General features: G+C 70.9%; 97 protein-coding genes and 1 pseudogene (1 of these 98 only partly in view). 57 read left to right on the forward strand and 41 right to left on the reverse strand.

Going from position 1 to position 113537, the window contains the following annotated elements; all coding sequences use genetic code 11:
- Positions 1-38: 38 nt before the first annotated feature.
- From ACZ5SK_RS02290 to ACZ5SK_RS02315, 6 genes are all read left to right on the forward strand, one after another.
- The gene (locus ACZ5SK_RS02290) at positions 39-224 is read left to right on the forward strand and encodes a hypothetical protein (RefSeq protein ID WP_266396118.1); all 186 of its coding nucleotides are present in this window, start codon (positions 39-41) and stop codon (positions 222-224) included.
- Entirely contained in the window at positions 221-532 is a 312-nt protein-coding gene (locus tag ACZ5SK_RS02295) for a type II toxin-antitoxin system PemK/MazF family toxin (protein ID WP_334580793.1), read from the forward strand. The genes ACZ5SK_RS02290 and ACZ5SK_RS02295 overlap by 4 nt, the downstream gene beginning before the upstream one ends.
- Positions 533-710: 178 nt before the next feature.
- Positions 711-1334, forward strand: a complete 624-nt coding sequence (locus ACZ5SK_RS02300; RefSeq protein WP_334580792.1) for a GntR family transcriptional regulator — start codon at positions 711-713, stop codon at positions 1332-1334.
- A gap of 297 nt (positions 1335-1631) precedes the next feature.
- Complete coding sequence (gene aceE / locus ACZ5SK_RS02305) at positions 1632-4337, forward strand: pyruvate dehydrogenase (acetyl-transferring), homodimeric type (RefSeq protein ID WP_468575125.1); 2706 nt, start codon at positions 1632-1634, stop codon at positions 4335-4337.
- Positions 4338-4508: 171 nt separating this feature from the next.
- Positions 4509-5510, forward strand: a complete 1002-nt coding sequence (locus ACZ5SK_RS02310; protein WP_334580788.1) for a helix-turn-helix transcriptional regulator — start codon at positions 4509-4511, stop codon at positions 5508-5510.
- 56 nt (positions 5511-5566) lie between these two features.
- Positions 5567-6088, forward strand: a complete 522-nt coding sequence (locus tag ACZ5SK_RS02315) for a DUF4240 domain-containing protein (protein WP_334581395.1) — start codon at positions 5567-5569, stop codon at positions 6086-6088.
- A gap of 25 nt (positions 6089-6113) precedes the next feature.
- Here the strand turns inward: ACZ5SK_RS02315 and ACZ5SK_RS02320 are convergent, their stop codons facing one another.
- On the reverse strand, positions 6114-6365 hold the full coding sequence (locus ACZ5SK_RS02320; RefSeq protein ID WP_334580787.1) for a hypothetical protein: 252 nt from the start codon (positions 6363-6365) through the stop codon (positions 6114-6116).
- 132 nt (positions 6366-6497) lie between these two features.
- Complete coding sequence (locus ACZ5SK_RS02325; protein ID WP_457493686.1) at positions 6498-7289, reverse strand: peptidoglycan recognition protein family protein; 792 nt, start codon at positions 7287-7289, stop codon at positions 6498-6500.
- 280 nt (positions 7290-7569) lie between these two features.
- On the opposite strand from ACZ5SK_RS02325, the gene ACZ5SK_RS02330 reads away from it, so the two are divergent.
- On the forward strand, positions 7570-8754 hold the full coding sequence (locus ACZ5SK_RS02330; RefSeq protein WP_457493641.1) for a MarP family serine protease: 1185 nt from the start codon (positions 7570-7572) through the stop codon (positions 8752-8754).
- A gap of 36 nt (positions 8755-8790) precedes the next feature.
- On the opposite strand, the gene ACZ5SK_RS02335 is transcribed toward ACZ5SK_RS02330, so the two are convergent.
- Entirely contained in the window at positions 8791-9288 is a 498-nt protein-coding gene (locus ACZ5SK_RS02335; RefSeq protein ID WP_334580784.1) for a GNAT family N-acetyltransferase, read from the reverse strand.
- Between the two features lie 71 nt (positions 9289-9359).
- On the opposite strand from ACZ5SK_RS02335, the gene ACZ5SK_RS02340 reads away from it, so the two are divergent.
- Together ACZ5SK_RS02340 and ACZ5SK_RS02345 are read left to right on the forward strand one after the other, a co-directional pair.
- Positions 9360-10253: a TIGR01777 family oxidoreductase gene (locus ACZ5SK_RS02340; protein WP_468575128.1), complete on the forward strand. Its 894-nt coding sequence runs from the start codon at positions 9360-9362 to the stop codon at positions 10251-10253.
- Between the two features lie 161 nt (positions 10254-10414).
- Positions 10415-11803, forward strand: a complete 1389-nt coding sequence (locus ACZ5SK_RS02345; RefSeq protein WP_361699967.1) for an NAD(P)/FAD-dependent oxidoreductase — start codon at positions 10415-10417, stop codon at positions 11801-11803.
- A 75-nt stretch (positions 11804-11878) separates the two neighbouring features.
- Here the strand turns inward: ACZ5SK_RS02345 and ACZ5SK_RS02350 are convergent, their stop codons facing one another.
- Positions 11879-13399 carry a regulator gene (locus tag ACZ5SK_RS02350; protein WP_334580779.1) on the reverse strand — a complete coding sequence of 507 codons (1521 nt, stop codon included), beginning with the start codon at positions 13397-13399 and terminating at the stop codon, positions 11879-11881.
- 261 nt (positions 13400-13660) lie between these two features.
- Here ACZ5SK_RS02350 and lipB point away from each other — a divergent pair, with 261 nt between their 5' ends.
- The 4 genes from lipB (at position 13661) to ACZ5SK_RS02370 (ending at position 16780) form a co-directional block, all read left to right on the forward strand.
- Positions 13661-14461 (forward strand): lipoyl(octanoyl) transferase LipB, encoded by an 801-nt coding sequence (lipB, locus tag ACZ5SK_RS02355; RefSeq protein WP_334580778.1) that lies wholly within the window; start codon positions 13661-13663, stop codon positions 14459-14461.
- Between the two features lie 73 nt (positions 14462-14534).
- Positions 14535-15500, forward strand: coding sequence for a lipoyl synthase (gene lipA / locus ACZ5SK_RS02360; RefSeq protein WP_361699964.1), 966 nt, complete (start codon positions 14535-14537; stop codon positions 15498-15500).
- Positions 15501-15779: 279 nt separating this feature from the next.
- On the forward strand, positions 15780-15992 hold the full coding sequence (locus ACZ5SK_RS02365; RefSeq protein ID WP_334580775.1) for an SCO2195 family GlnR-regulated protein: 213 nt from the start codon (positions 15780-15782) through the stop codon (positions 15990-15992).
- An 83-nt stretch (positions 15993-16075) separates the two neighbouring features.
- Positions 16076-16780 (forward strand): DUF4191 domain-containing protein, encoded by a 705-nt coding sequence (locus ACZ5SK_RS02370; protein ID WP_334580774.1) that lies wholly within the window; start codon positions 16076-16078, stop codon positions 16778-16780.
- A 79-nt stretch (positions 16781-16859) separates the two neighbouring features.
- Here ACZ5SK_RS02370 and ACZ5SK_RS02375 read toward each other — a convergent pair whose 3' ends face one another.
- Positions 16860-17327 carry an RDD family protein gene (locus tag ACZ5SK_RS02375; RefSeq protein WP_334580772.1) on the reverse strand — a complete coding sequence of 156 codons (468 nt, stop codon included), beginning with the start codon at positions 17325-17327 and terminating at the stop codon, positions 16860-16862.
- Positions 17328-17524: 197 nt separating this feature from the next.
- On the opposite strand from ACZ5SK_RS02375, the gene glnA reads away from it, so the two are divergent.
- The 6 genes and pseudogenes from glnA to pspAB all read left to right on the forward strand — a co-directional run bounded on the left by glnA (position 17525) and on the right by pspAB (position 24562).
- Positions 17525-18934, forward strand: coding sequence for a type I glutamate--ammonia ligase (gene glnA / locus ACZ5SK_RS02380; protein ID WP_079662804.1), 1410 nt, complete (start codon positions 17525-17527; stop codon positions 18932-18934).
- 123 nt (positions 18935-19057) lie between these two features.
- Entirely contained in the window at positions 19058-19315 is a 258-nt protein-coding gene (locus tag ACZ5SK_RS02385; protein ID WP_079662803.1) for an SCO2583/SCO2584 N-terminal domain-containing protein, read from the forward strand.
- 162 nt (positions 19316-19477) lie between these two features.
- Positions 19478-20098 (forward strand): annotated as a pseudogene (locus ACZ5SK_RS02390) (5'-methylthioadenosine/S-adenosylhomocysteine nucleosidase family protein); the annotation flags it as partial.
- A gap of 849 nt (positions 20099-20947) precedes the next feature.
- Complete coding sequence (locus tag ACZ5SK_RS02395; protein WP_361700460.1) at positions 20948-22885, forward strand: substrate-binding domain-containing protein; 1938 nt, start codon at positions 20948-20950, stop codon at positions 22883-22885.
- A gap of 118 nt (positions 22886-23003) precedes the next feature.
- Entirely contained in the window at positions 23004-23924 is a 921-nt protein-coding gene (gene htpX, locus ACZ5SK_RS02400; protein WP_334580766.1) for a zinc metalloprotease HtpX, read from the forward strand.
- A 5-nt stretch (positions 23925-23929) separates the two neighbouring features.
- On the forward strand, positions 23930-24562 hold the full coding sequence (gene pspAB, locus ACZ5SK_RS02405) for a PspA-associated protein PspAB (RefSeq protein WP_457493643.1): 633 nt from the start codon (positions 23930-23932) through the stop codon (positions 24560-24562).
- 64 nt (positions 24563-24626) lie between these two features.
- Here pspAB and upp read toward each other — a convergent pair whose 3' ends face one another.
- The 5 genes from upp to ACZ5SK_RS02430 form a co-directional block, all read right to left on the reverse strand.
- Positions 24627-25337 carry a uracil phosphoribosyltransferase gene (upp, locus tag ACZ5SK_RS02410; RefSeq protein WP_334580763.1) on the reverse strand — a complete coding sequence of 237 codons (711 nt, stop codon included), beginning with the start codon at positions 25335-25337 and terminating at the stop codon, positions 24627-24629.
- 29 nt (positions 25338-25366) lie between these two features.
- Positions 25367-27220 (reverse strand): HAD-IA family hydrolase, encoded by a 1854-nt coding sequence (locus ACZ5SK_RS02415; RefSeq protein WP_361699955.1) that lies wholly within the window; start codon positions 27218-27220, stop codon positions 25367-25369.
- 26 nt (positions 27221-27246) lie between these two features.
- Entirely contained in the window at positions 27247-28242 is a 996-nt protein-coding gene (locus ACZ5SK_RS02420; protein ID WP_361699952.1) for a pseudouridine-5'-phosphate glycosidase, read from the reverse strand.
- Positions 28243-28282: 40 nt separating this feature from the next.
- A complete protein-coding gene (locus tag ACZ5SK_RS02425; RefSeq protein ID WP_468575133.1) occupies positions 28283-32377 on the reverse strand; it encodes an amino acid adenylation domain-containing protein in 4095 nt (1364 codons plus the stop codon).
- Positions 32378-32789: 412 nt separating this feature from the next.
- Positions 32790-34103 (reverse strand): CynX/NimT family MFS transporter, encoded by a 1314-nt coding sequence (locus tag ACZ5SK_RS02430; RefSeq protein WP_468575134.1) that lies wholly within the window; start codon positions 34101-34103, stop codon positions 32790-32792.
- A 111-nt stretch (positions 34104-34214) separates the two neighbouring features.
- On the opposite strand from ACZ5SK_RS02430, the gene ACZ5SK_RS02435 reads away from it, so the two are divergent.
- Together ACZ5SK_RS02435 and ACZ5SK_RS02440 are read left to right on the forward strand one after the other, a co-directional pair.
- Positions 34215-34892 carry a FadR/GntR family transcriptional regulator gene (locus ACZ5SK_RS02435; RefSeq protein WP_334580757.1) on the forward strand — a complete coding sequence of 226 codons (678 nt, stop codon included), beginning with the start codon at positions 34215-34217 and terminating at the stop codon, positions 34890-34892.
- 20 nt (positions 34893-34912) lie between these two features.
- Positions 34913-35677, forward strand: coding sequence for an alpha/beta hydrolase (locus tag ACZ5SK_RS02440; protein WP_334580756.1), 765 nt, complete (start codon positions 34913-34915; stop codon positions 35675-35677).
- A gap of 11 nt (positions 35678-35688) precedes the next feature.
- Here the strand turns inward: ACZ5SK_RS02440 and ACZ5SK_RS02445 are convergent, their stop codons facing one another.
- Positions 35689-37029 (reverse strand): DUF2252 domain-containing protein, encoded by a 1341-nt coding sequence (locus ACZ5SK_RS02445; protein WP_468575137.1) that lies wholly within the window; start codon positions 37027-37029, stop codon positions 35689-35691.
- A 206-nt stretch (positions 37030-37235) separates the two neighbouring features.
- Here ACZ5SK_RS02445 and ACZ5SK_RS02450 point away from each other — a divergent pair, with 206 nt between their 5' ends.
- Positions 37236-38432 carry a winged helix DNA-binding domain-containing protein gene (locus tag ACZ5SK_RS02450; RefSeq protein ID WP_468575139.1) on the forward strand — a complete coding sequence of 399 codons (1197 nt, stop codon included), beginning with the start codon at positions 37236-37238 and terminating at the stop codon, positions 38430-38432.
- Positions 38433-38500: 68 nt separating this feature from the next.
- On the opposite strand, the gene ACZ5SK_RS02455 is transcribed toward ACZ5SK_RS02450, so the two are convergent.
- Positions 38501-38815 (reverse strand): hypothetical protein, encoded by a 315-nt coding sequence (locus ACZ5SK_RS02455; protein ID WP_334580752.1) that lies wholly within the window; start codon positions 38813-38815, stop codon positions 38501-38503.
- Between the two features lie 140 nt (positions 38816-38955).
- On the opposite strand from ACZ5SK_RS02455, the gene ACZ5SK_RS02460 reads away from it, so the two are divergent.
- The 10 genes from ACZ5SK_RS02460 (at position 38956) to ACZ5SK_RS02505 (ending at position 50076) form a co-directional block, all read left to right on the forward strand.
- Positions 38956-39315, forward strand: coding sequence for an arsenate reductase family protein (locus ACZ5SK_RS02460; protein ID WP_334580750.1), 360 nt, complete (start codon positions 38956-38958; stop codon positions 39313-39315).
- 123 nt (positions 39316-39438) lie between these two features.
- Positions 39439-40296: a hypothetical protein gene (locus ACZ5SK_RS02465; RefSeq protein ID WP_468415277.1), complete on the forward strand. Its 858-nt coding sequence runs from the start codon at positions 39439-39441 to the stop codon at positions 40294-40296.
- A 110-nt stretch (positions 40297-40406) separates the two neighbouring features.
- Complete coding sequence (locus ACZ5SK_RS02470; protein WP_334580747.1) at positions 40407-41105, forward strand: RlpA-like double-psi beta-barrel domain-containing protein; 699 nt, start codon at positions 40407-40409, stop codon at positions 41103-41105.
- 308 nt (positions 41106-41413) lie between these two features.
- On the forward strand, positions 41414-42445 hold the full coding sequence (gene glnII, locus ACZ5SK_RS02475) for a glutamine synthetase (protein ID WP_334580746.1): 1032 nt from the start codon (positions 41414-41416) through the stop codon (positions 42443-42445).
- A 70-nt stretch (positions 42446-42515) separates the two neighbouring features.
- A complete protein-coding gene (locus tag ACZ5SK_RS02480; protein WP_361699939.1) occupies positions 42516-44327 on the forward strand; it encodes a hypothetical protein in 1812 nt (603 codons plus the stop codon).
- A gap of 284 nt (positions 44328-44611) precedes the next feature.
- The gene (locus ACZ5SK_RS02485) at positions 44612-45220 is read left to right on the forward strand and encodes a winged helix-turn-helix domain-containing protein (RefSeq protein ID WP_334580743.1); all 609 of its coding nucleotides are present in this window, start codon (positions 44612-44614) and stop codon (positions 45218-45220) included.
- A gap of 61 nt (positions 45221-45281) precedes the next feature.
- Positions 45282-46334 carry an NAD-dependent epimerase/dehydratase family protein gene (locus tag ACZ5SK_RS02490; protein WP_361699936.1) on the forward strand — a complete coding sequence of 351 codons (1053 nt, stop codon included), beginning with the start codon at positions 45282-45284 and terminating at the stop codon, positions 46332-46334.
- A 52-nt stretch (positions 46335-46386) separates the two neighbouring features.
- Entirely contained in the window at positions 46387-47661 is a 1275-nt protein-coding gene (locus ACZ5SK_RS02495) for a sensor histidine kinase (RefSeq protein ID WP_334580740.1), read from the forward strand.
- Entirely contained in the window at positions 47646-48302 is a 657-nt protein-coding gene (locus tag ACZ5SK_RS02500; protein WP_334580739.1) for a response regulator transcription factor, read from the forward strand. Before ACZ5SK_RS02495 ends, ACZ5SK_RS02500 begins: the two co-directional genes overlap by 16 nt.
- A 172-nt stretch (positions 48303-48474) precedes the next feature.
- Positions 48475-50076, forward strand: a complete 1602-nt coding sequence (locus tag ACZ5SK_RS02505) for a DUF1996 domain-containing protein (protein WP_468575143.1) — start codon at positions 48475-48477, stop codon at positions 50074-50076.
- Positions 50077-50146: 70 nt separating this feature from the next.
- On the opposite strand, the gene ACZ5SK_RS02510 is transcribed toward ACZ5SK_RS02505, so the two are convergent.
- On the reverse strand, positions 50147-50590 hold the full coding sequence (locus ACZ5SK_RS02510; protein WP_334580736.1) for a hypothetical protein: 444 nt from the start codon (positions 50588-50590) through the stop codon (positions 50147-50149).
- Positions 50591-50673: 83 nt separating this feature from the next.
- On the opposite strand from ACZ5SK_RS02510, the gene ACZ5SK_RS02515 reads away from it, so the two are divergent.
- The 3 genes from ACZ5SK_RS02515 (at position 50674) to ACZ5SK_RS02525 (ending at position 53943) form a co-directional block, all read left to right on the forward strand.
- Entirely contained in the window at positions 50674-51195 is a 522-nt protein-coding gene (locus ACZ5SK_RS02515; protein ID WP_468575218.1) for a tetratricopeptide repeat protein, read from the forward strand.
- 45 nt (positions 51196-51240) lie between these two features.
- A complete protein-coding gene (locus ACZ5SK_RS02520) occupies positions 51241-53166 on the forward strand; it encodes a hypothetical protein (protein WP_334580735.1) in 1926 nt (641 codons plus the stop codon).
- A gap of 87 nt (positions 53167-53253) precedes the next feature.
- Positions 53254-53943 (forward strand): TetR/AcrR family transcriptional regulator, encoded by a 690-nt coding sequence (locus ACZ5SK_RS02525; protein WP_334580734.1) that lies wholly within the window; start codon positions 53254-53256, stop codon positions 53941-53943.
- Positions 53944-53953: 10 nt separating this feature from the next.
- Here ACZ5SK_RS02525 and ACZ5SK_RS02530 read toward each other — a convergent pair whose 3' ends face one another.
- The 9 genes from ACZ5SK_RS02530 to ACZ5SK_RS02570 all read right to left on the reverse strand — a co-directional run bounded on the left by ACZ5SK_RS02530 (position 53954) and on the right by ACZ5SK_RS02570 (position 69423).
- Entirely contained in the window at positions 53954-54316 is a 363-nt protein-coding gene (locus ACZ5SK_RS02530; protein ID WP_319672906.1) for a 5-carboxymethyl-2-hydroxymuconate Delta-isomerase, read from the reverse strand.
- 36 nt (positions 54317-54352) lie between these two features.
- On the reverse strand, positions 54353-55975 hold the full coding sequence (locus ACZ5SK_RS02535) for a fused response regulator/phosphatase (protein WP_334580733.1): 1623 nt from the start codon (positions 55973-55975) through the stop codon (positions 54353-54355).
- Between the two features lie 110 nt (positions 55976-56085).
- On the reverse strand, positions 56086-61515 hold the full coding sequence (gene pulA, locus ACZ5SK_RS02540) for a pullulanase-type alpha-1,6-glucosidase (protein WP_468575147.1): 5430 nt from the start codon (positions 61513-61515) through the stop codon (positions 56086-56088).
- Positions 61516-61719: 204 nt separating this feature from the next.
- Positions 61720-63105: an alpha-amylase gene (locus ACZ5SK_RS02545; RefSeq protein WP_468575149.1), complete on the reverse strand. Its 1386-nt coding sequence runs from the start codon at positions 63103-63105 to the stop codon at positions 61720-61722.
- 146 nt (positions 63106-63251) lie between these two features.
- Positions 63252-64028 (reverse strand): Fpg/Nei family DNA glycosylase, encoded by a 777-nt coding sequence (locus ACZ5SK_RS02550; protein WP_334580730.1) that lies wholly within the window; start codon positions 64026-64028, stop codon positions 63252-63254.
- A gap of 163 nt (positions 64029-64191) precedes the next feature.
- Entirely contained in the window at positions 64192-65934 is a 1743-nt protein-coding gene (locus ACZ5SK_RS02555; protein WP_334580729.1) for a glycoside hydrolase family 13 protein, read from the reverse strand.
- Between the two features lie 164 nt (positions 65935-66098).
- On the reverse strand, positions 66099-67007 hold the full coding sequence (locus ACZ5SK_RS02560) for a sugar ABC transporter permease (RefSeq protein ID WP_334580728.1): 909 nt from the start codon (positions 67005-67007) through the stop codon (positions 66099-66101).
- Positions 67008-67020: 13 nt separating this feature from the next.
- Positions 67021-68025 carry a carbohydrate ABC transporter permease gene (locus ACZ5SK_RS02565; RefSeq protein WP_334580727.1) on the reverse strand — a complete coding sequence of 335 codons (1005 nt, stop codon included), beginning with the start codon at positions 68023-68025 and terminating at the stop codon, positions 67021-67023.
- 120 nt (positions 68026-68145) lie between these two features.
- A complete protein-coding gene (locus ACZ5SK_RS02570; RefSeq protein WP_334580726.1) occupies positions 68146-69423 on the reverse strand; it encodes an extracellular solute-binding protein in 1278 nt (425 codons plus the stop codon).
- A gap of 401 nt (positions 69424-69824) precedes the next feature.
- Between ACZ5SK_RS02570 and ACZ5SK_RS02575 the strand changes: the two genes are divergently transcribed.
- Together ACZ5SK_RS02575 and ACZ5SK_RS02580 are read left to right on the forward strand one after the other, a co-directional pair.
- The gene (locus tag ACZ5SK_RS02575; protein WP_334580725.1) at positions 69825-70859 is read left to right on the forward strand and encodes a LacI family DNA-binding transcriptional regulator; all 1035 of its coding nucleotides are present in this window, start codon (positions 69825-69827) and stop codon (positions 70857-70859) included.
- Between the two features lie 131 nt (positions 70860-70990).
- Entirely contained in the window at positions 70991-71890 is a 900-nt protein-coding gene (locus ACZ5SK_RS02580; protein ID WP_334580724.1) for a phosphatase PAP2 family protein, read from the forward strand.
- Positions 71891-72180: 290 nt separating this feature from the next.
- Here ACZ5SK_RS02580 and ACZ5SK_RS02585 read toward each other — a convergent pair whose 3' ends face one another.
- Positions 72181-75174, reverse strand: coding sequence for a bifunctional [glutamine synthetase] adenylyltransferase/[glutamine synthetase]-adenylyl-L-tyrosine phosphorylase (locus ACZ5SK_RS02585; RefSeq protein WP_334581392.1), 2994 nt, complete (start codon positions 75172-75174; stop codon positions 72181-72183).
- A 175-nt stretch (positions 75175-75349) separates the two neighbouring features.
- On the opposite strand from ACZ5SK_RS02585, the gene ACZ5SK_RS02590 reads away from it, so the two are divergent.
- A complete protein-coding gene (locus ACZ5SK_RS02590) occupies positions 75350-76231 on the forward strand; it encodes an alkaline phosphatase family protein (RefSeq protein WP_334581391.1) in 882 nt (293 codons plus the stop codon).
- Between the two features lie 92 nt (positions 76232-76323).
- Here the strand turns inward: ACZ5SK_RS02590 and ACZ5SK_RS02595 are convergent, their stop codons facing one another.
- The gene (locus ACZ5SK_RS02595) at positions 76324-77685 is read right to left on the reverse strand and encodes a glutamine synthetase family protein (RefSeq protein ID WP_079662771.1); all 1362 of its coding nucleotides are present in this window, start codon (positions 77683-77685) and stop codon (positions 76324-76326) included.
- Between the two features lie 403 nt (positions 77686-78088).
- On the opposite strand from ACZ5SK_RS02595, the gene ACZ5SK_RS02600 reads away from it, so the two are divergent.
- Positions 78089-79297, forward strand: a complete 1209-nt coding sequence (locus ACZ5SK_RS02600) for a globin domain-containing protein (protein ID WP_361699912.1) — start codon at positions 78089-78091, stop codon at positions 79295-79297.
- A gap of 36 nt (positions 79298-79333) precedes the next feature.
- Here the strand turns inward: ACZ5SK_RS02600 and ACZ5SK_RS02605 are convergent, their stop codons facing one another.
- Positions 79334-79918 carry a hypothetical protein gene (locus ACZ5SK_RS02605; protein ID WP_334580722.1) on the reverse strand — a complete coding sequence of 195 codons (585 nt, stop codon included), beginning with the start codon at positions 79916-79918 and terminating at the stop codon, positions 79334-79336.
- A 170-nt stretch (positions 79919-80088) separates the two neighbouring features.
- Here ACZ5SK_RS02605 and ACZ5SK_RS02610 point away from each other — a divergent pair, with 170 nt between their 5' ends.
- Positions 80089-80310, forward strand: a complete 222-nt coding sequence (locus ACZ5SK_RS02610; RefSeq protein ID WP_327314594.1) for a CarD family transcriptional regulator — start codon at positions 80089-80091, stop codon at positions 80308-80310.
- A gap of 402 nt (positions 80311-80712) precedes the next feature.
- On the opposite strand, the gene ACZ5SK_RS02615 is transcribed toward ACZ5SK_RS02610, so the two are convergent.
- Both ACZ5SK_RS02615 and ACZ5SK_RS02620 read right to left on the reverse strand, forming a co-directional pair.
- Positions 80713-80979: a DUF6959 family protein gene (locus ACZ5SK_RS02615; protein WP_334580721.1), complete on the reverse strand. Its 267-nt coding sequence runs from the start codon at positions 80977-80979 to the stop codon at positions 80713-80715.
- 58 nt (positions 80980-81037) lie between these two features.
- Positions 81038-81484 carry an RrF2 family transcriptional regulator gene (locus ACZ5SK_RS02620; RefSeq protein ID WP_334580720.1) on the reverse strand — a complete coding sequence of 149 codons (447 nt, stop codon included), beginning with the start codon at positions 81482-81484 and terminating at the stop codon, positions 81038-81040.
- A gap of 163 nt (positions 81485-81647) precedes the next feature.
- Here ACZ5SK_RS02620 and ACZ5SK_RS02625 point away from each other — a divergent pair, with 163 nt between their 5' ends.
- From ACZ5SK_RS02625 to ACZ5SK_RS02645, 5 genes are all read left to right on the forward strand, one after another.
- The gene (locus ACZ5SK_RS02625; protein WP_334580719.1) at positions 81648-82313 is read left to right on the forward strand and encodes a DUF3105 domain-containing protein; all 666 of its coding nucleotides are present in this window, start codon (positions 81648-81650) and stop codon (positions 82311-82313) included.
- A gap of 11 nt (positions 82314-82324) precedes the next feature.
- A complete protein-coding gene (locus tag ACZ5SK_RS02630) occupies positions 82325-82927 on the forward strand; it encodes a DUF305 domain-containing protein (RefSeq protein ID WP_334580718.1) in 603 nt (200 codons plus the stop codon).
- Positions 82928-83047: 120 nt separating this feature from the next.
- A complete protein-coding gene (locus ACZ5SK_RS02635) occupies positions 83048-84016 on the forward strand; it encodes a hypothetical protein (protein ID WP_361699906.1) in 969 nt (322 codons plus the stop codon).
- 228 nt (positions 84017-84244) lie between these two features.
- Entirely contained in the window at positions 84245-86191 is a 1947-nt protein-coding gene (locus ACZ5SK_RS02640; RefSeq protein ID WP_361699903.1) for a S53 family peptidase, read from the forward strand.
- Between the two features lie 124 nt (positions 86192-86315).
- Complete coding sequence (locus ACZ5SK_RS02645) at positions 86316-88070, forward strand: NAD+ synthase (protein WP_334580715.1); 1755 nt, start codon at positions 86316-86318, stop codon at positions 88068-88070.
- 28 nt (positions 88071-88098) lie between these two features.
- Here the strand turns inward: ACZ5SK_RS02645 and ACZ5SK_RS02650 are convergent, their stop codons facing one another.
- Together ACZ5SK_RS02650 and ACZ5SK_RS02655 are read right to left on the reverse strand one after the other, a co-directional pair.
- Complete coding sequence (locus ACZ5SK_RS02650) at positions 88099-88707, reverse strand: DJ-1/PfpI family protein (RefSeq protein ID WP_334580714.1); 609 nt, start codon at positions 88705-88707, stop codon at positions 88099-88101.
- A gap of 240 nt (positions 88708-88947) precedes the next feature.
- A complete protein-coding gene (locus ACZ5SK_RS02655; protein WP_334580713.1) occupies positions 88948-89313 on the reverse strand; it encodes a hypothetical protein in 366 nt (121 codons plus the stop codon).
- 407 nt (positions 89314-89720) lie between these two features.
- On the opposite strand from ACZ5SK_RS02655, the gene tgmC reads away from it, so the two are divergent.
- Positions 89721-90848 carry an ATP-grasp peptide maturase system methyltransferase gene (tgmC, locus tag ACZ5SK_RS02660; RefSeq protein WP_468575155.1) on the forward strand — a complete coding sequence of 376 codons (1128 nt, stop codon included), beginning with the start codon at positions 89721-89723 and terminating at the stop codon, positions 90846-90848.
- A gap of 43 nt (positions 90849-90891) precedes the next feature.
- Here the strand turns inward: tgmC and ACZ5SK_RS02665 are convergent, their stop codons facing one another.
- From ACZ5SK_RS02665 to ACZ5SK_RS02680, 4 genes are all read right to left on the reverse strand, one after another.
- Positions 90892-92124 carry an MFS transporter gene (locus ACZ5SK_RS02665; protein WP_361699895.1) on the reverse strand — a complete coding sequence of 411 codons (1233 nt, stop codon included), beginning with the start codon at positions 92122-92124 and terminating at the stop codon, positions 90892-90894.
- Positions 92125-92251: 127 nt separating this feature from the next.
- A complete protein-coding gene (locus tag ACZ5SK_RS02670; RefSeq protein WP_468575156.1) occupies positions 92252-93313 on the reverse strand; it encodes an endonuclease/exonuclease/phosphatase family protein in 1062 nt (353 codons plus the stop codon).
- Positions 93314-93563: 250 nt separating this feature from the next.
- Complete coding sequence (locus ACZ5SK_RS02675; protein WP_334580710.1) at positions 93564-94205, reverse strand: TetR/AcrR family transcriptional regulator; 642 nt, start codon at positions 94203-94205, stop codon at positions 93564-93566.
- Between the two features lie 55 nt (positions 94206-94260).
- Positions 94261-95853 (reverse strand): MFS transporter, encoded by a 1593-nt coding sequence (locus ACZ5SK_RS02680; RefSeq protein WP_334580709.1) that lies wholly within the window; start codon positions 95851-95853, stop codon positions 94261-94263.
- A 180-nt stretch (positions 95854-96033) separates the two neighbouring features.
- Here ACZ5SK_RS02680 and panB point away from each other — a divergent pair, with 180 nt between their 5' ends.
- From panB to ACZ5SK_RS02695, 3 genes are all read left to right on the forward strand, one after another.
- On the forward strand, positions 96034-96909 hold the full coding sequence (gene panB, locus ACZ5SK_RS02685) for a 3-methyl-2-oxobutanoate hydroxymethyltransferase (protein ID WP_334580708.1): 876 nt from the start codon (positions 96034-96036) through the stop codon (positions 96907-96909).
- 172 nt (positions 96910-97081) lie between these two features.
- Positions 97082-98107 (forward strand): ATP-binding cassette domain-containing protein, encoded by a 1026-nt coding sequence (locus ACZ5SK_RS02690; protein ID WP_334580707.1) that lies wholly within the window; start codon positions 97082-97084, stop codon positions 98105-98107.
- Complete coding sequence (locus tag ACZ5SK_RS02695) at positions 98104-98922, forward strand: ABC transporter permease (RefSeq protein ID WP_361699890.1); 819 nt, start codon at positions 98104-98106, stop codon at positions 98920-98922. The genes ACZ5SK_RS02690 and ACZ5SK_RS02695 overlap by 4 nt, the downstream gene beginning before the upstream one ends.
- A gap of 44 nt (positions 98923-98966) precedes the next feature.
- Here the strand turns inward: ACZ5SK_RS02695 and ACZ5SK_RS02700 are convergent, their stop codons facing one another.
- Positions 98967-102284: an AfsR/SARP family transcriptional regulator gene (locus tag ACZ5SK_RS02700; RefSeq protein ID WP_334580706.1), complete on the reverse strand. Its 3318-nt coding sequence runs from the start codon at positions 102282-102284 to the stop codon at positions 98967-98969.
- A 173-nt stretch (positions 102285-102457) separates the two neighbouring features.
- On the opposite strand from ACZ5SK_RS02700, the gene ACZ5SK_RS02705 reads away from it, so the two are divergent.
- Positions 102458-103258 carry a site-2 protease family protein gene (locus ACZ5SK_RS02705; RefSeq protein ID WP_334580705.1) on the forward strand — a complete coding sequence of 267 codons (801 nt, stop codon included), beginning with the start codon at positions 102458-102460 and terminating at the stop codon, positions 103256-103258.
- Here ACZ5SK_RS02705 and ACZ5SK_RS02710 read toward each other — a convergent pair.
- Entirely contained in the window at positions 103248-103439 is a 192-nt protein-coding gene (locus tag ACZ5SK_RS02710; protein WP_399461067.1) for a hypothetical protein, read from the reverse strand. The genes ACZ5SK_RS02705 and ACZ5SK_RS02710 overlap by 11 nt on opposite strands.
- A 59-nt stretch (positions 103440-103498) precedes the next feature.
- Positions 103499-104227 (reverse strand): NADPH-dependent F420 reductase, encoded by a 729-nt coding sequence (gene npdG, locus ACZ5SK_RS02715; RefSeq protein WP_334580704.1) that lies wholly within the window; start codon positions 104225-104227, stop codon positions 103499-103501.
- A 103-nt stretch (positions 104228-104330) separates the two neighbouring features.
- Here npdG and ACZ5SK_RS02720 point away from each other — a divergent pair, with 103 nt between their 5' ends.
- On the forward strand, positions 104331-104927 hold the full coding sequence (locus tag ACZ5SK_RS02720; RefSeq protein WP_334580703.1) for a hypothetical protein: 597 nt from the start codon (positions 104331-104333) through the stop codon (positions 104925-104927).
- On the opposite strand, the gene ACZ5SK_RS02725 is transcribed toward ACZ5SK_RS02720, so the two are convergent.
- Entirely contained in the window at positions 104928-105164 is a 237-nt protein-coding gene (locus ACZ5SK_RS02725) for a hypothetical protein (protein ID WP_334580702.1), read from the reverse strand.
- Positions 105165-105221: 57 nt separating this feature from the next.
- Between ACZ5SK_RS02725 and map the strand changes: the two genes are divergently transcribed.
- On the forward strand, positions 105222-106079 hold the full coding sequence (map, locus tag ACZ5SK_RS02730; RefSeq protein WP_334580701.1) for a type I methionyl aminopeptidase: 858 nt from the start codon (positions 105222-105224) through the stop codon (positions 106077-106079).
- 124 nt (positions 106080-106203) lie between these two features.
- The gene (locus tag ACZ5SK_RS02735) at positions 106204-106851 is read left to right on the forward strand and encodes a biliverdin-producing heme oxygenase (protein ID WP_334580700.1); all 648 of its coding nucleotides are present in this window, start codon (positions 106204-106206) and stop codon (positions 106849-106851) included.
- 76 nt (positions 106852-106927) lie between these two features.
- Here ACZ5SK_RS02735 and ACZ5SK_RS02740 read toward each other — a convergent pair whose 3' ends face one another.
- Both ACZ5SK_RS02740 and ACZ5SK_RS02745 read right to left on the reverse strand, forming a co-directional pair.
- On the reverse strand, positions 106928-107185 hold the full coding sequence (locus tag ACZ5SK_RS02740) for a hypothetical protein (protein ID WP_361699878.1): 258 nt from the start codon (positions 107183-107185) through the stop codon (positions 106928-106930).
- A gap of 133 nt (positions 107186-107318) precedes the next feature.
- Positions 107319-107963, reverse strand: a complete 645-nt coding sequence (locus tag ACZ5SK_RS02745; protein WP_468575159.1) for a PhzF family phenazine biosynthesis protein — start codon at positions 107961-107963, stop codon at positions 107319-107321.
- Positions 107964-108192: 229 nt separating this feature from the next.
- On the opposite strand from ACZ5SK_RS02745, the gene efeO reads away from it, so the two are divergent.
- From efeO to ACZ5SK_RS02765, 4 genes are read left to right on the forward strand one after another with little or no spacing between them, the layout of a single operon-like run.
- Positions 108193-109332 (forward strand): iron uptake system protein EfeO, encoded by a 1140-nt coding sequence (gene efeO, locus ACZ5SK_RS02750; protein WP_457493656.1) that lies wholly within the window; start codon positions 108193-108195, stop codon positions 109330-109332.
- Positions 109333-109349: 17 nt separating this feature from the next.
- The gene (gene efeB / locus ACZ5SK_RS02755; RefSeq protein ID WP_334580696.1) at positions 109350-110597 is read left to right on the forward strand and encodes an iron uptake transporter deferrochelatase/peroxidase subunit; all 1248 of its coding nucleotides are present in this window, start codon (positions 109350-109352) and stop codon (positions 110595-110597) included.
- Positions 110598-110600: 3 nt separating this feature from the next.
- The gene (gene efeU, locus ACZ5SK_RS02760; protein ID WP_334580695.1) at positions 110601-111494 is read left to right on the forward strand and encodes an iron uptake transporter permease EfeU; all 894 of its coding nucleotides are present in this window, start codon (positions 110601-110603) and stop codon (positions 111492-111494) included.
- Positions 111433-112443, forward strand: a complete 1011-nt coding sequence (locus tag ACZ5SK_RS02765; RefSeq protein ID WP_334580694.1) for an SCO2278 family lipoprotein — start codon at positions 111433-111435, stop codon at positions 112441-112443. The genes efeU and ACZ5SK_RS02765 overlap by 62 nt, the downstream gene beginning before the upstream one ends.
- A gap of 7 nt (positions 112444-112450) precedes the next feature.
- Here the strand turns inward: ACZ5SK_RS02765 and ACZ5SK_RS02770 are convergent, their stop codons facing one another.
- Complete coding sequence (locus ACZ5SK_RS02770) at positions 112451-113185, reverse strand: bifunctional DNA primase/polymerase (protein ID WP_334581390.1); 735 nt, start codon at positions 113183-113185, stop codon at positions 112451-112453.
- Between the two features lie 103 nt (positions 113186-113288).
- Positions 113289-113537 carry the final stretch of a TetR/AcrR family transcriptional regulator gene (locus ACZ5SK_RS02775; protein ID WP_334580693.1) on the reverse strand. The gene runs 384 nt beyond the window's last position, so the window shows 249 of its 633 coding nt (coding positions 385-633); its start codon lies beyond the right edge, outside the window — the gene reads right to left on this strand; the stop codon is at positions 113289-113291.

The raw sequence follows: 113537 nt of genomic DNA on the forward strand, positions 1-113537 counted from the left end.
GGCCCACTGACGGCACTTCTGCCACTACATTTGACGTCATGAGTGCCATCACCTTGCGCATCCCGGACTCCATGGACAAGGCGCTGCGGGACGCCGCCGCCGACGCCCCGTCTCTCAACGACTACATCCTGAAGGCCGTACGTCGACAGATGACGCTGGATGCCGCACGCAAACTGGCCGCGCTCGGCCCGCTCGACCTGGAAGGGGAGGGCGACGCGCTGTGAGCATCCAACGGGGGGACGTGTGGGACGTCGACACCGGCAAGGGCGTCCGCACGGTACTGGTTGTCAGCCTTGACGGGCTTGCCGACGCGTACGGGGTGGTCGTGACCCTGGTCCTGCACGCCCCGGCCGCGCACCCCGACACGGCCATGAGCGTCCGCCTCACGTCGCCCATCGACGCCTCGGTCGTCGCGGTCAACCTGCTCCAGCTCACCGCGGCCCGGTTCGACGCCGCGACGGTGCACGGCAACATCGGCCCGGAGCAGTTGGCGCTCGTCGACAACGCACTGCGCGCGGTTCTCGACCTCTAGGGCCCGCGCTCTCCCCAGGGGGCCGGTGCATGCGGTCGGCCCCCGTCCGTGCGTGTAAGTCTCGTCTCACCTGCGTAAAGCACCCCCGCGCGCCCTTCTGGAAAGCGCTCACGGCCGTATTGTCTAAGCGTCAAACGCCCCCGGGGCCGAGGGGCGGCCCCTGCTCGAAGGAGCCCTCATGACCGCGCCCGTCGTCCACTCGCTGCGCGAACAGATCCGCGAGCACATCGTGGAGGGGATCGTCAGCGGGCGCTGGAAGCCGGGCGAGCGGATCGTGGAGCGGCGGATCGCGACCGAGCTGGAGGTCAGTCAGACGCCGGTGCGGGAGGCGCTGCGGGAGCTGGAGTCGCTGCGGCTGATCGAGTCCGCGCCGAACAAGGGGGTGCGGGTGCGCAACCTCACGGCCGCCGACCTGGAGGAGAGCTACCCCGTCCGGGCCGGTCTGGAGGCGATCGCGGCGGAGCTGGCCGCCCAGCGGCTCGCCGAGGACTGCTCGGCCCTGGAACCGCATGTGGTCGCCCTGTACGAGGCCGACCGCAACGCCGACGGGACGGGCCAGGTGCGGCACACCGTCGGCTTCCACCGGGAGCTGGTGCGGGCGGCCGGGAACTCGGTGCTGCTGCACACCTGGGAGGGTCTCGGCATCGAGGTGTTCACGGCGCTGTCCATCCGCTGGCTGGGCACCGTGCAGCAGTCGTACGCGGAGGAGCACGAGGAGCTCGTGGCCGCGTTCAAGCGGCGCGACCCCCGCATCGCGGAGTTGGTGAAGGCGCATGTCCTGGGCTGCGCGCCGCGGGCATGACCCGGCCGGCACCAGTCGAGCAGTCAGCCGCTCACCTGCGCCCACCTGCGGAAACGACGGAAAACGGGCGGCACCCGGTGCCTGCCCGAAAGGCACCCCGTGCCGACTTTCTCGTAATCGAGAGGTTTTGCCCTTCAACCCTTTGATCGATCATCGATCAGGGAGTTACAGTCGCCGACGGGCCGACGGCGCAGTCGCACACCGACGCGCGCCCGAGCCCACGCCCTGTCCTGCCAAAGACCAAGGGCACCCCCCCATACCCCATAGGGAACCCCTTCGACTGAGGAAGGCGGCGACATGACCGACCCCAAGGCCATCCAGCCGAGCGCGCTCGACCAGCTCCCCGACCGGGACCCGGAGGAGACCGCCGAATGGCAGGCCTCGCTGGACGCCGTCACCAAGGCGGCCGGGCCGCACCGTGCCGCGTATCTGATGCGGCGCACGCTGGAGCGTGCCGAGGGCAACGGCATCGCGCTGCCCAAGCTGCTCGAGACGGACTACGTCAACACCATCCCCACCGCCGCCGAGCCCTCCGCTCCCGGTGACCAGGAGATGGAGCGGAAGATCACCGCGTGGAACCGCTGGAACGCGGCCGCGATGGTGACCCAGGGCAGCAAACACGGCGTCGGCGGCCACATCGCCACCTTCGCCTCCGCCGCCTGGCTCTACGAGACCGGCTTCAACCACTTCTTCAAGGGCAAGGAGGCCGACGGCTCGGGCGACCAGCTCTACATCCAGGGCCACGCCTCCCCCGGCATCTACGCCCGCGCCTTCCTCGACGGCCGGCTGAACGAGTCCCACCTGGACAACTTCCGCCAGGAGGCCGGCGGCAACGGCCTCCCGTCGTACCCGCACCCGCGCCGTCTGCCCTGGCTGTGGGAGTTCCCGACCGTCTCCATGGGTCTCGGTCCGCTCTCCGCCATCTACCAGGCGCGCTTCAACCGCTATCTCACCAACCGCGGCATCAAGGACGTCTCCGCGTCCCACGTGTGGGCGTTCCTCGGTGACGGCGAGATGGACGAGCCCGAGTCCACGGCGGCACTCGCACTCGCCTCCCGCGAGGGCCTGGACAACCTGACCTTCGTCATCAACTGCAACCTGCAGCGGCTCGACGGCCCGGTCCGCGCCAACTTCAAGATCGTGCAGGAGCTGGAGGCGCAGTTCCGCGGCGCCGGCTGGAACGTCGTCAAGACGCTGTGGGGTTCCGCCTGGGACGAGCTGTTCGCGCTCGACACCACCGGCGCCCTCGTGCGCCGCCTGCGCGAGGTACCCGACGCGCAGGTGCAGACGTACCAGACGCGCGACGCCGCCTACATCCGCCAGGACTTCTTCGGCAAGGACCCGGCGCTCGTCGAGATGGCCAAGCTGCTGTCCGACGACAAGATCCTCGAGTGTTTCCACCTCTCCCGCGGTGGCCACGAGGCGCGCAAGGTGTACGCCGCGTACAAGGCGGCCGTCGAGTTCAAGGGCGCGCCGACCGTCATCCTGGCCCAGACCGTCAAGGGCCACACCCTCGGCGAGGGCTTCGCGTCGAAGAACGCCAACCACCAGATGAAGAAGCTGACGGTGGACGAGTTCAAGGCGATGCGCGACCTGCTGGAGCTGCCGATCTCCGACGCGCAGTTCACCGACGGGGTCGTGCCCTACGGCCACCCCGGCGCCGACTCCCCCGAGGTGCGCTACCTCCAGGAGCGGCGCGCCGCGCTCGGCGGCCCGGCCCCGGCCCGCCGCACGCATGCGCTCGCCCCGCTGCCGGCCCCCGCCGAGAAGACCTTCGCCTCCTTCGACAAGGGTTCCGGCTCCCAGAACGTGGCCACCACCATGGCCTTCGTCCGGCTGGTCAAGGACCTGGTCCGCGACAAGGAGACCGGAAAGCGCTGGGTGCCGATCGTCCCCGACGAGGCGCGCACCTTCGGCATGGAGAGCCTCTTCCCCTCTCTGGGCATCTACTCGCCCAAGGGCCAGACGTACGAGCCGGTCGACCGTGACCAGCTGATGTACTACAAGGAGGCCAAGAACGGCCAGATCCTCAACGAGGGGATCACCGAGGCCGGTTCGATGGCCGACTTCATCGCCGCGTCCACCGCGTACTCCACGCACGGTGAGGCGATGATCCCGTTCTACATCTTCTACTCGATGTTCGGCTGGCAGCGCACGGCCGACCAGATGTGGCAGCTCGGCGACCAGCTCGGCCGCGGCTTCCTCGTCGGCGCCACCGCGGGCCGGACCACGCTGACCGGCGAGGGCCTCCAGCACGCCGACGGCCACTCCCCGGTCATCGCCGCGACGAACCCGGCCGCTCTCTCCTATGACCCGGCGTTCGCCTACGAGATCGCGACGATCGTCAAGGACGGTCTGCGCCGGATGTACGGCGAGGCGGCCCCGGGCGAGGACCCGAACGTCTTCTACTACCTGACCGTCTACAACGAGCCGATTCCGCAGCCGGCCAAGCCGTCCGGCGCCGGCGTCGACGAGGGCATCGTCAAGGGCCTGTACCGCTTCAACACGGCGGAGTCGGCGGGCGTGGACGTGGCGGGGGCCAACGCCCCGCGCATTCAGCTGCTGGGCTCGGGCACGGCGATCCACTGGGTCCTGACGGCGCAGAAGCTGCTCGCCGAGGAGTGGGGTGTGGCCGCCGACGTGTGGTCCGCGACCTCCTGGACCGAGCTGCGGCGGGACGCGCTGGAGGCCGACGCGGCGCTGCTGCGCGGCGAGGAGCGCGTGCCGTACGTCCGCCGGGCTCTGCAGGGCGCCGAGGGCCCGGTCCTGGCGGTCTCCGACTACATGCGTCAGGTCCCGGACCAGATCGCGCAGTGGGTCGAGCAGGACTACTCCTCGCTGGGCGCGGACGGCTTCGGGCTGTCCGACACCCGTGAGGCGGCCCGCCGCCACTTCGGCGTCGACGCGCAGTCGATCGTCGTGGCGGCCCTGGCCCAGCTCGCCCGGCGCGGCGAGGTCAAGGCGACGGCCGTGAAGGAGGCGCGCGAGCGCTACGGGCTGTAGGCCCGGGGTTTTCGGTTGGTGAAGGGGCCCGGCGGCTGAAGCTCGCCGGGCCCCTTCACCGTTTTCCGGTCGTGCGGCGGCCGCGGGCGGGCGGGGGCCGGCCGCGCGGTTCCCCGCGCCCCTCAACCGGCCACGTCCGGTCCGCTGCCGACGACCCGGCATCATGGCCCCATGCGCGCTGCCCGCCTCATCAAGATGGTGCTCCTCCTGCAGTCCCGGCCCACGATGACCGCCGCCGAACTGGCCCGGGAGCTGGAGGTGTCGGAGCGTACGGTCACGCGGGACGCACAGGCGCTGTCGGAGGCCGGCGTGCCGGTGTACGCGGAGCGGGGGCGGGCCGGGGGCTACCGGCTGATCGGCGGGTACCGTACGCGGCTGACCGGGCTGGGGCGCGGCGAGGCCGAGGCGCTGTTCCTGAGCGGGGTGCCGGGGGCGCTGCGGGAGATGGGCCTGGAGGACGTCGCCTCGGCGGCGCGGCTGAAGGTGTCGGCGGCTCTGCTGCCCTCCTTGCGGGACGCACCGCGGGCGGCGGCGCAGCGGTTTCATCTGGACGCGCCGGCGTGGTTCCGGGAGCCGGAGACTCCGGGGCTGCTGACGGTGATCGCGGACGCGGTGTGGGACGACCGGTGTGTGCGGGCGCGGTACCGGCGCGACGCCGGGGAGCGTCGGCGGGAAGTGGTACGGGAGTTGGAGCCGTACGGGCTCGTGCTGAAGGCGGGCGTCTGGTACCTGTGCGCCAGGGTGCGGGAGGAGGGCCGGGGCGGCGGGGCGTTCCGTACGTACCGCATCGACCGGTTCGTCGGCGTCGAGAACCTGACGGATCGTTTCAGCCGGGACGAGGAGTTCGACCTTCCCGGGTTCTGGGCCGAGCAGGCGCAGCGGTTCGCGCGTTCGATCCTGCGGGACGAGGTCGTGCTGCGGCTGTCGGAGGCGGGCCTGCGCGGGCTGGCGCACACGGTGGACCCGGTGGCCGCCCGGGACGCGCTGGCGACGGCCGGGGAGGCGGACGGGCGGGGGTGGGTGACGCTCACGCTGCGAGTGGAGTCGCAGGACGTGGCGCACGCGCAACTCACGGCGCTGGGGGCGGAGGTCGAAGTGGTCTCCCCCGAGCCCCTGCGCAAACGCTTCGCCGAGGACGCGGCCCGACTGGCGGAGCTGTACCGGACGGGGTGAGAATCCCGGCCACTCCGGGTGCGTCCGGCACCCTGAGGCACGATGCTGGACGCGTGATGGACGAGACGGAGTTCTGGGAGCTGGTGGACGCCTCCCGCGAGGCCGCCGAGGGCGATCCCGAGGAGCAGGCCGACCTGCTCGTGGAACGGCTGCTCAGACTGGACCCGGAGGCCGTGCTCGACTTCGCCCGGCACTTCGAGTCCCGCTACAACCGCGCCTACCGCTGGGATCTGTGGGGCGCGGCCTGGCTGTTGCTGGACGGGGCGAGTGACGACGCCTTCGACTTCTTCCGCTGCTGGCTGATCGGGCAGGGCCGCGAGGTCTTCGAGGGCGCCCTGCACAACGACCCGGACTCGCTCGCCGACCTGCTGGAGGACTTCGACGAGGAGATCGACGGCGACGGCGAGGAACTCGGCTACGCGGCCGACGAGGCCTACGAGCAGCTCACCGGGACCGTCGCCCCGGACCTGGGCATTCCGCCCGCGCCCTCCGAACCCGAGGGCACACCGGTGAACTTCGAGAACGAGGGGGCGCTGGCCGAGCGGTATCCCCGGCTGTGGCAGCGCTTCAAGGAGTGAGCCTCGCGGCGGGTCGCGGCGGGGGTCACACCGCGAGCTTGCGGCGGGTGCTGTCCGTGGGGATGTAGGCCTGCGTCCGGTCGGCCCGCACCGCGTGGTGCATCGGCGCGCTGTTGGCCTGCTCCAGGGCGGACGCGGTGGCCGCTGCCGGGCCCAGGACGACCGCGGCGACGGCGCAGAGCACGGTCCAGGGACCGCGGGCGGCCCTGGTCCAGCCGGCGCCCTGCCGCGCGGCCTTCCGGCTCCCGCCGGCCCGTGTGGCTCCCGTTGACTCCATGGCCCCCGTTGACTCCATGGCCCCCGTGGCCCTCGTGGACCGAGTACGGCCGCTGTTCATGATCCCCACCTCCGGTCGGCTTGTGTTGTGCATGACCGTAGGACGCCGGCATGGGAGAACCCTGAACGCCGCCTAAGGCGTTCCTGTGAGCGTGCGCGCGGCCGTCGCGCCCGGGAGGCGGCCCTGGAGACGGGCGGCCGTCTCGCGGATCTCCGGCAGACGGGCGGTGAGGGCCCGGCCGGGGCAACTGGTCATGTAGCCGTCGTTGTGGCCCGCCAGGGCGGGGAGGGCGGCGGTGGTGCCGGCGCGGTAGCGGCTGAGGCTGTTGCTGGAGGTGAGCCGGACTTTCGCCCGCGGGTCGATGCCGGACAGGCCGAGTTTCCAGGCGGTCACGGCGGCGATCGCGTCGACCATCGGCTGCGGCACCGGCACTCCGGAGGTGAAGGTGCCCAGTGCGGCGATACCGGCCGTGCGGTGGTTGAAGCCCTGGGTGTGGGCGCCGGTGACGGGCCGGTCGACGCCGCCCGCGCGGCCCTCGTAGATCGTGCCGCAGCGGTCGACGAGGAAGTTGTAGCCGATGTCGTCCCAGCCCCGGGCGGCGGTCTGGCCCGTGTACAGGGAGCGGATGATGCGGGGCGCGTCGGCGCAGTCGTAGCCGTTGGGCGAGTCGGTGTGGTGGACGAAGACGGCGACGACCTTGTCGTCGTAGCGCGGGGGCGGCTGGGCGTGCCGGGCGAGGTCGTCCAGCCAGGCGGCGCGCGGCACGATCGGCGGCCTCCCCGCCCGGTGCGCGCCGGCGGGGAGGGCCGCGGACCGACGGCCGTCGGGGGCGGCCGGGCCGGCTGTGGCGGCGTGGTCGACACCGCCCGCGCACAGTCCCAGGGCGGCGACGGCGCAGAGCCCCGGCAGGCAGCCCAGGAGCACGAGGAGCGGGCCCGGTCTCCGCGCCGGGGGCCGCCCTCGGGTTCGCCGCCGGGCGCGGGCGGCCGCTCGAAGGGCGCACATGGACCCACTGTCGGCCGGTTCCGGTCCGCCCGCGATGTGTGCTGTGCCACCTGGTGGAACCATCCTCCCGGTGCACGCCGTTTTACGAGGTACACGCACACGTGGCCGGTTCCGGATGTACGCGTGGGCGTGATCGATGGGTAGCTGATCACTGGGCCCTTCCCGCACGTACTAGGGGATCCGACAGAAAGGGGGCCGTGTGGACCTGCTCGACATCCTGCTGACGCTGGTGGTGCTGGCCTACGCCGGCTCCGGTTACCGGCGTGGGCTGGTGGCCGGCTGTGTCTCGCTGGCCGGGTTCGTGGGCGGCGCGGTGATCGGCGTGTGGGTCCTGCCGTGGCTGATGGACCTGGTGACTCCGGGGACGACGGCGGCGACGGTGACCGCCGTGTTCACGGTCCTCGTCCCCGCGGTGGTGGGGCACGAGCTGGCGGGTCGGCTGGCGCTGCGGCTGCGCCGGGAGCTGGACCGGGGGCCGCTCAGGGTGGCCGACGGGGTCGGCGGGGCGGCGGCGAACGCGGTGGCGGTGCTGATCGTGGCGTGGGTGGCGGCGAGCGTGCTGGGCGCGTCCTCGTCGCCGGTGGTCACGTCGTCGATACGGGACTCACGACTGCTGGGGGCGGTGCAGGACGCCATGCCGGACACCACGCCCACCTGGTTCTCGCGGGCCACGTCGGCGCTGACCCAGGCGGGCTTCCCGCAGGTCTTCAACCCGTTCGAGAACGAGTCGACGGCCGAGGTCGCCAAGCCCACCGGCGACAGCGTCACACCGAGCGCGACCAACGCGGCGAAGACGAGCACGGTGAAGATCGAGGGCGCCTCGGGCGACCAGGGCCGCGAGGGCAGCGGCTTCGTGTACGCCAGCGAGCATGTGATGACCAACGCGCACGTGGTGGCGGGCATCGACGACCCGACCGTACGGATCGGCGGTGTGGGGCGGTCGTTCGAGTCGCGCGTGGTGCTCTTCGACCCGGAAAGGGACGTGGCCGTGCTGTACGTGCCGGGCCTGAACGCGCCGGTGCTGCGCTTCGACGACGACGCCTCCCGCGGGGACTCGGCGGTCGTCGCCGGCTATCCGCAGGACGGCGACCTGAACCTCCAGGCGGCGACGGTCGCCAACCGGGTGAAGGCGACCGGGCGGAACATCTACAACGACGAGATCGTCACCCGCGAGATCTACTCGATCCGCTCCACCGTCCGCCCCGGCAACTCCGGCGGCCCGCTGCTGACGACCGACGGCCGGGTCTTCGGCGTCGTCTTCGCCCGCTCCACCTCCGACGACGAGACGGGGTACGTGCTGACGGCGGCCGAGGTCGCCGACGACGCGGCGCGGGCCGCGACGGCGACCCGGCGGGTGGACACGGGCAACCTGGTCACCTCGTGAGCCCTGACCGGTACCGGCCTCGTGGGTTCTGTGGGGCTACAGGGAACGGCCCATGAACACGTCGTCCACGTACTTCCCGTCCAGCAGGAACTCCTCCGGCAGCACGCCCTCCACCACGAACCCCTCGGACTCGTAGAGCGCGCGGGCCGGGGCGTTGTGGCCGAGGACGCGCAGGGTGATGCGGCGGGCGCCCAGCCCGCGGGCCTCCTCGACGGCGGCGCGGATCAGCGCCCGCCCGACGCCCCGGCCGCGCACCTCGTCGAGGACGGCGAGGCCCCGGATCTGCCGGACGTGCCGGTTGCAGTCGAGCTTGGTGGGACGGCCGAGGCGCAGGTAGCCGACCACGCGGTCGTCGAGTTCGGCGACCAGGATCTCCTCGGGCGGGTGACTCTCGTCGAAGAAGGGGTCGTAGGGCGGTTGCGGCTCGGGCATCACGGCGTGCAGCGGAGACCAGGTGAGACGGTCGACGAGACCCAGCGCCCCGTCGTCGGCGAGCACGGCGGTGCGTATGCGAAGTGCGGAAGGTTCGGGCATGGCCGACACCCTAGAACGCGGTGGCACCGACCGAACCGGGGTTTTATCCGCTCACCGGGCAGGATGGCCGCATGGAACGTACGCGAATCGCGGTGGCCGGTGCGTCCGGCCTGATCGGCAGCGCCCTGGTGCGGTCCCTGACCGCAGACGGGCACGAGGTGGTACGGCTGGTGCGCCATGCGCCCCGGGGCGCGGACGAGGTGCGCTGGGATCCTGAGCGGGGGCAGGTGGACACGGCCGGGCTCGCCGGCTGCGACGCCGTGGTCAACCTGGCGGGGGCGGGGGTCGGGGACCGGCGCTGGAGCGAGGCGTACAAGAAGCGGATCCACGACAGCCGGGTGCACGGCACGTCCGCGCTGGCACAGGCGCTCGCCTCGCTCGACGAACGGCCGCGGGTGTTCGTCAACGGCAGCGCGATGGGGCTGTACGGCGAGACGGGCGAGCGGATCGTGGACGAGAGCGCGCCCGCCGGGAGCGGCTTCCTGCCGCAGCTGTGCGTGGAGTGGGAGGCGGCGGCCGCTCCGGCCCAGGAGGCGGGCGTCCGTACGGTCTTCACCCGGACCGGGCTGGTCGTGGCGCGCGGGGGCGGGGCCTGGGGCAGGCTGTTCCCCCTCTTCAAGGCCGGGCTCGGGGGGCGGATGGGCGACGGGCGGCAGTACTGGTCGTACATCGCGCTGCACGACGAGGTGGCGGCGATCCGGCATCTGATCGACCGTGACGACCTGTCGGGGCCGTTCAACCTGACCGCGCCCGAGCCGCTGACCAACCGTGAGATCACGGCGGCGATGGGGCGGGTGCTGCACCGGCCGACGCTCTTCACGGTGCCGACGCCGGTGCTGCGGACGGTGCTGGGCGAGATGGCCGGGGACGTGCTGGGCAGTGCGCGGGTGGTGCCGAAGCGGCTGCTGGAGTCCGGGTTCACGTTCGCGTTTCCCGGGATCGAGGACGCGATCCGGGCAGCCTGACCCCCTGCGTGACCGTATGCGACCGCCGTGCGACCGTGCCCTGTCCATGCGCGACTGTTCCTGACCGATCACGGCCCTAACCTCGATCCGAACTCGGGCATCCCGGACGGCCGTTGGGGGCATGACGTCTCCACCGGCCGCGCAACCTCGAGGAGGGGCACGTGCTTGAGCCCGCGTACCAGGCAGACGTCGTCGTGGTGGGAGCCGGAGTCGCCGGACTCTCCGCGGCGCATCGGCTGACCAGCGCAGGAGTAACGACCGCGGTCCTGGAGTCCGCCCCCTGGGTGGGCGGCCGCATGTCGACGGAGAAGGTCGACGGGTTCCGGCTCGACCGCATCGGGCAGCTGCTGTCCACGGCGTATCCCGAACTGGCCCTGACACCGGGGCTGGACGCGCTCGTACTGCGCCCGTTCGCACCGGGCGTCCTGCTGCACAGCGACGGGCGACATCACCGCGCGGGTGCGCCATCGGGTGCGGGGAGCGCAAGGGGCGCACTGCACGCCGTACGCGCCCTGGCGAGCGCTCCCCGGCCGGGTGCGCTGCCCAGGCCCCGCACCGGCGGCTCCGCGCCCGTACGGGCCGGCGCGCCGCTGGGCAGCGCCGTGGACCAGGCCCGGCTGGGCGCGGCGCTCAGCCGGCTCGCGGCCACGCCCGCCGAACGGCTGCTCCGCCGCCCGGAGTTGCCGGCCGCCCGGGCCCTCGCCGCCCGTGGGCTGCCGGCCCGCACGATCGACGGCTTTCTGCGTCCGCTGCTCGCCGCGCTGCTGTGCGACCCGGAGCTCACCACGTCCAGCCGGTGCGCGGACCTCGCGCTGCGCGCCTTCGCGGCCGGGCGGCTGTCGCTGCCGGAGGGCGGGGCCGAGGTGCTGCCGGAGCTGCTCGCGCGGACGCTGCCGCAGGGCAGTGTGCACACGGGCGTGCGGGTCACCTCGGTCTCGACGACCTCGGTGACCACCGCCGAGCACGGTGAGTTCCGCTGCCGTGCAGTCCTGGTGGCCACCGACGCGCGCACCGCGGCGGAACTGCTGCCCGGGCTGCGGGTGCCCGACTTCCACCCGGTGACGGTCGTCCACCACACCACGGACGAGCCGCCGCAGACGGGTGCGTCGCTGCTCCTGGACGCCGACCGGGGCGGCCCGGTCGCGCACACGACGGTGGTCAGCCGGGTGGACCCGAGCCGGGCGCCCGGGGGACGGGCGCTGATCTCGTCCACGGTCCTCGGCACGCCGCCGCCGGGCGTCGACGCCGCCGTACGCATGCATCTGTCCCGGCTGTACGGCACCTCGACCGCGCGGTGGGAGACGCTGGCCGTGCATCACACCGCCGAGGCGGTGCCGGCGATGCGGGCGCCGCACGACCTGCGGCGGACGGTGCGGCTCCTGGCGGGGCTGTACGTGTGCGGGGACCATCGGGACACCAGCACCGTCCAGGGCGCACTGCACTCCGCGCACCGGGCGGCGGCGGCGATCGTCTCCGACCTGACCGCCGCCGGTTCCCTGCACGCGGCCGACCCGTTGCCGACCCCCCGCCAGGAACAGGCAGCGGCCTGAACGGGCGGGCCGGGGTCGCACCTCACCACCCGACGCGGTGGGCGCAGTGGGTCGGAAGGGACCGAGAAAAGAGCCTCAGCCCAGGGCTGCCACCTTGTCCCGGTAGGTGCGGACCGGGGTCGCGTCCCGGTAGGGCTCCAAGCGGCGTTCGAAGTCCCTGACGTACTCCAGGGCGCGTACGGAGCGCATCTCGGCCGCCTGGCCCGCCGCCTCGGCGGCGAGCTGGCAGGCCTGGTCGAGCTCGCCGAGGCCGAGGCGCGCCGAGGCGAGGACGACCCGGCAGAACAGCCGGCTGCGGGCGTACGCGGCGGGACGCAGCTGGAGCGAGCGTTCGGCATGCTGCACGGCCGCCCGGAACTGCTGCAGGTCACGGTGGCAGTGCCCGAACTCGTCGGCGAGCTGCGCCTCGTCGAAGAAGCGCGCCCAGTACGGCACCTCGTCCCCGGCCTTGGCCGCCTCCAGCGCCCGCTCGGCCCGTACGAGCGCGGCGGTCGAGGCCCGCACCTCGCCCAGCACGCCGTGCCCGCGCGCCTCCGCCGAGTGCAGCAGCGCCTGCACGACCGGCGGGGCGCCCGTGCCGACCCCCTGCTGGGCCACCCGCGCGAGCTGCACCGCCTCGCGCCCGTGTCCGAGATAGACGGCCTGACGGCTCATGGTGACCAGGACGAAGGAGCCGTACGCCCGGTCCGCGGCCGCCTGGGACAGGCGCAGGGCCTGGACGAAGTAGCGCTGGGCCAGGCCGTGCGCGGCGATGTCGAAGGAGGTCCAGCCCGCGAGCCGGGTCAGGTCGGCGGCGGCGGCGAACAGCCGGCGGCCGGTCTGCTCGCCGTAGGAGCCGCGCAGCATCGGCTCGCACTCGTGCTCCAGGTAGCGCACGAGGGCCTGCCGGGCGTGGCCGCCGCCGTACCTGTCGTCGAGGGTGCGGAAGAGCTCGCCGACCGAGCGCAGTGCGGAGATGTCGCCGCCGGTGACCCGCTGGCCGGGCCCGCGCTCGGTGGCGTGGCCCCGCTGCCGGGGGACGGCCGCCGGTGCGGGCGAGGCCTGGGCGGGCGCGGGCGTGGCCGGCGGGGACGAGGGTTGCTGGGGTGTGGCGGGCCGGGCGGACGGACGGCCCTGGACGGGCACCCGGGCGGGCGGCTCGCTGCGGGCGACCTTCTCGTCGGCCCGCCCGATCAGCCAGTCGCGGCTCGGCACGACGAGCCCCGCCGGGGTGAAGGCGATCTTGCGGAGCTCGGCGTGGCTGCCGGAGTCCTTGCGCCAGAGCCCGCCGACGATGTCGATGGCCTCCTCGGGGGATCCGGCGAACTCCAGGCCCGCGTAGACGGGGGCGCAGGCGTCCAGACCGAGGTCCTGGGCGGTGAGCCGACGGCCCAGCCGCCGGGTGAAGACCTCGGCGATGAGGGCGGGTGTGGTGCCCCGGGGCTGCTGCCCGCGCAGCCACCGGGTGACGGACGTCTTGTCGTATCGGAGGTCCAGCCCGTGTTCGAGGCCGAGCTGATCGACGCGACGGGCCAGTCCCGCGTTGGAGAAGCCCGCTTCTGCGATGAGCGCGGCGAGCTGGCGGTTGGGAGTGCGCTGCGCGGGTCGTTCCGTCATCTGCGGTGCGGTCTCCTGCCTCCCGGGCCTGTGACGTGCCCGGATGAAGTGCGCTGATGCTGTGATCAGCCCTTTTGGCCTCTGAACGGCGCGAATGTAGCGGAGAGTAAGCAGCCGCTCGCACATCTCGGGGCTCATTCATCCGATCGTGTGAGGATTGACCGTGCGGCTGACGCGGAGGGCCCGAAGGACGCGGAGGGCGCGGACGTACAGTGGCTTGGGCGCGTGACGCGCCTGACGACTTTCAGGGAGGCGCTTGCCGTGAGCGAGTTGCGGTTCGTCCGGATGGGGTTCGGCGGGGACGCCGTCGAGTACCGGGAGGCGTGGGACGAGCAACGCCGGGTGCACGCGGCCCGTTTCGCCGACGAGGTCCCGGACACCGTGCTGCTTCTGGAGCACCCCCCGGTCTACACGGCCGGCCGGCGCACCGCCGACGACGAGCGGCCCCTGGACGGCACTCCGGTGGTCGACGTGGACCGCGGCGGCAAGATCACCTGGCACGGGCCGGGCCAGCTGGTGGGCTACCCGATCCTGAAGCTGCCGCGCCCGGTGGACGTCGTCGCCCATGTGCGGCGTCTGGAGGACGCCCTGATCCGCACCTGCGCGGAGTTCGGCGTGGAGACCTCCCGGGTCGAGGGCAGGAGCGGGGTGTGGGTGCTCGGCGACCCGGTGGAGCAGCGCCCCTCGCTCGGCGGTCTGTCGCTGGACTTCGACCCCCGGCTCACCGACGAGGAGTTCGACCCCCGGCTGAACGGGCCGGAGTACGCGCCGTCCAACGCCGGTCAGCGGCGGGAGGACCGGAAGGTGGGCGCGATCGGCATCCGGGTCGCCAAGGGCGTCACCATGCACGGCTTCTCGTTCAACGTGAACCCGGACAACAAGTGGTTCGACCGGATCATCCCGTGCGGCATCCGGGACGCGGGCGTCGCCTCCCTCGCCGGCGAGCTGGGCCGCGACGTCACGATCGAGGAGGTCCTGCCGGTGGTGGAACGGCACCTGAGGGACGTCCTGGAGAACGCGGAGCCCAAGCCGCGGGAGATCGAGAGAACACCGGCAGCCTGACGCCGCAGCGGGCTTTCAAATCCACGGGCGTACCCTGGGGGACGCCGAAGAATCAATCGTTAGGGAGCCGGTCGTGTCCGCAGTCGCACCCGACGGACGCAAGATGCTGCGCCTGGAGGTCCGCAACAGCCAGACCCCCATCGAGCGCAAGCCCGAGTGGATCAAGACCCGGGCGAAAATGGGCCCCGAGTACACGAAGATGCAGAACCTCGTGAAGAGCGAGGGCCTGCACACCGTCTGCCAGGAAGCCGGCTGCCCGAACATCTACGAATGCTGGGAGGACCGCGAGGCCACCTTCCTCATCGGCGGCGACCAGTGCACCCGGCGCTGCGACTTCTGCCAGATCGACACCGGCAAGCCCGAGGCGCTGGACCGCGACGAGCCGCGGCGCGTCGGTGAGTCCGTCGTCACGATGGACCTGAACTACGCCACCATCACCGGCGTCGCACGCGACGACCTGGCGGACGGCGGAGCGTGGCTCTACGCGGAGACGGTCCGCCAGATCCACGCGCAGACCGCCGAGCGCGAGGCCGGCCGCACCAAGGTCGAGCTCCTCGCTCCCGACTTCAACGCGGTCCCGGAGCAGCTCGCCGAGGTCTTCTCCTCGCGGCCCGAGGTCTTCGCGCACAACGTGGAGACCGTCCCGCGGATCTTCAAGCGGATCCGCCCCGGCTTCCGCTACGAGCGTTCGCTGAACGTCATCACGGCCGCCCGCGACTACGGCCTCGTCACCAAGTCGAACCTGATCCTCGGCATGGGCGAGACCCGCGAGGAGGTCAGCGACGCGCTCCGGCAGCTGCACGAGGCCGGCTGCGAGCTGGTCACCATCACGCAGTACCTGCGGCCCTCCGTGCGCCACCACCCCGTCGAGCGCTGGGTCAAGCCGCACGAGTTCGTCGAGCTGAAGGAGGAGGCCGAGCAGATCGGCTTCTCCGGCGTGATGTCGGGTCCGCTGGTACGGTCCTCCTACCGTGCCGGGCGCCTCTACCAGATGGCCGTCGAGAAGCGCGGTTCCTTCATCGCCGCGCAGGCTGTCTGACGCGACGTCACCTCGCTTGCGCCGTACGGCCGCAGGCCGAGTGTGTGAATTCGCGCACAAGAACCTACTAGCCGGTAGTGACCGATATGACGCGGTCCCGACCGTCCTCGCAGATGAGGGCGTCGTCGGGGCCGCGTCAGCGTTTCGGCCCTGCGCATCAAGGCTTCATTCGTGTTTGACCGGTCGGTCACGCCCTGGTAACACCAATCAGTGACGCTCGTATCACATCACGTGCACCACGCCGCCCTTACCCGAAGCCGTCCGAGGGGGACACCCACCATGCAGGCCGCGCCCGTTCGCGCCACCGCGATCCCGACCTTCAGCACCGCACTGCGCGCCGTCGAGTCGCTGCTCATGAGCAGCGGCCAGCGCACCGCCCGTCGCAACGCCTGGACCTCCGTGCTGGAGGACCGCCGTCGCGCCAAGGACCGGGTCGAGGCGCAGCGCGTCCTCGAGGCGGTCACCGCGCCCCTGACCTCCACCCACCCCTGACCTCCAGCCAACCCCTGATCCCCCGCCGCGCAGCTCCCCTCCTGCCGTCGTAGGCGCTTGAGAGGGCACGTAGACTTCGTGGCATGGCGAGAAGTGACAGCGCGGCGGACGCCGCTAACCCCGGGCGACTGAAGCAGATCGCCCTGACGTACAAGATGACCCGCAAGGCCGACAAGACGATCGGCCTGGTACTCGCGGGCGTCTTCCTCCTCATCTTCGGTGTCTTTCTCGCGATCGGTTTCCTGATCGGCCACCCGGTCTATCTCGGCATCCTGGGCTTCCTGCTCGCCTTCCTCGGGACGGCGATCGTGTTCGGGCGCCGGGCCGAGCGGGCCGCGTTCGGTCAGATGGAGGGACAGCCCGGCGCGGCCGCGGCCGTCCTCGACAACATCGGCCGGGGGTGGACGACGACCCCCGCGGTGGCGATGAACCGCAGCCAGGACGTGGTGCACCGGGCCGTCGGCAAGGCCGGCATCGTGCTGATCGCCGAGGGCAACCCCAACCGGGTGAAGAGCCTGCTGGCCGCCGAGAAGAAGAAGATGAACCGCATCGTCGCGGACGTCCCGGTGCACGACGTGATCGTCGGCACGGGCGAGGGTCAGGTCGAGCTGAAGAAGCTGCGCACCACCCTGCTGAAGTTCCCGCGCGTCCTGGCCGGCCCGCAGGTCACGGCCACCAACGACCGGCTGCGCGCGATGGGCGACCTGATGAGCAACATGCCGCTGCCGAAGGGGCCGATGCCCAAGGGCATGCGGCTGCCGAAGGGCGGCGGCGGCAAGGCCCGCTGAGTCGCCTGTCCCAGGTCACGACATCACGAAGGGGCGCCCCGATCACTCGGGGCGCCCCTTCGTTCGATACCTCTTCGTCTCAGATCCGTACTTCCACCGTGCGGGCCAGTCGGTCGTGCAGGCCTCGGCCGTCGCGGTCCCAGACCAGGGCGGGGACGGCCAGGCAGAGCAGGACCGTGCGCGCCACGGAGCGCAGGGGGCTGACGGCGCCGGTGTCGGCGGAGACCACGCGCAGGCCGAAGAGGCGCTTGCCCGGGGTGAAGCCGACAGTGGCGACCGTCAGGACGCTCATCACGAGGAAGAGGAGCAGGGCCCAGTTGCTGGTGGCGGGCCGATAGCCGTCCGTGATCAAGCTGTATGCGATCAAGACACTGAGGCCCCAGTCCACGGCCAGGGCGCCGAGCCGCCGCCCGGGGCGGGCGATCGAGCCCGGCCCCTCCTCCGGCAGACCGAGCTGCTCGCCCCGGTATCCGAAGTCGGCACCGGCGTCTTCCATGGCCGCGCGGGGTCCGGAGAGCCACGAGCCGATTGCGTCCCTGTTGTCCACGCGTCCACGGTACTGCGCCCGTTTCGCGATACGGACAGGTGGGGTACACCGGGCACGGTCCGGTTAACTTGTGCGAAACAAATGGGTCACGCCCGAGAAATCACGCGTCCCTAGGGTCGACGACAGCGTGTGCCACCGCACTGGCCGCACGAACGAACTACCACCCCGGCTCGACGGCCGGGAGTAGGAGGAGCTGGATGTTCCAGAACGCCGACGAGGCCAAGAAGTTCATCGCGGACGAGGACGTCAAGTTCGTCGACGTCCGCTTCTGCGACCTGCCGGGCGTCATGCAGCACTTCACGCTGCCCGTCGAGGCGTTCGACCCGGACGAGGAGCTCGCGTTCGACGGCTCGTCGATCCGCGGTTTCCAGGCCATCCACGAGTCCGACATGGCGCTGCGCGCCGACCTGTCGACCGCGCGCGTCGACTCGTTCCGCCGCGACAAGACGCTGAACATCAACTTCTTCATCCACGACCCGATCACGGGCGAGCAGTACTCCCGTGACCCGCGCAACGTGGCGAAGAAGGCGGAGGCGTACCTGGCGTCGACCGGCATCGCCGACACCGCGTACTTCGGTCCCGAGGCCGAGTTCTACGTCTTCGACTCCGTGCGCTTCGCGACCGGCGCGAACGAGTCCTTCTACCACATCGACTCCGAGGCCGGCGCCTGGAACACCGGTGCGCTGGAGAACAACCGCGGCTACAAGGTCCGCTACAAGGGCGGCTACTTCCCGACCCCGCCGGTCGACCACTTCGCCGACCTGCGCGCGGAGATCTCCCTGGAGCTGGCCGCGTCCGGCCTCCAGGTCGAGCGCCAGCACCACGAGGTGGGCACCGCCGGCCAGGCCGAGATCAACTACAAGTTCAACACGCTGCTCGCCGCGGCCGACGACCTCCAGCTCTTCAAGTACATCGTGAAGAACGTCGCCTGGCGCAACGGCAAGACCGCGACCTTCATGCCGAAGCCGATCTTCGGCGACAACGGCTCGGGCATGCACGTCCACCAGTCGCTGTGGAGCAACGGCACCCCGCTGTTCTACGACGAGGCCGGTTACGCGGGCCTGTCGGACACCGCCCGCTACTACATCGGCGGCATCCTCAAGCACGCCCCGTCGCTGCTGGCCTTCACCAACCCGACGGTGAACTCCTACCACCGTCTGGTCCCGGGCTTCGAGGCGCCGATCAACCTGGTCTACTCGCAGCGCAACCGCTCGGCGGCCATGCGTATCCCGATCACGGGCTCCAACCCGAAGGCCAAGCGCGTCGAGTTCCGCGCGCCCGACTCCTCCGGCAACCCCTACCTCGCCTTCTCGGCCCTGCTGCTCGCGGGTCTCGACGGCATCAAGAACAAGATCGAGCCGGCCGAGCCGATCGACAAGGACCTCTACGAGCTGGCTCCCGAGGAGCACGCGAACGTCGCGCAGGTCCCGACCTCGCTCCCGGCCGTCCTCGACTCCCTCGAGCGCGACCACGAGTTCCTGCTCGCCGGTGACGTCTTCACGTCCGACCTGATCGAGACGTGGATCGACTTCAAGCGCGCGAACGAGATCGCCCCGCTGCAGCTGCGTCCGCACCCGCACGAGTTCGAGCTGTACTTCGACGTGTGATCGGACCGCGCGTGCACCACGCGTGAGCCGTCCCGGCGCCCCCGCTCTGTTTCACAGGGCGGGGGCGCCGTCGTATGGTTTCTGGCACTGCTGTTCGATAACGGGGTACGGGGAGATACGGGGATGCCCGAACACGACGACGCGGAGCGGGAGTTCGACCTCCGGTGGGCGGACGACGCGACGCACAAGGAACCCTCGGCGCGGGCCCGCATGCTGGCCGCCCGCTGGAAGGAGAACCCGCCCGAGCCGGTCCCGTTCCGCGGCGACCCCGGGCCGGTCACACCGCGCCGCTCGTCCTGGGCGTCGACGGCGCTCGTGCTGGGCTGTGTGATCGCGGCGATCCTGCTGCTCGGGTACCTGCGGTTCCGGGCGCCGTATTAGAACAGGGGCGTGTAGGGAGCAAGGGCAATTGCTCTTACTGCCAGGGCTGTTGGGCCGCTCGGTGCTAGTTTTGTGTCTCTTGGCTCACCGTCGGTATTCAGGTCGGCATCAAGAACGGTTGGTCCGGTGACAACAGCCCGCCCTTCGCGTACCGCCGTCGTCGTGACAGCGCTTCCCGTTGAGTTCTCCCCGTTGCTGGCCTGTCTGCGGTCCGAGCACGCCCGGCCCAAGGGGCAGCGGAGAGTCAACGCCACGGTCGTGCAGACCTTCGAGCTCGACGGCGTCTACGCCTCATGGACCGTGCACCTGGCCCAGGTGGGCGTGACGAACGTCGTCGCCGCGCTGGGCACGCACGGTCTGCTGGAGGTGCTGCGCCCGGACGTCGCGCTCCTGGTCGGGATCGCGGGCGGCCTCAAGGACGACATCCCGCCGGGCGACGTCGTGGTCGCGACCAAGGTGTACGAGATCCACGGGGCCAAGGTGTCGGCCCAGGGGCGCGGCGCCCGTCCCGACGCCGTGGACACCTCGCTCGCCCTGTGGCAGACGGCGCTGTACGCGGACGTCCGCATCAAGTGCCACTTCAAGCCGATCGCCTCCGGCGACGTCGTGCTCGACGCCAAGTCCGGCGACATCCGGCGCCGCCTCAGCAGCACCTACCAGGATGCGGCCGCCCTGGAGATGGAGGGCTTCGGCTTCTGCAAGGCGGCGCAGCGCCACCGTACGGAAGCCCTTGTCGTGCGCGGGATCAGCGACCGCGCGGACGGCGGGAAGGGCGCGGCCGAGGCCGAAGGCGGCCAGCAGCGGGCGGCCGCCAACGCGGCGGAGGTCGCCGTCGCCGTGCTCCTGCAACACCAGCCCGAAAGCACCGGCCCCGCCACGCCGCCACCGGGAACGTCCGGGACATCGGAGGCTCGGGAAACGCCGGAGGCTCGGGAAACGCCGGGGACTCGGGAGACGTCGGGGTCCGCGGGGACGTGGGGGTCGGCAGGCGCTTCGGGGTCCGCAGGGGTTTCGGAGACCTCGGGGTCGACGGGGACGTGGGGGTCGGCGGGAACGTCGAGGTCGGCGGGGGCTTCAGGAGCTCCGGGGCCCGCGGGCTCCTCAGGGGCTTCAGAGACGTGGGTGTCCGCAGGAACTTCGAGGACAGCGGGGGCGTCGCAGTCGCCGGAGACGCCGGGGATCGCGGGGGCTCTGGGGCCAGCGGGAACCGCAGGAGCTTCAGGGGCGGCAGGGACGGCAGGGGCTTCGCGGGCAGCGGGAACCGCAGGAGCTTCAGGGGCGGCAGAGGCCGCAGGGGCTTCGCGGGCAGCGGGGCCCGCAGGGCCTTCAGAGACGTCGGTGTCCTCAGGGGCTTCAGAGACGTCGGTGTCCGCAGGGGCGTCGCAGCCATCGGAGACATCGGGGATCCCAGGGGCTCTGGGGGCGGCGGGGACCGCAGGAGCTTCAGGGGCGGCGGGGACCGCAGGAGCTTCCGGGGCGGCGGGGACCGCAGGGGCTTCAGGGGCGGCGGGGACCGCAGGGGGTTCGGGGGCAGCTGAGACGTCGCAGGCCTCGGGGGTGACCTCCGTGGGTCTTGCGGGGGGATCGGGGCCGTCAGGGGGGCCGGGCGGCCGCGCCCCGCGTCGGTCGTTCGTGGCGCAGCTGCGTACGGGCCGTGGGAAGGGCACCGGGAAGAAGGGCGTCAAGCGTGGCTGGAAGGGCCGGGTGGTGGTCTGGGTGCCGCTCACCGCGACGGCGGTCGCCCTCGGGCTCGTTGTGCAGTCGTGCGGGAGCGGGGAGACCCACGGCAAGGACGCCAAGCCGCTCTCCGGCCCCGTCTCCCCCAGCCTGGCGGCCTGTGAGCAGGCGAACGCCGCGCCCCTGACCATCGCCGCCTCCGTGGACAAGTCGGAGCCCCTGCGCCTGGCGGCCGACGCCTACGGCACCCGGACCGCGGGCGGGAAGTGCCTGGCGATCAAGGTCGAGGACAAGAACTCGGGCGACGGGATGCGCGCCCTGGTCGCAGGCTGGGGCGAGTCCGACGGGGCGAAGCCGGACGTGTGGGCCCCCGCCGGCAGCACCTGGCTCTCGCTGGCCAGGGCCGAGGCCAAGGGGGCGAACGCGCAGCAGTTCCCCGAGCAGGCAGAATCGATCGTGCAGAGCCCGCTGACCATCGCCATGCCGAAACCGATGGCCGAGGCGCTGAACTGGCCCGAGCGACGGTTCACCTGGAAACAGCTGGCCGAGTGGGCGAAGAACGCGAACGGCTTCTGGGCGGATCACAAGAAGCCCGAGTGGGGCGCCTTCAAACTCGGCAAGACCAACCCGCGCTACTCCACCTCCGGGCTGAACGCGACCGTCGCCGCCTTCTACGCCAAGACGGGCACCAGCGGTGAGCTGGGCATCCCGCACATCGACAATCCCGACAACCGCGCGTTCGTCAAGAGCATCGAGCAGGCCGCGGTCCACTACGGCGACACCACCCTCACCTTCCTCTCGAACCTCCGCGAGGCGGACCGGAGCAGCCCCCAGAAGGCCATGTCGTACATCTCCGCCGTCACGCTGGAGGAGAGCAGCGTGGTGGCCTACAACGCGGGCTACCCGTGCGGCGCGCTCAGCGCGGACCCCGACTGCAAGAGGACCGCCCTGCCGGACACCCCGCTGGTGTCGTTCTATCCGAAGGACGGCGTCCCGTTCTCCGACCACCCGTACATCGAGCTGAACGGGATGAGCTCCGCCAAGAAGGCGGTGGCCGACGACTTCCTGCGATACCTGCAGAGCCCCGAGGTCTACGGCAAGCAGTTCGCCCCCTACGGCTTCCGCACCCACGAGGGCAAGATCCCCAACGGGTCCACACAGCTCGTGCAGGCCGCCGGAGTCCTGCCCGAGGCGCAGTTCACCCGCATGCCGATGCCCAGGGGCGACGTCCTCGGCCATCTGCTGGAGATCTGGCCCGCGCTGCGCCGACGTGCCAACGTGCGCATCGTCATCGACACGTCGGAGTCGATGAACGACGTGATCCCAGGCGTCGGCGACACCAAGATGGAGCGGCTGAAGCAGGCCGAGTCCAAGCTGTTCGGCGAGTTCGTCGGCACCGACCGGGTCGGTCTGTGGAAGTTCTCCGACGCCTCCACCCTCCAGGGCGAACACGACTACAAGGAACTCGTGCCGCTCGGCCCGTACGACCAGAAGCTGGCCGGGGGCACCCGGGCCGGCCTGCTGGCCGACAACGTCAAGAACCTGGTGGCGGAGGGCGCGACCGGGCTGAACGACACCCTGGACGCCGCGACCGAGGCCATGCGGCACGACTACGACCCCCAGGCGATCAACGCGATCGTGCTGCTCACCGACGGCCGCAACGAGGACAGCGGGAGCCTGACGCAGGCGGAGCTGCTGAAACGGATCGGCGACCCGGCTCAGCACCAGATCCGGGTCTTCACCATCGCCTACGGGAGCGAGGCCGACGAGGACGACGCCAACGGCAGGAGCGCGCTCGAGGACATCGCGCACGCCAGCGGCGGCAAGGACTACGACGCCAAGAAGGCCGAGACGATCGAGCAGGTCATCACCAGCGTGATCTCCAACTTCTGACCCCCTCGTTCCCTTGCTGTGTTCCTTTACTCTCCGCAGGGCCGATCTCGATCTGTCCATGGGAGGGGCGGGAGCACAATGGACAGTGGGACGAGTGCCTGACTGCGGGGTGATGCAGATGCAGAGCCGTTTCCGGAGCGACCGGCGGCTGACCGTGCGGATGACGGTCACGATGTTCCTGCTCGGGTTGCTGTACGTGGCGTTCGTCGCCGCGTTGATCGTGTTGTTGAAGTCATGGCTGCTGGTCGTCGTGCTGATGGCGGCGATGTTCGTCGCACAGTTCTGGTTCTCCGACCGGATCGCGATGTTCGCCATGCGCGGGCGGGTCGTGGAGCGCGAGGAGTATCCCGAGCTGCATGCCGTGATCGACCGGCTGTGTGCGATCGCCGACATGCCGAAGCCGGTGGTCGCCGTCTCCGAGATGGGCATGCCGAACGCGTTCGCGACCGGGCGCAATCCCGACCACGCGGTGGTGTGCGTGACGACGGGCCTGCTGGGGCGGCTGGAGCCGGCCGAGCTGGAGGGTGTGCTCGCGCACGAGCTGTCGCACGTGGCGCACAAGGACGTGGCCGTGATCACGATCGCGTCGTTCCTCGGTGTGATCGCGGGGCTGATCGTGCGCTTCGCGTTCTACTCACAGGTGTTCGGCGGCGGGCGCAGGGACCAGAACACCGCCGCCGTCTTCGCCGTCGTGATGGGTGTCTCCGCAGCCGTGTACGCGCTCAGCTTCCTGCTCATCCGGGCGCTGTCCCGGTACCGGGAACTCGCGGCGGACCGGGCGGCGGCGCAGCTGACCGGCCGTCCCTCGGCACTGGCCTCCGCGCTGACGAAGGTCTCCGGCGACATCGCCCGGATCCCGACGAAGGACCTGCGGACGGCCCAGGCCTTCAACGCCTTCTACTTCACCCCGGCGACGGGCCGGGAGCCCGGCATCGAGCGGTACTTCTCCACCCACCCGAGCCTGGAGCAGCGGCTCGAACAGCTGGGGCGGATCTCCGCCGAGCTGGGCGAGGCGGCCACTCCGGGGAAGGCGGGCTGAGGCGCATGGGGCTGCTGGACATCCTGCTCGGCAGGACGAAGCCGGTCGTGCCCGACCTCGATCAGCTGTTCGCGCTGCCGTCCGCGGCGGTGACGCTGGAGGCGGCGGCCGGTTTCACCTCGACCGGGCAGGGTGCCGTGTGCTTCGCGACCGTCGAGGGCTCGGCCTTCGAGCAGACGCACCGCGAGGTACAGGCGCTCCTCGACGCGGACACCGAGCGCACCGGCCCCCCGGTGCGGCTGGTGCGCGACGACTACGGCTACTCCTGGCTGGTCTCGCAGCGCTCCCCCGACGAGCTGTCGCTCCTGGTCAACGACCTGCACGCGGTGAACAGCGCGATGGAGGTCAACGGCTTCGGCCCACAACTGCTGTGCTCCCTCGCCGGGTTCGAGGAACGGACGGGCGGGACGGGCGGGATGGACGGGACGGGCGGGGCGGCGGCCGGGGGCGGGCGTCGGCTGGCGCTCGTGTATCTGTACAAACGGGGTTCGTTCTATCCGTTCGCGCCGCTGCCCGGTGGTGGGCGGCGGCGCGACAACCCGCTGGAGCTTCAGGTGAAGGCCGCCCTCACGAACGACCTGCGGATCGAGCAGGACCTGAGCCGCTGGTTCCCGGTGTGGGGAGCCCCCGGCCTCTGACCCGCCCGCCCGCGCTGCTTCTCTGCCGGTTCTTCTCTGCCGGTTCTTCTCTGCCGGTTCTTCTCTACCGGTCCGTGCCGAAGTAGCGGTCGCCGAAGTCGCCGATGCCGGGGACCATGTACGCGTTCTCGTTGAGGCGCTCCTCGATCGCGGAGGTCACGATCCGCACCCCGGGGTAGCGCTCGCACACCGCGGTGATGCCCTCCGGCACGGTGATGAAGTTGACGAAGACGATGTGCTCCTCCGGCACGCCGAGTTCCCGCAGGACCTCGATGGCGGCGAGCGCGGTGCCGCCCGTCGCGAGCATCGGGTCGAGCAGGAGGACGTGGCGGTCGGCGATGTCGTCGGGAAGCGCCGTGTAGTACAGGTGGGGCTGCTTGGTCGTCTTGTCCCGCTGGATGAGGATCTTGCCGATCCTGATGCCGGGGACGACCGCGCGCAGTTCGGCCTCCATGCTCTCGCCGGCGCGGATGATCGGCACCCCGCACAGTTTCCGCGTGAAGCGCAGGCCCCGGTAGGTGCTGCCGACGGGGGTGGTGACGTCGTACGGCTCGAAGGGCAGGAGGTCCAGGGCCGCCTCGGTCAGCAGGCGGATGATGCGGCCGGCGTGGAAGACGAAGTCCTCGCGGCGGGCGTTCCGGTCGCGGACGACGGTGTGCAGGGCGCGGAGCTGGTCGGTCTGCGGGAGCAGGTGGACGTTGCGGTCGAGGTACGTCGCGAGCGTCGGCACGGTCGTCGGTGCGCCGGCAGTGGCGGTGGTCGTCGCGGTGGTCATGCGGGGCTCCTCGTGTCAGGTGGGGGTGGTCAGTCGACGGGGGGCTGTTCGAACGTGGAGGGGAGTTCCGGAGTCGCGGTGAACTGGCCGGCGGCGACGCGGTAGATCGACCTGCCTCCTGTGCGGCGCCACATCTCGCGCATGACGTAGACGAGCTTCGGGTTGTGCTCTTCCTCCTCCTCCACGGCCCGGGCGACGAGCCACTCCCACTCCCGGGCCCAGCGCGGATCGGCGACGTCGTCCAGGGCGGTGTCGAAGAGGCGGTGGAGCGCGGTCAGCTTTGCGGGCCGGGAGAAGTGGCCGCGGGAGAACAGCACGCCGAGGATCCCTGTCCAGTAGCACCGGACCGCTTCGGGTCGCTGTTCGGCGGGGAGGGCGTCCGCGATGTGCCGCATCGCGTGCAGCGCGGTCATCAGGTGCAGCAGCAGGAAGTCGCCCGGTTCCGCCAGGTACAGCAGGGTGACCAGGTAGGTGAGCTGGTCCCAACTGGCGTCCGGGTCCTGCTCGGTGACCCAGGCGGGGGTGTCGTGGATCAGCGGGTGGCCCTCGCCGAGCATCCGGGCGATCCGGTACTGCAGTCCGGACCTGAGGAGCTCGGGGTGGATGTCGGCCGTCGTGTCGTCGACCAGGTTCTCCACCCAGGCGCCGAGTTGGCGCCGGTTGTCCTCCCAGAAGCCGGCGATGCGCAGCAGCGAGTCCATCGGCAGCTCGGCGTCGTGCGCGCCGGAGGGGACACCGCGCTCGGGGTGGCAGTCGACGTAGGCGAAGGCCAGGTAGGAGATGCCCTCGATCGCCATCCGGCGGTTGCCGGCGTCCAGGGCCCAGCCCAGGTGGATGGTGGCGTGCTGGAGGGCTCCGGCCCAGCCCGGAAGGAGGTGCGGGAGGTAGCGCCGCAGGAGTTCCGGCATCCCGAGTTCCCGTTCGCGGCTGTCGAAGAACGCGCAGTAGGCGGCGAAGTCCTCGCGTCTGCCGAGGAGTTCGAGCCAGTTGTCGTCGTCGATGACGCACTGGGGCGCCCTGGCCGGTTCCACGGCGCAGCCGTACGGGGTGAGTGTGACGTAGTTGTCGTGGTAGGCCTTGATGCGCTGCGGGTCCACGCCGAGGCCGGCGAGGGCGACGACGGCGTGCTTGACGTGGTTGGTCAGATGGCCGTTGAACTCGATGTGGTAGGTGCTGTCGTCCAGCAGCCGCTCGACGGTGTCGTCGGCCGGGGCGCCGTCGTCGAGGAGGGCGAGGAGGTGGGTGACGACCTCGGGGAAGGTCTCGGCGACGTGCGTCGGGCGGGCCGCCTCCAGTTCCGGTCGTCGGTGCACTCCGTAGGTGACGGCGACCGAGGCGATGCCGGCCGCCTCGGCCATCCTCAGATCGTGGGTGGTGTCGCCGACCATCACGGCGTGCCCGGGGCGGGCCTCCAGCCGTTCGAGGATGAGCAGCCCCGACTCGGGGTGCGGCTTGGGGTGGGTGACGTCGTCGGCGCCGATCAGGACGGTGATGTGGTCGCGCAGGCCCGCCGCTGTCAGCAGGGCGTCGGCGCTGGCGTGGAACTTGCTGGTGGCCACGGTCAGCACGATGCCCCGGCGGCGCAGTGCGGCGAGGCCTTCGGCGACGCCCGGGAAGACCAGCGAGCGGGCGCGGGGCAGGATGACGGTACGGAACGCCTTCTGGTACTGCGCGACGCCCTCGGCGACCCGGGGGTCGTCCTGCGGCGCGCCCAGCAGCTTGCCGAACGCCTGCTCCAGCGGCAGACCGATGGTGGCCCGGACGTCCGCCGGGTCGCAGGGGTCGGCGCCCATCGCGTCGAAGGCGACGGCGAAGGCCTCCACGATCGCCCTCGGGGAGTCGACGAGGGTGCCGTCCAGGTCGAACATCGCCACACGGGTCACAGCTGTCTCCTGGGCCGGGTCCGGGTTCACTGGTTCTCCTCGCGTCGCAGGCGGGCGTGGGCGGCGGCGAGCCGGCCGCCGATCTCCGCGGTGTGGATGAGGACGGCCATGTTGGCCGTGGCGGACCGTCCCTCGGTGGCGCGGTCCACGGCGCGCATGACGTACTTCGTGACGGCGCCGCCCCGGACGCCGTCCCGCTCGGCGCCGTCAAGCGCTTCGCCGATGGCCGCCTCGATGTCCTGGCCGTCGATCGCGTCCTCCTCCCGGGTGGGGCTGGTGACGAGGACGCCGCCCGGGTTGCCCAGGGCCCAGTGGGCGTCGACGGCCCGGGCGATCTGCGTCGCGTCGTCCAGCCGGTGCGGGGCGCGCAGTCCGCTGGAGCGGCAGTAGAAGGCGGGGAAGTCGTCGTAGCCGTAGGAGATGACGGGGACGCAGTGGGTCTCCAGGAACTCCATGGTCAGGCCGAGGTCGAGGATCTTCTTGGCGCCGGCGCAGACGACGGCGACCTTCGACCGGGTGAACTGGATCAGGTCGGAGGAGATGTCCATGGTGGTCTCGGCGCCGCGGTGGACGCCGCCGATGCCGGCGGAGGAGAAGAAGGCGATGCCGGCGAGTTCCGCCGCGACCAGTGAGGAGGCGACGGTGGTGGCGCCGAGGCCGCCCGAGGCGAGGACGACGGGCAGGTCCCTGCTGCTCACCTTGGGGATGCCGGGGGTGGCGGCGAAGCGCTCGATGTCCGCGTCGGTCATCCCGACCAGGATGCGGCCGCCGTCGATGCCGATGGTGGCCGGCACCGCGCCGCCGGCCCGCACCGCCTCCTCGACCTTGCGGGCGGTGGCGGCGTTGTCGGGGTAGGGCAGTCCGTGGGTGATGACGTTCGACTCCAGGGCCACCACGGGGTCGCCGTCGGCGAGCGCCGCGGACACCTCGTCGGTGAGGACCAGGGGCACGGAGCGGTGTCCGCGGGCGGGCGCGGGTACGGGGACCGGGCGCGTCACGGGGTGGGTAACGGGGCGGGTCATGAGGGGTCTCCTTCCGGAACCTTCAGGTGCGGCGGGGGCTTCAGTAGTTGGGCGTCTTGCGGAGCAGGTCCTGGCGGCGGATGATCTCCGGCACGTAGACCCGCTCGTTCCACGCCTCCTGCTCGACCGGTTCGATGGCGATGGAGACGACGTCCTCCTTGCAGCCGAAGGCGTTCTGTACCGCGGCGGTGACCGCGGCGACGAGTTCCAGCTCCTGCGCCTCGGTGATGGGCACGGGGAAGTGCTTGATGTTGATGTGGGGCACTCCGACCTCCTGGGAGACGGCGCGGGGCGCATGGCCCGGGCGCGGGGACTGGGTGCGGCTGTGGAGCCGGTCGTTGACGAGGGCGGCGAGTTCGGCGACGTGCGGCTCGCGCAGCAGTTCGTAGTGGCCGGCTTGTGACTGGTGGACGGCGGGCGGCCGGGCGGACCAGCCGCCCTGGCGCTCGATGAAGGAGTAGTTGTCGTCGCTCGCCTTGACGAGCGTCACCGGCGCGTCCAGGCGCCGTCCGGTCAGCTCGTGGAACTCGTAGGTGAAGGAGTAGGTGCGCTGGACGATGCCAGTGACGGCCCGCACCAGTTCCTCGCCCAGGCCGGGGAAGCGGCCGGTGACGAAGGCGACGAAGGTGTCCTCGTCGCCGACGGTGCGCAGGCACTCGTCGAGCAGGGGGCCGCTGAGCGTGCCGGCGAAGACGGAGAAGAGGAGGGCGAGGAAGGCCCGGTCGCCGAAGTCCGCCTGCCCGCTGCTGCCGGCCTTGTCCTCGGCGCGCAGGCCCGGCGCGCCCGGGGCGAGGAGGAACAGGTGCTCCACGCGTTCGCCGGCCTGCTCCAGCTGGTACGCCGTCTCGAAGGCGACCCGGGCGCCGAACGAGTAGCCGCACAGGATGTAGGGGCCGTGCGGCTGGACGCCGCGGATCGCCTCGACGTCGGCCGTCGCCATCTCCCGGACCGTGGCGTAGGGGGTCTCGCCGCGGTTGATGCCGTGCGCCTGCACGCCGTGGACGGGCCGGTCGGCGCCCAGGGCGGCGGCCAGCGGGCGCAGGTTCATCGGGTAGCCGCCGAGCCCGGGCCAGCAGTGGATCGGGGTGCCCGTGCCGAGGGGCTGGAGGGGGACGAGCCGGGTGAGGGGCGCGGACGTGTCGGCGTCCAGCCGGGCGGCGAGCTTCTCGACGGTCGGGGCCTCGAACAGCACCTGGAGGGGGATCGTGCCGCCGAAGGCGCGGTTCATCCGGCTGACGAGGGCCACGGCGAGCAGGGAGTTGCCGCCGAGTTCGAAGAAGTCGTCGGTGACGGAGAGCTGTTCGTGCCGCAGCACCGCCTGCCAGACGTCGCGGACCCGGCGTTCGGTGCGGGTGCGGGGTGCGACGAACGTCCGCTCGGACAGGGACAGTTCGGCCTGCTGGGTGGCCTCCAGGGCCTTGCTGTCGATCTTTCCGTTGGCGGTCAGCGGCAGCCGGTCCAGGACGACGATCCGGTTGGGCAGCATGTAGCGGGGCAGCAGTCCGGCCAGGTCCTCCTTGATCAGCTCGGCCGGGCCCTGCATGTGGACCACGTCCTCCTTCATGTCCTCGCCGCGCAGCTGCTCGTCGCTGACCCGCCCGCCGACGAAGAAGTACGAGGGTCCCGTGGGCAGTTGGCAGTCGGTGAGGATCCGGTTGAGCCGCTTGGCCGAGGGCAGGTCGTTGCCGGTCCGGGAGCTGTAGCCGGAGGACATGAAGCCGAGGTTCAGGTCGTTCATCTGCAGGCGTTGCAGGGTGCGGCCCAGGTCGAGGTAGCGCCGCCAGGCGTCGGGGCTGGTCGCGACGAGGCTGACGGCGAAGCCGGAGCGCTCGTAGACCCGCTGGTTGATGGCGATGACGTGCTTCTTGAGGACGACGTCGTCGCTGATGCGGACGAGAGAGCCGTCGGCGTACCGGTACTGGCCGGCCGGGAGCCCGTCGACGCGGCCGGAGTGGGCCTGCACGTAGGTGTCGCAGGCGTCCGGGTCGCCGGCGGCGTCCCGGGACCTGAGCTCGAACGTGCCCAGGTAGTGGTCCTCCTCGGCGCAGTCGAGGCGGTCCTTGACGGCCGTACGGTACTCCGCGGCCCTGAGGCCGAGGCCGTGGGCCGGCAGTACCTGCTCGAACAGGCCGACCATGTGCCCGGCCTCGATCTCGAGGACCTCGCGGATGTTGTTGCGGTAGACCGGTTCGATCGCCCGGTGCTTGCCGAGGAAGTGGATCCGCGCCCCGGGCTCCGACGAGGCCGGCCCGACGAGCACCAGGTGGTGGTGGAGGGGGTGGTAGTAGTACAGGCCGGCGGGCGCCTCGCCCACGACGCCGTCGAGTTCGAGGTACAGCTGGGTGGCGTAGAGGGAGCCGGGTGAGGCGTAGGCGTACTTGGGCAGCAGCCGCTCGTCGCTGAGGTGCCGGCCGAAGTTGCGCAGGACGGCGCCGAGTTCGGCCCGGGTCAGGTCGGCGGGGATGCGCGCCGGGGGCTGCGGCCGGGTGCGCGGGGCCAGCAGCCGCAGGATGTCGTCCCGGCCGACGGGGCCGCCCTCGTAGAAGCGGTACGTCTTGCGGGCGAAGGCCAGGGCGCGCTGCTCGGGGGTGGCTTCGGCGCCGGGGAGTTCGACCACGGGCCGGCCGTCGAGCTCGGCGGCGTCGCGGCAGCCGGGGTGCGACAGCTGGGCCCTGACCTGGAGCCTGCTGCGCTTGGACTGGTGGTGGGAGCCGTGGTTGCCCTGGTCCATCAGGGCGGCTTCCTTGGGGTTGAGTTCCACGAAGGCGACGAGGTTCTGGAAGCCCGTGGTGGTGTCGTCCCGGAGCAGGACGGCGGAGCTGCGGACCCAGTCGTGCGTCTCGATCGTCTGGCGGATCTCGTCCAGCTCGACCCGGTAGCCGCGCAGTTTGACCTGGTTGTCCGCGCGTCCGACGAACTGCACGGTGCCGTCGGCGTTGAAGTGGGCCAGGTCGCCGGTCCGGTACAGGCGGGAGCCGGCGTCGGCCGAGAAGGGGTCGTCCACGAACCGGTCGGCCGTGAGGTCGGGGCGTCCGAGGTAGCCCCGGGCCACCTGGGTTCCGCCGATGTGCAGTTCGCCGACCTCGCCGATCGCCGAGGGCCGCCCCAGCGGGTCCAGCACGTGGAAGGAGGTCCCGTGGACGGGGGTGCCGATCGGCATGGTGCGGGGCCCGTCCGCGACGGCCGCACGGTCCACGGTGAAGGCCGAGGCGTTGATGGTGCACTCGGTCGGGCCGTAGAGGTTGACGAGCGTGCAGGACGGCATGGTGTCCAGGCACTGCTGGGCGAGGCTGCGGGAGAGCGCCTCACCGCCGCTGAAGATCTGGCGCAGGGAGCGGCCGGCGGGCAGGTTCTCGGTGTCGAGGAGCGCCTGCAGGAGGGTGGGCACGCACTGCAGGGTCGTCACGTCGTGTCGTACGACGGTGGCGATGATGGCCTCGGGGTCGCGGTAGATCCCGGGGGCGCCCATCACCACCTTGCTGCCGCAGGCGGGAGCGAGGATCTCCCATTGTGCGGCGTCGAAACTCATCGGGGTCTTCTGGAGAATCGTTTTGCTGTCGTCGATCCCGCAGGCCTCGCGCAGCCAGCGCATCTGGTTCACGATGCTGCGATGCTCGATCATCACCCCCTTCGGCTTTCCCGTGCTGCCGGAGGTGTATATGACGTAGGCGAGGTCTCCGGGCCGTATATCGGGGTCGGAATCCGGTTCCGCGGCGGGATCACCGGCCTTCGTCGAATGCAAGGCCTCTTCGAGGGTGACGGCGCGGACGCCGGCCGGTGACAGTTCATGGAGCCGGGGCCGGAGTAACTCCTGAGTGAGGACGATGTCCACTCCGGCGTCCGCCATCATGTAGGCGATGCGTTCTTCGGGGTATTCCGGGGAGAGCGGCACATAGGATCCGCCGGCCCAGAGGATTCCCCAGATGTTCGTCACCAGGTCGAGCGAGGGCTCCATGAACACGCCGACCCTGCTGTCCCGGGTCACCCCGGCGCCCCTCAGAAAGCGGCCCAGTGCCTGGCTGTGGTGCAGCAGTTGGGCGAAGGTCAGGCTCTGGTCCTCGTGGACGACGGCGGTCCGGTGGGGCGCGATCCGCGCCTGTTCGACGAGCAGGTCGGTCATCACGTGAGTGCTCATGGACCTCTCTTTTCCGCATGACAGGAGAACAGTGGTATTTCCTGGTCCGGCGTTCGGAATTCCTCGCCGGCCGGCGGCGGTGGCGGCTGCGGCAGCAGTGCCGGGTTCCTGCCGTTCGTCGATATTCGCGTGACGAACTCATGTGCTGGTGGCGCCTTCTGCTACGTGCTGATCAAAAGCCTAGGACGATCTTCACCGTGCGGTCAATGGGGCCCATGAACATTTCCGAGGAAAGCGAATTCCGGGCATGACGGAATTCAATAGGGCCGGATGGCGTGAATTTCGCCGCACAAGGGAAGCGAAATGTGAAGTCGACGCGAAGGCGCGAAGGCGCGAGGGAGGCCGGCGAGGGTGGGAGAACGGGAGAGCCGGAGAGCCGGAGAGCCGGAGAGCCGGAGAGAAGGGTGCCGCGTCAGCCGATCTGGCGGTTGCGGCCCGCGAGCAGGCCGGCGCCGATCTGGACCAGGGTCAGCAGCACGATGAAGACCAGCGGCACCCGCCAGCCGTCGCTGCGGTCGTAGAGGACGCCCACGACGACGGGTCCCGGCATCGACAGCAGATAGCCGAAGCTCTGCACGAACCCGGAGAGCCGGACCACGGTGGCGCTGTCCCGGCCGCGCATGCTGATCATCGTCAGGGCCAGGGGGAAGGAACAGTTGGCGACGCCCAGCAGGAACGCCCACAGCCAGGGCGCGTCGGCGGGCGCGGCCCACAGTCCCGCGTAGCCGGCCAGCCCGCACAGACCGATGGCCGCCGCGATCCCGCTCTGGTTGCGCAGTTTCCCGGCCGCGGCGGACAGCGCGAAGGACAGGGGCACCCCGAGCAGCGAGGTCCCGGAGAACAGCAGGCCCGCGGTCCCGGCGGACAGTCCGGCATCCCGGAACATCTGGGGCAGCCAGCCGATGATGATGTAGGCGGAGCTCGCCTGGAGCCCGAAGTAGGCCGTGAGCGCCCAGGCGGTGGGGTCACGTGAGATCCGGCTTCCGGGGCGCGTCGGCGACTCGCCACCGCCGTCGGCCGCGCCCACGGCCGCCGCCGCACTCCCCGCCGCGCCGCTGACCCCGGCCGCCTCCGCGGACCGCCGCGCCTTGTCCCCTGCCGGTCCGTGGTGGCGGGCGAGGGCGAGCCAGGGAGGGACGGCCATGGCGGCCAGGACCGCCCAGGCCCCGAGGCCGTACCGCCAGTCGCCGCCGAACGCCTCGGTCAGCGGAACGGTGACGGCGGCGGCACTGGAGGCGCCGACGTTCAACGCCATGGAGTACAGCCCGGTCATCGCGCCCACCCGGTCGGGGAAGCGCTGCTTGACGACGGCCGGGAGCAGCACGTTGGCGATGGCGATGCCCGCCAGCGACAGGGCGGTCAGGGCGACGAACAGGACGGTGCCGGCGGCGAACGGCCGCAGCGCGAGACCGACCGTCAGCACCGCCGCGCCGGCCGCGATGGCGCCGCTCGCCCCGTACCGCCGGGCGAGCGCGGGGGCCGTCGAGCCGATCAGCGCGAAACAGACGGCCGGGATGGAGGTCAGCAGTCCGGCGACCGTGCCGCTCATGGCGAGGGTGTCGCGGACCTCTTCGAGGACGGGCCCGAGGCTGGTGACCCCCGGGCGGAGGTTCAGCGCCGCGAGTACGAGTGCCACCACCGTCAGTCGGCGCGCTCCCCGGGAAGTGCTGAGGGAAGCTGCCTGGCCGGTGCGCGGGACGCGGTTCTTGAGCTCATCCTTCGGCATGGACATCATCGTAGACTCATCCCATGACTCGATGTCTAGTGTTTTCGTCATCCAGTTGTAGGACGACTTTTACGCGGAGTCGTAGGATGAGTACTGACATAGACTGACGGGATGAATCTGGATCCCGTTCGTCGAGAAGCGCTGTCGGACAAGGTGATCGCCCAGTTGCGGCGGCAGATCACCTCCGGAGCCTGGCCCGTGGGCTCACGCATCCCCACCGAGACGGAGCTGGTCGAGCAGCTCGGAGTGGCACGCAACACGGTGCGTGAGGCGATCAGGGCCCTGGCGCACACGGGTCTGCTGGACATCCGCCATGGCTCCGGCTCCTATGTGCGGGCGACCAGCGAACTCGCCGGCATGATGCGGACCCGGTTCGCGAAGGCCGACACCGATGACGTCGCCGAGGTGCGCGGCGCCCTGGAGATCCGTGCGGCGCGGCTGGCCTCCGCGCGCCGGACGCCGGAGGACCTGGAGCGGCTCGACGCACTGCTGGTCCAGCGGGAACAGGCCTGGTCGGCCGGTGACCGGGTCGGCTTCGTCAACGCGGACGTGGCGTTTCACCTGGCCGTCGTCTCGGCCTCCCACAACACGGTCCTGGCCGAGTTGCACGCGGACCTCGGCGAGGTGATCCGGGACTCGCTCCTGGACCACTTCGGCGACGCGCTGCGCCCCGAGCAGTTCCAGGACCACGCCCGTCTCGTCGACGCCATCCGCGCCCGCGACAGCGACAAGGCGGCGTACGAGTCCGGTTCCTACATGGACTGCGCTCCCACCCAGGCCGGCGAATAGACGCGGCATACCCTCGGCACATGAGCGAACTGACCCCTTTCACGCACGAGTTCGACGGTGAACGGCTCAGCGGCCTCCACGGCGGAGGTCGCCGTGACGAAAAGGCCGACGGCGGAAAGACCGACGGCGGTGGTCCGCACGGCGCCACCGCCGTCGTGCTGCACGGCGCGGGCAACGGCAGCAAGGAGCGACTGCTGCCGCTGCTCCGGGAGTTCACGGCCCAGGGCTGCCGCGTCCTCGCCTTCGACTTCTCCGGGCACGGCGAAAGCACCGGCGCACTCGGGGAGTTGAGCCTGCGCCGACGCTTCGAGCAGGCGTCCTCCGTGATCGACGCCCACGTTCCGGCACCCGCACCGCTGGCGCTCGTCGGGTTCAGCATGAGCGGACAGACGGTGGCCGACCTCGCCGCCGAGTACGGCCCCCGGGTGACGGCCCTGGGACTGTGCGCGCCCGCGGTGTACGCGGCGCAGGCGTGGGAGGTGCCGTTCGGGGAGGGCGACGGGGAGTTCAGCGCGATCATCCGGCGGCCCGGGAGCTGGCGGGAGGCGCCCGCCCTCGACGTGCTGCGGGCGTACGAGGGCCGGGCGGTGCTCGCCGTGCCGGGCGCCGACGCGGTGATCCCGCCGGAGGTGACCGCGGCCGTCCAGGACGCGCTCGCGGCCCGCGCCCGCTACACGAGGTTCGAACTCCCCGATGCGGGACACCGTCTGGGGCTCTGGTTCCACGACCACGCCGACGACCGACGGGAGTTTGTGACGTCCTTGCTGAACTCCCCGCGCGCGTAGCGCAGTTGACCTCATACTCCTGGCGTGGCCGTCACCACCCGCGCGTCGATCGCCGCGGCCAGCGTCGCATGGTCGGCGGCGGTCTGGGTGGCGTAGGCGAGGGCGAAGTCGGCGACGGCGCGTTCGAAGGTGTCGGAGCCGCCCAGGTAGCCGGCGATGGCGAGACGGTCACCGGAGCGGGCGTGCGCGCGGGCCAGGGCGGTGCCGCACAGCCGGGCGTAGAGCAGGAGGTCGGCCGGGGACATCCCGGCGACGGCGGCGGAGCCCTTCATGTCGCGCAGTTGGCGCCAGTAGAAGGCGCGGCCCTGCGGCCCGGTCATCCAGCCGAGGAAGATGTCGCCCGCGGCCTGCAACAGCCGCTGCCCGGCGACGACCCGGTGGCCGGGATGGGCGTAGGGGCCGGTCGGCAGGTATTCCTCCAGGACGGACGCGCGGGCCTCCTTGATCTGCAGGAACAGCAGATCGCCGCTGTCACGGCCGGTGAGCAGCACGATGAAGCAGCGCATGCCGACGCTGCCGACCCCGACGACCTTGCGGGCGGCGTCGACGAAGTGGTAGCGGTCCAGCAGCGCGCGGCGCTCCTCGGCGAGGGTGGACCGGTAGTCGCTGAAGATCTTCCGCAGCGAGGCGCCGTCGGAGGCGCCGGCGGGTTCGAGCAGCGGCGGGTCCTGGATGATGCGGCGGCGTCCGTCGACGACCTCGGTGAGCTTGTCGAGGGCCTGCAGGCTGGTGCGGCGGCGGGCCCGGCTGAGGCTCGCCCCGACCCGTTTGCGCCGGCGGGCGGAGCGCAGCAGGGGCACCAGCTGGTCGGCCTCGATGCGTTCGTACCAGACGGCGAGCTCGCCGAGCCGGGACAGCCGCCGTATGCCGGTGCGGTAGGCGGCCACGGACTCCAGGGCGGCGCGGTGCACCTTGGTCTCGGGGTGGCCGTTCTCGCGGGCGGCCACGGCGACGGAGGCGGCGAGCCTTTTGACGTCCCACTCGAAGGGGCCGGGGAACGTCTCGTCGAAGTCGTTGAGGTCGAAGAGCAGGGTCCGTTCCGGGGAGGCGTACACCCCGAAGTTGAGCAGGTGCGCGTCCCCGCACAGCTGGACGGTCAGGCCGGTGTGCGGCTGCGCCGCCAGATCGGCGGCCATGACGGCGGCCGAGCCGCGCAGGAAGGCGAAGGGCGAGTCGGCCATCCGCCCGTAGCGGACCGGCAGCAGCTCGGGCAGCCGGTCCCGGCCCTGCCGCTCCAGCACGGCGACGGGGTCGGGCCGGTCGACGGGCGGGAGCCAGGCGGCGTGGGCGGAGCGGGAGACGCGTCGGCGGGCGTCCCTGCCGCGCCGGGCACGCTCGTCGGGGGCGGTCATCCGTGTCTCCTGCACATCACGCCTGCCTCCCGGTCGGCACAGTGCCTGCGGCTTCCTGTTCGCAGTGAAGGCCGGGGGCGGGGCGCCCGCATGCCGGGTACGGCGAACGGGTGACGACGGCGAAGGGCCCGACTGTCAGTGGCGTCGGGCAGGATGCGGACAGGGACGAGTGCCGGAAGCGGACAGCGACGAGGGGTGGAGGCCGGATGGGTGACGGGCTGCGGTATGTCGGGGTGGCGGAGCGGCGGGCCAGGCTGGCTCTGCGGCACCGGCTGGCCCCCGGGGCGCGGGTCGCGACGCCCGAGGCGGTGGCCGACGCGCTCGTCGCCCTGCACGGCTCGGACCCGGCGACGGTGTATCTGGCGGTCGGCGCCCGCCTCACCGACGCGGCGGCGACCGTGCCGGACACCGACCGGGCGCTGTACGTGGACCGGAGCCTGGTGCGCATGCACGGGATGCGGCACACGGTCTTCGTGTTCCCGACGGAGTTGACGGCCGTCGTGCACGCCTCGACGGGTCTCGCGGTCGCGGCCCGGGAGCGGGCCACCCTGGTGAAGGACATGGCGAAGGCCGGCGCGCCGGACGCGGCCTGGCTGAAGGAGGTCGAGGAGTCGGCGCTGGCCGCCCTGGCCCGGCTCGGCCAGGCGACGGCGGCCGAGCTGTCCCGTGAGGAGCCGCGCCTGCGCGAGCAGTTCGTGTACGCGGCGGGGAAGAGCTACGAGGGCGTCCACACCGTGGTGACGCGGCTGCTGAGGGTGTTGGGCGTCGAGGGCAAGGTGGTCAGGGGACGCCCCCTGGGCTCGTGGACGTCGAGCCAGTTCCGCTGGGCCGTGGCCCCCGAGCACCCCGAACTCCCGGTGGCGGACGCCCAGTCGGAGCTGCTGAGACACTGGCTGACGGCGTGCGGCCCGGCCACCGAGGCGGACCTCAAGTGGTGGACGGGCTGGCGGGTCACGGACGTCCGCCGGGCGCTGACCGCGATCGGGGCACGGGCGGTGACGCTGGACGAGGGCACGGGGTACGTCGTCGACGGGGACGAGGAGCCGGTGACCGGCGCCGGGGAACCGTGGGCGGCCCTGCTGCCCGCCCTCGACCCGACCGCGATGGGCTGGCAGGGCCGGGACTGGTACCTCGCCCCGGAGCTGCGCCCCGCCCTGTTCGACTACAGCGGGAACGTCGGGCCGACGGTGTGGTGGAACGGCCGGGTGGTGGGGGCTTGGGCCCAGCGCCCCGACGGGCAGATCGTGTGGCGGATCCTGGACGAGGAGGGCGTGGGCGGCGACGCGAAGGCGGCGATCGAGGCGGAGGCCGCGCGGTTGGGGGCGTGGCTGGGGGCGACCCGGGTGACGCCGAGGTTCCGGACGCCGGTGGAGAAGGAGTTGGCGGGGCAGGTGGCGGGCTAGGGCGGGTTGGCTCACTGAGCCGTGCCGGGACCGGGCGCCGTCGTGAGCGGCGGCGCCCGGCGCCCGTCTCACCGCGAGTAACGCAACAGCGCTCGCACCATGTGGCACGTCGTGTCCGACGGCGGGTGAACGCCGATCAGCTGCGCCGTGCTGCGGATCTTCTCGTTGCGGGCCTGGTTGGGCATGTAGACCCCGAGGTCGAGCAGGGCGATGGCGAGGCGCATCGCCTTGAGGCGGCGGTTGTGCATGACGTACCAGTCGCGCGGACGCCCCGGCGGCAACGGCCGCTTCTCGACGGGCACATAGGGCAGATCGAGCTGGACGGGACGCTTCGCGGTGGACTGGGTCGGCAACGGCTTCGGCTTCAGTGCGGCAGCGGGCACAGGCATCCTCCTGTCGCGGTCAGGGTCCGGCCGGCACCTCCGGCGAACCCTCGAACACTGCTTCTATTCTACTGCCCACCACTGACAAACGCCCCTGATCACAAGGGCTTTCGGCGGCCTGGACCGCTACCGTGTGGCGCATGGAAATCTGGATCAACCCCGCCTGTTCCAAGTGCCGCAGCGCCCTCACACTCCTCGACGCCGAGGGCGCCGACTACACCGTCCGCCGCTACCTGGAGGACGTGCCGAGCGAGGACGAGATCAGGGACGTACTCGACCGTCTCGGCCTGGAACCCTGGGACATCACCCGCACCCAGGAGGCCGCCGCCGCGGAACTCGGCCTGAAGGACTGGCCGCGGGACGCGAGCGCACGCGGACGCTGGATCAGCGCGCTCGCCGCACACCCCAAGCTCATCCAGCGCCCGATCATCACGGCCGACGACGGCACCGCGCTGGTGGCCCGCACGGACGAGGCCGTTCGGGACGCCCTGTCCCGTTAGCCGGTCAGACAACGGTTTGCCGGTTGGTCAACGGTTTGCCAGTTGGTCAGCGGTTTGCCGGTTGGTCAACGGTTTGTCGGGCGGCGGGAGTCGAGGCCGTCCACGCTGTTACCCTCCGCCGCCATGACCTTCGGTGATCAAGGATTCCCGTACGGGCCACCGGACCCGTACGCCCAGTTCATGGCCGAGCAGGAGCGGATACGCAGGCGTAGGCGGACCCGGCGCACGGCGGTCGCGGGGACCGGCGTCGTCCTCGTCGCCGCCATCGCCGCCGGCGCCGCACTGATCGCGGACGAAGACGGCGGCGAGGGCAGGGGCGGGGACCGGGGCGACGTGAGCCGGGCCGTCTCCGCTCCCCCTGCGGCCGGCGCCCCTTCCGTGGACGTCACCCTTCCCTCCGACGCCCCGAGCTCGCTCCCCTCCCTGCTCGCCCGCCCGATCATCCGGCCGGAGCAGGCGTTCCCCTCCACGGGCGTACGGCTGAGGGACGGCTCCCGGTTCACCCGCGTCGATCTGGCCACCACCACCGACTGCGCCCGGGGCATGTCGCCCGAGCTGGCCCAGCTGATCGAACAGGGCAAGCCCTGCTCCCGGTTGACGGCGGCCCTTTTCACGGACGCCGACCGGCGCTCACAGGTGACGGTCACCGTGCTCAGCTTCGCGCGGGTCGAGGACGCCTCGCGGGTGTTCGCGATGGCCTCGATGGACCCGGTGACGTACCAGGTCGTCTCGCTCGATCCACCCCCGAAGGCCGGTCTGCCGACGGTGCCGCCGGGCTCGGCCGGGGTCTTCCGACGGGTCATGACCGTCCGCTCGGTGGTCTTCGCGAACGGGCAGTGGGGCGACGGCGCGGAGAGCGGGGAGGCCGAACTCACCGCCCAGACCGAGGGGTTGCTCCGGCACGTCAACGACACGGTCGTGGCATACGAGGACGGCAAGGGCGGCATGGGCGGCCAGGGTGACCAGGGTGACCAGGGGTGATCATCGCGCGTGACGCAGGTCACTTTCGTTGACTCCTGTAACCGCTGAGTAACCGCGTTCGGTATCTCGTACATAGCGGCGTACGCTCCCCAACCTCTCAGGAGGCGCGCATGTCGCGTAGGAGAAGTCTCGGCACGAAGAAGAAGATCGCGCTGCTGGTGAGCGCGGCGGCGGTGGCGGGAGGCGGGGCCTTCGTCATGGCGAGCACCTCGAACGCCGCGCAGACTCCGCAGAACGCCAAGCCCCTGGCCGCCGCGGACTCCAACGTCTGCCAGGGGCTCGCCACCGCCCTGGGCAACAACCAGAAGTTCATCGACGGACAGCGGGCCGCTCCCGACGCCCAGTCGACGGCCCGGATCGCCAACCGCGAGGCGGTCATCGCACAGATCAAGGTCCAGCAGCAGGCGTCCGGTTGCACCGTTGGGGAGTCGGCTCAGGACTCCCAGGCGACGCAGCCTTCGCAGGCGGCCTCCGCCCCGGCGGGAAACACCGGAAACCCCGGCACTGCCGGTAACGCGGGAAACGGCGGTAGCCCGGGAAACGGCGGTGCCGCCGCCTCGGGCCGGCAGGTCTGCAACGGGTCCACGGTCACCCTCTCCGGAGAGGGCGGTGCCCCGGCCGCGTCGAGTGACCGGTTCCCGGCGGGGACCAGGCTGAAGGTCACCAACCTGGACAACAACAAGTCCACGACCGTCGAGGTGACTTCGGTATCGGGCAGCTGCGCACTGCTCAACAACGCGGCCTTCGAACAGGTCCGTGAGCCCGGCAAGTTCCTCATCCGCCGGGCCGTGATCGAGAAGGTGGGGTGAGCCTCAGGAGCGAAGAATCCCGCTGAGGCGCCGACCCGTACCGGAGGGCCCATACCGGAGGGCCCGGGCCGTCGCCTCGTATGTGTCACAGGTCCTGCTGTTCGCGGCCACGAACAGCAGGACCTGCACGTCCGGGGCCCGAGAGGTGAGCCGCACCACAGAACCATCCAGGTAACACGGGGTTCACATTCGAGCAATGATCGGGAAATCGCCTGTTGACAAGCTGCCGGGCAAACAGGCGGCGCCCCAGTGCCGCAGCGCCGCAGCACCCGCACGTGCGTCAGACACACCCCCGAAGGAAGTGGCCCGTGACCTTCAAGGCTGAGTACATCTGGATCGACGGCACCCAGCCGACCGCCAAGCTCCGCTCCAAGACCAAGATCATCGCGGGTGAGCCCGCCGGTCTGGACGCGCTGCCGATCTGGGGCTTCGACGGGTCCTCCACGAACCAGGCCGAGGGCCACTCCTCGGACCGTGTCCTCAAGCCGGTCTTCACCTGCCCCGACCCGATCCGCGGCGGCGACGACGTCCTCGTCCTGTGCGAGGTCCTCAACATCGACATGACGCCGCACGAGACCAACACCCGTGCCGCGCTGGTCGAGGTCGCCGAGAAGTTCGGCTCCCAGGAGCCGATCTTCGGCATCGAGCAGGAGTACACGTTCTTCCAGGACGGCTACCCGCTCGGCTTCCCCAAGGGCGGCTTCCCGGCCCCGCAGGGCGGCTACTACTGCGGCGTCGGCGCCGACGAGATCTTCGGCCGTGAGGTCGTCGAGGCGCACCTGGACAACTGCCTCGCCGCCGGTCTCGCGATCTCCGGCATCAACGCCGAGGTCATGCCCGGCCAGTGGGAGTTCCAGGTCGGTCCGGTCTCCCCGCTGGAGGTCTCCGACCACCTGTGGGTGGCCCGCTGGCTGCTCTACCGCACCGCCGAGGACTTCGGCGTCGCCGCGACGCTGGACCCGAAGCCGGTGAAGGGCGACTGGAACGGCGCCGGCGCGCACACCAACTTCTCCACGAAGGCGATGCGCGAGGGCTACGACGCGATCATCACCGCGTGCGAGTCGCTCGGCGAGGGCTCCAAGCCGCTCGACCACGTCAAGAACTACGGCGCCGGCATCGACGACCGTCTGACGGGTCTGCACGAGACCGCCCCGTGGAACGAGTACTCCTACGGTGTCTCCAACCGTGGCGCCTCGGTCCGTATCCCGTGGCAGGTCGAGAAGGACGGCAAGGGCTACATCGAGGACCGCCGTCCGAACGCCAACGTCGACCCGTACCTGGTGACGCGTCTGATCGTCGACACCTGCTGCTCGGCGCTGGAGAAGGCCGGCCAGGTCTGATCCCCGGCTTTTCCCTGACAGGGGCGCCCACCCTCACGGTGGGCGCCCCTTCTGCGTATCGTGCGCTGTCATGGGGAGCGACGGGGCGGACCGGCGGAGATCGGCGCGCGCGTGCGGACGGGCGAGGGACGTGCCCGGCCTGATGCGGGCGTTGGAGTACGGGAACGCCTCCGAACGCGACGCGGCGCTGGACTGGCTGAGCTCCGCGACCTGGCGCGATGAGGAGGAGTTCTACGCGGCCACCACCCGCACCGTGCCCCAGGTGGCCCGGCTCGCCGTGGAGCTGCCGGACCACCGCACCGACCTGCTGGAACTCCTGAGCGACCTCGCGAGAACCGCCGAGCGGCACGACGGACAGAGACCGGTCCGGCAGGCCGTGGCGGACGCCCTGCCGCCCCTGCTCCACTACGCGCACGACGCCGACGTGGCCCTGCGCAGCGCCATGGTGCTGCTGATCGCCGGGTGCGGCCCGGAGCACGCCCGGCCCCTGCTGCCGCTGCTGCGGACCCGGCTGGCCGAGGAGCCCGACCCGCTGGTGCGGGGGCAGGTCGTGACGGCGCTCGCGCTGCTGGAGGACGACGACGGCCGACGGCAGGAGCTGCTGGCCGATCCCGAGCCCCAGGTGGCACTCGCCGCGGCCGAGGACCTGCTGCGCACCGCTGGGCTCCCCCTGCCCGACGCACTGGTGGACCACTGCGTGCGGGCGTACACGGCGGACCCGCACGAGCGGGAGAGCACCCGGTGGCCGGCGCCCTACAAACCGTTCACCGACCGGCTCCTGGAGGACCCCGAAGCCGCGCTGCGGGCTCTCGCCGGGGGCGTCCCGCTCGCCTTCGCCATCGCCGAGGCGTGGCGGGACCGCGAGGCCGAGGTGCTGCCCTGGGCGTTGCGCGAGATGGAGGGCGAGGCGTGGGAGCTGTCCCGGCTGGCGCAGCTGACGTGCGCGCTGCCGCCGGAGCTGCACGCGCGCGTGCGCGAGCACGTCCTGCCGTACCTGGCCGCGGACGGTCCGGCGCTGCGCGCGGCGGCCCTCACCGTGTTCGCTCGGACGCGGGCGCCGGAGTCCGTCGAGGAGGCCGTACGGCTCGTCGAGGAGTCGCCGCGCCCGTACCAGACCTACGGCGTCGCCACCGCGGTGGCCGAGGAGTTCGGGGCGCGGGCGCTGCCCGTCGCACGGGCGGTGGCCCGAGGACTGCACGCCGCTCCGCCTTATCTGCTGGGGATGCTCGAGCGGTTCCCCGAGGCGGCGACGGACGTGGTCGACGGGCTCGTCGCGTCGCTCGCCCGCACGGGCACCGGATACCCTCCGGCCGCGGTGGCCGTGCTGGGCCGGCTCGGTCCCGCCGCCGGTGACACGGCCGAGCGGGCGCTGCGGGCCTGCGTGACGGAGCGCGAGCACTCCTCGGTCTCGGCCGCCGCCGCGGTGGCGCACCACCGGGTCAGCGGCGACCCCTCACTCGCCCTGTCCTTCTTCCGCCAGGAGATGAGCACCGGGTCGCCGGGCGCGGTACTGGACTGGGCGAGTGAACTCGGCCCCGCCGCCGCCCCGTTGCTGCCGTTCATCGAGCCGGAGCTCGCCGAGGGGTCGCCCCTCGCCGCCCTGGCCGTCTGGCGCATCACGGGCCGCACCGAGGACACCGTGGAGCCCCTGGCCCGGCAGGCCGTCACATGGCAGATGTTCTCCCCCGGCCCACCCCACCCGTTGGTGACGCTGACGGAGATGGGCCTCGTCCCACGCTTCGCCGTGGACCCGCTGCGGCAGGGAGCCGAGGCGCCGCAACGGATGATCCGTGACCTCATGTACGGCAACGGCCTGCACCCGGACTACGTCGTCCGCGACGCCGTCCGCAAACTCCTCGCGAGCGCCCGGGTCGTCGACTGACGCCGACGCACGGCAAGGAAGCGTCCAAGCTGTGAGAGGAGGCTCCTGTAACGGGCGGGTGTCTGCTTCAATGGGGCCATGGCCAGCTTCCAGAAGTACACCGCGACGGGTCGCCATGACCTCGAGCCGTTCTGGCCTTCCCGTCAGCACCACGACTTCGACCGGGTGTGTTGCCGCGCGACGAACGCGTCGGCCCTCTAAAGCCGTACACCCCGGCCTTCGGCCGACGCGAGACGACGTACGTCCCTTCCGACGAACTTCTCGCGCGAAAGAGCTGACCTCTCATGGCGACCACTCGTTCTCTCTCCTCCGCCGCTCTCCCCTCCCCCGTCTCCCCCGGCTCTCCCGTCTCCCCCATCCAGAACGCCTCCCGGCACCGACTGCGGGCCGTCGATCCGGACGAGGTGGTGCAGGTCGCGGATCTCCTGCCGCCCGGCGCCACCTGGCTGCCGGCGCCGCAGCACACCCTGCCCAGCCTCCCGGGCCGGCCGGAGATGGTCGGCTACCTGGTGCTGATCCCGGCCGACCAGCAGCAGCCGTTCCAGCCGGTCCCGGTCCCGTCACCGCAAACGGGACCGCAGCCGCAGCAGGGCGCCGGTGCCCCGCTCGTGCGGGTCGACACCGTGCAGCGCACCGCCGAGGTGGACGGGCGGCAACTCGACCTGACCTACCTGGAGTTCGAGCTGCTCGCGCATCTGGTGGCGCACCCGAACCGGGTGCACACGCGCGACCAGCTCGTGACCACGGTGTGGGGCTACGGCCATGTCGGCGACGGCCGCACGGTCGACGTCCACGTCGCCCGGCTGCGCCGCAAGCTGGGCGCGCAGCACCGCCAGTCGATCCAGACGGTGCGCCGGGTCGGCTACAAGTACACGCCGCCGACCGGCCGCTGACCCCTCTGCCCTCGGCTAAGGAAGGTTCCGTCCCGCGTCGCGGCCGGGCAGAGTCACCGGCATGAGACTTCTGGTGCTGGGTGGTACGGAGTTCGTGGGACGCGCCGTCGTCGAGGCGGCCCTCGGGCGCGGCTGGGAGGTGACGGTCCTCAACCGGGGACGGCACGCTCCCGTCCCCGGCGCGCGGTCGCTGACCGGTGACCGCACCGCGCCCGGGGGGCCGGCCGCCTTGGCCGAGGTCGAGGGAGCCGAAGGGGACTGGGACGCCGTCGTCGACACCTGGTCGGCGGCGCCCCGCCCGGTGCACGAGGCGGCGCGGCTGCTGCGGGGCCGCGCCCGCCGGTACGTGTACGTGTCCAGTCGCTCGGTGTACACCTGGGCCCCGCCCGCCGGGTACGCCGAGGACGCGCCCGTGGTCGAGGGCACCGGGCCGGACGCGGGGCAGACCGACTACGCCCGCGACAAGCGGGGCGGCGAGCTGGCCGCCCTGGACGCCTTCGGCGCACAGGACTCCGTTCTCGTACGGGCCGGGCTGGTCCTCGGCCCGTACGAGAACGTCGGCCGGCTGCCCTGGTGGCTGGGCCGGATCGCGCGCGGCGGCCCGGTCCTCGCACCCGGGCCCCGGGACCTGCCCCTGCAGTACGTCGACGTCCGCGACCTCGCGGAGTGGACCCTCGGGGCGGTCGAGCGGGAGCTGAGCGGGCCGTACAACCTGGCGAGCCGTCAAGGGCACGCCACGATGGGCGCGTTGCTGGAGGCCTGCGTCAGGGCCACCGGCTCATCGGCCGAACTGCGCTGGACCGCCCCCGAGATCATCCTCGCGGCGGGCATCGAGCCGTGGACCGAGCTGCCCGTGTGGGTGCCGCCGGGCAGCGACATGCACGACGCCCTGCACGCGGGCGACGTCTCACGGGCCCTCGCGACGGGCCTCGTCTGCCGTCCCGTCGAGGAGACCGTCGCCGACACCTGGGCGTGGCTGGAGGCCATCGGCGGCACGGCACCCCAGCGCCCGGACCGCACGGTCAAGGGCCTGGACCCGGAGGTGGAGGCGAAGGTGCTCGCGACGGCCACCGGTGCGGCGGGCCAGGGAGGTGTACCTGGCACCACCTCCTGACCGGGGGCCTCGGCCCAGTGCCCCCCGCCCACGGCTCGGCCAGACTGACGGCATGAACACCAACACGAAGAGCGATGGCGGAAGTTCGAGGGCACGGGGGATGTTCCTCGCCGCCGCACGGGGGCTCGTGCTGGCCGTGGTGGCGCTGCCGTCGGCCGTCCTGTGCTTCACCCTCTCCCTTGTCTCACTGGCGCTGATACCGATCGGGGTCGGGCTCGTCACCACGCCGTGGGTGGTGAAGGGGGTGCGGGCCTACGCCGACCGGCGGCGCTCGCTCGCCGGACAGTGGGGCGGGGTGCGCATCGCGTCGGCGTATCGGCCGCTGCCCGACACCGCCAACCCGTGGACGCGCACCATCGCGCTGTTGCGGGACCCGGCGACCTGGCGGGACCTGCGGTGGCTGCCGGTGGACATGACGGCCGGGTTCCTGACCGCGCTCGCGCCCACCGTTCTGGTCCTCTATCCGCTGGAGGGGTTCGCGCTGGCGGCCGGGCTGTGGCGGGTGCAGGGCGCCTCCGACGGCCCTTACTGGTACACCTTCGTGCCGGTCAGCGGGCAGGTCTCCGCGTTCGCCGCCGCCGCTGTGGGCGCGGTCATCCTCGTCTTCGCGCACCGGTACGCCGTGAGCGCGTTCCAGGGACACTTCCGCCTCACCCGGGCCATGCTCACCCCCAGTCAGGCCGAACTGGCCGAGCGGGTGAGGGTGTTGACCGAGACGCGCCGGGACGCCGTGGACACCTCCGCCGCCGAGCTGCGGCGCATCGAACGGGACCTGCACGACGGCGCCCAGGCCCGGCTGGTCGCGATGGGCATGGACCTCGGCACCGTCGAGATGCTCCTCGACAAGAACCCGGGGAAAGCCAAGGAGCTGCTCGCGCAGGCCCGTCAGTCGTCCGCCGAGGCTCTCGCCGAACTGCGCGACCTGGTGCGCGGCATCCACCCGCCGGTGCTGGCGGAACGTGGACTGGGCGACGCCGTACGGGCGTTGGCGCTGCGGCTGCCCGTCGCGACGGAGGTGACCGTGGAACTCCCGGGCCGGGCCGAGGCGCCCGTGGAGTCGGCGGCCTACTTCGCCGTGAGCGAGGTGCTCACCAACGCCGTCAAGCACTCCGGCGCCGACCGGATCTGGATCGACCTGCACCACACGGACGGCCATCTGCGGATCTCCGTCACCGACAACGGCAAGGGCGGCGCGGTCATCGGGTCCGGTTCGGGCCTGCCCGGCATCGAGCGGCGACTGGGTACATTCGACGGCGTCCTGGCCGTCAGCTCCCCTGCCGGCGGTCCCACCATGGTGACCATGGAGATCCCTTGCGTGTTGTCCTAGCCGAGGACCTCTTCCTGCTGCGGGACGGTCTCGTCCGGCTGCTGGAGGCCTACGACTTCGAGATCGCCGCCGCCGTCGAGAGCGGGCCGGAACTGGAGCGGGCCCTCGCCGAACTGGAGCCGGACGTCGCCGTCGTCGACGTCCGGCTCCCGCCCACGCACACCGACGAGGGCCTGCAGTGCGCCCTTCAGGCCCGCCGCGAGAAGCCGGGGCTGCCGGTGCTGGTCCTCTCCCAGCACGTCGAACAGCTGTACGCGCGTGAGCTGCTCGCCGACGGCAGCGGCGGGGTCGGCTATCTGCTGAAGGACCGGGTGTTCGACGCGGAGCAGTTCGTGGACGCCGTACGCCGGGTCGCGGCGGGCGGTACCGCGATGGACCCCCAGGTGATCCAGCAGCTGCTGGCCCGGCGCTCGGGCGACGGCCAGGGGCCGGTGGACCGGCTCACTCCACGCGAACGGGAGGTCATGGAACTGATGGCGCAGGGCCGGTCGAACGCGGCGATCGCCGCCAACCTGGTCGTCACCGAGCGGGCCGTCGCCAAGCACACCGCCAATATTTTTCTGAAGCTGGGTTTGGAGGTCTCGGACGACGACAACCGCAGGGTACTGGCGGTGCTGGCCTATCTGGACCGGGACCGGTGAGCACCGCAACTGGTGTGCGCTGTGGGGGCGTTGGGGCCGGTTTGTCGTACGGACCTCTCATCAATTTCTGAGAAGGCTGAACACCTCTGGGGCGACGTTCGTAAGTGAGGGGGCAGCTTCACTCCTGTCGGGCGCCTCGGTGCTGCCCCGCAAGGAAGTCAGAGGAGTTCAGATGGGACGCAACACACGTAAACGCCGTTCGTCGATGGCCACGAAGGCCATGGCAGCATCGGCGGCCCTAGCGCTCGGCGGGGGCGGGCTGATCTGGGCGAACTTCTACGCCTCGGCAGATGATTCGAACAACTCGGGTCAGAACTCGACCTATGCCGCCACCGCGGCTGCGCAGGTCGCCACGATCTCCTGCCCCGATGTGGGGCAGAAGCTGACGAACGTTCCTGACCGGGCCAAGCAGGGCGTCGCGACCGAGCTCGCGAACCTCGACAAGCAGATCACCGAGGCGTACGCCCGGCTCGCCTCCACGCGCCAGGCTCAGGCGGGCGACGCCGGGTTCGTGCAGAACGCGATCGTCGGCCCCCTCAAGGAGAAGCGGGCCGCCACGATCGACCGGATCCGGATCGACATCCAGCGCGTCGGCGGCCAGTTCAACAACCAGCTGAGCCAGCTCGCGGCCTGCACCACGCAGGGGGCGAACACCAACGCCGGCCAGGCGGGCAACGGCGGCCAGCAGAACGGCGGCGGGCAGCAGCAGAACGGCGGCCAGCAGCAGAACGGCGGTCAGCAGAACGGCGGCCAGAACAACGGCGGCCAGCAGAACAATGGTGGCCAGCAGCAGAACGGCGGCCAGAACAACGGCGGCCAGCAGCAGAACGGCCAGGGCGGCAACGGCCCGGTCGCCGCGGACTTCGTGGACATCACGAAGGTCCAGGGCAACGCGCAGCTGGGCGTGGGTCAGAACGGTCTGCCCGCGAACGGCAACAGCGGTTCCAGGGGCACCTTCACCTCGAACTGCGGCACCAACCAGAACAAGAACCACAACACCGACAACGTGATCGTCGCCCCCGGTGTCGCCAACGGCGCCCACCACCTGCACGACTACGTCGGCAACCAGAACAACGACGCCTTCGCGAGCGACCAGGAACTGGCCGGGGCGGGCACCAGCTGCCAGAACCAGGGCGACAAGTCCTCGTACTTCTGGCCGGTCATCCGTGTGCAGGACGGCACGCAGGACTTCGACCAGAACAAGGACGGCGGTGGCAAGGAAGGCAACGTCGGCAAGATCCTGCTGCCGGCCCAGGCCCAGCTGAAGTTCGTCGGCAACAAGAAGGGCAACGTCGTCGCGATGCCGACGGCCCTGCGCATCATCACCGGTGACGCCAAGGCCTTCGTCAACGGCAACGCCAACGCGAACGTGAACTGGTCCTGCACCGGCTTCGAGAACAAGGTGCAGCTGCACGACAAGTACCCGATCTGCCCGCAGGGCAGCCAGGTGGTCCGCACCACCAACTTCCAGAGCTGCTGGGACGGCAAGAACATCGACAGCGCCAACCACCGCACGCACGTGGCGTTCGCCCAGGCCGACGGCTCTTGCGCCAACGGTTTCAAGGCGATCCCGCAGCTCCAGGTCCGGCTGGTCTACAACGTTCCGGCCCCGAAGCTCCAGAACGGCACCGTGGTGCAGCCGTACGCGGTGGACAGCTTCCCGGAGAACCTGCACAAGCCGGTCACCGACCACAACGACTTCATCAACTTCTTCTCCACGAACCTGATGAACAAGATGGTCAACTGCATCAACACCGGTCAGAAGTGCAAGTAACACACTGAAAGGCCGGCGGTGAGGATTTCCTCACCGCCGGCCTTTGTGCTGCCCGCGTTTCCGCGTGCGTTCAGTGACCGGAGTGCGTGGCGCCGTCCGAGGCCTCGTGCGAGGCGTGCGCGGAGTGGTCCGTGCCCTCCTCGATGTCCCCGCCGAGCGTCTTGCGCAGCGTCGTCACCGTGCTGGTCTGCTCGCCGACGGCGACCCACTTGCGGCCGACCAGGTAGTGACCGCCGTAGTCCTTCGCCCCGTTGATCCACTCGCGCTGGCCGCGGTCGGTGGCGAACGTCAGCAGGATGAACTTTCCGGCGTCGTTCTTGCAGAGCGCCTGGCGCAGCTCGTCGGCGTCGGTCTGCATGTCGGGGGTGCACTTCACCTCGGAGGCGATGTGCTCCAGGCTGCCGGTCGCCGTCTCCGGAACGGCGGCCTCCTCCTTGCCGCCGGAAGCGCATCCCGCCAGCAGCAGCGCCGCCGCGGCGGCCGCCGCCGCGAACATCGGTCGGGTCACCTTCATCTGTTCCTCCCTGCAAGAGCCTCGCTCTGGATACGGCTCCCGCGCGCGGTCCGCTCAAAATACCGGCGCCCCACCGGGCACGCCTGTGCCAAGGCGGACCGGTGAACCAAGACTGGGAAGATCGCGTGACCGCCGCCTGGGCCACCTTCGACGACTATCCCGAGGAGCGGGCGGCCGACTTCCGGGCCGTCGTCGACCCCCTCGTCGCCGAACTCCCCGAGGACAGCCCGCTGGGCCTTTTCGAGCGGGCCTGCGCCTGGGACTCGACCGGCCACAGCGACAGGGCGGCGCCCCTCTACCGGGAGGCGATCGCCCGCGGGCTGAGCGACGTGAGCGGTTACAAAGGCCGCCGGGCGAAGATCCAGCTCTCCAGTTCCCTGCGCAACATCGGACAGGCCGAGGAGGGCGTCAAACTCCTCACCCCCGAACTGGACGGCCCCTCCGACGAGTTGGACGACGCCGTGCGCGCCACCCTGGCGCTGTGCCTGTCGAGCCTGGGCCGCGACCGCGAGGGCCTGTCCCTGGTCCTCGGCGCACTGGCCCCCCATCTGCCGCGCTGCCAGCGCTCCATGGCGAACTACGCGAAGGCGCTCGTGGAGGGCTGAGCCGCCCGGCGGTGACCATCCACGGCGTCGCTCGTTCTGCTGGACGTGCAGTCACAGGATGTCGCCCCGCGCCCCGCACCCGGTTCCGCCACCGACCTGACCGTCGACGTCGAGCAGGCCGAGGCCGCGCTCGTCGAGCACTACCCGCGTCTGGTCCGGCTCGCCTATCTGGTGCTGCCGCCCGGCCTCGGCCGCGGTCGCCGCGTTCTGACCGCCCACGCCCTCGCCCAGCGCGCCCTGCCCCGGCGCCGCGCCTGCGCCCCCGTCATCCCGGCCCAGTCCACCGGCCGCGACGGCGACCCCGGATACGCCTACGTCCGCCTCCAGGTGGTGCGTACGGCGCTGGAGGCGGGGCTGCCGCTGACGCTGCGGGCGTGGCCCAAGCGCGCGCAACTCCCGCCACTGCTCCCCCAGGTGTGGGGTCTGCGGCTCTTCCCGCGCTCCGGCGGCGCCGACGAACTCGCCCTGGACCAGCGTCTGTCCGCCCTGTCGGGGCCGGCCCGGGCCGCCAATGTCCTGCGCGGCCTGGAGAAGCTCCCCGACGGCGATGTGCGCGAGGTACTGGCCGAGGCCGGCGTCGAGGACGTGGAGGGGGCCCTGCGCGAGGCCGGCCAGGTCCCCGCCGCGCAGTACGCGCTGCTCGCCTCCCCCGAGTTCGACGCCTGCTCGCTGCAGGCCCGCCCCACCGATCTGATGCGCCGCCGCCAGCACAGCAGGGCGGCGCTCGCCGCCGCGGCGGCCCTCGCGGTGTGCGGCGCCCTGGTCGCCCTGCCCGGCGGCGGCTGGGGACCCGACGGAGCGGCCGCCCCGGTGTACGCGCAGAACCCGGCCGCCGAGGCCGCACTCGACCCCGGGCGGCTGGTGAAGATCTCCCCCGCCGCCTGGAAGACCTCCGCGCGCACCGACTTCTCGGCCTGGCCCGCGCGCGGCCCGCTCACCGGCGACACCGCGCTGCTGCGCCGCGCCCTCGCCGTCTGGGCCCGCCCCGGCGAGAAGGTCCATGTCTCCGCCACCCCGGAAACCCCCTTCGGCGGCCCCGCCGGACCGCCGCAGCTCCTCTACGCGGGCGACGTCGACAACGCGCGCGTGGTGATCCTCTACGACGGTCTGCGCATCGCCCGCTACGCCGAGCCGAAGGACGGCACGGCCGGGGCGGCCCTGGACTTCGCGCGGGTCGACGGCGCGACCGGCGCCGAGGCGAGCGCGCTGGTGCTGGACCGGGCCGACGGCAACGTCCGCTATCTGACGGCTCCCTGGGTGACGAAGGCCGGCGAGCGGGACCTGTCGAAACCGGGCGCCGGGGTGATGGAGCTGACGCTGACGGACGGGATCACCTCGCCGCTGGCCAGTCCGGTCACCCAGACCGGCGCGTGCACGACGTGGAACGTGCTCCAGCTGACGGACGCCTCCGGCGCCCACCTCCTCAGCGACCTCGGCGAACTCGTCCCCGCCCGCCTCACCGCCGGCCGCCCGGCCGCACCGAAGGAAGCGACCGACACGGAGGCGCTGCGGACCTGGGCGCCGTTCGCCTGCTCGCTGGCCGACGCGCGCGGACAGGGCGTACGCACGGTCAACGCTTGGACGTACACCCGTCAGCAGCTGCCCGACGCGAGCGGGTCTGCGGCCTGGGTGTGCACCCGCGCCGAGACCTGGCGGGGCGACGGCAGCCGGGTGCTGGCCCAGTTCCACACGCCGGGCGGGCTGTTCGGGGCGGCCGTGGCGAAGGCCGGGGATGTACCGGCGTGCGGGCCGCGCGACCCGCATGTGCTGGCCGGGGTGCTGTGGAAGTCGAAGCGCGGCGACTGGTACCTGCTCGCGGCCGGCGACAAGGACACGGCGTCCATCCGGTCCACGGGCGGGGTGCGGGGGTCCGGGCAGGGCAACCACCTGACGGTCCCGGCGAAGCAGGGCGCCCAGGCCGGCCTGAAGGGCAGGCTGACGGACGGACGGTCGATCAGCGGCCTGCGCTGACGCGGAGCACGAAAAGTGACGGATCAGGGTGAACACCCGGGCCGGTCCCGTCCGTTCGGGGCCGGATTCGATCGGTAAGGTGTTCGCATGACTACCGGGGTTCGTCGCAGAATGGGAGTCGAGGAGCGTCGGCAGCAGCTGATCGGCGTCGCCCTCGAACTGTTCGCCCAGCGTTCGCCCGACGAGGTCTCCATCGACGAGATAGCCGCGGCCGCGGGCATCTCGCGCCCCCTCGTCTACCACTACTTCCCCGGCAAACTCAGCCTGTACGAGGCCGCGTTGAAGCGGGCGTCGGAGGATCTGGCGGGCCGGTTCGCCGAGCCGCACGAAGGACCGCTCGGCGCCCGGCTGCTGCGGGTGATGCGCCGGTTCTTCGACTTCGTCGACGCGCACGGTCCCGGCTTCTCGGCCCTGATGCGGGGCGGCCCGGCGGTCGGCTCCTCGACGACGAACGCACTCATCGACTCCGTACGCCAGATCGCCTACGAGCAGATCCTGTCGCATCTGGCCATCACCGATCCGCCACCGCGTCTCGAACTGATCGTCCGCTCGTGGATCTCGCTCGCCGAGTCGACCGCACTGATCTGGCTGGACGGGCGGCGCATCCCGCGCGAGGAGCTGGAGATCCAGCTCGTGCACGACTTCGCCGCGCTGACCGCCGTCAGCGCCGCCTACGACGACGAGGTGCGCACGCTGCTGCGCCCCGTGCTGGGCGGCGAGCCGGCCGACGGCCCCTTCGGCGACCTGGTCACCCGGCTCATCGCCCTCGCCTCATGAACCGGCCGACTCAGCTTTCGTACTTGCGGTACGACGGGTCGAGATCGCGGACCTCGGCGGAGGCGTGCAGCACGAAACCGTCGCCCGTCACATGCTCACGCAGCAGTTCCAGCACGGTCTCGGTCAGCTTCGTCTTCGTCTCGTCGGTGCGGCCGGCCAGCAGCCCGAGCGTGACGTGGACGACCGCGTGCCCCAGCTCCTCGGGCTCGTCGTAGCCGAACGCGGTGAAGGGGGCGGGACGGAACAGGGTCTTGCAGGCCTCCGGTTTGGCGGCCGCGATCTCGACCACCGAGGTGTGCAGGGCCCGCGCGAATCCGGCCAGGTCGAAGGCGGACGCCATCGTGGCCGAGTAGTCGACGGTGATCTGCGGCATGAACACTCCCCTGCTAGGACGAGAACTGGGCTCAGCCTAAGCCGTCAGCCGCAGGGCCAGCATGGCGATGTCGTCGTCCCGGTCGTGTCCGAAGTGGGTGAGGAGGGTGTCGCAGAGTGCGTCCAGGCCCGGCATGGCGCCGGTGGCGGCCGCGCGGAGGTGCTCCATGGACACCGCGAGATCGGTGCCCCGGGTCTCGATCAGACCGTCGGTGACCATGAGGAGCCGGTCGGTGGGCTCCAGGAACAGTTCGGTGGGCGGGGGGTGGGGCACGCCCAGGCCGAGCAGCGGGCCGGCCGCCTTGGCGTAGTCGGCGCTGCGGTTGTCCCGGACGATCAGCGGCGGGATGTGGCCCGCGTTGGCGATGCGGGCCCGCCCGGTGCCGGGGTCGAGCAGCACCAGGCAGAGGGTCGCCGTGACCTCGGGGTGGTAGCGCTGGAGCATCCGGTCGAGGCGCTCGGCGAGCACCGCCGGGTCGCTCTCGTCGACGCAGTAGGCGCGCAGCGCGTGCCGGATCTCGACCATCACGGTGGCCGCCTCCAGCGAGTGCCCGACGACGTCGCCGACCGCGGTCAGCACCCCGTCCTCGGTGCGCAGGGCGGCGTAGAAGTCGCCGCCGATCTCGGTCTCCCGGGACGCGGGCACATAGCGGACGACGACGTCGACGCCCGGCAGCTCGGGCAGCCGGTGCGGCTGGGGCAGGAAGCTGTGTTGCAGGGTGAGGGCGACATGCCGCTCGACCTGGTACATGAGCAGCGGCTCTGCGGCGAGGACGGCGGCCTGCGCGAGCCGCGCCAGCAGGGACTCCTGCTCGGGGTCCACCCGGCGGACCTCGCGGGTGGGCGTGGCCAGGCACACCACGGCCCGGCCGTCCTGGGTGGGGATCAGCACCAGCCGGGCGTCGTGCTGCACCCCCGGCCGGAAGAACCCGGTGGGCCACAGCGGCGCGGCCACCGTGGTGATCCGCACCCCCGCCTGCCCGTGGGCGAGGCGGCGCAGCAGGGCGATCACGGCCCGGTGGGCGCCCACGTCCGGCAGCGCGAGCGAGGTGCGGTTCCGGGAGGCCCCGCGGTACAGGTCGTCGTCCGGGCCGAGGACGAACGCGGCGGCGGGCGTGCCGGTGAGCCGCGCGGCGCCCTCGGCGGCGGCGTCGGCGAGTTCCTGCGGGGACCGCGCCGCCTGGATGGTGACGATCGTCTCCGACAGCGACGCCAGCCGCCGCGCCGCCGCCTGGTCGTCGGCCCGCAGCCGGGCGGCCCGCACCGCGGCCCGGACCACCGCGTCGATCTCCTCGGGCGCGGCGGGCATCGCCAGATGGGCCTCGCCGCCCGCCTCCAGTCCCTCGGCGCGGTCGCCCGGGGCCGCCTCACCGGCCGAGAAGTGCACGACGGGCAGACCGGCCATGTGCGGCCGGGCCTTGAGCCGACGGCACAGCTCGAAGCCGCTCATGTCCGCCAGGCCGACGTCGACTAGGGCCACGTCCGGCAGAGTGCCCTTGCGCAGCCGTACGTCCAGCTCGACGAGCGCCTCGGCTCCGGTGCCGACCGCGACGACCTGGTGGCCTGCCCGGCGCAGCACGGCGCCCAGGGCGAACCGCCCCGCCGCCGTCGGGTCCACGACGAGCACGGTCGCGTCGGTCCGTCTGCCGCTGACGTCCATGTGCCAACCCCGGACTCGCCGATGGAGCAGGCCTGGTTCGAGACCTGCTCCACCAAGGTAATGCCCTTGTCCAGGGCGTACCCCCAGGGCGTACCCCCAGGGGCGTCCTTCTAAGGCGTGTCCTTCTGGGGCTTCGTGCGCGAGAACACCGCCACGGTCCGGGCCGGCACGGCGAAGGTGCCCGATTTCGCCTCGTACGACGAGGACTTGACGGTGGTGTCCGTGCCGGACGCCTGCACGGGGTGCAGCCGGTAGCCCGTGCCGGCGAGCGCGCCGACCGTCTGCTTCTGTGCGGCCGGCGTCGCGTTGAACACGACGACCAGGTCCCCGATTTCCATGGTGATGACGCCGGGCGTCTCCTCCTTTCCGGACAGCGGGAAGGACAGCGCCGACTGCACCTGCGCGGCCGTCCGGAGGGAGAACGCCGGCTCTGTGGTGCGGATCCGCAGCAGGTCCTGGTAGGCGGCGGAGGTCGCGGTGATCTGCGGGCAGCCCACGCCGACGGTGGTCAACAGGGACTTGGCGTAGGGCCACTTGGACGCGTTGTCGGCGGCCGGCGGCAGCCCGCGCCCGAAGCCGTTGCCGGCGGCGCAGTTCCAGTGGATCGCGTTGAACCAGTCACCGCTGTCGAAGGAGTTGCGGTCCAGGGACTTGGAGCGCAGCAGGTCGGTGCCCGCCTGGGACAGCGCGGGCCCCTGGGAGAGGGCGGCGGTGGCCAGGGCGAGGACCTGCATACGGGATCGGTCGGACGCGGAGGTGCCGACCGGCAGCTTGTAGGCGAGGGCGTCGAACAGGGACTCGTTGTCGTGGGCGTCGACATAGGCGAGGGCGTCACCGGGCGCGTCCGCGTAGCCGGCCGGGGAGCCGTTGTAGTCGACCTCGGCGCCGGTGACGTCATGGCCGTCGGTGTCGGTGAAACGGTAGGCGGCGAGGTTTCCGGAAAGGCCGACCTTGATGAGGTCCTGGTAGTGCAGCAGTCGCGCCTTCTGCTGCGCCGAAGTGCCGTTCGCGGTGGAGGAGTTGGGGTCGGTGTAGAGACCGGACGCGAAGCCCTGGACGCCCGGGTCCTCGTCGAAGGGGCCGCCGCCGCGCACGGCGTCACGGGCGCGGTCGGAGAAGGTTGCGATACCGGTTCCGGCCATGTTCTTCTGCGTCGCCTGCACGAACCGGGCGTCGTCGGCGACCTCGCCGAAGTTCCAGCCCTCGCCGTACAGGATGATCTTCTTGCCGTCGACGCCGTCCTTGGCGAGGGTCAGCGCGTCGAGGGCCTTGCGCACGGCCAGGATGTTGGCCTTCGGGTGGTGTCCCATGAGGTCGAAGCGGAACCCGTCGACCTTGTACTCCCTGGCCCAGGTGACGACCGAGTCGACGACCAGCTTGCCCATCATGGCGTTCTCGGTGGCCGTGTTCGCACAGCAGGTGCTGTTGGCGACGGACCCGTCGGCGAGGAGTCGCTGGTAGTAGCCGGGCACGACCTTGTCCAGGACGCTGGTCGCCGCCTGGCCGCTCGCCGCGGTGTGGTTGTAGACGACGTCCATGACGACCCTGAGGCCGTCGTCGTTGAGGGACTTGACCATCTTCCGGAACTCGACCGTACGGCCGGTGCCGTCCGGGTCGGTCGCGTACGAGCCCTCGGGGACGGTGTAGTGGTACGGGTCGTAGCCCCAGTTGTAGGCGTCCTTCGCGGCGGTCTTCGTCACGCACTCCTGCTGCTTGTCGGAGTCGGCCGGGTAGGAGGCGAGGTCGCAGTCGGGTGTCGCCCGGTCGGCCTTCTTCTCGGGGACGGTGGCCATGTCGAAGGCGGGCAGCAGGTGGACGTACGACGTGCCCGCCCTCGCGAGCTCCCGCAGGTGCTTCGAGCCGTCGCTGTTCTTGTCGGCGAAGGCGAGATAGGTGCCCTGGTCCCTGGCCGGGACGCTGGTGTCCGCGGCGGAGTAGTCCCGGATGTGCAGCTCCTGGATCCGGGCGTCCCTCAGCGGTACGGCCTTGGGCTTGGCCAGGCTCGACCAGCCGCTGGGCGCGAGGGATCTGTCGTCGAGGTCGACGACGAGGCTGCGCGCGGAGTCGGTGGTGAGGGCCACCGAGTAGGGGTCGGTGACCTTGTTGGTGACGACCTTCCGGACGCTGGGCGCCCAGACCTTCACCACATACCGATAGGGCTTGCCCTTCCAGGACCCCGGACCCGTGACGGACCAGACACCGGTGGTGGAGTCGCGCTTCATGGCGACCGTGGAGCCGCCGAGTTCGAGCTTCACCGACTGCGCGGTCGGTGCCCAGACCGCGAGCGTCGGGCGGCCCTTGCTGAACGTCGGCCCGAGGTCGGCCTTCGTCGCCTTCGGGTACAGGTCGTCGAGCAGGCCGGCGATCTGGACACCCGTCGCCGCCAACACGGCTCCGTTGGCGGCCCGTTGGGAGGCCACCAGCTGCCCGCTGAGGGCTTCCTTCACACGATCGCGGTCACGCGGGTCGACGGACCAGGCGGTGTAGTCCTTCAGGTGCGGGAACTTCGCCTTCTGCGCGCCCGTGAGGGCGGTCTTGGTGAGCCGCAGCCACCGCTCGTCGTCGCTGGTCAGGGCCCCGCCGTCGACGGTGATCGAGCCGTCGTGGGAGTACAGCAACTGGGTGGAGGCGGCGGCCTCCGAGCCGTTCCAGGCGACCGTGTTCCGGTCGATCCAGACCGCCTTGGAGGTGGTCAGGTCGAGCGCGGCGGCCGACCCGGCGGGCTGCGGAAGCAGGTATTTCTCCTGGCCGTTCAGCAGCCACACCTCGTGGCCGTCAGCCGTGAGGTCCAGGGACCGGTCGGTGGGCAGGTCCTTCTCGTCGCCCTTGTGGATGATGTAACTGAGGCTCGTGGCACCGTCGTTGAGCGGCACCTCGTAGACCGCGCCGTAGGCGTCGGTCCGCACCGGCTTCATCGGGTTCGACCACTCGGTGGGGTTCGCGGCGCCCGTCCAGACGTGCAGACCCCAGCCGTCGTAGTTCCCGTCGGCGCGGTGGTAGTGCAGGACGGCCTTCGTGGCGTCCTGCGCCGGAAGGTCGTCCGGCTTCTGTGTCCGTACGGCGTCCTTGCCCTGCTCGATCCAGACCTCGCCGGTCTTGGTGACGTCGATCGTGCGGTCGGCGGAGACGTCCTTGTCGCCCTGCTTGTCGATGACGAGGAAGCCGACGTTCGACGCACCCGGCTTCAGCTTGACGTAGGCGAAGGCGCCGTACGCGTCACGGCCGACGAAGGGATGGCTGTCGGGCCAGGTCGTGGATTCGCCGTCGGCGAGGTCGCCCCAGGCGTACAGGCCCCAGTCGGTGTAGTCGCCGTCGGTGCGCTTGTAGTGGACGACCGCGTAGTCCCGGGAGGAGGCGGTGGGGGTCTCCTCGGCGGGCGGGGTGCCGGTTGCCGAGGAGGCGGTGGCACTGGCCGTGCGCCCGGCCGAATCGATCACAACCGCCTTGTAACGCAAAGCGGTTGCGGCCGGTACGGCCTTGTCGATCACCTGCGTGACCTTGTAGGGCGCGTGGTCGGCGGAGCCCAGCGTCCGCCACGTGCCGTTGCCGACCTGTGCCGCGAAGACGACCCGGTTGAGCTGTCCGCCGTCCACGCCGGCGGTGAGCTCGACGGTGCCGGTGGTGCCGGCGGCCGGGGCCTCAAGGGTGATCGTGGGCTTGGCAGCGGGCTCGGCGAGCTTGCCGGACGCCTTGAGGACGATCGCGGAACCGGCGGGGACGGTGACGGTGATCTTCTTGGCGGTGTCGGAGGTGACACTCGACGCACCGCCGTAGACGCCCTTGAAGGCCATGTTCGCCGAACCGGTCGCGAAGGTCGCCGACTTGGCCTCGCCCGCGTTGTTGAAGGCGACGACGTACTCCTGGCCGGTCCTCGCGTCGGTGCGGGAGAAGGCGTAGACCCCGGCCCCGTCGGCCGCGTACCGCTCCTCCTGGACGCCGTCCGTCAGCGCCGGGTTGGCCTTGCGGAGCTTCGCCAGTTCCGCGATCTGCCGGTACAGCGGCGCGCTCGTCTCGTAGGCGTCGCTCGCGTGGGTGCGGTCGGTGCCGATCTCGTCGTCGTCGAGGTAGTCGGCCGTCTTGGACGCGAACATCGTCTGGCGGGCGTCCTTGTCGCCGCCCGCGCCGGTGAAGCCCTGTTCGTCGCCGTAGTAGACGACGGGGTTGCCGCGGCTGAGGAACATCAGCTCGTTGGCTAGCTTGTCCTTGGCGAGCAGTTCGGCGTCGGTGGCCTTCGGGTTGTCCTGGTTCAGGAAGTATCCGATGCGGCCCATGTCGTGGTTGCCGAGGAAGGTGACCTGCTCGTAGGCGTTGGCCTTGTCGGTCGTGTACTTGTAGTCGTCCCCGAAGACGGAGCCGAGCTTGCGTGCGCTGCCGCCCTGGGAGGCGTACTGCCGTGCCGCCTCCTGGAAGGGGAAGTCCAGCGTGGCGTCGAGGCGGCCCTGGGTGACGTACGGCGAGGTGATCGACGTGTCGGCGGAGTAGACCTCGCCGAACATGAAGAAGTTCTTCCGGCCCTGCTTGGCGGCGTAGGCGTCGAGAGCCGTGGCCCACTGGGTCCAGAACTCCATGTTCACGTGCTTCACGGTGTCGATCCGGAAGCCGTCGATCCGGAAGTCCCTGACCCAGCGCTGGTAGATCCTCTCCATGATGGAGACGACCTCGGGGCGCTCGGTCCACAGGTCGTCGAGGCCGGAGAAGTCGCCGTAGGTCGTGGACTCGCCGGCGTAGGTCGAGTCGCCGCGGTTGTGGTACATCGTCGGGTCGTTGAGCCAGCCGGGGACCTTGGCGTTCGCGCTGGTCACCGTGGGTGTGCGCGGGAAGGAGTCGGCGTCGACCGCCGGGAACCCCCGGTCGCCGGACGCGTAGTCCGCGTCGTCGAAGGGCTCACCGTCCTTCGTCAGATAGGGGAAGGCGCCCTTGGAGAGGTAGTCGTAGGACTTCTGCTCGTAGTCGACGACGTCGGCGGTGTGGTTGGTGATGACGTCGAAGAAGACCTTCATGCCCTTGGCGTGCGCCTTGGAGATGAGGGTTGCCAGGTCCTTGTTGGTGCCGAAGTGCGGGTCGACCTGGGTGAAGTCGGTGATCCAGTAACCGTGGTAGCCGGCGGAGGCGTTGTTTCCCGTCCCCTGCACGGGCTGGTTCTTGAAGATCGGGGCCATCCAGATGGCGGTGGTGCCGAGGCCCTTGATGTAGTCGAGGCGCTGGGTCAGGCCCTTGAGGTCGCCGCCCTGGTAGAAGCCCTTGTCGGTGGGGTCGTAACCGGTGGTGAGACGGGATCCGGTCAGTCCGCCGGTGTCGTTGGAGGAGTCCCCGTTGGCGAAGCGGTCCGGCATCACGAAGTAGAACTGCTCGCGTGTGTCGTCGTGCCGGGCGGGGGCCGAGGCCAGCTTCGCGTCGGAGGGCGGTGGGGGCGGGCTGTCCGCGTGGGCCGCGAGGGGCTGCATGAGGGCTGCGGCGAGCGCGGCGACGGTGACGGCCGCGACCCGTCTGGCAGATGGTGCGGTGCGGCGCGTCGGGGGCGCCGGCCAACTCGGTATCACAGGCGGGAACTCCTTGCGATGACGGCTCTCTTGGGTCCGACCCCGACGCCGCGGGACGGCTTCGTCGCCGGGCGCCCGCGTGACCGTATCGCTGACGAAAGGTTTACAGCAAGAGTCATGCAATCCACGGCAAGAACTTTCACCAGGACAGGGCGTACCGCGCGTCGCCGGTGACCACGACGCGCGGTACGGGGAGACGGATTCTCAGCAGGTGGCCTTGCCCGCATAGATCGCGAGGGCCGTGTTGGCGCCGAGGGTGGCGCTGAACTGCCCGCCGGAGTTCACCGTGACGGTCGTGTTGCTCTGTACGTTGCAGTACGTTCCCGCGGGCAGGGAGGTCTGGTACGTGCGCGTCAGGGCGCTCGACTCGTGGTTGATGGCGACGTAACCCTTGGCGCCCCGGCCGAACGCGATCGCGTCGCCTCCGTTGTCCCACCAGTCGCTCATCGCCGCGCCCCGGGTGGCGTTGCGGAAGGCGACCATGCGCAGGATCTCCGGCCAGGCGTGCTGGCACTTCCACCCGCCCTGCCAACAGGCGCCGACCGCACCGCCGTTGGGCGGTCCGGCGTCCGCGTCCGACCACTCGTATCCGGAGTTGATGTCCGGGGCGCCGTAGGGGTACGCGAGCATGAAGACGTTGGCGAGCGTGTAGTTCGCCCCGTCCTTGTAGTTGAGGGTCGATCCGTTGCGCTCGGTGTCGTGGTTGTCCACGAACACACCGGCGACGGAGTTGCTCAGATAGCCCCATCCCTCGCCGTAGTTCTTCAGGTAGGCGAGGTTCTCGTTGTTGAAGACGCGCTTGAGGTCGTAGGCGTAACGGAACTCCTGGACGTCCCCGTTCCCGGTGTACTCGGTGGGCTGGACGGCCTCTCCGCTGCCGTAGATGACTTCCTGTTTCCAGTACGCGTTCGGGTTCGTCAGCCGCGACTTGATGTTGGCGAGGTCGGCGGCGTCGATGTGCTTGGCCGCGTCGATGCGGAACCCGTCCACGCCGAGGGAGAGCAGGTCGTTCAGGTACCCGGCGATGGTCTTGCGGACGTACTCCTCGCCGGTGTCCAGGTCGGCGAGGCCGACCAGTTCGCAGTGCTGGACGTTCCAGCGGTCGGCGTAGTTGCTGACCCGGCTCGTGCAGTCGTCGAAGTCGTAGGAGGAGTACAGCCCGGGGTAGTCGTACTTCGTGTACGAAGACCCCCCGGTCCCGGTGCCGCTGCCTGCCGACATGTGGTTGATCACCGTGTCGACGACGACCTTCACACCGGCCGCGTGGCAGGTGTTCACCATGTTCTGGAACGCCGTACGGTCGCCCAGCCGACCCGCGATCTTGTAGCTCACCGGCTGGTACGAGGTCCACCACTGCGAGCCCTGTATGTGCTCGGCGGGCGGGGAGACCTGGACGTATCCGTAGCCGGCCGGGCCGAGCGTGTTGGTGCACTCCTTGGCGACCGAGGCGAAGTTCCACTCGAAGAGGACGGCGGTGACGTCCTTGGTGCCGGGCGGGGAGGCGTATGCGGTGGAGGCGCCGGGGGCGAGTACGGCGGCCGCGGCCGCGGCGAGGGCGAGGGCGCCCGAAAGCGTTCTGCTGCTTGCCATGTGGGGTTCCTTCTCCATTGAAGGCTCTTGCTGCAATCTTTCAGAAACCTTGCAGTGGCGTGATGTTAAGGGTCCGGCGGCCAAAAGGGCAGCGGGTGTGCGTGAAAGATCTGCAAGAAATCAGGGAGTGACGTCCCCGGCGCGCGCTACTGGCAGCGCGGGCACCACACCGTTCCGCGCCCCGCCGTGCGGGTCCGGCGCAGGGGGCCGCCGCAGCGCGGGCAGACGGGGTGCGGGTCGTCGCGGTGGCCGGTGAGCCAGGAGTCCCGGGGCGGGACACGGCCGGCGGTGACCGCGGAGCGCAGGGTGCGGCGCATGTGGGTGTACAGGTGGCCGAGGTCGGCCTCGTCGAGTTCGCTCGCCCGGCTGGTGGGGCGCAGCCTCGCGCGCCACAGGATCTCGTCGGCGAGCAGATTGCCGAGGCCGGCCAGAACGCTCTGGTCCGTGAGGACGGTCTTGACGCTGCCGCGGTGTGCGGTGAGCGCGGCATCGAAGTCGTCGCGGTCCACCGTCAGCGCGTCCGGGCCCAGGCCGCCCAGCAGCCGCGCGACCTCGAACTCGTCGTCGGCCAGCCACAGGCCCCGGAGTTTGCGCTGGTCGCGGTAGCGCAGCTGCCGGTCGCGGGCCACGGTGAACAGGACGCGGTCGTGTGCCTCGGCCGGGTCCTGGGGGTCGGCGCAGAGCAGTTGCCCAGTCATGCCGAAGTGCAGCATGAGGGTGGGGCCGCCGGTGCGGGCGAGCAGCCACTTCCCGTGCCGCTCCGGTTCGGTGAAGCGCCGGCCCTCCAGCGCGTCGCGCAGCCGCCGCACGCTCACCTCGTGCAGCACGCCCGTGTCCAGCACCTCGACGTGCTGGATCGTCCTGCCCTTCGCACAGGCCCGGAGCACCCTGCGGAACCCCTCGACGTCCGGCAGCTCGGGCATGGCGCACGTCCTCCCTCGCACAGGGATCCACCGGCCCGGAGAAACGGGCCGCGGCCCCCTCACTCCATGGTGGCTCCTGGCCGCCCGCGATGCAGTACGAAGGCCCGCCGTTCCCAGGGAGGGGAACGGCGGGCCCGGGCCGGGTCCGGCCGTGACAAGACCGTCAGGCCGTGGTCCACCACACCGTCGTGTCCCCCGGCACCTTCGCCTCGTCGTCCGTCCGGGCCACCTCGCCGCTGGCGAGCAGGACACGGCCGTACGCCGGGACGCGCACCGACTCCCCCGTCGTGTTCGCGACGCACACGAACTCCCCGCGGCGGAAGGCGAGGACGCCCTCCGGGGCCTTCAGCCACTCCACCGCCTCGCCCGCGCCCAGGTCGGGCTCGGAGCGGCGCAGGCGCAGGGCCGAGCGGTACAGCTCCAGGGTCGAACCGGCCACGCCGTCCTGGGCCTGGACGCTCAGCTCGCCCCACCCGGCCGGCTGGGGCAGCCAGCTGCCGCCGTCGCCGAAGCCGTACGACGTCCCCTCGCGGGTCCACGGGATCGGGACGCGGCAGCCGTCGCGGAAGCCGTCCTGGCCGGCGCCGCGGAAGTAGGCGGGGTCCTGGCGGACCTCGTCGGGCAGGTCGACGACGTCCGGGAGGCCGAGTTCCTCGCCCTGGTAGACGTACGCCGAGCCGGGGAGCGCCAGCATCAGCAGCGTGGCCGCCCGGGCGCGGCGCAGGCCGAGCTCGCGGTCGCCCGCCGTGCGGATCTGGGTGCCGAGGCCGGGCGGGTTGGCGAAGCGGGTGGAGTGGCGGGTGACGTCGTGGTTGGACAGGACCCAGGTGGCCGGGGCGCCGACCGGACGCATCGCCTCCAGGGTGCGGTCGATGACCGTCCGCAGTTCCTCGGCGTCCCAATCGGTGCTCAGGTACTGGAAGTTGAAGGCCTGATGGAGTTCGTCGGGGCGGACGTAGTTCGCCGTGCGCTCGACCGTCGGCGTCCACGCCTCCGCGACGAAGATCCGCTCGCCCGTCTCCCACCCCCGCCCTTGTGAGGAAGGCCCTTCGGGCCCCTTCTTGTTTCCGGAGTACTCGTCGAGGATCAGCCGCCACTGGCGGTAGATCTCGTGGACGCCGTCCTGGTCGAAGAACGGCATGACATCGTTGCCCAGCAGCTTGAGCTGTTCGTGGGTGCCGAGGTCCGGGAGGCCCTCCGCCTTGACCAGGCCGTGGGCGACGTCGATGCGGAAGCCGTCGACGCCCATGTCGAGCCAGAAGCGCAGGATGGAGCGGAACTCGTCGCCGACGGCCGGGTGTTCCCAGTTGAAGTCGGGCTGCTCGGGGGCGAAGAGGTGGAGGTACCACTCGCCGGGTGTGCCGTCCGGCTCGGTGATCCGGGTCCAGGCCGGGCCGCCGAAGATGGACTCCCAGTCGTTGGGCGGGAGTTCGCCGTTCTTCCCCTTCCCCGGGCGGAAGTGGTAGCGGTCGCGCAGCGGCGAGCCGGGGCCCTCCGCGACCGCCCGCCTGAACCACTCGTGCTGGTCGGAGGAGTGGTTGGGGACCAGGTCGACGATGATCCTGAGGCCCAGGTCGTGGGCGTCGCGGATGAGGGCGTCGGCGTCCAGGAGGTTGCCGAACATGGGGTCGACCTCCCGGTAGTCGGCGACGTCGTAGCCGGCGTCGGCCTGCGGGGAGGCGTAGAAGGGGCTGAGCCACACGGCGTCCACGCCGAGGCCCTGGAGGTACGCGAGGCGGGAGCGTACGCCTTCCAGGTCGCCCATGCCGTCGCCGTCGCTGTCGGCGAAGCTGCGCGGGTACACCTGGTAGATCACCGCGTCCCGCCACCAGTCACGGCGCTTGGCGACGGTGGCGACGGCCGCGGTGGAGGTGGGGGCCGGGGCTGCGGAGGGCTGCTGGCTCATGGCGTCCTTGGTACGTAACGGGGTTGTGGTCATGGGTGGTTGTGGGATCGGCGGCAGGGGCGGGTGGATGAGGCGGCCGCGGTGTCAGCGGGGTCGGAAGGACACCGCGGCCGCCACCCGCGCGGTCAGACGCGCGGGAGTCTCGGACAGGTCACCGGGCCTGCTCAGCCCTTGGTGCCGCCCGCCGTGAGGCCGGTCACCAGGTTCTTCTGCACGAGGTAGAAGAACACGGCGGCGGGTATCGCGATCAGCACAGCGGTGGCGGCCATGAGGTTGCGCTGGGCGTCGTGCTCGCTGACGAAGGACTGCAACCCGACGGCGAGCGTGTACTTGTCGTCGCTGAGCATGAACGTCGAGGCGAAGGCGACCTCGCTGAACGCGGTGAGGAAGTTGTAGAACGCGGCCACCGCGAGGCCGGGCTTGGCCAGCGGGAGGATCAGCCGGAAGAAGGTGCCGAAGGGGGTGAGCCCGTCGACGCGTCCGGCCTCGTCGATCTCGAAGGGGATGGTGTCGAAGTACCCCTTGAGCAGCCAGGCGCTGTACGGGATGACCGTCGTGCAGTAGACGAGGATCAGACCGAGGTAGTTGTCGACGAGCTTCAGGTCGGACAGGATCTGGTACATCGGGACCATCAGCACGGCGACCGGGAACATCTGGGTGACCAGCAGGACCCACATGAACTTCTTGTAGCCGGGGAAACGCATGCGGGAAACGGCGTAGCCGGTGGTGGCGGCGATGAGCACGCCGATGGCCGTGGTGCCGAGCGTGACGATGAGGGAGCTCTTCAACCAGTCGAAGAACTTGGTGTGTTCGAGGACGAACGTGTAGTTGTCGAACGTCATCTTGTCCCAGATGCCGCCCGGGTGCAGGTAGTCGTCCTTGTCCGGGCCGAGGGACAGGTAGACGAGCCAGCCGATCGGGAAGAGCGCGATCAGGCTCGCGACGATCAGTACGGCGTGCGAGGCGAGGGAGCCGGCGAGGCTGTTCTCACCGCGGCGCCGGGCCGGGCGGGGGGTCTTCGCGGAGCGCTGCTCGCTCAGGGGGGCGGAGGTCTCGGCTGTGGTGGTACTCATGGGAACTCCTGCCTCAGATCGCGAGCTGCTGCTCGTTGCGGTTCAGCCAGCGGCGGTAGAACGAGGTGAAGACGATCAGGATGGCCAGCAGCAGGATGCCGTAGGCGGCGGACTGTGCGAAGTCACGCGGCTGCTGTCCGAAGCCGAGGTAGTACGCCCAGGTGACGAGGATCTGCGCGTCCGGTGCGGTGGTGCCGAACAGCAGGAAGATCACGGCGAACTGGTTGAACGTCCAGATGACGCCGAGCAGGACGACGGTGGAGCTGACGGACCTCAGGCCCGGCAGGGTGACGTACCGGAAGCGCTGCCAGGCGCTCGCGCCGTCCATCTCGGCGGCCTCGTAGAGGGAGGCGTCGATGGCCTGTAGGCCGCCGAGCAGCGAGATCATCATGAAGGGCACACCGCACCAGGTGTTGACCATGATCGCGGCGAAGCGCTGCCAGAAGGTGTCCTCGAGCCACTGCGGCGACGGCAGATGCAGGGCGTCGAGCACGGTGTTGATGACACCGCCGTCGGCGAGCATGAAACGCCAGCCGAACACCGTGACGAACGTGGGCACGGCCCACGGCAGCACCAGGATCAGCCGGTACAGGGTGCGTCCGCGCAGTTTCTGGTTGAGCAGGAGCGCCAGGCCGAGTCCGATGGTGTAGTGCAGGGTGACACAGGCCACCGTCCACACGATCGTCCAGATGAAGTGCGACCAGAAGCGGTCGTAGGCCGTCGGGCCCCACAGGATGTCGGCGTAGTTGTCGAGGCCGATGAACTTGTAGGTGGCGTCGATGTGGTTGACGCCGATGGTGCGCGCGGTGTTGAGGCTGTTGGCGTCGGTGAGCGTCAGATAGAGGCCGTACACCAGGGGGTACAGGACGAGGACGCCGAGGACGATCGCCACCGGCGCGATCATCGCGTACGCGTACCAGTGCTTGTGGTAGCCGTGCTTCAGGCGCGTGCCCAGCCCGGGCCTCGGCTCACGGTCACCGCGGCGCTTGCCGGTCGCGCGGTCGATGGCGACTGTCATGGTTCGACACCTTCTGGATCTTCACGCTGGATCTTCGAGGGGGGTGTACGGCTCACAGGCCGGTGGCCGCCGGATCCCTCCCCCCACCGTCAAGCGGGGGATCCGACGGCCACGCGGGGCTCACTTGCTGAAGTCCGGCACCAGCTTGGCGATGGCGAGTTCAGCGTTGCTCAGGCCCTTGTCGAGGCTTTCCTTGCCGCCCGCGATCTTGGGCAGTTCGGTGTCGAGCGGACCCCACAGGGAGCTGTACTCCGGCAGCGCGGGGCGCGGCTGGGCGGAGGCGAGGACGGCGCCGTAGCCGGCGATGCCCGGGTCGGCCTTGACGGCGGCGGTGTAGGCGTCGTCGCGCGTGGGCAGCGTGGAGTTCTTCTGGGCGATGGTCGCCTGGGACGACGCGGAGGTCATGAAGTTGATGAACTTCAGCGCGGCGGCCTGGTGGGCCTTGTCCGAGCCGGCGTAGACCGAGAGGTTGTGGCCGCCGGTCGGGGCGCCCGCCTTGCCGGCTCCGCCGGCCGGGACGGTGGCGATGCCGAGGTTGGCCTTGTCCTTGAACGCGCTGCCCTTGTAGAAGTTCGTGATCTCCCAGGGGCCCTGGATGATCGCGGCGACCTTGCCGTTGACGAACGCGTCCTGGATGTGGGCGTAGGCGTCGGCGGTGGTGTCGGCCTTGTGCAGGCCCTTGCCGTCGAACAGGCCGAGCCAGGTGCCGTACGCCTTCTTCGCCGCCGCCGAGTTGACGGTGATCTTCTTGGCGTCGGCGTCGACGGTGTTGGTGCCCTCGCCGTAGAGGAAGGGCTGGGCGTAGTAGCCGGCGGTGGCGGAGCCCCAGTAGCCGTCGACGCCCGTCTTCGCCTTGATCGTGGCGGCGGCGGTCTTCAGCTCGTCCCAGGTCTTCGGGGCGGCGGTCAGGCCGGCCTTCGCGAAGAGGTCCTTGTTGTAGACCAGCGCGAGCGTGTCGGTGACGATCGGCACGCCGTACGTCTTGCCCTCGTACTTGGCCTGCTCGATCAGGTTCGGCTTGAACTTGGCCTGGTCCTTGAGGGCGTCGGTGCCGTCCAGCGGCAGGAAGTAGCCCTTCTTGGCGAAGGCGGGGGTCCAGCCGACCTCGGAGCGCAGCACGTCGGGCGCGCCGGAGGCGCCGGCGGCGGTGTCGAACTTGTTCTGGGCCTGGTCGAAGGGCACGTTGACGTACTTGACCTTGACGTCCTTGTTGGCGGCCTCGAACTGCTTGACCAGGGCCTGGTACGTGGGCGCCTCATTGGTGGCGTTGGAGGTGTCCCACCAGGTGATGGTGACCGGCCCGGACGAGTTGTCGCCGCCGCTGTCGTCCCCGCCGCAGGCCGTCGCCGCGAGGGCGAAGGACGCCACCAGCGCGGTGGCCGCTATGCCACGCCGCATGAGTTTCTCCTTGAGGGTGAAAGCCCGTATAGCTCCAGGAAGCGGTCCCGTCCGCCGTCCTGCCGACTCCGACCGCGCCGTTGCCGCCGCCGGGCGACGTGAACGTAACAGCGATGTAAGCGGCACGAAAGACCTTGCAGCAAAAAAGTGCAAGAGATCTCCGAAGTTATCCGCGCGTGACCCGTGCGTGACCTCCCCTCGACCGCCATGAGACCGTAGTTGTCGCGGTTGAGCGGCCTCACAGCGGGGCGCGCGGCCACTGTGCAAGACTCTGCAAGCTCTTGCCATCACTTTCATGAGGGAGCGCGATGACCCAGCAGCCCGGCGCGGGCCGTTCACCAGGTCGCCCACGGCGCCCGATCGGTGTGCAAGGAAGCACCCGACCGGTACAGTCCACCCCTGTGACCACACGGCTTGCCGACATCGCTGCGCAGGCGGGGGTGAGCGAAGCGACCGTCAGCCGCGTCCTCAACGGCAAGCCTGGCGTCGCCGCCACCACCCGCCAGTCCGTGCTCGCCGCTCTGGACGTCCTGGGCTACGAGCGCCCGGTCCGGCTGCGCCAGCGCAGCGCGGGCCTGGTCGGCCTCATCACGCCGGAGCTGGAGAACCCGATATTCCCGGCCCTGGCCCAGGTCATCGGCCAGGCGCTGACCCGCCAGGGCTACACCCCGGTCCTCGCCACCCAGACCCCGGGCGGTTCCACGGAGGACGAGCTGACCGAGATGCTCGTCGACCGCGGCGTCGCCGGCATCATCTACGTCTCCGGCCTGCACGCGGACACCACGGCCGACATGCAGCGCTACGAGCAGTTGCGCGCACAGGGCGTCCCCTTCGTACTGGTGGACGGTTTCTCCCCCAAGGTGCAGGCCCCTTTCATCTCGCCCGACGACCGGGCGGCGATGACCCTGGCGGTCACCCACCTCGTCTCGCTCGGCCACACCCGGGTGGGCCTGGCCCTGGGCCCCAAGCGCTTCGTCCCGGTCCAACGCAAGATCGAGGGCTTCGTACGGGCCATGCAGGACCAGCTGCACCTGAGCCCGGAAGCAACCGAAAGAGACTTCGTCCAGCACTCCCTCTACACCCTGGAGGGCGGTCAGGCGGCGACCACGGCCCTGATCGACCGGGGCTGCACGGCGATCGTCTGCGCGAGCGACATGATGGCGCTGGGCGCGATACGGGCGGCCCGGCAACGCGGCCTCGCGGTCCCACGGGACATCTCGGTGGTCGGCTTCGACGACTCCCCCCTGATCGCCTTCACCGACCCGCCCCTCACCACGGTCCGCAAGCCGGTCCCCGCGATGGGCCAGGCCGCCGTCCGCACCCTCCTGGAGGAGATCGGCGGAACCCCCGCGCCGCACAGCGAGTTCGTGTTCATGCCGGAGCTGGTGGTACGCGGTTCGACCGCTTCGGCGCCCGGTGACCGGAATCGTCCGTAGGGCGGAGAAACCAGCAGTTTCCCCCGTGCGCCGGTAGTAGACGCGGCAGTCCGCCCGCTGTACAACGTGCGGGGCGAACCCAACCAAGGGATGATCGGGCCAAGAGGGCTTTTCTGGCAGACTTCATATCCATGGGTGAATCGACTGTGACACCGTTGGAAGGCCGTGACCAGGCCATTCCCTACCCTGTCACGGCCGGGCCCCGGCAGCGTCGACTCGACCGGCTGCGCACCCCCCGCCGCCCTCGCCTCTGGTTCGAGATCCTTCTCATCGGCGTCAGCTACTGGACGTACTCACTGGTGCGCAACGCCGTCCCGGAACAGCGCGCCGAGGCACTGCGCAACACGGACTGGATCTGGCGCGCGGAGCACCATCTCGGCATCGCCGTGGAGGAGTCGGTCAACCACGCGGTGAACTCGGTGACCTGGCTCATCGTGGGCATGAACTACTACTACGCGACGCTGCACTTCATCGTCACGCTGACCGTCCTGGTCTGGCTCTACCGCAGCCACCCCGGCCGCTACGCGGCAACACGCCTGGTCCTGTTCGCCACCACGGCGGTCGCCCTGGTCGGCTACTACCTGTACCCGCTGGCGCCCCCGCGCCTGATGCCGGGCGGCGACTTCATCGACACGGTGATGGTCCACCAGACGTGGGGCTCGATGGCGTCCGGCGACCTGAAGAACATGTCGAACCAGTACGCCGCCATGCCGTCGATGCACATCGGCTGGTCCCTTTGGTGCGGCCTGACGATCTTCACCCTGGCCAGACTCCCCTGGGTCCGCGTCCTGGGCCTGCTCTACCCGGTGGCGACGCTGGTGGTCATCGTCGCCACGGCCAACCACTTCTGGCTGGACGCGGTGGGCGGCATCCTCTGCCTAACCTTCGGCTTCACGGTCGCCCGCCTCTGGTACGGCGCCCTACCGCACGCCCTCCCCCGCACTCCCCCCGAAGCGCCCGCCCACCACCACACCCCCGAGCCCCTCCCCTCCCTCTCACCGCCCCCGCCAGAACCCGAACGAAACCCATAAGCAGAGCACCGACGGCCACGGCCGGACCGACGGGACACCGACACAATCGGCCGGGCGGGAGGCGGACGATCCGCACCCGCGAGACGGCGGGAGCGGGCCGTGGCGGTGCGTCGCAGCCCGTCGCTTAGCTCGTCACTGCCGACAGCACCAAGAAAACAGACAGCAGTACGCCCAACACGCGACGGGCTCGACGCACCGCCACCGCCCCGACCCACCCACCGGTCCCCACTCACCCCGGGCGAGAAACAGCCGACCCCCGACCGCCCCCTCACCGACCCCCGACCGCCCCCCTACCCCCCATAGAACAGCTCGTCCACCACACCCCGAGCCCGCCGCGCAGTACGCCGATAGTCGTCCAGCATGTCCCCCACCCGCCCCGGCCCATACCCCAAGTACCGCCCCACAGCGACCAGTTCACGAGGATCGGACGGAAACGTGTCCCCCGCCCGCCCCCGCACCAGCATCACCGCATTACGCACCCGAGTAGCCAACACCCACGCCTCGTCCAGCGTCCCCGCATCCTCCTCCGAAACAAGCCCGGCCCCACAAGCAGCAGCAAGCGCCTCCCGCGTACGAGTGGTCCGCAACCCCGCCTCCGTACAACCGTGCCGCATCTGAAGCAACTGCACGGTCCACTCCACATCGGAAAGCCCACCCGGCCCGAGCTTGGTGTGCAGCTTGGGATCGACCCCCCGAGGCATCCGCTCCACCTCCATACGGGCCTTGAGCCGCCGGATCTCCCGAACGGCATCCTCGCCCAGCCCACCCACCGGATACCGCAACGGATCAACGAGCTCAATGAACCGTCGCCCCAACTCCTCATCCCCGGCGACAGGTTCAGCCCGCAGCAACGCCTGCGACTCCCAGACCAGCGACCACCGCCGGTAGTAGGCCTCATAGGACTTCAACGATCGTACGAGCGGCCCGGACTTACCCTCCGGTCGCAGATCCGCGTCCACAAGAAGCGGCGGATCGGCACTGGGAATCTGCAGCAACCGACGCATCTCGGAGACGACCTTGTTGGCGGCGTCCGCCGCCTCCCGCTCATCGACGCCGTCCCGAGGCTCATGCACGAACAGCACATCCGCATCGGACCCGTATCCCAGCTCGTGCCCCCCGAACCGCCCCATCCCCACCACCGCGAAGCACGTGGGCAGCGTGTCCCCCCACCCCTCGCGCACGACCGCCCGCAACGTCCCGGCCAGCGTGGCAGCCGTGAGGTCCGACACGGCCCCGCCCACCAGGTCCACCAGGGCCCCCTGGTCGGCCTCGACGGGCTGCGCCTCGGTGCCGTACGAGCCGACGATGTCCGCGGCGGCCGTACGGAACAGCTCACGCCGCCGAACCCCACGCGCCGCGGTGACCGCCTGCACGACCCCGTCGGCCCGCCCGACCGCGGCGAGTATCTCCTGCTCCAGCTGAGCCCGCCCCCGGGGTTCGAGCCCCCCACCGTCCCCGTCCCCCAGCAGCGCCACCGCTTCCGGCGCCCGCATCAGCAGATCGGGGGCGAGCCGCCCGGCGGAGAGAACCCGCGCGAGATTCTCCGCGGCAGCCCCTTCGTCCCTCAACAATCGCAGGTACCAAGGCGTCTTTCCCAACGCGTCGGACACCTTGCGGAAGTTCAGCAGCCCCGCGTCCGGATCGGCGGAGTCGGCGAACCACCCCAACAGCACAGGCAGCAAGGTCCGTTGAATCGCAGCCTTCCGGGTGACGCCGGAAGCCAACGCCTCCAGATGCCGCAACGCAGAAGCAGGATCGGCGTACCCGAGCGCGACAAGCCGTTCCCGAGCCGCCTCAGGACTCAACCGGCTCTCACCGGGGGCGAGTTGAGCGACGGCATCGAGCAACGGCCGGTAGAAGAGTTTCTCGTGCAGCCGCCGCACGACAGCCGCATGCCGCTTCCACTCCCGCCCCAGTTCCACCACAGGGTCGGTCCGCAGCCCGAGCGACCGGCCGAGCCGCCGCAGTTCGGCCTCGCTCTCCGGAACCAGATGGGTCCGCCGCAGCCGGTACAGCTGGATCCGATGCTCCATGGACCGCAGAAACCGATAGGCGACGTCGAGCTGCTCGGCATCGGCCCGCCCGACATAGCCTCCCGCGGCCAACGCCTGCAGAGCGTCCAGCGTGGTCCCGCTCCGCAGCGAGACGTCGGCCCGCCCGTGCACCAGCTGCAGCAGCTGCACGGCAAACTCGACGTCCCTCAACCCTCCGGGCCCGAGCTTCAGTTCACGCTCGACCTCGGCGGCCGGAATGTTCTCGACGACCCGCCGCCGCATCTTCTGCACGTCGGTGACGAAGTTCTCCCGCTCGGCGGCCTTCCACACCAGCGGCTCGACGGCGGCGACGTACTCCGCCCCCAGCGCCAGGTCCCCCGCCACCGGCCGCGCCTTCAACAGGGCCTGGAACTCCCAGGTCTTGGCCCACCGCTGGTAGTACGCGATGTGACTGCTGAGCGTCCGTACGAGCGGCCCGTTGCGCCCCTCGGGCCGCAGGTTGGCGTCGACGGGCCAGATGGACCCTTCCACGGTGGTCTCGGAACAGATCCGCATCATGTGCGAGGCGAGCTTGGTGGCGGCCCGCAGCGCCTTCCCCTCATCGGCCCCGCCGACAGCTTCCCCCACGAAGATGACATCGACGTCCGACACGTAATTCAGTTCATGCCCACCGCACTTGCCCATGGCGATGACAGCGAGCCGGCACAACGCGGCGTCATCCGGCGCCTCGGCCCGAGCCAGCCCCAGAGCGGCCCGCAACGTGGCCGTGGCGAGATCGGCGAGCTCCGCGGCCGTCTCGGCGAGATCGGTCGTCCCGCACACGTCACGCGCCGCGATGGACAGCAGACACCGCCGGTAGGCGACGCGCAGCAGCACGGGATCCGTGGCCTCGGACAGCCCGCGCTCGAACTCCTCCACCCCGGGGTGCAGATCCCGTGGCTCGTACGTGACCAGCGCCTCCCAGTCCCGCGGATGCCGGGCAAGGTGATCGGCGAGCGCGGCGGACGCCCCCAGCACCCCCAGCAGCCGATCGCGCAGCGGCTTGGCCGCTATCAGCGTGTCGAGCAGTTCCCGCCGGGCGGTGTGCCCGGGCTGGGCCTCCAGCAGCCGGACGAGACCGTGCAGGGCGAGATCGGGATCGGCGGTGCCGCCGAGGGCCTCCAGCAGAAACGGATCGCTGCGCACCGGGGACAGCTCGGGCCCGTCCAGGAGCCGCTCGGCGGCGGACGGATCGGTGAAACCGTGCCGCAGCAGCCGTGTGAAGGTGCTGCTCCTGCGCCCCGGCGCCATCCAGGCCTCCTCGATCAAGGTCGTCCGCACTTGAGCGTAACCCTCACCCCACGGTGGCGCTCCGGGCCGGTTTCAGGTTCCGTGTTAAGTGGAGCCGGCTTGAGTCCACCCGCCCATCGTCCCGCTCCCCTCACCCTCACCGGAGGCTGATGTGTCCAGCAGTTCCGGCAGGTCCCTGTACCGCCGCAGCCGCCGTGCGGTCGTGGCATCCGTCGTCGCCCTCACGGCGGCCGCCGCGGGCCTGTGGTCCGGCCTCGGCGGCTCGTCCCCGCCCGCACGGGCGGTGGCCGGCGTGCCGACCCCGGACCACGTGGTCGTCGTGGTCTTCGAGAACCACGCCTACGGCCAGGTCATCGGCGCCTCCAGCGCCCCGTACATCAACTCGCTCAGGACCGGCGGGGCCAACCTCTCCCAGTCGTACGCCGAGACCCACCCGAGCCAGCCCAACTACTTCGCGCTGTTCTCCGGGTCCACCCAGGGCATCACGGACGACAGCTGCTACTCGCCCGGCTTCTCCTCGGCCGCGAACCTCGCCTCGGAGCTCCTCGCGGCCGGCCGCACCTGGGCCAGCTACAACGAGACGCTGCCCAGCCAGGGTTCGACGACGTGCAGCAGCGGCGAATACGCCCGCAAGCACAACCCGTGGTTCGGCTTCAGCAACGTCCCGACGTCGACGGCGAAGACCTTCGCGCAGTTCCCGACCGACTACTCGACGCTCCCCCAGGTGTCCTTCGTCATCCCCGACCTGTGCAGCGACATGCACGACTGCCCGGTGGCGACCGGCGACACCTGGCTGAAGAACAACCTGAGCGCCTACGCCGCGTGGGCCAGGACCCACAACAGCCTCCTCGTCGTCACCTTCGACGAGGACAACCGCCTGGCCGGCAACCGCATACCGACAGTCCTGTACGGCCAGCCGGTGACGCCGGGTTCGTCCTCGTCGACGAGGTACAACCACTATGACCTGCTGCGCACCCTGGAGGACAGCCAGGGCCTGACCACCCACGCCGGCAACGCGGCCACCGCGACGGACATCACGGAGATCTGGACACCCTGACGCGGTGAACCGGAAAGAGACGACCTAGGGCCGACGGTGTCCTCACCGTCGGCCCTAGGTCTCGCTCCAGCAGAAACAGTCCTGACCAGCGCTTACAGCACCGGCAGGTTCTTCCGCAGCTCGAAGGCCGTGACCTCGGACCGGTACTCGTGCCACTCCGCGCGCTTGTTGCGCAGGAAGAAGTCGAAGACGTGTTCGCCGAGGGTTTCGGCGACGAGGTCGCTGCGTTCCATCAGGCTCAGCGCCTCGCCGAGGTTCTGCGGCAGCGGCTCGATGCCCATCGCGCGCCGCTCGGCGTCGGACAGCGCCCAGACGTCGTCCTCGGCGCCCGGCGGAAGCTCGTAGCCCTCCTCGACGCCCTTGAGGCCGGCGGCGAGCAGCATGGCGTACGCGAGGTACGGGTTGGCGCCGGAGTCCAGCGAGCGGACCTCGATGCGGGCGGAGCCCGTCTTGCCGGGCTTGTACATCGGGACGCGGACGAGCGCGGAGCGGTTGTTGTGGCCCCAGCAGATGTACGAGGGGGCCTCGCCGCCGGCGCCGGCGGTGCGCTCGGAGCCGCCCCAGATGCGCTTGTAGGAGTTGACCCACTGGTTGGTGACGGCGGCGATCTCGGCGGCGTGCTTCAGCAGGCCCGCGATGAAGGACCGGCCGACCTTCGACAGCTGGTACTCCGCGCCGGACTCGTAGAACGCGTTGCGGTCACCCTCGAAGAGGGAGAGGTGCGTGTGCATGCCGGAGCCGGGGTGCTCGGAGAACGGCTTCGGCATGAAGGTCGCCTGGACCCCCTGCTCCAGCGCGACCTGCTTCATGACCAGGCGGAACGTCATGATGTTGTCGGCCGTGGAGAGCGCGTCGGCGTAGCGCAGGTCGATTTCCTGCTGGCCGGGGGCGCCCTCGTGGTGGGAGAACTCGACCGAGATGCCCATCGACTCCAGCATGGTGATCGCCTGGCGGCGGAAGTCCATGCCGACGTTGTGCGGGGTGTGGTCGAAGTAGCCGGAGTTGTCGGCCGGGGTCGGGCGGGAGCCGTCGGTCGGCTTGTCCTTCAGCAGGAAGAACTCGATCTCCGGGTGGGTGTAGAAGGTGAAGCCCAGGTCGGAGGCGCGGGCGAGGGCGCGCTTGAGCACGTAGCGCGGGTCCGCGAAGGACGGCGAGCCGTCCGGCATGAGGATGTCGCAGAACATGCGGGCGGTACCGGGGGCCTCGGCGCGCCAGGGCAGAACCTGGAACGTGGAGGGGTCCGGCTTGGCGATCATGTCGGACTCGTAAACCCGGGCGAAGCCCTCGATCGCGGAGCCGTCGAAGCCGATGCCTTCGTCGAATGCCTGCTCGAGCTCGGCGGGGGCCACGGCGACGGACTTGAGGAAGCCCAGCACGTCCGTGAACCACAGCCGTACGAACCGGATGTCGCGCTCCTCCAACGTCCGGAGCACGAACTCCTGCTGTTTGTCCATCTTCCGCTTCCCCATCCTTGCTGGTCAGGCCGCCTGTCTCCCGTCCCACGAAAGAGGCGGTCGGGCACCTGAGCATCACACCACAACACCATTTCGTGCGCGTTGCGGACCCTGATCGCCTCGGCGACCCGGGCCTGAACGCCGCACATCCGGCAGATGTACTGCCCGCACGTCCGGCAGATGTACTGCCGCACGTCCGGCAGGCGTACTGCTCTGCCGCCCATCTTGCCTGCTCGGACCGACATCCGTAATGCCCGACCTCCCCCGTCTCCACCCGCCCGCTTAATTTGCATCCAAGATGCAACTTTAACTAGCGTGCCGGACAGCCGAGCGACGAGTCGCACGCCGTGGCGTCGCCGCCTCTCGGCGGCCCTTGTGCTGCCCCGAATCCCGAGGAGTCCCGATGCTGTCCGAACAGTCCGCGGCCACCGTCCGCGCCACCCTCCCCGCCGTGGGCGCGGCCATCGGCGAGATCACCGAGCGCTTCTACGCCGGCCTGTTCGCGGCGCACCCCGGTCTCCTGCGCGACCTGTTCAACCGCGGCAACCAGGCGGCGGGCACCCAGCGCCAGGCCCTCGCGGGCTCGATAGCCGCCTTCGCCACCCACCTCGTCGACCACCCGGAGCACCGCCCGGACGCCATGCTCGGCCGCATCGCCCACAAACACGCCTCACTGGGGATCGCGCCCGAGCAGTACAAGGTCGTCCACGAGCACCTCTTCGCCGCCATCGCCGACGTCCTCGGCGAGGCGGTCACCCCCGAGGTCGCGGCGGCCTGGGACGAGGTCTACTGGCTGATGGCGAACGCCCTGATCGCGATCGAGCGCCGGCTGTACGAGGAGGGCGGGCTCGGCGACGCCGGCCGGGGCGCCGGCACATGGCGCGAGTGGGAGGTCGTGGAACGCGTCACAGAGACCGAGGACGTCGTCTCCTTCCACCTGCGCCCCCTCGACGGCGCTCCGGTACGGGACTTCCGCGCGGGCCAGTACGTGTCCGTCCGCACCGCACTCCCCGACGGCGCCCGTCAGATCCGCCAGTACAGCCTCTCCGGCACCCCGGGGTCGGACCTGCGCCGGATCAGCGTCAAGCGCGTGCCGGGCGGCGCGGCGACCCCGGCGGGCGAGGTCTCGAACCACCTGCACGCCCGCGTGCGGGAGGGCAGCGTGCTTGAGCTCTCCGAGCCGTACGGCGACCTGGTCCTGGACGACGTCCAGGGCGCCCCGCTCCTGCTGGCCTCGGCCGGCATTGGCGTCACCCCGATCGTCGCGATGCTGGCCCACCTGGCGGCCGCCGGCCACAGCGCCCCCGTCACGGTCGTCCACGCGGACCGCTCCCCCGCGGACCACGCCCTGCGCACGGACCACGAGACCTACGCGGCGAAGCTGCCGGACGCGTCCGTGCACCTCTGGTACGAGCGCGAGGCCCCGGCGGACGCCCGGCCGGGGCCGGCCGACCTCACGGAGGTCCCCGTCGCACCGGGCACGCGCGCGTACCTGTGCGGCCCGCTGCCGTTCATGCGGGCCGTGCGGGCGCAGCTGATCGAGAAGGGCGTCGCCCCCTCGGACGTGCACTACGAGGTGTTCGGCCCGGACCTGTGGCTGGCCCAGGCCTGACACGGGCGGACCCCGACCGAATCCGAGGGCCGGACGTCACGGGTGGACGGGCAGCCCGGGCGGCCGGTTGGGGTCGTAGTGCGCGCGGGCGAAGGCGTCGTCCGCGCGGTGGACGACGTCCGGCAGGGGCGGGGCGGGCCACACGCTCACCCGGTGCTCCTCGACCACTTCGTCCCCCGCGTTCGTCGCGCCCGCGTCCCGCCCACGCGCCCGGACCCGGACCCGGTACCAGCCGGCTCCGGCGACGGCGAAGTTCCCGGCGTCCTCGACGACGTCCCCACCCCACTTGAACAGCCGCAGCACCCCGCTGGTGCTGCAGATGCTCACGTCCACGACGGTCTCCCACTCCTCCCCGGCCCCGTCCGCATTTCCGTCCCCGTGCCCGTCCCAGTCCCGGGGCGGCTCCTGTGGGCACTGCTCGGTGGTCAGCCGGATCCATCCGGTGTGCGTCCCGGCGAACACGGTGAGGTGTTCCGGCCCCCCGGCCGCCAGGCTGTTGCCCGCGAAGATCCGCTCGACGGTGTCGGAGTCGTCGTAATCGGTGAGGAACTCGTCACCCTGCAAGTAGTACTGGCAGTACGAGACGAACATGCGGTCGGATGTCCAGCGTAGGTAGCGCATCCGCCAGATGATGCCCTTGAGGTCTGACAGCGGGGGGGTCCCCGACTGCGCCCGGAGCCGGACGTACGGCAGCGCGGTTCGAAGATCGAAATCGATCGTAGATACCGAAAGGGGAACGGGGTGGCGGACGGCAGCACCGATCGGACGCGCGCTGGCGCATACTGGTGGCAATGACAAAGCCAGCTGCCCCGAAGCGTTATTTGCCTACCAGCCCCTTCAAGGCTCCGGTCGCGCCGGTCCCCAAGCAGTTCGCCGTGGGGGACCAGGTCACACATGACATGTACGGCCTCGGCCGAGTGGTCGGCATCGAGGATGGGATCGCGGTGCTCGTGGACTTCGGCTCTGCTCAGGAGCGGATCTTGAGTCCCTACTCCAAGATGAGCAAGCTGTAACAGCGCCGTGCCCGGTCACGGCAGACCGGGTCCCCTCATGGCCCCGTAACGATTGGGAGACCTCTCATCAACCTGACCTCGCTGTTCTCCGCTCCGGAGGGGGCGCCTCGCGGTGCCACGACGGCATCGCCGCCTCCGACGACGAACCCGTTCCAGGCCCCGGACTTCGGTGAGGACGAGACGTTCTCGCTCGACGACGCGCAGGCGTCCGTCCCGGGCCTGGGTGCGACGCAACGCAAGGCGGGCTGACTCCGAGGACCATCGAGCAGGCCTCGAACCCCCACTCCCCGCTCCCTCCCCGGCTTCCCCGCATCGCTCCCCCGCTCCCCCGGCTGCCCGAGTTCACGGTGCCGGGACCCTGACGGGCGCGTACAGGGCCGGTTCAGGCGCGTCGCGCCGCACTCAGTACGGCCGTGGGATTCCGTGCTCCTCCAACGCGGTGGCGTAGCGCTCCAGCAGGGCGTCGAAGCCGGCCAGGAGGAGTCCGGCGGCATCGCGGGCGTCGGCCAGGTCGCCGCGGTCGCATGCCTCCACCAGCTCGGCCGCGTCGGTGCGGAGGATGTGCAGGGAGTCGCCCTGCACCAGCACTCCGGGGAACCGTCGACCGGGCAGGCGGACCACGGCGTCGTTGCCGCCGGTGGTGAACAGTTCTGCTTCGATGCGATCCATCGGGCCATCCAATCCGGCATGACCACGTGTTTCCAGCTGTTTCCACGGGTTTTCTGTTTCACGCAGGTCGGTGCGAGATTCCCAGGAGCAGCGGGCCCGTCGGTTCCCGCACGATGTCGGCGACCGTGATCGGGTCCAGGGAGGCGAAGAACGCCTCCTGGGCGCGGCGCAGGGCACCTCGGAGGCGGCAGGCCGAGTTCAGAGGGCAGGGGGTGGCGCCCTCGCAGTCGACGACGTCGCCGTCCCCCTCGAAGGCGCGGACCAGGCCGCCCACCGACGCCGTACGGCCCTTCTCCGTCAGGGCCAGACCGCCGCCCCTGCCCCGGCGGGCCTGAAGGAGGCCCAGGTGCTGGAGCTCGGCCACGACCTTGGCCGCGTGGGTGTAGGGGACCTCCATCGCGGCCGCGACCTCGCGGGTCGTGGGGGTGGTCTCCGGGTTCTCGTCCGCCACCGCGAGCCTCATGAGGACGCGCAGTGCCAGGTCGGTGGATCGCAAGAGCCGCATGGGAGGAAGCGTAGATAATGCGCATCTCCGCTTCAAATTATCCTTTCTTGGCTGTGACCTGCCCTACGAGATCCCCGCCCCTCCCATTACGATCAGTCGACCCGATAGACAGCAGCACAAGCACGCCTCCCGTCCCGCCCCTTTCCCCCAGAAGGACAGGCCCATGGGTTCCGCCAACAAGACCAGCAGCGCGACGCGCAAGGCACGTATAGAGGAGATGCGGCGGGCCGAGCAGGCCCGCGAGCGACGTAACCGGTTTCTCGCGATCACCGGCAGCGTCGTCGCCGTCGCCGCGCTCATCACCGGTGGTGTGTTCGTCGTGAAGTCGCAGTCCGGCGACGACTCCTCCAACGCCGCCGACGCCAAGGCCTCGGGGAAGTTCGTCACCGGTTCGGACGGGGTCAAGACGTGGAAGGGGACGCTCGGGCGTACCCACGTCGCCAAGACGGTGAAGTACCCGACCGAGCCCCCCGTGGGCGGCAACCACAACCAGGTCTGGATGAACTGCAACGGCGACGTCTACACCAAGGCGCTCAACAACATGAACGCCGTCCACTCGCTGGAGCACGGCGCGGTCTGGGTGACGTACAACAGCAAGGCGAGCAAGGCCGACGTCGACGCGCTTGCCGCCAAGGTCAAGAAGACGCCCTACACCCTCATGAGCCCGGACGACGCCCAGGCCGACCCGCTCATGATGACCGCGTGGGGACACCAGCGCACGGTGACGAGTGCGAGCGACGCGAACGTCGACAAGTTCTTCGCGGAGTTCGTCCAGGGCAAGCAGACGCCCGAGCCGGGCGCGGCCTGCACGGGCGGTCTGTCGCAGTGAGGTACGCGGGAGTGGCGGTCGCCGTGGCCGGAGTGCTCGTCGCCGCCGGGGCCGTCACCTACTCCGTCGCCGAGGACGGCTCGACGGGCGCCGCACCCCCCGCCGCCGACTCCGCCGACGCCGGATTCGCCCGGGACATGGCCGTGCACCACCAGCAGGCCGTCGAGATGTCGTACATCGTGCGTGACCGGACGACCGACGCGGACGTACGACGCCTCGCCTACGACATCGCGCAGACGCAGGCCAACCAGCGCGGCATGCTGCTCGGGTGGCTCGATCTCTGGGGGCTGCCGAAGGTGTCGGCCGACGCGCCCATGACGTGGATGGGCATGGGCGGGATGAGCGACGGCGAGGACGGCGCCCTCATGCCCGGCATGGCCACCAACGCCGAGATGAAGAAGCTCGGCACGCTCAACGGGAAGCAGGCCGAGGTCTTCTTCCTCCAGCTGATGACCGACCACCACAAGGGCGGTGTCCACATGGCCGAGGGGTGTGTCGCCAAGTGCACCGTCGGCGTGGAGAAGCGGCTCGCCCAGGGCATGGTCGAGGCGCAGCAGTCGGAGATCAAGCTGATGGCCGACATGTTGAAGGAACGGGGCGCCCAAGCGCGCTGAACCGTGAGCGGGGGGCGGTGTGCCGCGTGCCGCGTGCCGTGAGTCTCTTGGGCTTGTCGGCCGTACTGCTTTCGGGGCGACCGCCGGGGGGCGGCGGAGCCGGCCGTGAAGGGGAGGGCGATGCGCGCGCAGGACTCACGGAGCGCCGAGCGCGCCGACCGGGGACGGCAGCAGCGGATCATGCCCCCGACCGCAGGGCCGGCCGCCGGGTTGCCCGCCCTGCAGCGGCTGGCCGGCAACGCGGCCGTGTGCCGGGCCCTCGCCGTCCAGCGGGCCGGGGCGGGCGACGGCCAGGCCTGGGGCGACACCGCCCGCTACGCCGAGCGCCCCGTCGAGCATCCGGAGTGGCCACAGTTCCAGGTCCTGATGCGGCGGGCCGGGTTCGACCGGGACACCGTGGAAGCCGTGTGGCAGCTCCTCATGGGCGGCATCCGGCAGCAGGAGGAGCTTCAGACGTCGCTCGTCGACCGGCATCTGACACGCTCTCAGCGGCGGTCCCAGCGCTCCGGGAACGACTGGTACCGCGCGGTCGTCGACATGGTCGGCGATCATCTGCGGATCCCCACCCCCACCATGGGCCTGTGGTCCGGCGGCCTCGACGTCAACGACTACGCGACCGCCAAAGGCCATACGACGCTGGAGCACTCCAACCTCGGCAGAGTGATCAACAGCCTCCGGCTGCACCCGGACTTCTCCCTCATCGGGCCGCTCTGGAACCTTCTGTCGGTGGCGTTCGTGCAGCGGGCGACCGGGCCCGTGCACATCTTCCTGAGGGCGCACGATCCCGACAGCGTCCTGCAGGACCAGGAGATACCGCAGTTGCGGAAAATGCAGGAGATGGGCGAGCAGGCCGGGCGGGCGATCACTCTGGTCTGGCATCCGCTGTACACGACGGCCGACGGGACCATCCGGGAGGTCTCGCGCGACCTTCGCCTGGTCGACGACGCGCCCTACGCGCAGCGGGACTTGTGCGTCGCGGCCCTCTACTCCTATCTGCTCCGTATGCACGACCCCGGCAACCCGCACTCCGCCCGCGCCCACGACGAGATGCACACCCGGCTCCGACAGAACGGACACAGGCCCGACTGAGAGTCCCGGCGGCCGGTCCTGACGGGGAGTCTGGCTGAGACCCGCGGTTGAGACGTGAGGATTTCCAGCCAGACGTAACACTGCCGAAAGGATCTAAACCCCAAATCGCCTCCGACAGCGGTTACTTGGGATCTTCTTGGGTTTCGCATTCCCCTGGCATGAACGGTTCAGGGCCAGAGTGGCCGAGGCGAGTGATCTACTCGCGTCGAACCACATACAGGGGGTCCTATGAGATCCAACCGCGCCGCGCTGCGCGCCGGAGCGAGCTTGGCAGCGACACTGCCGATGATCGCCGGCGCGCTGGCGCTCGGCATACCCGCGGCGCACGCCGCGGACAGCCCCACCCGTGACACGCTGGCCGGGACCAAGCCCGCGTGGGCCACGGCGAAGGCGGACAAGGGATCGACCGCGGACAGCGCCCAGGTCTCCGCCCGGGTCTACCTCGCGGGACGTGACGCCGCCGGCCTCGCGCAGTACGCGAAGGCGGTCTCCGACCCGAGCTCCGCCGCCTACGGCAAGTACCTCTCCGCCGGGCAGGCGCAGGCCCGCTACGGCGCGACCGCGGCGCAGGTGGCCGCGGTCAAGTCGTGGCTGACCGCGGCCGGTCTGAAGGTGACGGGCACGACCGCGCACTACGTCTCCGTCAGCGGTGAAGTGGCCGCCGCCGAGAAGGCGTTCGGCACCCAGCTGCACAACTACGCGAAGAGCGGCAGGACTTACCGCGCGCCCGCGAAGGCGGCTTCGGCTCCCGCCAGCCTCGACGGCGCCGTCCTGACCGTCACCGGTCTGGACAACGCGCCGCACAAGGCGACCCACAACGACCAGCTGCCCGGTCCGTCCACGGTGTTCAAGAACTCCGGGCCGTTCTCCTCGTACTACGGCTCGAACACCGCGACCACGCTGCCGGACGCGTACGGCAAGAAGATCCCGTACGCCGTCGAGGGGTACACCGGCAAGCAGCTGCGCGCCGCCTACGGTGCGGGCAAGTACACGGGCAAGGGTGTCCGCGTCGCCATCACGGACGCGTTCGCCTCGCCGACCATCGCCTTCGACGCGCAGACCTACGCGAAGAAGCACGGCGACGCGGCCTGGAAGACCGGCCAGCTGAAGCAGGTGCTGCCCAAGAACTACACGCACACCGGCGCAGACGAGTGCGACGCCTCCGGCTGGTACGGCGAGGAGACCCTCGACGTCGAGGCCGTGCACGCGGTCGCGCCGGACGCGAACGTCACGTACGTGGGCGGCGCGTCCTGCCTCGACGACGACCTGCTCGACTCGCTCAGCAAGGTCGTCGACAACCACCTGGCCGACATCGTCTCCAACTCGTGGGGCGACATCGAGGCCAACCAGACGCCGGACCTGGCAGCCGCCTACGACCAGGTCTTCCAGTTCGGCGCGGTCGAGGGAATCGGTTTCTACTTCTCCTCCGGCGACAACGGCGACGAGGTCGCCAACACCGGGACGAAGCAGGTCGACACCCCGGCCAACTCGGCGTGGGTGACGGCGGTCGGCGGTACCTCGCTGGCGGTCGGCAAGGGCGACAAGTACCTGTGGGAGACCGGCTGGGGTACCGAGAAGGCCTCGCTGTCCGCGGACGGCAAGAGCTGGACGAACTTCCCGGGCGCGTTCACCTCGGGTGCGGGCGGCGGCACCAGCAAGACGGTCGCCGAGCCCTTCTACCAGAAGGGTGTCGTCCCGGACGCGCTCGCGAAGGCCAACAACGCCGCGGGCAACCGCGTCGTCCCGGACATCGCGGCGATCGCCGACCCGAACACCGGTTTCAAGGTCGGCCAGACCCAGACCTTCCCGGACGGGTCGGAGCAGTACAGCGAGTACCGCATCGGCGGCACCTCGCTCGCCGCTCCGGTGATCGCAGCCGTGCAGGCGCTGGCCCAGGAGGCGCACGGCGGCAAGGCGATCGGTTTCGCCAACCCGTCGATCTACTCCAAGTTCGGCTCCCGGGTCTACCACGACGTCACGGACAACCCGACCGGGTCCGGGCTCGCGGTGGCGCGCGTCGACTTCGCCAACAGCGTCGACGCGACCGGCGGCCTGCTGACCTCGGTCCGCAGCCTCGGCAAGGACAGCTCGCTGTCCGCGGTGAAGGGCTACGACGACGTCACCGGCGTGGGAACGCCCGCAAGCGGTTACGTGGAGTCGTACCGCAAGCGCTGAAACAGGGCATGAAGCGCTGAAGCAAGGCATGAAGCGCTGAAACGGAGCGTACCGACGGGGTGGCGTGAGGTGGACGACATCTCACGCCACCCCATCGCGTCGCTCTGACGATTACACTGGCCCCGTGCCTCAACTTCGTCTCGCTCTGAACCAGATCGACTCGCGCGTCGGCGACCTCGTCGGCAACACCGAAACGATCCTCCGCTGGACCCGGCACTCGGCCGAGCAGGGAGCGCATCTCGTGGCGTTCCCGGAGATGGCGCTGACCGGGTATCCCGTCGAGGACCTCGCCCTGCGCTCCTCCTTCGTCGAGGCCTCCCGCACGGCCCTGCGCACACTCGCCGCGCGCCTCGCCGACGAGGGCTTCGGCGAGCTGCCGGTGGTCGTCGGCTACCTCGACCGGTCGGAGAGCGACCGGCCGAAGTTCGGCCGGCCGCCGGGTTCCCCGCGCAACGCGGGCGCGGTGCTGTACGGCGGCGAGGTGGTCCTGTCCTACGCCAAGCACCACCTGCCGAACTACGGCGTCTTCGACGAGTTCCGCTACTTCGTGCCGGGCGACACCATGCCGGTGCTGCGCGTCCACGGCGTCGACGTGGCCCTCGCCATCTGCGAGGACCTCTGGCAGGACGGGGGCCGGGTGCCGGCGGCGCGCTCGGCGGAGGCAGGCCTGCTGCTCTCCATCAACGCCTCGCCCTACGAGCGCGACAAGGACGACACCCGGCTGGAGCTGGTCCGCAAGCGGGCCCAGGAGGCGGGCTGCACCACCGCCTACCTCGCGATGATGGGCGGGCAGGACGAGCTGGTCTTCGACGGCGACTCGATCGTCGTCGACAAGGACGGCGAGGTGATCGCGAGGGCGCCGCAGTTCTCGGAGGGCTGCGTGGTCCTGGACCTCGACCTGCCCGCGGCCTCGGCCGACGCGCCCACCGGGGTCGTCGACGACGGTCTGCGCATCGACCGGGTCGTCCTGTCGGAGGACCCGCTCACCGCGTACGAGCCGGAGCTCTCCGGCGGGTACGCGGAGCGGCTGGACGACGCCGAGGAGATCTACTCGGCGCTGGTCGTGGGCCTGCGGGCGTACGTCGCGAAGAACGGCTTCACCTCGGTGCTCATCGGGCTGTCGGGCGGTATCGACTCGGCGCTCGTCGCGGCGATCGCGTGCGACGCGGTGGGCGCGCAGCACGTGTACGGCGTGTCGATGCCGTCGAAGTACAGCTCCGAACACTCCAAGGGCGACGCGGCGGAGCTGGCGCGCCGCACGGGCCTGAACTTCCGCACGGTACCGATCGAGCCGATGTTCGACGCGTACATGTCGTCGACGGAGCTGACCGGGCTGGCGGAGGAGAACCTCCAGTCCCGCCTGCGCGGCACGCTCCTGATGGCCATCTCCAACCAGGAGGGCCACATCGTGCTGGCCCCCGGCAACAAGTCGGAGCTGGCGGTCGGCTACTCGACCCTCTACGGCGACTCGGTGGGCGCGTACGGCCCCATCAAGGACGTGTACAAGACCTGGATCTTCCGCCTGGCGGAGTGGCGCAACCGTGCCGCGGCCGAACGGGGCCAGACCCCGCCGATCCCCGAGAACTCGATCACCAAGCCGCCGAGCGCGGAGCTGCGCCCCGGCCAGGTCGACACGGACTCGCTCCCGGACTACCCCGTCCTGGACGCGATCCTCGAGCTGTACGTCGACCGGGACCAGGGCGCGGACGCGATCGTCGCGGCGGGCTACGACCGTGAGCTGGTCGTGAAGACCCTGCGCATGGTCGACACGGCCGAGTACAAGCGGCGCCAGTACCCGCCGGGCACGAAGATCTCGGCAAAGGGCTTCGGCAAGGACCGCCGCCTGCCGATCACGAACGGCTGGCGCGAGTCGGTGTGACAACCGTGTGCCCCACCGGCCCCGGGCGTCAGCGCAGCGCGATCTCGCCCTTCTGGACGGCACGCACGGCGCGCTCGACGGTCTCCTGGTTCTCGCCGACCGGGGCCACGTAGTCGAGGACGTCGCGAGCGGCGTCCTCGCCGAGCGTCCGGGTGATCACCCAGGTGGCGAGGTACTGGGACGCCAGGCAGCCGCCCGCCGTGGCGATGTTCCCCTCGGCGTGGAACGGCTGGTCCAGCACGGTGACGTCGCACGCCTCGACGAAGGGCCGGCTCTTCATGTCCGTGCAGGCGGGCATGCCGGCCAGCAGCCCCAGCCGGGCGAGCACCAGCGCGCCGGAGCACTGCGAGCCGATCAGCTGACGCGAAGGGTCGAGCGGCAGCCTGGAGATCAGCCGGTCGTCGGCGACCACGTCCCGCGTCTTCACCCCGCTGCCGATCAGCACGACGTCGGCTTCGGTGACGAACTCCATCGGGCGCTGCCCGCTCACCTCGACGCCGTTCATCGACGTGACCACGGGCGTCGGCGTCGTGACGAAGGCTTCCAGGCCGTCCTTGCGACACCGGTTGATCAGCGCGGAGGCGATGAAGCTGTCGAGCTCGTTGAACCCGTCGAAAGTGACCACGGCAACCTGCATCACGACTCCTCCACGTACGGCATCGAACCCGCAGTCTCCCGGCCACGTAGTTCCGCGTCGAGAGCCAGTCAACGACGGGTGGCACCCAGCCCGCCTGAAGGCCCCGCGCCGACTGTCCCGGCCGGAGCCTGCGCACTGTCCCGCCGTGGGCCGACCGGTCGACAGCCCGCCGTCACCGCCCGTGGAGGACGTCTTCGGCCACGTCGAGCAGCATCACCGTGGGCGGCCTCGCAGTCCCGATCAGGCGAGGTCCGTCAGGTCCTCGGCGAACACCTGCGACAGAGGCTGCGGTCCCACGTACTGCTGGCAGTTGCACTGGCCGGCCTCGTACCGCAGCGGCTTCTTGTTCTCGTCCCAGGCCGTCGGCACCTCGACGCGCTCATGGCACCGGCCCTGCTTGTCGTGCTTGGCGAGATGGTGCGTGCATCCGCACACCGCCTCCGGCGGCCTGCCGGCTGCTTCGACGGCCAAACGTTCCTGTTTCGCCGCCTCCAGCAACTGCAACTTGCGCTCATGCCGGTTGCGCAGCGCGGTGCGGACGTTGTCAGCCGCCCACGCGAAGCCACCCGTCCAGAAAACGATGAGAACCCACCAGAACCAGTCCACAAGTTGCCCCTTCCCCCTGTACCGCTATGCGCCACGATAGACGGCTCACCCGAAGTGACGTCACCTTGTCGACGCCCGGGAAATCGTCGCCGTGCGCCTGTCCGATCACAGCCCCCACGAGCTGGACCGGTCCGGTCCGGCCCCGGGAGCCACGCAGCAGACTGCTTCGATGCTCTGCCCTTGGCCGTACGGGTGCGCGACGTGCCCCGAGATCGCCGAAAGCGTCCGTGCCTACCTCGACGCCTTCGGTCTTGTCTTCGGAGCCTTCGATTTCGGCCTGGGACCGACGGACGCTGGTACTGGTACGAGTGCAATCCCAACGGCCAGTGGGCCTGGTTCCCCGACCACATCACCACACCGATCACCGCCGCTCTTGCCGATCAGCTCCAACACTGTGGAGAGCCCGTATGGCCGCCGACCCCGCCGAACTCCGCCACGTCCTGGCCACCTCCCCTGGTGTGACCGACCCCCTGTGGCGGGCCGCAGTCGAAGCCGTTCCCCGCGAACTGTTCCTCGGCGACTGCCTGTTCCGGCCGTCCGGCTCCCGGTGGGAGCCCGTGCACCGCGACCGGGTCGGCGAAGACGCTTGGCTGCGCCTCGTCTACCAGGACACCACCTGGGTCACCCAGGTCGACGGGGTCGGCGCCGCCGACGCCCCTGGCCCTCTCAGCGGCCGTCCCACCTCGTCGAGCACCCTGCCCTCCCTGATCGTGCGCATGCTCGATCTCGGCGGTGTCCGCGAGGGCGAGAAGGTGCTGGAGATCGGCACCGGAACCGGCTATTCCACCGCCATCCTGTGTCACCGTCTCGGCGACGGGAACGTGTACTCCGTCGAGTACGACCCGCGGCTCGCCGCCCTCGCCGCCGACCACATCCATGCGGCGGGATACCTCCCGACCCTGGTCACCGGAGACGGCCTCGCCGGGTACAGGGAGGCGGCCGACTACGACGCGATCGTCGCCACGTGCGCCGTCCGCCACATTCCGCCCGCCTGGCTCCACCAGGTCCGTTCCGGCGGAACCATCACCACGACGATCAGCGGATGGATGCTCGCCTCCGGCCTCATCCGCCTCACCGTCCACGACGACGGCACCGCCACGGGCCGGTTCGCCGGAGACCGGATCGGATACATGCTCGCCCGACCTCACGAACGGCCGCCCCGCCCCGTCTGCTTCCCGCATCAGGGCCAGACCTCTGCCACCCGCCTGGACCCGGGGCTCCTGGACGACTGGACGGCACAGTTCGTCGCCCAACTCGCCGCGCCCTCCGCCGAACTCATGACGACGAGCGACGGGGTGATCCTCGTGGACGTCGCCACCGGCTCACAGGCATGGACAGAGCGCGTCGGAGACGGCTGGCGCGTTCACCAGCACGGCCCACTTCGGCTGTGGAACGCCGTGGAGGACGCGATCGCCGTCTGGCAGACCGCGGGATCACCTCCGCAGTCCGACTTCGGCATGACCGTGGACATCGACGGCACCCAGCGCGTCTGGGCCGGGGATCCCGGTGGGCCCTCATGGCGGCTGCCGTTCTGAGGGCGCGCCGTTCGAAGTACCGCGTGCGTCGCGGAGCCCGACGTCAGCGACGGGCCTCCGCCGCCTCCGCCGCCCGCGGCAGGTGGGTCGCGATGACCCGTTCCCGGCCGGTGGGGCCGGCGAAAGCCCTGCGGCGGTCGACGACATACGCGACGCCCGCCACCCCCAGTCCGAGTACCGCCAGGCCCGCGCCCGCCGTCGCCGGGGACGTCGCGCCGAGGCCGGCCGCCAGGGCCAGGCCGCCGATCCAGGCTCCGCCGGCGTTGGCGAGGTTGAAGGCGGCCTGGTTGGCGGAGGAGGCCAGGGAGGGGGCTGTGGACGCCTTCTCCATGACCATCAGGTTGAGCGGGGTGCCCGCGACGAAGGCCGCGACGCCGAGGAGGACGACGGCCAGGGCGCCGCTCCACTGTGCGCGCATCAGCAGCGGGAAGAGTGCCAGGACGACCGCGAGGGACGTCAGGCCGGCGAACAGGGTGCGCCGCATCGCGTGGTCGGCGAGGCGGCCGCCCAGCAGGTTGCCGATGGTCGCGCCGACGCCGAACAGCGCGAGCAGCAGGGTCACGCTGGAGTCGGCGTAGCCGGCGGCGTCCGTGAGCATCGGGGTGATGTAGCTGTACGCCGAGAAGAGCGCGCCGAAGCCCGCGATCGTCGTCCCCAGTGCCAGCCAGACCGGGAGTGAGCGCAGGGCCGCGAGTTCGCCGCGCAGGCCGGTGGCGGGCGTCGCTCCCGGCAGGGTCCGCGGGATGAGGAGGGCGAGCGAGGCGACCGCGGCGAAGCCGATCACGCTCACGCCGAGGAAGGTGGCGCGCCAGCCCAGGTGCTGGCCCATCAGTGTGGCCACCGGCACGCCCACGATGTTGGCGACCGTCAGACCGAGGAACATCAGCGACACCGAGCGGGCCTTGCGCTCCGGCGCGACCATGCTCGTGGCGACGACCGCGCCGACGCCGAAGAAGGCGCCGTGCGGCAGTCCGCTGAGGAAGCGGGCGGCGAGGAGCGAGTCGTAGCCGGGGGCGAGGGCGGAGAGCGCGTTGCCCGCGATGAACAGGGCCATCAGCGCCATCAGGACCGTCCGGCGGGACATCCGCGCCGTCGCCGCGGCGAGCAGCGGCGCGCCGATGACGACGCCGAGCGCGTACGCCGAGACCAGGTGTCCGGCCGTCGGGATCGAGACGTGCAGGTCGGCCGCGACCTCGGGCAGCAGGCCCATCATCACGAACTCGGTGGTGCCGATGCCGAAGGCACCCACGGCCAGGGCGAGCAGGGCCAGGGGCATGGAGGACTTGCCTTTCAGGTCAGGGAGAGCGGGGACTGACGTTCATCATACGTTTCGTATGTTCATGTACGGAACAAAGTCTCCCCGGCCCGCTATTCCCCCGGCATTCCAGGGGATGACCCGCTGGTTAAGACGTGGTGACCTTCACCCGCGCCGCCACCGGAAGGTGGTCGCTGCCCGTCCGGGGCAGGGTCCACGACGTGACCGGGTCCACGCCCTTCACCATGATCTGGTCGATCCGCGCCATCGGGAACGACGCCGGCCAGCTGAAGCCGAAGCCGCTGCCGGCCGCGCCCTGGGTGGAGCGCATCTGGGAGGTCACCGCGTTGAGGGAGCGGTCGTTCATGGTGCCGTTGAGGTCGCCGAGCAGGATCACCCGGGGCAGCGGCTCGTCGGCGATCGCCTCGCCCAGCGCGTCCGCGCTCTTGTCGCGCTGCCGGGCGGTGAACCCGGCCTGAAGCTTCACCCGCACGGAAGGAAGGTGGGCGACGTAGACGGCGACGGGTCCCTGCGGCGTCGCGACCGTCGCCCGCATCGCGCGCGTCCAGCCCAGCTTGATGTCGACGGGCTGCACGCCGCTCAGCGGGTACTTGCTCCACAGGCCGACCGTGCCCTGCACGGAGTGGTACTTGTACGTCGCCGCCAGCGCCTTCTCGTACACCGGCACCGCCGAGTCGGTCAGCTCCTCCAGGGCCAGCACGTCCGCCTCGGACGCGGCCACGTCACGGGCGGTGCCGGAGGGGTCGGGGTTGTCGGCGTTGACGTTGTGGGTGGCGACGGTGAGGTCGCCGCCGCCGCCGGTCTTGTCGCCGAGCAGTCCGCCGAAGAGGTTCAGCCAGACCACGGCCGGCAGGACGACGGCGATCAGCGCCGTCGCGGACCTGCGCACCAGCGCGAGCACCAGCAGCACCGGGACGAAGACCGCGATCCAGGGCAGGAACGTCTCGGTGAGGCTGCCGAGGTTGCCGTAGCGGTTGGGGATGCGCGAGTGCACCAGCATCACCAGGGAGAACGCCAGCGCGAACCCGGTGAGGACCAGGCCCCGCCGCCAGATGCGCGGGTCGCCGCGCCAGCCGCCGAAGGCCCGGCCGAGCAGCGTGCCGATCAGGCGCCGGATGCGGACTCCCCGAGGCTCGGGTCCCGAGCCTTTGTTGTCACCCGTCTCCGTCATGTACGCCTGCTGCGCCATACCGTCGCCTCACTGCCTGCCGTGCACACCGTCCGTCCCCCGGGTACGACCCTAGGGGATGTCGGGGTTCGTTCTCGCCGTCCCGTGACGGCCGTACGGGCACGAGGACGAACGGGCCGCTCTCACGGGTTCCGGCGCCGGGCCACGCGGACCGGTCTGTGACGAAACGTGCACATGAGGCCGGACGGACCGAGGTCGGCGCCCTCGGTCCTAGGTGTTCTGTCCTGCGACTTGATCCGCCGGACAGGCCCTACGCCGCCGGGGAACTGACGGGGCGTAGTCCCGCCAGCAGTGTGTCGACGATGCGTTCCGGGAGGTCGTCGGGGAGTTCGGCGTCCGGGCGCAGGAGCGCGCGGACCAGCATGGGGCCGACGACGAGGTCGTTCACCAGTTCCACGTCCAGGTCGGCGCGGAGTTCGCCGTTCTCCTGACCCCGGCGCAGGACGTCGATGCCCATCCCGCGCCGGGGCGCTATGACGGAATTGTGGTACGCCGCCCAGATCTTGGGGCTGCTCTTCATCTGGGCGTAGACGTTGTGCAGGATCGCCGAGGAGCGGCTGGCGAGGCCGCGCCGCCGCAGCCCTTCCAGCAGCACGATCAGGTCGTCGCGCATGGAAGTGCCCGGGAGTACCTCGGAGTCCGCGGGTTCGGCGGCGCGCAGGGCGTCGACGAAGAGCTCCTCCTTGCCGCTCCAGCGGCGGTAGATGGTGGCCTTGCCGACGCCGGCGGTGCGGGCGATGCGCTCGATGGAGATCTCGGCGAGCGGGACGCCCTCCTCCAGCAGCCTCATCGTCCCCTCGATGATGGCGCGTTCCACGGCCTCGCTCCGGGGCCGCCCCCGAACCGGCTGCTCCGCGGTTCCGTCGTCGGTTCCGCTCTCGGCGAGGCTCACGTCCACTGATTCCTTCCTCTGGTCCCTTCGTCGTACCGGGGAATTGTCGCCCGGCCTACGACTTCGACTGGACCAACTCCCCCTCCTCCGTCTCCTCCTGCGCCGGCTTCGCCCGGGCCGGCAGGAACAGGGCCACCACGACCGCGCCGAGGAAGGCCACCCCCGCCCCGCACAGCGCGGTGATGTGCATGGCGTGCAGGAACGCGTCGTTGGCGGGGCCGATCAGGCCCTGGCCGCGCCCGCCGAGCTTGGCGGCGACCCCCAGTGTCGCCTCGATGGACTCGCCCGCCGTCTCGCGCAGCCCCGCCGGCAGCGAACCGAGGCTGTCCTCGATACCGCCCCGGTACGACGTGGAGAGCACCGAACCGAGAACGGCGATGCCGAGCGCGCCGCCGATCTGACGGAAGGTGTTGCTGAGCGCGGAGGCGGAGCCGGCCTTCTCGCGGGGCAGGGACTGCATGATGACGACACTGGTGGGGGTCATCACATGGGCCATTCCGGCGCCCATGCAGAAGAAGACGACCTCCAGCAGCCAGATCGGCGTGTCGGCGTCCAGCGTGGCGAACGCGCCCAGGGTCGCCGTGAGGACCAGCATCGCCGTCGTGGTCGTGGCCCTGATCCCTATGCGGTCCACGACCAGCCGGGCGCGCGGCGCGAAGACCAGCTGGGCGGCGGCCAGCGGGAGCAGCAGCAGGCCCGACTGCAGCGGCGAGTAGCCGCGCACGCTCTGGGTGTAGAAGACGGAGAAGAAGGTCACGCCCATCAGCGCGAAGAAGACCAGCATGATGACGGTCATCGCGGCCGAGAAGACCTTGTTCTTGAAGTAGCTGACGTCGATCGACGGATGGTCGCTGCGCTGCTCGAACACGATGAACGCGGCGAGGACGGCGAGGCCCGCGCCTATGGTCGACAGCACGGTCGCATCGGTGAAGTCGGCGAGTTCGCCGCCCTTGATGATGCCGTACACGAGCAGGACGAGGCCCACGACGGACAGGACCACGCCCACGGGGTCGATCCGGCCGGGGTTCGGGTCGCGCGAGTCGGGCACCAGCCACAGCATGAGGCCGAACGCGAGCAGCACGATCGGCACGTTGATGAGGAAGACCGAGCCCCACCAGAAGTGGTCCAGGAGGAGACCGCCGGTGATCGGCCCTATGGCGATGGCCAGACCGACCCCGCCGGCCCAGATGCCGATGGCCTTGGGCTGCTCCTCGCGCTCGAAGACGTTCATCAGGACGGCGAGGGTGGCGGGCATCACGAAGGCCGCGCCGAGGGCCATCAGCGCGCGGAAGGCGATGAGCTGGGCCGGCGAGCCGGACTCGGCGGCGAGCGCGGAGCCGACGCCGAAGACGGCGAGCCCGCCGAGCAGGACCCTCTTGCGGCCGATGCGGTCGCCGAGCAGGCCGGCGGAGAACAGAAGTCCCGCGAAGACGAGCGTGTAGGCGTTGATCGCCCACTCCAGCTCGCTCTGGGTGGCGCCGAGCCCGGTCGGGGCGGGCGTCGAGATCGTCTTGATCGCCACGTTCAGGATCGAGTTGTCGAGGACCACGATCAACAGGCTCAGCATCAGCACGCCGAGGATCGCCCAGCGACGCCGGTGCACCGCTTCCGGTATCCGCGGCGCGGTGGGGACGGCAGGAGTAGTCATGCCGCCGAGCCTAGGACAGTTCCGATACGAGACCGTCTCGTATCGATTGTTTTACCGTGTTTCTTACTGAGGCCTTACCCACAGGGGGCGCTCTGGCCCTCCCTGGCACGAGGTGCCACCATGGGAGGCGGTCCGGGGACGCCGTGAGGGCGCCTCGAGATGACGTTAGGAGCCGTTGCAATGACGCAGCTTTCGGCTGCCCAGACTGCGCAGCAGAACACCCCCGACGGCAGCAAGGCGCTGTACGGGGGCAAGGGCACACGCCGTATCACCGTCCGCGACATCGGCCTCGCCAAGGAGCGCGGCGAGAAGTGGCCCATGCTCACGGCCTACGACGCGATGACCGCGTCCGTCTTCGACGAGGCCGGCATCCCGGTGATGCTGGTGGGCGACTCGGCGGGCAACTGCCACCTCGGGTACGAGACGACCGTGCCCGTCACCCTCGACGAGATGACCATGCTGTCGGCGGCGGTCGTGCGCGGCACGCAGCGCGCGCTGATCGTCGGCGACCTGCCCTTCGGCTCCTACCAGGAGGGTCCGGTGCAGGCGCTGCGCTCGGCGACCCGGCTGGTGAAGGAGGCCGGGGTCGGCGCCGTGAAGCTGGAGGGCGGCGAGCGCTCGCACCGGCAGATCGAGCTGCTGGTGGAGTCCGGCATCCCGGTCATGGCGCACATCGGCCTGACCCCGCAGTCCGTGAACGCGATGGGCTACCGCGTGCAGGGGCGCGGCGAGGAGGCCGCCCAGCAGCTGCTGCGGGACGCCAAGGCCGTGCAGGACGCGGGCGCGTTCGCGGTGGTCCTGGAGCTGGTTCCGGCGGAGCTGGCGGCCGAGGTCACGCGTGTGCTGCACATCCCGACGGTCGGCATCGGCGCCGGTCCCGAGACGGACGCGCAGGTGCTGGTGTGGACCGACATGCTGGGGCTGACCGGCGGCCGGGTCCCGAAGTTCGTGAAGCAGTACGCCGACCTGCGCCAGGTCATGGGCGACGCGGCGAAGGCGTTCGCCGAGGACGTCGTCGGCGGAACGTTCCCGCAGGAGGAGCACTCCGTCCACTAGAGCCGACTCCTGGAGCCACTCCTGGAGCCGACTCCCAGAACCAACTCCGCACCATGGCAGCCCGCCGATCTTCCCCCGTCGGCGGGCTGCCGCGCGCCCGGGCCGGCGCGTGTAGGCGGGCTGTCGGCGGCCTGTAGGCGGTTTGTCGGTGGGGGCTGGCACTGTTCCCTGCATGACGCGAATCGACAAGAACCCCAGTGGCGCGGGAAGCGCTGTGACCGTTCGGGGGTTGGTCAAGCACTACGGCGAGACCAAGGCACTGGACGGCGTCGACCTCGAGGTGCGGGAGGGAACCGTCATGGGGGTGCTCGGGCCGAACGGCGCCGGGAAGACCACCCTCGTACGGATCCTGTCCACGCTGCTCGCTCCCGACAGCGGGCACGCCACCGTCGTCGGCTACGACGTGGTACGCCAGCCCCGGCAGCTGCGCCGGGTGATCGGGCTCACCGGGCAGTACGCCTCGGTGGACGAGAAGCTCCCCGGCTGGGAGAACCTCTACATGATCGGGCGGCTGCTCGACCTGTCCCGCAAGGAGGCCAGGGCCCGTGCCGACGAACTGCTGGAGCGGTTCTCGCTGACGGAGGCCGCCAAGCGGCCGGCGAGCACGTACTCCGGCGGCATGCGGCGCCGGCTCGACCTGGCCGCGTCGATGATCGGGCGCCCGCAGGTGCTGTTCCTCGACGAGCCGACCACCGGTCTCGACCCGCGCACCCGCAACGAGGTGTGGGACGAGGTCAAGGCGATGGTCGGGGACGGCGTCACCGTGCTGCTGACCACCCAGTACATGGAGGAGGCCGAGCAGCTCGCCTCCGAGCTGACCGTCGTCGACCGGGGCAAGGTCATCGCGGGCGGCGGCATCGAGGAGCTGAAGGCCCGGGTCGGCGGCCGGACGCTGCGGATACGGCCCGCCGACCCGCTCCAGCTACGGCCGTTGGCCGGCTGGCTCGACGAACTCGGCATCACCGGGCTCGCCAGCACCGTCGTGGACGCCGACCGCGGATCAGTGCTGGTTCCGGTGCTGAGCGACGAACAGCTGACCGCGGTGATCGGCGCGGTCACCGCGCGCGGCATCACCCTCTCCTCCCTCACCACCGAACTGCCCAGCCTGGACGAGGTGTTCCTGTCCCTCACCGGCCACCGCGCCAGTGCCCCGCAGGACGCCCAGCCCACCGACACCCGCGAGGAGGTCGCGGTATGAGTGCCGCCACTCTCGACATCACCACGGCCGCCGACACCCGGATCTCGTTGCGCAGCCATCTCCGGCACACCGGTGCGCTGATCCGGCGCAACCTGCTGTGGATCCGGCAGGACCCGGAGTCGATGTTCGACGCCATCCTGTTCCCGGTGATCTTCACCCTGCTGTTCGTGTACGTCTTCGGCGGCTCCATCGGCCAGTCGCTGGGCGGCGGGCAGGAGGCGTATGTGCAGTACGTCGTCCCCGGGCTGCTGGCCATGATGGGGATGAACATGTCCCAGGGCGTGGGCACCGGCTTCAACACCGACTTCAACTCCGGGGTCATGGACCGCTTCCGGTCCCTGCCGATCGGGCGCGGCTCGGTGCTGGTCGCCAAGATCGTGGTGGAGCTGATGCGGATGCTTCTCGCATGCGCGATCCTGCTGATCGTCGGCGTGCTCGTGGGCTTCGACATCACCAGCTGGCCGGGACTGTTCGGCGCCGTGGGGCTGGCCACGGTGTTCGGCTCGGCGCTGATGTGGGTGTTCATCACCCTCGGCGTGATGATGAAGAGCGCGCAGTCCGTGCAGGCGATGGGCTTCCTGGTGCTGATGCCGCTGCAGTTCGGCTCGTCGATCTTCGCCCCGACCCAGTCCATGCCGGGCTGGCTGCAGAACTTCACCGACTACAACCCGCTGTCCTCGCTCGCGGACGCCGCGCGCGGAATGATGGTGGGCGGCCCGGTCGCGCACGGCCTGGTGGTGACGCTGGCCTGGTCGGTGGGCCTGACGGCGGTGATGGCGCCGGTCGCCATCCACAAGTTCCGCACCAAGAACTAGCCTGCTCTTCAGTGCCTGTCGGGTCGGCCGTCGGCCGTGACTCGTCACACCAGGGCGGTGGCCTCCTCGTAGGAGAGGCCGCCGCCCTCGGCGTACGCGGCCTCGAAGGCCGTATCGCCGAGGGCGGCGCGGGTGCGGGTCATGGCCAGGTCGCGTGCCTCGCGCTCCCAGCGCGGGGGCACATGGCGCGTCGGCACCAGGGCGTCGGCGGTGCCCAGACAGCGGGCGGCTGCTACGGCTCGGCTGCCGCCGTCGACGCCGCTGAGCGCGATCGCCGCGATGCAGAGGTAGACGGAGCGCATCTGCGGGGCGATGGCCGCGGACAGCGGTTCCGTGGCCCGCCGCAGGGCGGTGCGGATGTCCGTCAGGGCCTGCTCGGGCCGGCCGTCGACGGCGTTCAGCCAGGCCTCCGCGCCCAGCAGGAAGGCGTCGAAGACGGCGAAGTGCCCGAAGTCGAACCCCGCGCGCAGCCGCTGGAGTTGTTCGCGGGCCTCGGGGCGGCGGCCGGCGGCGGCGAGCCAGCCGGCGAAGAAGAGACGGGCGGCGGGGACGGCCTCACTGCCGACCTGCTCGGGGCCGTCGATCACCTCGCGCAGCAGGCGCTCGCCCTGCTCCTCGTCCCCCGCCTCCAGCAGCACACTGCCCAGCCGGGCGCGCAGGACCGCCAACTGGGCGCGGGCGCCGAGCCGTTCGGCGTGCTCCATGGCGTCCTCGTAGTCGGCGGCGGCCCGCTGGTAGGCGCCCAGCCGCTCATGGGCCTCGGCGCGGGCGGAGAGCGCCTCGGCGGTGCCCCAGGCGTCGCGCAGGCGCCGGAAGATCTCCAGCGCCTCGTCGGCGTCCCGGAAGGCGTCGCCGGCCGACTCGGAGCGGTTGGCGAGGATGTTGGCGCGCATCTGCAGACAGGAGGCGAGCTCCCACTCGTAGCCGGGCGTGCGGCGGCAGGTGTCGACGTTGGCGTCGACGATGGTGTGGATGCGTTCCAGGTCGCTGGTCATCAGCACGGCGAAGAACCAGAGCAGGCCGGGCACCCGGCAGGTCTGCGGGAGGCCGGGCTCGTAGGCGTTGGCGATCATCCGCAGCTTGGCCTGTGCGGCCGGGGCCTGCCAGGCCTCCATCTCGGTGTCCATGCAGGCGAGATGGGCCAGGTGGACACCGCGCCGGGCCTCCATGAGGATCTCGCCGGTCAGCGGGGGCGGGGTGTCGGTGCAGGACTTCCACACCGGGGCGGCCCGGCGCAGGGGTTCGGCGAACGGGTCGGGGCCCAGGGCCATGACCTCGCCGCACCAGGTGCGGGCCTCGATGCGCAGGTCGCGCATCTGCCAGTACCAGGCGAGGGACAGGGTGAGGCTGAGGGCCTCCTGCTCGTCCCGTGCGTCGACGGCGCGGCGCAGCGCGGTGCGCAGGTTCTCGTACTCCAGCTGGAGGCGGTCGACGGCGGCGCGCTGGCCGGGCCCGCGCAGCAACGGCTCGGTGGTGCGGGCGAGTTCGCGGTAGTACGTCAGATGCGCACGTTCGGCGGCGGCCCGCCCGCCCGACTCGTCGAGCCGCTCGGCCGCGTACTCGGCGACGGTCTCCAGCAGCCGGTAGCGCATGTCGCCGCCGGGGGCGGGGGCGGCGACGACGAGCGACTTGTCGACGAGGGAGGCGAGCAGGTCGAGCGGGTCGCGCACGGCGGGGCCGCACACCGCCTCGACGGCGGCGAGGTCGCAGCCGCGGGCGAAGACCGACAGCCGGGCCAGGACGTCGCGTTCACCGTCGTCGAGCAGGTCCCAGGACCAGTCGACGACGGCCCGCAGGGTCTGCTGGCGGGGCAGGACGGTCCGGCTGCCTGAGGTGAGCAGCCGGAAGCGGTCGTCGAGCCGGTCGGCTATCTGACGGGGCGTCAGCATCCGTAGCCGGGCGGCGGCGAGCTCGATGGCGAGGGGCAGCCCGTCGAGGCGCCGGCAGATCTCGGCGCAGGCTTCGGGGTCGTCCTCGGTGCGGAATCCGGGGCGGGCCGCCGCCCCCCGGTCGGCGAACAGCCGCAGGGCGACCGGCTCCGGCAGCGGATCCAGCGGGCGCAGCACCTCTCCCGGCACGCCGAGCGGCTCACGGCTGGTGGCCAGCACCGTCACCTGCGGGCAGCGCGCCAGCAGCTCCTCGACGAGCCGGGCGGCGGCCTCGACGACGTGCTCGCAGTTGTCGAGGACGATCAGCATCCGCCGTCGGGCGCAGTGCTCGACCAGGCGGTCCATGGGGTCGTCGTGGCGTTCCGCGACGGCCCGCATCTCCTCGGCGCCGGCGCCGTACAGCACGGTCTCGCGGGCGCCCACGGCGGTGAGGACGGCCTGCGGCACGGCGTCCGGGTCGGCGACGGGCGCAAGCTCCGCGAGCCAGACGCCGTCGTGCGCCCCGGGCCGTTCCGCGTCCCGTACGGCCTCGGCGGCCTCCTGCGACAGCCGCGTCTTGCCGGCCCCGCCAGGCCCGAGCAGCGTGACGAGGCGCGCGCTCGCGAGGTCCCCGCGGATGGCCGCGATGTCGTCCTCCCGGCCGACGAAGGAGGTGAGCCGGGTACGGAGGTTCCCGGGGGTCGTGGCCGGCGCCGCGGGGGTCACGGAACCCCCCGGCCGGGAGGGCTCCGCCGGACTGACCGGGCTCAGCTCTTCCGGGTTGAGCAACTCCGCGTGCAGGGTGCGCAGTTCGGGCCCGGGGTCGGTGCCGAGGCGGTCGGCCAGCAGTCGGCGGACGTCGTCGTAGGCGGCCAGCGCCTGGGCGGTGCGGCCCGCCTCGCGCAGCGCGCGCAGCCGCAGGGCCTGGAGGGGTTCGTCCAGGGGGTGGGTGTCGCACAGGGCGGTGAGTTCGGGCAGGGACTGCTCGCCGTGGCCGAGGGCGATCGCGGCGGTGTGCCGGGCCCGCACCGCGTCGAGGCGGCGGGCCTCCCAGCGGGCCGCCTCGGCGGCGCGGTCGGGCAGGTCGGCGAGGACCGGGCCGTGCCACAGGGCGAGGGCGTCGTCGAGGAGGGCGGCCGCCTTGGCGGGGTCGCCGTCGGCGAGGGAGCGGGTGCCGTCGACGGTCAGCCGCTCGAACCGGTGCAGGTCGACGTCGTCGGGGGCGGCGGCCAGCCGGTAGCCGCCCTCGGCGGAGTCGATCGCGCCCGCCCCGAGGGTTCGGCGCAGCCGCCCGACCAGCGCCTGGAGTGCGCCCGCCGCGTCGGCGGGCGGATCCTGGGCCCACACCTCCTCGGTCAGCAGCCCGGCGGGAACACTGCGCCCGGCCCGCAGCGCCAGCACGGTGAGCAGAGCACGCAGTCGCGCCCCGCCGACGGCGACGGGGGTGCCGTCCGGACGAAGGGCCTGGGTGGTGCCGAGGATGCGATAGCGCACGGGGTCATTCTCTCCGCTGTGTTCGGGGACGGTCACGGGGGTTCGGCCGGGTGGCGTGGCGGCTCGGTCCACCCTCCTAGGAACCGGTTGCCGCCCGCGAGACGTTTTCCCTGTGCGCCCCGGCCGGGTACGGTCGGGCAGTTCCACACGTGCGTACGAGTTCAGGGGGCCCCATGACCACCGCCACCAGCCGCAGCAGCGAGCGGCGGATCAGTCCCGTCTTCCTCGGGATCGTCGCTGTGACGGCGGTCACCGGCTGGGCGACCTGGACGGGGTTCGCCGAGCAGCCGGGCGTGGCGGTGTTCCTGTTCGTGACGGCGGCCTGGATCGTGTCGCTGTGCCTGCACGAGTACGCACACGCGCGTACCGCCCTGCACAGCGGTGACATCTCGGTCGGCGCGAAGGGATATCTGACGCTCAACCCGCTGAAGTACACGCACGCGCTGCTCAGCATCGTGCTGCCGGTGGTGTTCGTGATCATGGGTGGGATCGGTCTGCCGGGCGGCGCGGTCTTCATCGAGCGGGCGCGGATCCGGGGGCGGTGGCGGCACAGTCTGATCTCGGCGGCCGGTCCGCTGACGAACGTGCTGTTCGCGGTGGTGTGCACGGCGCCGTTCTGGCTGGACGCGCTGGACGGCGTGCCGGACGAGTTCCGGTACGCGCTCGCGTTCCTCGCGATGCTCCAGGTGACGGCCGCGCTCCTGAACTTCCTGCCGGTGCCGGGTCTGGACGGCTACGGGATCATCGAGCCCTGGCTGTCGTACAACGTCAAGCGGCAGGTGGAGCCGTTCGCGCCGTTCGGCCTGCTGTTCGTGTTCGTGCTGCTGTGGGTGCCGTCGGTGAACCGGGAGTTCTTCGACATGATCGACGCGATGCTGCGCGGCCTGGGGATCAGCGACCTGGACTCGTACTGCGGCCAGTCGCTGTACCGCTTCTGGGAGGGCTCCGACGGGTTCTGCTCGGTCAGCCGGTGACGTCGGCCCCGGCGGCCTTGCGCGCCTTGTCCCGCTTCACGTAGTACCAGGTCATGTTGGACGACAGGCCCGCGAGCAGCACCCACACGATGCCCAGGAAGCTGGCCTGGACGAAGGAGACGACCGCAGCGGCCACGGCGAGGACGCAGACGACGAGGGTGTAGAGGGCGAGGCGGGGCATGTCGGTGGGCTCCTGTCGGGGGACACTGCGGGCTGCTGCGACCAGTGTCCCCCATGCGCTCACACGTCGGTGACGCGCAGCCCGGCGTGGGCCTTGTAGCGGCGGTTGACCGAGATCAGGTTGGCGACCAGGGACTCCACCTGGTGAGCGTTGCGCAGCCGCCCCGCGAAGACGCCGCGCATGCCGGGGATCCGGCCGGCCAGCGCCTGCACGATCTCGACGTCGGCCCGCTCCTCGCCCAGCACCATCACGTCGGTGTCGATCTCGTCGATCGCCGGGTCCTGGAGGAGGACCGCCGAGAGGTGGTGGAAGGCGGCGGCGACCCGGGAGTCCGGCAGCAGGGCGGCGGCCTGCTCGGCGGCGCTGCCCTCCTCCGGCTTCAGCGCGTAGGCGCCCTTCTTGTCGAAGCCGAGCGGGTTGACGCAGTCCACGACGAGCTTTCCGGCCAGCTCCTCGCGCAGGGACTCCAGGGTCTTGCCGTGGCCGTCCCACGGCACGGCGACGATCACGATGTCGCTGCGGCGCGCGGTCTCGGCGTTGTCGGCGCCCTCGACGCCGTGCCCGAGCTCGTCGGCGGCGGCCTGGGCGCGGTCGGCGGCACGGGAGCCGATGATCACCTTCTGGCCGGCCCTGGCGAGCCGGTAGGCGAGGCCCTTGCCCTGCGGGCCGGTCCCGCCGAGCACGCCGACGACCAGTCCGGAGACGTCGGGGAGGTCCCACGGGTCCTTGGCGGGGGCCTTCGCCGGGGCGCCCGCGGGCGCGTTGTGTGCACTGTCGGTAGAGGTCATGGGCCGACTTTACGTGGGCGTGTCGGGCGCCCTTTCGCCACGCCGGGTGAAGGTGCGGCGAACCGTCCGCCCCCGGTGGCCGATTGGGGCAGGATGCGGCCGCATGGACGCCGTACGGGTCGCGCTGTTGCGTGAGGTGCTCGCGGGGACCGAGTGGCTGGGGGCCACCCGGAGGTTCGGGGCGGTGCTGCGGGGGTCGGTGGTGTCGCACGGGGGCGGGCTGCTGCTGGTGGGGACGGCGGAGTACGAGCCCTGGCATCTCGCGGCGCACCTGGTGGACGAGGCCGCCTGGTCCGGTACGCCGGAGCTCGCGCCGACGCTCGTACGGCATGACGCACGCCCCTCGGACGCGGCGCACCTCGCGGTGGGCCTGGGCCGGATCGAGGCGGCCCGGCGGGGCGAGACGCTGCTGGTGGCGTCGCCTTCGGGTGACGCACCGCTGCTCGAACGCGTGGCGGACGCCCGCCGGGCCGGCGTCACGATCCTCGCCCTGGGCCCCGGCGAGGGGGACCTGACGACCCTGGCCCACGAGACGCTGCCCGTGCCGGACGGCTCCGAGCTGGACCTCGACACCGTGCAGCACCTGGTGAGCGCGGCCGCCGGCGAAACGTTGCCGCCGACGAGAAGGCGCCGCCGCCTCGCCGACCGCCTCACCCACCTGGCCGAGCGTCTGACGGCGCCGCCGCCTCCTCCTTGGTGATCAGTCGTCGTCCGTGGCGCCGCCGCCCGTCGGGGTGTCGTGCCACTTGGGGTCGTTCTCCCACTGGAGGTTGCGTTCGCGGGCGGTCTCCATCGCGTGCTCGGCCTCCGCGCGGGTGGTGTAGGGGCCGAAACGGTCCTTGCCCGGGCAGTCCGGCCCCTCCTCGACCTTCTTGTGCTCCAGGCAGTAGTACCACTCACCCGGTTTGCCGACGGTCCGCTTCTTGAACAGGGGCATGACGGCTCCTCTCGCCACCGACATGTTCCCCCATGGGCGCTCGTTAGACTCAACTCCATGTCTGGCCAGTCGCTGCTCGTTCCAGGGGAGCTGTCCCCCACCCGTTCCGTGCCGGGAAACATCCGTCGCCCCGAGTACGTCGGCAAGCCCGCGCCGACGCCGTACACCGGGCCGGAGGTGCAGACGCCCGAGACGATCGAGGCGATGCGCCGGGCCGGCCGGATCGCCGCGCAGGCGATGGCGGAGGCCGCGAAGCTGATCTCGCCGGGGGTCACCACCGACGAGCTCGACAAGGTCGCGCACGAGTACATGTGCGACCACGGCGCCTACCCGTCGACCCTGGGCTATCGCGGCTTCCCCAAGTCCCTGTGCACCAGCGTCAACGAGGTCATCTGCCACGGCATCCCGGACTCGACGGTGCTGCGCGACGGCGACATCGTCAATCTGGACGTGACCGCGTACATCGGCGGCGTGCACGGCGACAACAACGCCACGTATCTGGTGGGGGACGTCGACGAGGAGTCGCGGCTGCTGGTGGAGCGGACCCGGGAGTCCCTGGAGCGGGCGATCAAGGCGGTCCGGCCCGGCCGGCAGATCAACATCATCGGCCGGGTCATCGAGTCGTACGCCAAGCGCTTCGGCTACGGCGTGGTCCGTGACTTCACGGGGCACGGCATCAACTCGTCGTTCCACTCCGGGCTGATCATCCCGCACTACGACAGCCCGCACGCGACCACCGTCATCCAGCCCGGGATGACCTTCACGATCGAGCCGATGCTGACGCTCGGCACCCACGACTACGACATGTGGGACGACGGCTGGACCGTGGTGACCAAGGACCGCAAGCGGACGGCCCAGTTCGAGCACACGCTGGTGGTGACGGAGACGGGGGCGGAGATTCTGACCCTGCCGTGATCGTCGGCCGGAGAGCGCCCGCCCTGCCGGGGCGGGCTTTCTCTTGTAGACTTTTACCGACAGAGTGTCGGCAAGTTCCGGCCATGGCCGGCAGCGGGTCGGCGAGCGTCGGCCGGGAGGCGCTATGGACTCCTTCTCGACGGTCATCCGCACGGCGTCCCACGAGCAGCACATGGCGGCGGAGACCTCGCCGTTCATGAGCGGTCTCCTCGGCGGCAGGCTCGGCGTCGACGCCTACACGCGCTACACCGAACAGCTGTGGTTCGTGTACGAGGCGCTGGAGGCCGGGGCCGAGGGGCTGGCGTCGGATCCGGTGGCCGGGCCCTTCATCCGGCCGGAGCTGTTCCGGCTCGGCTCGCTGGCGCGGGACCTGGCGCATCTGCGGGGCGCCGGGTGGCGGACGGGCCTTTCGGCCCTGCCGGCGACCGAGGCGTACGCGGCGCGGGTGCGGGAGTGTGCCGAGCGGTGGCCGGGCGGGTACGTCGCCCACCACTACACGCGCTACCTGGGCGACCTCTCCGGCGGACAGGTCATCCGCGACAGGGCGGAGCGCACCTGGGGCTTCGAGCGCAGGGGCGACGGCGTCCGCTTCTACGTCTTCGAGGGGATCGGCAACCCGGCGGCGTTCAAGCGGGGTTACCGCAGGCTGCTGGACGGGGTGCGCGCGGACGACCTGGAGAAGCAGCGGATCGTGAGCGAGTGCAGGCGAGCCTTCGCGCTGAACACGGCGGTCTTCAGGGCCCTGGGCGAGGAGTTCCCGCTCTCGGCGTGAGCCGGCGTCGCGGGCGGACGGGCCGGGCCCCTTCGCTCCGCGGATGCTCTGCGCGGCGAGGGGGCCCGGTGCCGGGTCAGATGGTGTGGCAGTGCTTGCCGGCCCAGAAGATGGCGGCCGAGGGCGTCTTGACCGCGCCGATGTACGGGCTGCAGTTGTCCTTGCCCTCGTCGAAGTAGTGCCGGTGGCCGGAACCCTCGTCGGACTGGTGGTAACCGGGGCCCTCGTAGGAGTGGTGGTAGCCGGCGTCCTCGTCGGCGGTGGCGGTCGTCACACCGGCGGCGGCGAGGGCGATGCCCAGGACGGTTGCGGCCAGAACTGAACGGATACGCATGGCGTTCCTCTCACGGGACTGAGTGGTCACGCCCAAGGTCCCCGATCACCCCCGCCGATCCCCGCCCGCACACGCCCAGACCACCCGTACGGCCGCCCAAAACACCACAAACGCCCGCAATCGGCCGTATGGTTCAGCGTTCCAGGAACACCCGGCCGCCGATCTCGACCCATCCGTAGGGCTGTGGAGCCGTCAGAATCTGCGAGCCCGCGCCCTGGGTGATGTTCAGGGCGCGGCCGAGGCGCTCGGTGAGCAGGAGCGCCGCCGCGCCCGTCGCCTCGTCCTCGTCGATGCCGTCGTCGCGGCCGGGGAAGCCGCGGGCGCGGATGCGGCCGGCGGGCTCGTCCTCCCAGGCCCAGGCGTATACCCACTCGCCCGGCGGCGGTACGGACAGGTCGTCGACCTCGGCGGCGGTGGCGTACTGACGGAGCGTGCGCGGCGGAGCCCACTCCGCGCGCGCCTCGATCCAGGTGAACTCCCCGTCCAGGCGGGTTCCGACGACGCCGGCCGGGGTGACGAGCTCGGGCACGTCGAGCAGCCAGGCCACGCCCACGCACGGGTAACCGGCGAAGGGCAGGCGCACGGTGGGCGTGTAGATGTCGATGACCCCGCGCTCGGGGTCGTCGACGAACACCGTCTCGCTGAAGCCGAGTTTGGCCGCGAGGCCCTGTCGGCCCTCGCGGTCCGGCAGCACCGAGCCTTCGCGAACCACGGCAAGTTCGTTGCCGTAGCCGCCGTTCGGCGCACAGAAGACGCGGAGCACGTCGTAATCAGTCACCGGGGAATTGAAGCACTCGTCACCCCATGCGGAATCTTTGAATCTCCTTTGACCTTCCCTTGGGGTCCACTTTGAGCCACCGTGATCGAGTCGTTCCCTTGCGGCCTCCATGAGAGGTGAATCACGGCACGGGCGGGTATTACGCAGGTAAGCCTTGGATAAGTTAGGTGAGGCTCACCAATCCTGTGAGTCGTGTCACGTGAAGATTCAGCCATCGCTGGGAGCCCGAATGCGAGCCGCCAGACTGTCCGTTGTCACCGCCGTCACCGCCGTGACCGCACTGACCGCCGTCACCGGGTGCACCTCGAAGAGCGACGCGAAAGACGGCGACCGTGTCATCAGCGTGACCGCCACCGACTCCAAGTGCGAGACCTCCAAGAAGGAGATCTCCGCCGGACACGTCGAACTCGCCATCGAGAACAAGGGTTCCAAGGTCACCGAGGTCTACATCCTGTTCCCCGACGACCGGGTGGTCAGCGAGCGCGAGAACATCGGCCCCGGCACCAAGCAGCGGGTCACCGCCGAAGTGAAGGCCGGCGCCTACCGGATCGCCTGCAAGCCCGGCATGAAGGGCGACGGCATCCGGCAGGACCTCAAGGTCACCGGCGGCTCCGCGGCCCAGCGCGACCCCCGCCTGGACAAGGCCGTCGCCGCCTACCGCTCCTACGCGCAGACCCAGGCCGACGAGACGCTGCCCAAGGTCGCCACCTTCGTCGCGGCGGTCAAGGCCGGGAACATCGAGGCCGCGAAGACGGCCTACGCCCCCTCCCGCATCGGCTGGGAGCGCACCGAGCCGGTCGCGGAGTCCTTCGGTGACATCGACCCGCTGGTCGACACCCGCGCGGACGGCCTGGAAGCCGGCCAGAAGTGGACCGGCTGGCACCGCCTGGAGAAGTCCCTCTGGCAGGACAAGAAGCTCACCGCCGAGGACAAGACCCTCGCCGACCGGCTCGTCGCCGACCTGACGGACTGGAAGCAGCGGATCGGCAAGGCCGTGATCACCCCGACGTCCATGGCCAACGGCGCCAAGGAACTCCTCGACGAGGTCGCCACCGGCAAGGTCACCGGCGAGGAGGAGACCTACTCGCACACCGACCTGGTCGACTTCAAGGCCAACGTCGAGGGTGCGCAGCAGGCGTACGAGCTGCTGAAGCCGGTCGCCAAGGACAACGACGCCGCCCTGGTCACCGAGCTGGACAAGCAGTTCGCCGCGCTGAACACGCTGCTGGACAAGTACCGGCCGAACACGACGTCGTACGAGTTCACCTCGTACGACAAGGTCGGCGCCGCCGACCGCAAGGGGCTCTCGGACGCGGTGAACGCGCTCGCCGAGCCGCTGTCCAAGCTCGCCGCCGCCGTGGCGAAGTGACCGGGGGGACCACGGACATGTCGGAGAACCAGAGCAGCAGTCCGTCCCGGCGGTCGCTGATCGGCTGGGGCGGGGCCGGGCTCGCGCTCGGCGCCGCCGCGGCCGGCGGCGCGGTCGCGATGACCCGCACCGGCAACGACGTCGACCCCACGGCCGCCGACACGGGCGCCGCCGTCGACTTCCACGGCACGTACCAGGCGGGCATCGCCACGCCCGTCCAGGACCGGCTGCACTTCGCCGCGTTCGACGTGACGACCGCGGACCGCGCCGAGTTCGTCCAGCTGCTGAAGGAGTGGACGGAGGCCGCCCGCCGGATGACGGCCGGGAAGGCGGTCGGGGAGGGCGCGTTCGGCGGCCTCGCCGAGGCGCCCCCGGACGACACCGGCGAGGCCCTGGGCCTCAAGCCGTCCCGGCTGACCCTGACGGTGGGCTTCGGGCCGTCGCTGTTCAAGAAGTTCGGCCTCGCGGACGAGCGTCCCGAGGCCCTCGTCGACCTGCCCCAGTTCGCCGGGGACGCGCTCGACGCGGCCCGCAGCAACGGCGACCTGTGCGTGCAGGCCTGCGCGGACGACCCGCAGGTCGCCGTGCACGCGATCCGCAACCTGGCCCGCATCGGCATGGGCAAGGTCGTCATCCGCTGGTCGCAGCTCGGCTTCGGCAAGACGTCGTCCACGACGCCCGACGCGCAGACCCCGCGCAACCTGATGGGCTTCAAGGACGGCACCCGCAACATCGCGGGCACGGAGACGGACCGGCTGGAGAAGTTCGTGTGGGTCGGCGACAAGGACGGCCCGCAGTGGATGGTCGGCGGCTCGTACCTCGTCGCCCGGCGCATCCGCATGCACATCGAGACCTGGGACCGCACCTCGCTGCAGGAGCAGGAGGACATCTTCGGCCGGGACAAGGGCGAGGGCGCTCCCGTCGGCAAGGCGAAGGAGCGCGACGAGCCGTTCCTGAAGGCGATGAAGCCGGACGCGCACGTACGGCTCGCGCACCCGGACTCCAACCACGGGACGACGATCCTGCGCCGCGGCTACTCCTTCACCGACGGCACCGACGGTCTGGGGCGCCTGGAGGCCGGCCTGTTCTTCCTCGCCTACCAGCGTGACGTGCGCGAGGGGTTCATCCGCGTCCAGCGCAACCTCGCCACCGACGCGCTCAACGAGTACATCCAGCATGTGGGTTCGGCGGTCTTCGCCGTCCCGCCCGGCGTCCGCGACAAGGACGACTGGTGGGGCCGGACGCTGTTCTCCAAGGAGGCGTAGCCCGTGTTCTCCAACTACCTGATCGGACTGCGCGAGGGCCTGGAGGCCAGCCTCGTCGTCTGCATCCTCATCGCCTACCTGGTGAAGACCGACCGCCGGGACGCGCTGAAACCGGTGTGGACCGGCATCGCCATCGCGGTCGCCATCGCGATGGCTTTCGGCTGCGTCCTCGAATTCGGCTCGCAGGAGCTGACGTTCAAGGCGCAGGAGGCGCTCGGCGGCTCCCTGTCGATCGTCGCGGTCGCGCTGGTGACGTGGATGGTGTTCTGGATGCGGCGCACCGCCCGGCACCTGAAGTCGGAGCTGCACGGCAAGCTGGACGCGGCGCTCGCGATGGGCACCGGCGCGCTGGTCGCCACCGCCTTCCTCGCGGTCGGCCGGGAGGGCCTGGAGACGGCCCTGTTCGTGTGGACGTCCGTCCACGCGGCCGGCGACGGCACCCCGCGCCCCCTCGTCGGCGCGGCGCTCGGCCTGGCGACGGCCGTGCTGCTGGGCTGGCTGTTCTACCGCGGGGCGCTCAGGATCAACCTTGCGAAGTTCTTCACCTGGACGGGCGGCATGCTCGTCGTCGTGGCCGCGGGCGTGCTGGCGTACGGGTTCCACGACCTCCAGGAGGCCGACTGGGTCCCGGGGTTGACGGACAAGGCGTTCGACATCAGCGACACGATCCCGCCGGACAGCTGGTACGGCACGCTGCTGAAGGGCGTGTTCAACTTCCAGCCCGACCCGACGGTCCTCCAGGTCACGGTGTGGCTGCTGTACCTGATCCCGACGCTCGCGCTGTTCCTCGCCCCGGTAGGGTTCGCCTCCGGGAAGGGGAAGGTGAAGTCACCTGATGACCAGGGAACGCAGCCTGACGAGCGGGGTTCGAGGGACTCGAAGGCTCCGCAGGCGTGACCGGTACGCACTCATAGCGGCCTCGCTCACGGCCGTCTCGCTCACCGCGAGCGGCTGTGTGGTGGTCCACGGGGAACGCGAGGTGCTCCCCGCGGCCACGAAGGCGGAGGCCGCCAAGGCGATCCAGCAGTTCACGACCGCGTACAACAAGGCGGACAAGGCGTACGACAGTTCCCTGGACGCCGAGTACACCACCGGCGCCCTCGGGATCATCGACGCGGCGCGACTGAAGGCGGGGCACGTCAACAGCCCGGACGGCAACCCGCAGCACACGCCGCTGGTGTTGTCGGACGTGAAGTACACGATCGTGCAGAAGGCGGGCTGGCCGCGCTGGTTCATCGCCGACGCGAAGGGCAACAAGGGCGGCAATGCGCGCTGGCTGATGGTGTTCACCCGGGGCGAGATGGCGGAGCCCTGGCAGGCGACGTATCTGACGCTGGTGGAGCCGGGCTCGGTACCGGCGTTCCAGACCGACGCGGACGGTGTCGCCGAGGCCGTGCCGGCGGACACCGCCGGGCTGGCGCTGCCGCCCGAGGACCTGAGCAAGGACTACGCGGCCTATTTGCAGAGCGGCAAGGGTTCCTTCGCGGACGGCGCGTACACGAACGCGATGCGCGACACCCGCGCGAAGAACGCCATCAAGCCGGGGCTCGTCACGCAGTACATCGACCAGCAGCTGACCGAGGGCGACTATGCGCCGCTGGCGGTGCGCACCGCGGACGGCGGGGCGTTGGTGTTCTTCACCACGCACCACTACATGAAGCAGACGGCCGCGGCGGGCGCGACGGTGCCCACCTCGAACAGGAACGTGCAGGCGTTGACGACCGGCGAGGTCAAGCAGTCGCTGACCATGGAGTTCGTCGCCAGCGGGGTCGCTGTGGACCCGGCGAAGGGGAAGGTGTCCGTGCTCAGCCGGTTGGAGGGGCTGACCGGAGCGAAGGGTGAGTGAGCCGCCCCTAAAGGCGAGTTGGCCAGGCCGCCGTCGGATCGTCCTGGCCCGCGTGCCGAGCGCAGGCGTCCGTCAGGGCTTCCAGGAGGGTCAGGGGGTCGGGCAGGGGGTGCTCGGGGCCGCGTAGCCAGTGGACCGAGCGGGCGTCGTCGCCGCCGGGGAGGCGGGCGGGCGGTACGAGGACGTAGGAGCCCCGGCAGTGCCAGCGCAGGCCGGGGTGTTCGTCCATGGTCTCGGGGCGGCAGTCCAGCTCGCAGGGCCACCACTCGTCCTCGTCCTCGGGGGTGCCGCGGGTGAGGGTGAAGAAGAGCATGCGGCCGTCGTCGCTCTCGGCGACCGGGCCGACCTCCGTGCCGGAGCCGAGCAGCCGCTGAAGGGCCTGCGCGCCCGCCTCCAGGGGCACGTCGAGGACGTCGTGCGTCATGCCGGTGGCGGTGATGAAGTTGGCCTGCGGCTGGTGGCGGGCCCAGCGCTCGATCTGGGCGCGGTCGGTGGTGGACTGCGTCTGCCAGGCGAAGGACACCGGGTGCCGGGCGGGGGTCGGACAGCCGACCCGGTCGCAGGAGCATCCGTAGCCGGGGGCCGGGTGGGCGGCGGGCGCGAGAGGGAGTCCCGCTTCGGCGGCGGCGAGCAGCAGGGCCTCACGGCCGCCTTCGTCGGCGGCGTCGGTCGGGCCGCTTCCGCGCAGCCGACGGGAGAGTTTGCCCCACAAACCGGTCCGGCCGTCGAACTCCGCGCTCATCTGTCCCCTCGCCTCGCTGGTGCGGACAGCATGCCTCATGTCCCCGCCATCCGGCGCATCGGGGGTGCGGAGTCGTGAACCGGGGCAGGTGGGACGCACCGGGTCATCGCGGCGCGAGGCCGTGGAGGGCGTAGTCGACGAGGGTGTCGGTGTACTCGTACGTGATCGGGCCGGTGTACTGCAGCCAGCGCTGGGCGAGCGGGGAGACGAAGAACTCCAGGGCGATGCGCGGGTCGAGGTCGGCGCGGACCTGCCCGGCCTCCTGCGCGGCGCGCAGCCGGTCGACGTACAACTGGAGGGACGGCTCCAGGAGCTTGGCCGTGAACTCGCGGCCGACGCTCGCGTTGACCAC

The organism is Streptomyces sp. NPDC031474 (assembly GCF_055581185.1).

Excerpts from the sequence above, each read along its gene's own strand:
- npdG (WP_334580704.1), bottom strand. The coding sequence starts at position 104,227 with ATGACCTCTACCGACAGTGCACACAACGCGCCCGCGGGCGCCCCGGCG.
- ACZ5SK_RS02510 (WP_334580736.1), bottom strand. The coding sequence starts at position 50,590 with ATGAAGGTGACCCGACCGATGTTCGCGGCGGCGGCCGCCGCGGCGGCG.
- ACZ5SK_RS02720 (WP_334580703.1), top strand. The coding sequence starts at position 104,331 with ATGGACGCCGTACGGGTCGCGCTGTTGCGTGAGGTGCTCGCGGGGACC.
- ACZ5SK_RS02290 (WP_266396118.1), top strand. The coding sequence starts at position 39 with ATGAGTGCCATCACCTTGCGCATCCCGGACTCCATGGACAAGGCGCTG.
- ACZ5SK_RS02480 (WP_361699939.1), top strand. The coding sequence starts at position 42,516 with ATGGGGAGCGACGGGGCGGACCGGCGGAGATCGGCGCGCGCGTGCGGA.
- ACZ5SK_RS02495 (WP_334580740.1), top strand. The coding sequence starts at position 46,387 with ATGAACACCAACACGAAGAGCGATGGCGGAAGTTCGAGGGCACGGGGG.
- ACZ5SK_RS02735 (WP_334580700.1), top strand. The coding sequence starts at position 106,204 with ATGGACTCCTTCTCGACGGTCATCCGCACGGCGTCCCACGAGCAGCAC.
- ACZ5SK_RS02545 (WP_468575149.1), bottom strand. The coding sequence starts at position 63,105 with ATGGCAAGCAGCAGAACGCTTTCGGGCGCCCTCGCCCTCGCCGCGGCC.
- ACZ5SK_RS02620 (WP_334580720.1), bottom strand. The coding sequence starts at position 81,484 with ATGCGGCTCTTGCGATCCACCGACCTGGCACTGCGCGTCCTCATGAGG.
- ACZ5SK_RS02595 (WP_079662771.1), bottom strand. The coding sequence starts at position 77,685 with ATGGACAAACAGCAGGAGTTCGTGCTCCGGACGTTGGAGGAGCGCGAC.
- ACZ5SK_RS02505 (WP_468575143.1), top strand. The coding sequence starts at position 48,475 with ATGGGACGCAACACACGTAAACGCCGTTCGTCGATGGCCACGAAGGCC.
- map (WP_334580701.1), top strand. The coding sequence starts at position 105,222 with ATGTCTGGCCAGTCGCTGCTCGTTCCAGGGGAGCTGTCCCCCACCCGT.
- ACZ5SK_RS02300 (WP_334580792.1), top strand. The coding sequence starts at position 711 with ATGACCGCGCCCGTCGTCCACTCGCTGCGCGAACAGATCCGCGAGCAC.
- ACZ5SK_RS02315 (WP_334581395.1), top strand. The coding sequence starts at position 5,567 with ATGGACGAGACGGAGTTCTGGGAGCTGGTGGACGCCTCCCGCGAGGCC.
- ACZ5SK_RS02710 (WP_399461067.1), bottom strand. The coding sequence starts at position 103,439 with ATGCCCCGCCTCGCCCTCTACACCCTCGTCGTCTGCGTCCTCGCCGTG.
- glnA (WP_079662804.1), top strand. The coding sequence starts at position 17,525 with ATGTTCCAGAACGCCGACGAGGCCAAGAAGTTCATCGCGGACGAGGAC.
- ACZ5SK_RS02560 (WP_334580728.1), bottom strand. The coding sequence starts at position 67,007 with ATGAGTACCACCACAGCCGAGACCTCCGCCCCCCTGAGCGAGCAGCGC.
- panB (WP_334580708.1), top strand. The coding sequence starts at position 96,034 with ATGACGCAGCTTTCGGCTGCCCAGACTGCGCAGCAGAACACCCCCGAC.
- ACZ5SK_RS02770 (WP_334581390.1), bottom strand. The coding sequence starts at position 113,185 with ATGAGCGCGGAGTTCGACGGCCGGACCGGTTTGTGGGGCAAACTCTCC.
- ACZ5SK_RS02615 (WP_334580721.1), bottom strand. The coding sequence starts at position 80,979 with ATGGATCGCATCGAAGCAGAACTGTTCACCACCGGCGGCAACGACGCC.
- ACZ5SK_RS02530 (WP_319672906.1), bottom strand. The coding sequence starts at position 54,316 with ATGCCGCAGATCACCGTCGACTACTCGGCCACGATGGCGTCCGCCTTC.
- ACZ5SK_RS02555 (WP_334580729.1), bottom strand. The coding sequence starts at position 65,934 with ATGAGCCAGCAGCCCTCCGCAGCCCCGGCCCCCACCTCCACCGCGGCC.
- ACZ5SK_RS02445 (WP_468575137.1), bottom strand. The coding sequence starts at position 37,029 with ATGACCGCCCCCGACGAGCGTGCCCGGCGCGGCAGGGACGCCCGCCGA.
- ACZ5SK_RS02550 (WP_334580730.1), bottom strand. The coding sequence starts at position 64,028 with ATGCCCGAGCTGCCGGACGTCGAGGGGTTCCGCAGGGTGCTCCGGGCC.
- ACZ5SK_RS02625 (WP_334580719.1), top strand. The coding sequence starts at position 81,648 with ATGGGTTCCGCCAACAAGACCAGCAGCGCGACGCGCAAGGCACGTATA.
- ACZ5SK_RS02565 (WP_334580727.1), bottom strand. The coding sequence starts at position 68,025 with ATGACAGTCGCCATCGACCGCGCGACCGGCAAGCGCCGCGGTGACCGT.
- ACZ5SK_RS02310 (WP_334580788.1), top strand. The coding sequence starts at position 4,509 with ATGCGCGCTGCCCGCCTCATCAAGATGGTGCTCCTCCTGCAGTCCCGG.
- ACZ5SK_RS02765 (WP_334580694.1), top strand. The coding sequence starts at position 111,433 with ATGACCAGGGAACGCAGCCTGACGAGCGGGGTTCGAGGGACTCGAAGG.
- ACZ5SK_RS02525 (WP_334580734.1), top strand. The coding sequence starts at position 53,254 with ATGACTACCGGGGTTCGTCGCAGAATGGGAGTCGAGGAGCGTCGGCAG.
- ACZ5SK_RS02340 (WP_468575128.1), top strand. The coding sequence starts at position 9,360 with ATGGAACGTACGCGAATCGCGGTGGCCGGTGCGTCCGGCCTGATCGGC.
- ACZ5SK_RS02450 (WP_468575139.1), top strand. The coding sequence starts at position 37,236 with ATGGGTGACGGGCTGCGGTATGTCGGGGTGGCGGAGCGGCGGGCCAGG.
- ACZ5SK_RS02435 (WP_334580757.1), top strand. The coding sequence starts at position 34,215 with ATGAATCTGGATCCCGTTCGTCGAGAAGCGCTGTCGGACAAGGTGATC.
- ACZ5SK_RS02705 (WP_334580705.1), top strand. The coding sequence starts at position 102,458 with ATGACCACCGCCACCAGCCGCAGCAGCGAGCGGCGGATCAGTCCCGTC.
- ACZ5SK_RS02570 (WP_334580726.1), bottom strand. The coding sequence starts at position 69,423 with ATGCGGCGTGGCATAGCGGCCACCGCGCTGGTGGCGTCCTTCGCCCTC.
- ACZ5SK_RS02665 (WP_361699895.1), bottom strand. The coding sequence starts at position 92,124 with ATGCCCCTGGCCCTGCTCGCCCTGGCCGTGGGTGCCTTCGGCATCGGC.
- ACZ5SK_RS02365 (WP_334580775.1), top strand. The coding sequence starts at position 15,780 with ATGCAGGCCGCGCCCGTTCGCGCCACCGCGATCCCGACCTTCAGCACC.
- ACZ5SK_RS02690 (WP_334580707.1), top strand. The coding sequence starts at position 97,082 with ATGACGCGAATCGACAAGAACCCCAGTGGCGCGGGAAGCGCTGTGACC.
- ACZ5SK_RS02485 (WP_334580743.1), top strand. The coding sequence starts at position 44,612 with ATGGCGACCACTCGTTCTCTCTCCTCCGCCGCTCTCCCCTCCCCCGTC.
- ACZ5SK_RS02635 (WP_361699906.1), top strand. The coding sequence starts at position 83,048 with ATGCGCGCGCAGGACTCACGGAGCGCCGAGCGCGCCGACCGGGGACGG.
- ACZ5SK_RS02370 (WP_334580774.1), top strand. The coding sequence starts at position 16,076 with ATGGCGAGAAGTGACAGCGCGGCGGACGCCGCTAACCCCGGGCGACTG.
- pspAB (WP_457493643.1), top strand. The coding sequence starts at position 23,930 with ATGGGGCTGCTGGACATCCTGCTCGGCAGGACGAAGCCGGTCGTGCCC.
- ACZ5SK_RS02320 (WP_334580787.1), bottom strand. The coding sequence starts at position 6,365 with ATGGAGTCAACGGGAGCCACACGGGCCGGCGGGAGCCGGAAGGCCGCG.
- ACZ5SK_RS02650 (WP_334580714.1), bottom strand. The coding sequence starts at position 88,707 with ATGCAGGTTGCCGTGGTCACTTTCGACGGGTTCAACGAGCTCGACAGC.
- ACZ5SK_RS02725 (WP_334580702.1), bottom strand. The coding sequence starts at position 105,164 with ATGCCCCTGTTCAAGAAGCGGACCGTCGGCAAACCGGGTGAGTGGTAC.
- tgmC (WP_468575155.1), top strand. The coding sequence starts at position 89,721 with ATGGCCGCCGACCCCGCCGAACTCCGCCACGTCCTGGCCACCTCCCCT.
- ACZ5SK_RS02580 (WP_334580724.1), top strand. The coding sequence starts at position 70,991 with ATGGGTGAATCGACTGTGACACCGTTGGAAGGCCGTGACCAGGCCATT.
- ACZ5SK_RS02695 (WP_361699890.1), top strand. The coding sequence starts at position 98,104 with ATGAGTGCCGCCACTCTCGACATCACCACGGCCGCCGACACCCGGATC.
- ACZ5SK_RS02465 (WP_468415277.1), top strand. The coding sequence starts at position 39,439 with ATGACCTTCGGTGATCAAGGATTCCCGTACGGGCCACCGGACCCGTAC.
- ACZ5SK_RS02600 (WP_361699912.1), top strand. The coding sequence starts at position 78,089 with ATGCTGTCCGAACAGTCCGCGGCCACCGTCCGCGCCACCCTCCCCGCC.
- ACZ5SK_RS02490 (WP_361699936.1), top strand. The coding sequence starts at position 45,282 with ATGAGACTTCTGGTGCTGGGTGGTACGGAGTTCGTGGGACGCGCCGTC.
- ACZ5SK_RS02350 (WP_334580779.1), bottom strand. The coding sequence starts at position 13,399 with ATGACGGAACGACCCGCGCAGCGCACTCCCAACCGCCAGCTCGCCGCG.
- ACZ5SK_RS02640 (WP_361699903.1), top strand. The coding sequence starts at position 84,245 with ATGAGATCCAACCGCGCCGCGCTGCGCGCCGGAGCGAGCTTGGCAGCG.
- upp (WP_334580763.1), bottom strand. The coding sequence starts at position 25,337 with ATGACCACCGCGACGACCACCGCCACTGCCGGCGCACCGACGACCGTG.
- ACZ5SK_RS02740 (WP_361699878.1), bottom strand. The coding sequence starts at position 107,185 with ATGCGTATCCGTTCAGTTCTGGCCGCAACCGTCCTGGGCATCGCCCTC.
- efeB (WP_334580696.1), top strand. The coding sequence starts at position 109,350 with ATGTCGGAGAACCAGAGCAGCAGTCCGTCCCGGCGGTCGCTGATCGGC.
- ACZ5SK_RS02420 (WP_361699952.1), bottom strand. The coding sequence starts at position 28,242 with ATGACCCGCCCCGTTACCCACCCCGTGACGCGCCCGGTCCCCGTACCC.
- ACZ5SK_RS02440 (WP_334580756.1), top strand. The coding sequence starts at position 34,913 with ATGAGCGAACTGACCCCTTTCACGCACGAGTTCGACGGTGAACGGCTC.
- htpX (WP_334580766.1), top strand. The coding sequence starts at position 23,004 with ATGCAGAGCCGTTTCCGGAGCGACCGGCGGCTGACCGTGCGGATGACG.
- efeO (WP_457493656.1), top strand. The coding sequence starts at position 108,193 with ATGCGAGCCGCCAGACTGTCCGTTGTCACCGCCGTCACCGCCGTGACC.
- ACZ5SK_RS02585 (WP_334581392.1), bottom strand. The coding sequence starts at position 75,174 with ATGGCGCCGGGGCGCAGGAGCAGCACCTTCACACGGCTGCTGCGGCAC.
- aceE (WP_468575125.1), top strand. The coding sequence starts at position 1,632 with ATGACCGACCCCAAGGCCATCCAGCCGAGCGCGCTCGACCAGCTCCCC.
- ACZ5SK_RS02385 (WP_079662803.1), top strand. The coding sequence starts at position 19,058 with ATGCCCGAACACGACGACGCGGAGCGGGAGTTCGACCTCCGGTGGGCG.
- ACZ5SK_RS02680 (WP_334580709.1), bottom strand. The coding sequence starts at position 95,853 with ATGACTACTCCTGCCGTCCCCACCGCGCCGCGGATACCGGAAGCGGTG.
- ACZ5SK_RS02670 (WP_468575156.1), bottom strand. The coding sequence starts at position 93,313 with ATGGCGCAGCAGGCGTACATGACGGAGACGGGTGACAACAAAGGCTCG.
- ACZ5SK_RS02430 (WP_468575134.1), bottom strand. The coding sequence starts at position 34,103 with ATGCCGAAGGATGAGCTCAAGAACCGCGTCCCGCGCACCGGCCAGGCA.
- ACZ5SK_RS02460 (WP_334580750.1), top strand. The coding sequence starts at position 38,956 with ATGGAAATCTGGATCAACCCCGCCTGTTCCAAGTGCCGCAGCGCCCTC.
- ACZ5SK_RS02335 (WP_334580784.1), bottom strand. The coding sequence starts at position 9,288 with ATGCCCGAACCTTCCGCACTTCGCATACGCACCGCCGTGCTCGCCGAC.
- ACZ5SK_RS02425 (WP_468575133.1), bottom strand. The coding sequence starts at position 32,377 with ATGAGCACTCACGTGATGACCGACCTGCTCGTCGAACAGGCGCGGATC.
- ACZ5SK_RS02610 (WP_327314594.1), top strand. The coding sequence starts at position 80,089 with ATGACAAAGCCAGCTGCCCCGAAGCGTTATTTGCCTACCAGCCCCTTC.
- ACZ5SK_RS02470 (WP_334580747.1), top strand. The coding sequence starts at position 40,407 with ATGTCGCGTAGGAGAAGTCTCGGCACGAAGAAGAAGATCGCGCTGCTG.
- ACZ5SK_RS02605 (WP_334580722.1), bottom strand. The coding sequence starts at position 79,918 with ATGCGCTACCTACGCTGGACATCCGACCGCATGTTCGTCTCGTACTGC.
- ACZ5SK_RS02535 (WP_334580733.1), bottom strand. The coding sequence starts at position 55,975 with ATGGACGTCAGCGGCAGACGGACCGACGCGACCGTGCTCGTCGTGGAC.